We start from the raw sequence: 115,343 nt of genomic DNA on the forward strand, positions 1-115,343 counted from the left end.
GAAAACCGAGGAGTCCGACGAGCTCTAACGGTTAACTGGAAAGATCAGCGCGCTGCGGCCTACCGCGTAGGGTTACGCTTATCCAGCAGCTTCAGAATCCGCTTGTTGGTGGCCTTCGTATCGATCGGCTGCTTGCCAGGCCGCGGCTTGTCTTGCAGCCCTTCCAGGCCATGATCGGAATAGTGGTGCCGCCAACGGCTAACAATCCGAGGCTGGACCCCGACTTCTTTGGCAATCGAGCGGATGCTGCGCCCGTCCGCCGCCAACAGAACGATCCGCGCTCGCTTCAAATCGCGCTGCAACGTCCGGCGAGCGACAACACGCCTCAAGCAACTTGCGATCTTTCCACGAAAGCTGGACGTCTCTTGCTTCGGGTATCATCCATATCTTGAATCACGACTCACGATCCAAGAAAAGTGGGTACTAGAATGCCTAAAGCGGACATCTTCACAGCTCGGGATGGATGATTCAAGGGGCATAAGTGTCTTGCGCGGCGGACGGGGCAGGAGCGATCTCGTTCTTGTGCTCAAACATCCACATGCCGCTACCGAGCAGGAACATGAGCAAGACGTAAGGAGCATCCCACACGTGGACTGTGCAGGCGGCAAAGGCCAGTCCGCAAAGCGTGATAATCAGACCATTTCGGCACTGCGCTACGTCAAACGGGAGGTTCTTCAGCCGGCCCAGGCCAAAGCAAACCGAAAGAAAACCGCCAGCTATAAACAAGAAGCCGGGGATGCCGTAACGAACGGCGGTGACCAACCAGAAATTATCGATGCTGCCGGGCATCCACTCCGGGCGTTCCCAAGGATGTAGCGCGGTTCCGAAGATCGGGTGCATCATCACTGATCCCGTGCCGTATTGCCAGATGAGCACACGCATGTAGGACGTATCAGCATTGAACGTCAGGTACGTAATAAAGACTTCGAAGGGGGTACGGTTGGAGAGCGCGCTCACGACTAGATAGGCACTAACTATGATTGAGGCCAATATTGTCCAACGCCGCGTCACGCTCACCGTAATCTTGTCCCAGACGATCAACATGACCTGGACGGCAACCGATAGGAAGGCGCCGGCGGAAAGGGAGGAGCATACCGCCATTGCCACAACGCCGGAGCCTAGTCGCCCCATGTGCGCCGGAACGCCATATGCAAGAAAGCTCAAGGCGAATGCACTTGAACACACGACGCCGAACAGGATCTGGTGCTCGAAGGGGCCCTGAGCTCGGCTAAGTCCCCATCGTGGCTCATAGTAGCCGATCGGGTAAACGGAAAAAACGTTGCCAAACAACTCAATCAAAATCGGCGTGCCTGTGAAATTCTCGTACAGAGCAAATGGCAGAAGGACAGCGATCAGGAGTACCAGACACCTTACCATGTGCTGGAACGCGAAAACGTCTCGGATATATCGCCTTGCAAAAAGAAATGGTCCGAATGTCTCTATAACAAATATGCCTGCCGACTGCAGACCTTTGTCGATGCCATGCTGGCCCAGCAATACAGCCGCGCCCCATGTTGCAGCCAAAAGCATCAAAATGTCTTGCCGTCGTACTCGCCCGGATCCAGATAACCATGCTATCAAACACGGAATGAAGGTCGCTACTAGCACGAGCCGGTAGCAAGACAGGCGTGTCGGGCCGACGTAGAAATAAAACGGCATGGCCAGCGAGAAAATGAGCAGCGGAACAAGTCGAGAGCTCCGCGTCGGCTGAGCCACTGCAACTCGTCGGCGGACGGAAGGCAACGCATTCCCAACCTGACGAGGCATTCTTGTTGTAATGCTTTCCACCGAGTTCTCCATCCACTATGAAGAAGGTTCTGGCAGCCTCACTAGACCGGGGACGTTATCGATACCGCAAGCGCATGAGTTGGCGATACAGCCCCAGTTTTGTGCTGATCCTCCAGGCAAAGCCGCGCATCGCATTCGGATCAAGCAAGTGCTGGCGCATGTACCCTGCATCCATGTTGTTCGTCAGACAAAGGCGGGAATAGAGAAAGGATTCGAACCCGCGATGATAGCCAAGCTGGATTGTAAAGAGGTGCGTGTAGCCCGCCTTCAGAGCTGCATCCCAGACCCGTCGGGAAAAGCGCCCATATGGAAAGGCGAAGAGGGTAACCTGTTGCCCGAGGCGCTCCTCCAGCATCAACTTCGACACCGTAAGCTCGCGATCGAGTTCGGCATCCGGGAGGGCGGTCAAATCGACATGTGCCATGCCATGAGAGCCAACTGCAACGCCGGCCCTACCAAGCTCCTCAATCATGTCCCAGCTCATACGCCCCGGCGAGCCCACCAAATCCACGGGGATTAAGGACATGAAACCCGGGATCCGACCGGTCGTCACATAGCGAGCATAGACATGCGTATAGTCCGAAAGAAATCCATCGTCGAACGTGAGCAGGACCGCACCACTTTGCTTGGCTTTGGAATCGCGGCAATGCTCCAGAAAAGCTTGAGGCGAGACCAGCATGTCCCCGCAAAGCGCGAGATGCGCATCGAATATTTCATGCGTCAGGCACCACGCATTCGAAGGCGATGCTTCCACCAGTTCGTGATAGTTTAGGACAATCATAGGGCTTGTATCAGATCTGAGACACGTCGACTCCAGGCCCGCCAGTTCAGCCGGGTCTCGAATGCGTCGCGGCTCGATTGCCTCAGGCGTGCCAGCCGGTCCGGGTTCGCAAAGGTCTTGGAGATGACAGTCGCATAGTCCGCCTTCGTCGCATTGGGCGGCAACAAGATGCCTGTCTCGCCGTCGCGGATAGCGCAGGGCACGCCACCGGTAGCCGGCGCAATGCTGGGTACGCCATGGGCCGCCGCTTCGCAAAACACGATACCCCAGCAATCTGCTCGGGTCGGCAGCAGAAAGAAATCCGCGTCGCGATAAAGTTGATCCAGTCGGTTGCGCTGTTCGCGATCATTCTTGTCGAGGTACGGGATGATCGTCAGGCCCTCCTGGGTGACAGGCCTGGGCGGACTGCATCCGCAAATCACGAGCTCTGCCTCAACGCCCCTGTCCCTTAGTTCGGCGAGGGTCTCGACCGCCATATCCGCCCCCTTCTCTTCCCAGTTGGCACCGATGAAGAGGAGCCGGCACGGACCCGGCTTGCGGCATCCAAGCACAGAACCACGGTCCGGTGCTGCTTCGAGGTTCGCACCCCAGGGAATGACATGCACCCGCGCGCGGTCGGCGCCGTAATCCCTAACCGCGGATTCAGCGGCCCATTCCGACGGGTAAAGGACCAGATCCGCGCGCGCGATTGTGTCGCGTTCCAAGCGTTCGGCGATCTCCCGGGCGGCACGCGACAAGTTCCTGTAGTTAGGATGATAGTCCTCAACCAGCCGAAAGGTCGCGTCGGACGCATAAACGAGGGGAACCCCGTCCGGCACACCCCAGGCAAACGTAGATCCGGCTGGAGCCACCACGACATCGGGCGACACGGCGCGGATTTTGCGCGCCGCGTCGGCTGCATACTGTCTGACGACAGGCTCCGCATGGAATGGGGAGATGCCGCGCGTGCGAAGCATACGGCAGATTCTGGAATATGCCTTGTAAAGAGGCAGGATCGGCGCGGTCAGCGGACCGACATGGACAACCTCGTGGCCTTCGCTTGCCAGCGATTTCGACATGTGAAACGGAGTGCCCGACCAGAACCTGACCTCACGCGCATCACCGATCGTGGCGAATGCAATCCGCCGCGCTGCTTGGCTGCCGGAGATGTGGCACTGACTCATCTTACTTCCTTACAGAAGTGATCAAACGGGACTTGTCGAAAAGGATCGTTCCACTATCCCGCGCCACTTTTTATGATCGGACTTTCCGAAGGTTTTGAGCTTCCTGGCCACGCTAACAAAATGGCTGCTTGTCACGTCCGTCCGAAAACCTTGGTAGATGCTCGCCTCAGGATCGATCCAGCCGGCGGTCCAAAACGCAACCTCGGATTGAGATCAATCGAAAAGCGGAGCAGCTGGAGGCCGCTGTTGATATAGCCTCGACGCATGCGGCCAATGGCACGCCAAAAAGCCGTTTCAGCTAGCATACGATAGGCCATTGTCCTTAAGCCCCGCCCCTCCGGAAGGCGATCCATGTATTCTTCGAAGAAACTGTCGAATGCCGCCTTACGATGGGAATAATCTGACCCATCCTCGCTCCAGTATGAACTGGACATATTGGATGAATGCTTTCTGTATATGGCTTGCACCGCATCAAATTTCGCAACCGCACCGTGTACACCGAAGCGCAACCACATCTCCATATCGCCGCTGTGAGGCAGGGACGCGCGGTACCCACCGACCGCCTTCTGAATGCATGTTCGACCGATTGCGGTCGGCGTGTTAACCATGTTGGCACCGATGACGCACATTTCGCGAACCAGATCCTGTCGCGTCCACGTGTTAGCGTGCTTAGCCTCCATTTTTGGCGGCGGCAAATCATCGTGCCAAGAAACACCTTTCCCATAAGTGAGCACGATGTCTGGATTTGCGTCCATGACCGCAACAGCTCGCTCGAGCGCGCCCGAAACCAACAAGTCATCGGCCGAGAGAAGCAGAAAGTAGTCGCTCGATGCCCATTCAATTCCTTGATTATATGTGGCGATGTGACCCCAGTTTTGCGGGTGGGAGATGACGCTGACTCGTGAGTCCGCATGGGCCAACTTCTGCGCCACAGAAACCGAATCATCCGAAGACGCGTCATCGATAATCAGCACCCGCAGGTCCCCGCACGATTGCTCGAGTACGCTACGGACGCATCCTTCCAGGAAACGACCGTAGTTGTAGCAGGGAACAACGATGTCAACTTTCGCCACGCGCCCACCTCCCGTACCGCCGCCCAACCGGCTCGAGCAGAAACTGGGATGGACAGCACAAATGGGCGCAGCCAACCGCGGTCATCGGCACAACTCATTCCTGAGAGCTTCCGCGATACGGACGAGTTCGTCCTCGCTCAACTGTGCATACATCGGAATCAAGATCGAGTGATCTTGCGCGAGTTCGGATTGACGCAAATCGTGGCGCTGCTCAGCGTTGGCGTACGGCGCCTCGCGATGCGAGCACATGATACCGCGCCGTGTGGCAATGCCTTGATTGAGAAGGCTCTGCATCACCGCTCTCTGATCGACTCGATCAGGTAGTCGCACGCAATAGCTCTGCCAGTTGGATCGAGCCCACTCCGGCTCGTACGGAAGGGTCAATCCGTCCAGATTGCCCAGCAGCTCGCTGTAGCGAGCCGCGAGTGCGCGCCGACGCGCGATCAAATCAGGAAGCCGTTCGAGCTGTTTTCGCCCGACCGCAGCCTGCACATCCGTCATCCGGTAGTTGAACCCAACGAAAAGGTAGTTCTCGAATACAACTTGCGGTGAGCGGTGTCGCACCGTGTCGGGCACGTCCATCGCATGCTGACGCCAGAGCCTGAGCTTGCGATCCTGATCGGGATCAAGCGTCGTTAACATGCCGCCCTCACCAGTCGTGATGACCTTCCGAGGGTGAAAGGAGAAGCAGGCTGTTGCCCCGTGCGGTTTACCGATCAAGTCCCAGTCGCCATTCATTTTGACCTGGCTGCCAATCGCGCAAGCGGCGTCTTCGATTATCGCGATGCCATGGCGGTTTGCCACGCCGAGGAGCGACTTCAAATCGCAAGGCATCCCCATCTGGTGGATGGTTAGAATCGCCCGAGTGCGATCGGTTATCGCTTCGGCGACGCATTCCGGATCGACATTGTAGGTCGCCGGGTCTATGTCGACGAAGATCGGCGTCGCTCCACAATATCGAATGCTGTTCGCAGTGGCGATAAAGGAGTGGCTGGACGTGATAACTTCGTCGCCCGGTCCGACACCATTCGCGAGCAACGCGAGATGGAGCGCGGTCGTGCAATTTGACACGGCGCAGGCATATCGGGCAGACGTCAAGGCAGCGAATTCGCGTTCGAAGGCTGTCACCTGTGGACCTTGCGACAACCAACCGGACAAAACGGCTTCGCGCGCGGCGTCGGCTTCTGTCGTATCTAGGAATGGCTTCGCAATCGGAATCATGAAACGAGCGCCTCCTTCATTCCAACCTTGCGTTCTTGCGAACTCTCGATCATCTGTTCTCTCGTCAATGCATGAACTCAGGAGGAACCAGAAGATTCAACGCGGTCATCTCGACACCTTTCTTCAGCTCGTGCTCCGCGAACCATTGCAATGAAGGCTCGCCTGGGGCGAACGTGAACGCCCGCAGTTCTGGGCATCGCGCGATTGAAAGCGAGTCATCGACGACGCGTCGTCGATGATAAGCACCCTCAACTCGCTTCCCGCTGCGTTTCGATGCCTCGCATTTAATTTCAACCAGTCAAAATTTAAATTTAAATTATCAAAGATTTAATATCAAGATAAATTTCTACCGTGGGCGCTTTGATTTCGCGTCAATTTTTATGTGCTCACGGGATCTGGGAACTTGCCCTCATCCTGCGTGGCGTCCCGGTATGGCCGCTAGAGGCTTTCTGACGAAAATGCGTCCGTTTCGAACACCGAAATTCCTCTTCATTGTGGCGCATCTGCAGATAACGCCGCACGAGACGTCTCGTCGCGTTGCCATCGATCAGCTCCACGCGCGACTATCGCCCTGCACCGAGCGACAATGTTGACACAACAATAGATCAACAATCCGGGCCACAAATGGGGTTCTTTGAACAAAGCGATGAGCGTCCGATCGTTAACCTCCCCTTTGTTTACGCGCAGCTCGGGAAAGCGCCTGGCGAGTTCGAATGTTCCCCTGTAGGCACGAGTTCTGACCGCGATCAGCTGCAGCACAGTACGTGGGGCGAATACTGTGGACCTCGCGCAGGACAGCGTGTCCCGCTCTTCTGGTCTGAACTGAAGCCGAACATAGGTGTCATCAGCCGTGACGTCAGGAAACTCGCCGAACCGCAGGCGCCCAGCCTCAGATAAGGCGTATACGCCGGACCCGCCGATTCCCTCGCGAGAGGATGGTAGCCGTGACCGAATTCCATAGTATTTACGGACCAGCCAGGAACAGCCCGTCAGATTGATATCAGCCGTAGGCGCCACCACCAAAACGTCGCCTTGCTCCAGCCGTCTTGCCAGAGCTCGAACGGCGTCTACCGTAATAACAATATCGGCATCAGCATAAATCCGCGGGAACACGCTTGAGATTTGATCACCGAGATTCAGGGCGTGGGTTTTCCTTGCGATGTCTGATTCGACAACATGCACGGTTGGACCGAAGCGTCGGGCGACGTTCGCAGTGTGGTCTGTACACCCGTTACAAACGACCACCACGCGGATCTCGTCCAAGGGCGCGTCGCCGACCCATTGGCTTAACGTCCGTGCAATAACGGAACTCTCGTTGTGGGCTGGGACGATGATCGAAATCATGGCAGGCCGGAGCGGGATGGATCAGATGTAGCTACGTTCTAGGCGAACGGTTCGGTCAGCTCACTAGCGGTGCTCGAGCCTCACGGCTGATCACCCGCGGTAGATGCAGGCACCCGATAACAGGGCGAACTCACGCGCGACGGTTGCACCTGCGTGCGTCTAAGGACACCGGCCACTACACGCTCGACCGTCCTGTTCATCGGCGGGAAGCGGCCTTGCGATCGCAATCACGATACAGCCGCCTGTGGTGGACTACCGGCCGTGAGCTCGCGTTCCGCGCGCCACCATTTTACGAGCTCCGACAGGCCCTGCTCAAGCCCAGTCGTGGCCCGGAAGCCCAGCAGGCGCTCCGCTTTTCCGGTAGATGCCTGCCGGCGTGGCACAGGATTGATCGAACGCTCTGGTGCGAACTCCAGGCCTATTCCTTGCCGTCCCATCACAGACGCGAGGGCTTGAGCGAGCTGCACCAAGCTGGTCTCGTTGCCGGTGCCAACGTTGAACACTTCGTCCGTCGCCTTTGCCCTCGCCGCGAGAATATTGGCGCGGGCGACATCGCGGACGTGCACGAAATCCATGGTCTGGCGGCCCTCACCGAAGATAACCGGAGGCCGGCCGGCCTCCAGCCGCTCCATCCAGCGGATCAGCACCTCCGTGTATCGTCCATGCAGGTCCATACGGCTGCCATAGACGTTGAAGTATCGGAACGCCACGTAGTCGAGGCCGTACATGTCGTTGTACGCGCGCAGCAGACCTTCATTGAACGCCTTGGCGGCTCCGTACAGAGTTCGGTTATCGTACGGATTCTGTCGCTCGGTCGTGGGAAACTCCTCCGCCATGCCGTAGACCGATGCAGAGGAGGCGGCAATCACCTTCTCGACGTCATGCTTGACGCAGAGGTCAAGCAGGTCGAACGTGGCGTCCACCATGACTTCCTTGGCAAGACGAGGCTCGGCGGCGCAGTGCGTGATGCGCAGTGCAGCCTGGTGAAACACAAGATCGGCCGCCTTGACCAGCGCGCTCATCAGCTTGCCATCGCGTATATCGCCCTGGACTAGCCGCACCGGCCCGCGGCCCAGCGCCCGGCGAAGATTCTCCGGCCGACCTCTCACCATGTTGTCGAGAGCGACGATTTCGATGCAGCCCTCGTCGCACAACTGGTCGATGATATGGGAGCCGATGAAACCTGCGCCGCCGGTGACCAGAACGCGTTTTCCCTTGAGATCAATCAAGACGCTCTCCTGTTGTGGGACCTTGTCACGAGACTCTCAGGATGCTCTGCTCGGTCGCTCGTCACTTCGCTGGGCCGCAGTGCCGCGCTCCTGAGTGTGGAGGCAACCTCGACCACCTGTTCCGGCAGCAACTCTGGATAAATGGGAAGAGAGAGGAAATCGTTCGCCAGCATCTCGGTGACGGGAAGATCACCGGCACGATAACCGAGTTCTGCATAGGCAGTCTGCAGATGCACCGGAACGGGATAGTGGATCCCGGCGCCGATGCCGGCTTCACGCAATAGCGTCAGCGCTTCGTCGCGCCACGGCAATCTGACCGCATAGACGTGATACACGTGACGGGCGTACGGGGGCGGCTGGGGACGCGGGCATGAAAGATCAGACAGCAGTGCATTGTATCGCTCAGCGAGCGAACGACGAGCTTCCGTCCAGCGCTCAATGTAGTTCAGCTTGACGTTCAGTATCGCGCTCTGAATTTCGTCCATGCGATAGTTGTATCCGGGAATGACGTGATTGTATTTCGTCTCCTGTCCCCAATCCCGCAGCAGTGACACGCGGCGTGCCAATTCAGGCCGATCGGTTACGACGGCCCCGCCCTCGCCAAAGGCTCCAAGATTCTTGCCGGGGTAGAAGCTGAAGCATCCCAGATCGCCAATCGAGCCCGCGCGACGTCCGCGGTATTCCGCGCCATGCGCCTGCGCGGCGTCCTCGATAACGACCAGACCGTGACGACGGGCGATCTCCATAATGGAGTCCATATCGGCCATCTGCCCGTGGAGATGAACCGGCAGGATCGCCTTCGTTCGCGGTGTTATCGCAGCCTCGATCGAACCGGGATGCATCGTCCATGTTACCGGGTCGACGTCGACAAACACCGGCCTGGCTCCGCTGTAGAGGATCGCGGCGGTTGTCGCGACGAAGGTCATGGATACCGTGATGACTTCGTCACCGGTTCCGACGCCCGCCGCCAGCAAGGCAAGATGAAGTGCCGAGGTTCCGCTGTTCACCGCGCGGCAATGGGCGGTCCGGCAATATTCCGCGAAGCGACCCTCAAAGGCAGTGACCTCTGGGCCGAGCACAAAGTGCCCGCTGCCGACGACTCTCGCGACCGCGGCATCGATTTCCGGCTTGATTTGGCTATATTGGGCTTTCAGATCCAGGAAGGGTATCAACATTCAAGTCCTCTATTGGACCAACATTATAATACATTTAACCCGCAATATTATATTTAATCAATCATTAAATCTTGCCGTTTATGTGGTAATTTAAAATGGTTTACGAAGCGCCTCTGCTGAGCCGCGATCGCCCAAGACCGCCGTTTCAGCCGCAGACAATACCCGAGCGGGCACTCCCGCGACGACAGCGCCAGGCGGAACGTCCCTCGTCACCACCGCACCCGCCCCTACGGAGGCCCCCTCTCCGATCGTCACTCCGCACAGAATGGTGGCGTTCGAGCCGATCGACGCTCCCCTCCCGACATGAGTTCGCTGGAGCGTCCAGTCCGAAGTTTGCTGAAGACGGCCATCGGCGGTTGTTGACCTCGGATATTTGTCGTTCGTGAACATCACACCATGGCCGACGAACACTTCGTCCTCGATCGTGACGCCCTCGCAGATGAAGCTGTGCGACGATATCTTGCAACGCGCGCCTATCTTTGCCCCCGCCTGGATCTCCACGAAGGTTCCTATCTTGCTCTCGTCACCGACGAAGCAACCATACAGGTTGACTAGATCAGGATGATAGATCGTGACGTCTTTGCCGAGCTTTACGTCGCTTGTGATGGGCATCTCCGCCTCCAAAAATCGCCAGAATGCCTTATAGGGCCGAACGTGACGGCCTCAGTTTGGGTGCAACACGGGCGAGACCAGCTGCGGCGACATGGAGATGATGCAGTAGCGGGTGGCCGGTCATCAGCAGCCCTAGCCACCAGCAAAGCGCCGCAACGCCCAATCCCGAGGCCAAACCTCCGAGCGATGTCAACATTCCCGCTTCCGTCAGCGCCGCGCAGCCGGATGTGCCGAAAGCGGTTATTACCGTGACGATACCGCTCTTCATCAACGTGCGAGTAATATCTGTTGGCTTGAGGCCTAGATGCCGCCCGATAAAATAGATCGCGACGGCCGCCTGGAAGGGCAACGTCAAAACCGCGGAGGCGGCGACAGCTTGCACACCGAAGAAGGATGCGGCAAAAATTACAAGCAGCGACGGAGGTAGCGAGATGAAAGAAGAGACCAAAGCGTCCCGCACGCTTCCAACCGCTACAAGCATGGGATAACTCAAGCATGCTGCAAAAAGCGCCATGTTGGCGATGCAGAGCAGGCGCACGAGAGGCACGACCTCTAGCCACGTCTCGCCGAGCCAGATCGCGATGATCGGTCGGGCCATAATGGCCACGAATATCAGGAACGGCCAATGCGCGGCGGAAAGTAGCTCGATTGCCTCAAGATAAACGGCCTTCAGGTCGTCCCCCGCTTGGCGCCTGGCGACAATCACCGGCATGATTACAGGGTTCAATACCTGCGTAACGAGCTTGTCGAACGTTTGCGTCAGGTTGATCGCTCGGCTGTACAGTCCGACGGACATAAAGTCCATAATTCTTGCAAGGAACAGCTGGGGCGCCAGATTGTAGAATACGTTGATGACGCTGACCCCGCTCGAATAGAGGCCAAAGCTGACGATGTCGCGGCATTCGTGGAGCGAGGGACGCAGTGCGCCGAAGTCTCGATGACTGGCGAGCAGCGCCAGAGTCAGACTCACGCTTCCCGCCAGGGCCCCCCATACTGGGGCCATATAGCTAAATCCCGCGATCGCAAGTCCGATTGAGACCAGAGCAACCGCCACACTTGCTGCGAAGTTGCACAGGGCCAACGTACCGAATTGCATGTCTCGACGCAGCAAGGCAGAAATTGTCCCGGAAAATGGTGCCAGAAGAAAATTCAGCGCTGAAACCTCGATGCCCCTCTTGAGGCTTTCCTCGGCAAAGAGATCTGAGAGCGCACGCGCAAGAACAAAAAGAAGAAGCGCAATCGCAATCGAGATTCCAAGCGCGACGGTGAAAGCCGAGCGAACATTGGCTGGAGACAATTCACGCTTCTGAATCAGATAATTTCCGCCCCCGAACTCCTGAAAGGATGCGCCAATTACTGCGGTGATGGCATTGACGACCGCATAGACTCCGAATTCCGCCGGCGACAGCAGACGCGCGAGGACCGCCGTTGCAACAATGAACAGCGCAAGGCTGCCGTAACGGTCGGCCGCCGAAAACAAGATGGAACGTTGTACCGAATTCATCGCGTCAAGCCGTCGCCGTCGCACGTTCCGGGATCCCGCGCTGCTGCCGTTTCAGCAGGACCGGTTTGCCGTGCTTGGCGATCGAGCGCGATGCAGCCTCCAGGACCTCGATCACCCGCAGTCCGGACATGGCACTCGAAATCGGCGGCGTGCCGCTCCGCACACAATCGATGAAGTGCTCGACCTCTATCAGCAGCGCTTCCTTGGGGGAAACGTGAGGCGCCCACATATCGCCAGCCCGATAACCGATTCGGAATTGATGAGCTTTATCGGAGGGGCCATCGACGGTGATACCCTTGTCATACACCTTGATCTTTTCGGTCGGTTCAAGATCGTCATAGACGATCATCTTCTTGCTGCCTCCGATAAACGTCTGGCGGACCTTGATCGGGGAGAGCCAGTTAACACTGACGTGCGCGACACATGCACTATCGAAGAACAAGGTGATATGGGCCATGTTTTCCGGAGAGCCGACCACGTGGCACGATCCTGTCGCCGAAACCGCAACGGGCTCCTCATCCAGGATATTATGGATGATCGAAATGTCGTGTACCGCCAGATCCCAGATCACATTGACGTCGCTCTGGAACAGGCCGAGGCTAGAGCGCGTGCTGTCGTAGTAATAGACACTACCAAGCTCTTTCTTGAGTAGGAGCTCGCGGATTTTCTGCACGGCCGGCGTGTAGAGAAAAGTGTGATCCACCATCAATGTCAGACCGCGCCGGGCCGCCTCATCAATCAGGTGTCGGGCGAGATCCGAATTTTGTGCAAGCGGCTTCTCCACCAGAACATGCTTCCCTGCCTTAAGTGCAGCCAAAGTCAGTTGATAGTGCGTATGAACCGGCGTAGCGATGGCCACGGCATCGACGGCTGGGTTCTTGAGAAGCTCATCGTAACAAGACGTCGTTATTACCCCTGGATAAAAACGCTTGCTGGCCTCGAGCTTTTCCGAATCGAGGTCGCTTATGCCGATTAGACGCACCGATCGATGAGCGGCGAAATTGCGGACGAGGTTCGGTCCCCAATAGCCGTATCCGATGACTGCAACTCCAATTGACTCGTTCGACATTCTCGCGGGTACTCCAATTAACGATGACGGTGGGAACATCAAGCAGTCCTATGCGCTCTCTCGCGTTGCTGGCGTATGCGGGTAGATCCATGGTCGGCCCAGCGCGAATGGAGTGAGCAACTGCTCGACAGTCTCAGGCCCTGAAGCATCGGCGGCCACCGACCAACGACAACCACATTTAATATAATAATTGGGCATATATTAATTAGCAAGGCAAATTTAAATTCACTACGCATTAATTTCAAGGCGCACTGCGGATTTAATGTGAGCGACGGTCGGGCCAGGGAACAGCGCAGGCGCTGGATCTGGTATTCAGGCTGTTGGTGAAGGCCTCTCACCCCTAACCGGCTGACGACAACTTGTTGAGCGGACTCGCAGCACGGTTCGTGAACGGTACTGATCTCTGCACGAAGACTCCTTCGGATCCTGAACTTCACGGAAGTCGCAGAGCGTCACGGTTAGTTGCGCAGGCCTGCCGTCGGTCCAAACCGGATTATTTGCGACTGGAGTTGCGAAGACGCGCCATACAGCGATCGGGATGAGAAGTTCCTCAGCCATCGGCGGTGGCCAACGGCAAAGAGGATGACGTTGGCGGTATCGCCGGCGCGGGCCTTCGCAATACCAGCGGCCGAGGTGGCCTTTGTTCGGATGGCTGATCATGGGCTCGCGGATGGGCGTCGCAGCTCGCGCCTGATGTCGCCGAAGACGACGCGTCTCTGGCCGGAGATGAAGACTCGTGTGGATTTTGCGCGTCAGGCGTTATCCCCTGTCGACATAGCCCCGCTCGATCGCACATCCGCTCAGTGTCTCGGTATCGCCAATGACCTGGCGCGGGAGGTGACCATCGTAAGAGCTGTCCGGCAACGCCTCGGCGTCAGCACGAACCGGCTGCCGGGGCAGGCCGGTTATTAGTGACGGTGGAGGCTTTGATGCCAAAACTCGCAGGGCGCAGCGGCTTTGCCGCTGCCGATGCATTCGACCTCCGGGGCGAGTTCCCCGATCGGCCCTTTCAGCCAAACTGCCCGGCAGTCTTAGATTCCTCAGTGGCCACGGCGTTTACGGCTGCGTCTGTCCAACCATTTGCCCACCGCCAGCGGTTCCTCCAGACCTCATTCCACTGACGTGCACTCGCGCCATAATCCTTGTTCCGCCATAGCGCTGCGGCCGCTGCATATCCAAGCCATCGCGTTAACGGCATGAGCAGATACAATCCCCTGCCGATCATTCGGGAAAGGGGCGACCAGTGTCGGTCCATCAGGGTCACGCGGCCGGCGAGCAGGTGGATCCGGAGCTCGCTTTTCTGAGGATATGAAGCTCCACCGTAATGTATGATGGTTGCCGTTGGAGTGATCTTCGGCCGGGCACCAAGTTTTCGCGCCCGAATGCACAGATCGGCCTCTTCCGCATACATGAAAAACACCGGGTCGAACCCTCCGAGGTCCTGCCAGAGCGCGCGCTCAATCAGGAAAAAGCAGCCCGATACGATGTCGACGGACCGGACCGAATCCCGCTTCCAGCCTGGATAGGCTTCCGGACTGAACGCCGCGCTGCTCTTGAATAGGTTCAATCCAACGGCCCAGCAGAACACGCTCCATAACGTCGCAAACTTCCAGCATGATGCCGGGTTCAAAGATCCATCGGCGAAGACAGTGCGCCCTCCCCATATGCGACATTCGGGAGCAGTGTCGGCAAATTCATTAAGAAGATCGATCGCGTGGTCCAGGACCACAGTATCCGGATTGATGAGTAACAGCCGGCGCCCCCGTGCACCTTTCGCTGCGATGTTGTTGGCTTTGCCGAAACCAACATCCCGTTCCGACGTGATCAGCTTGACGGCCGGGAAATGTTCCCTGATCGCCTCCGAAGAGCCATCAGTGGATCCGCTATCGAACACGATCAGCTCATATCGAACCCTGGTCGTTTGCTCCAAAATCGAACGGATACATTCAATCGTCATCTCGCGCGTGTTGTGGGTTACGACGATGATACTAACGTCCATTGCAAGCCTCCGAAGACGATACAAACGTTCTCAAACCGGGGTAACCAGTCGCGTGAGACATTTTGCCCGTTATCCGTTCAGCCCAGCGACAAGCACCAGAGATCAAGGATTACCTCGTTCAAGATAGCAACACCTCCGGCCATTACGTTCTATTCTCAATAGGAGTATGTTCCGCGTCGATGAACGTCCGAATGGTGTCTATGAGATGAGATGATGCTTGCCCGCCGAGCCGCTCGGCGGTTTCAGCAGAGCCGACTCGGTCCAGCCTCTCGACCAATTCCTTCTCGTCGAGAGCAACGACGATCCGGCCTTGTTGGGCGAAACGCCTTGCGCTTGCGACCTGATGATCATTTCGATGCTCGCCCAGCTCCGCTCGGCGAGGCATGACAATGATCTGCTTCCCCAGCTCGAGCGCCGTGATGATCGACCCCATGCCCGCATGGGCGACCACAAGACTTGCTGATTCCACACATCTCCTGAATTCGCTGGGATCAATAAACCGTTCGACGCGGATGTGCCGGGCGCGATATTCTGCCGGACCCGTTTGGGCGAACACGTCCGTTCTTCCACGCACGCCGGCCCATTCATCGATGGTCCGGATCAAGCGGTCGAATTGCCCCTGCGTTCCGACCGTCACGAAAATCATAGCACCGCACCTTCATAGTGGGGTCCTTCGGGGCGCGCCAGGTGAGGCCACTGCGTCAGCCAAAGGTCGGCAGAACGACCAATCCTGAACCCGGACATCGAGAGATGCTCTACGTTGGCGATGCTATCGAGCCAGATGGTTCGCGCACCCATAATCCGTCCGAGTCGCAGCGCCAAATATCCCGGAGCGGCCCCCGTAGAAATGATGATATCGGGCCTCTCACTCCAAATGATGCGCGCGAGGCTTCGGGCAGTTTGCAAAAGCCTGATCTTGGTCCAACGATTGGCATCGTTCACCACGTAAAATTTGTGACCCGCCACTTGCGCGCGATAGGATTCGTGAACAGTCACGAAAACGACGTCGCAACCTTCGAAGGCGTCCTTGATGCGCAAGAGTTGCACCCAGTGCCCTCCTCCCGAGGAAACCGCCAACAGTTTTGGACGATGGCGCGCCGACCGCACACTTGGATGTTGCTGCAGCATGAAGCCTCGAAACATGGCTTGGCCTCCTTTAGACTCGTGAACCGGAAGTCCCGGCTGCAGACGAGAAAAAGTGAGTTCGAACAATCATGCGGAGTTAAGTGGAAACTTCTCCGATTTTTGATTAACTAGCATTAAATAATTTAACTGTCAAAATATCTATTAAATTATTTAACATCGGCCGAGAGGGTCATCAGAGGGTTGGGCCGTCGGAATCGGTCACTATCGCCCCCGCGACTTTGCGCAAGGCACCAGACGAGATCCCGAATTTGCGGAATTTGTCAGTATTCCCGGATGCTTTCATCCAGGCCGCGAAGCAGCGGATACAGGAAATACGAAATGACGGTACGCCGTCCGACCTTCAGCTCGGCTGTGACTGCCATGCCCGGGATCAACTGCATGCGTTGGGGCGGCAGGCGAAGATGCGTATCGGACAGGTCAACGCGTACGCGGTAGTACGGCGTCGTTTGGTGACGTGCGCCTTCACCCTTCGGATCAGGGGAAAATGAATCCTGACTGACGACGCTGACCTCTCCGGTGGCCGTTCCGTATTTCTGGAATGGAAACGCTTCGAACTTGATCCGCACCGGCTGCCCAACCGTTACCTGGCCAATGTCCCTCCCCTCCACGTTAACTTCGGCCTGGAGTGGCGCGTCACGGCGGACGAGCATGAAGAGCGTTTCGGCCTCCCGGACCACAGAGCCAACTGTGCGGTTGGCAATCTCGAGCACCACCGCATCTGCCGGAGCCTGCAGCACGATCAACTGCCGGCGCAGCTCGGCCTTCTTGAGGTCTTCGGCGGTACTGTCCCGCTTGGACAAGGTCTCGACCAAGTCCTGATAGGCGGTGCGACGAAACTCCTCCGCGAACACCTTTTGATCTGCCCGGGCCTTGTCCAAACGATGCGTGTTGTCGACGATGCTGCCGCGAACACGCGCCAAATTGCTCTCGACCTCCAGCCGCGCATCACGGGAAAGCAGGAAGTTCAGCTTTGACCCCACCTCCTTGGCCATCAACGAACTTCGCATGCTCTCGACGAGCTGCATGTTGTCCAGCCGTTGAACCAGGACCGCCTCTTCGTCCTGCGCTGTCTTCAGATTGGCCTGCGCGGAGGCTATCTGCGCCTCGTAGTTCTGGAACTGGGCCTCATACGCGCTCTTTCTCTGCAAGAACACTTTCTGCTGAAGCATCTCATCGGCATTTGCAGGATTCCTGACGACATACTCCGCCCCATCCAATTCCGCTCGGAGCCGGGCGATAGCCGCGTCGAAGGCGGCGACGCGGATACGTAGCTGATCGAGGTCCGCTTGCGAGAAGGTTGGATCAAGGGTCGCCAGCACGTCGCCGCGGTTGACTCGGTCGCCAGGCTTGACGTTGATCTCCCGAATTACCGACGTTTCCAGCGACTGCACGACCAGATTAGGTAGAGTCGTGATCAGCTTGCCCTGCGCGGTCACGATCATATCGACTTGCGACAGCGACGCCCAGGCGATCGCAACCGCTATCAGCGCAACAACAGCATAGAGCATCATGTGCGCGACGCGCGACGGCACTCGCTGCTCGATCTCCAACGCGTCGGACTGGAATTCCGTAACTACGGGTGGCCGCCGCTTAACCGGCCTGAACATCGTTCGGCGCCTTCGATCGACCGTCTTTGCGACCGATTCGTCGGGCCTTTTGCTCGCGGAAGATTTTTCCATCCTGCTCATGCGACGTGCTTCGTCTGCTGGTTCCAGAGATGTCGGTAGATCGTGCATTTCGACAGAAGGTGGTCATGACGATCGATATCGACCACACGACCACGGTCGATGACGAGGATCTGAGCGGCCTCCGTCAACATCGAGAGCCGGTGCGAGACGATGATGACGGTTCTTCCCGCCGCCAGGCGGCGCAGATTGCGCCTGATGATCATTTCACTCTCGGAATCGAGTGCACTGGTCGCTTCGTCGAGGATCAATATGCGCGGATTGGTGATTAGAGCTCTCGCGATGGCCAGCCGCTGCTTCTGACCGCCAGAGAGGTTCGACGCCTCCTCCTCCAGCATGGTGTCGAAACCGCGGTGTAGCCGTTCAATGAACTCGTCGGCCCCCGCCAGTTGCGCCGCCCTAACAACTTCCGCGAAGGTTGCATCGCGCTTTACGCAGGCGATGTTCTCGCGAACCGTTCCGCGAAACAGGAAATTGTCCTGCAGGACAACTCCAAGATTCCGGCGCAGGTGAGCGAGATCGAGCTCCCTCGCATCATATCCGTCAATGCGCAGCAAGCCCTGCTGCACCGGATACATTCCCGAGATCAGCCTTGTCAGCGTAGTTTTGCCCGAGCCGCTCCGGCCGACGATCCCGAAGATCGAGCCCGGTGCGATGGAGAAGGAGACTTGATCGAGTGCCGGCGCTCCTTCCGGTCCATAGCGGAATGAGACATTCTCGAACTCGATGTTCCCAGCAAGATCTGGGCGCAGTCCATCGCTCTTGCCATCACGCTCCGGTTTCTGGTTCATCACCTCGCCGAGCATCTTAACTGCGAGCGCAACTTCTTGATATTCGTGCACCATAGTCACGAGCTGGACGAGCGGTCCCGAGACCCGCCCCGCCAGCATGTTGAACGCGACGAGTGCGCCGATCGTCATTTCGCCGCTGAATACGTCGAGCGCGCCCAACGCGATGATCCCGAGCGTCATCATTTTCTCAAGAAAACCCGTAACCGCCTGGGCGCCCGCCGAAATCTTCTCAACCCCGAAGCGCATCGTTACCGACTGAGCGCAGCGTTGGTCCCACACCCTGCTCTGCAGCGGCTCCATCGCAAGCGATTTCACTGTGCGCATGCCGTGAACGGTTTCAACAAGAAGTGCCTGCCGCGCGCCCTCGGCCTGGTAGAGGTCGTATAGACGACGCCGGAACGGACCCATCAATAATGTGACGACGGTCGCACTGACAGCGGTGAAGGCCAGGACCAGACATGTCAGCTTGGCGCTGTAGAGCGCCAGCACCGGAATGAAGACGAACAGCGACAAAGCATCGAGGGTGGTCAGGAAGAGCCGGCCAGTCAGGAATTCGCGAATCCGCGCCGCCTGCTGCATGTGCTTTACGAGAACGCCGGCTGAAATGTGGTCGAAGAACGTTATCGGCAGCCCGAGGAGGTGGCCGAATGTCTTGGTTGCGACCCGGATATCGACCCTGTTTGTTGCGTAGAGCAACAGGTAACGTCGCAAGAAGCCGAACGTCGCATCGAAGACAAGTGCTGCGGTCGCGCCGGCCGTGAGCACATAGAGCGTCGTAAAGCTCTCATGCACAAGAACCTTGTCGATGACAAGTTGAAAGAAGATCGGAAGCACAAGGCCCAGCGCGTAGAGGAGAATCGCAGCAAGCGCGACATTGCCGAACAGCCGCCATTGCCGGAGAAGTTCGGGTACGAACCACCTCAACCCGAACGTTCTCCGACTGTCTGACGACAGATTCTCACGCTTCGTCAGGACTACATCACCGGCCCAGCGCGCGCAGAACCGGCCTTTGTCAACGATCAAGGGTTCGCTCTGACGGTCGGCAAGCGGATCGAATACCGTTACCCCCTCCATACCGTCTGCTTCCTGCCCGGCGCCAAGGACAACGATCCAATTGTCGTTCGAGAGGCGGACGATGGCCGGATAGGCCTCTCCCAGACGACATAGCGCGCCCCAATCGAGGATCACAGATTTTGCACGAAGCCCGGCCTCGCGTGCCATTCGCAACAGCAGATCCGTCGCGACCGCCTTGCCCTCGGTGGCGTAGGCATGCTGCAGACGGTCCGCAGGCAGATCAATGCCGTGATGAGCTGCGACTTTGGCTAGACTTTCCAGTGCCGTTCGAGCAGCTGTATGCGGTGCTTCAGCGCAAACCACTACCGAGCTATCGGCGCCGCCGAGTTCAGCTGAAATTACTTGAGGCATTCGGAGACCGTGGGCTAATCGTGGCTGAGGGTGCGCGCTCGACAGACGTAATGTTGTGCGGAGACTCCGCCGTCCTCGGCTGGTTGCGCCGGATGGCGCCGGCATCGATCAGGCCTTGGAGAGCGTTCTGCATCACCTCGACTGAGTTCGCGAACGATTCCACCGAGAGGATCAGCCTCTGACATAAGACTTTCTTAGGTGCATTATTGGCGTCACGCTCCGTCGGCGAAAGGCTGATCAGATCGACCCGAACGATCGACCCACCAACCGTGATCTCGTCTACTCCATCGGTATAGGTTTCTGCGTGCATTCCAAGACTCCTATGCTGCCAGCTGCGCCCTGAAGAGAACATCCACGGCGTAGCTGGTCGAGTTGAAGGTGTTGGTCGGGAAGAGGCTTCCGGTCCCGTAGGCGTAGACGCCATTGCCGCCACTGGATGCGGACGAAGGAGCTGTCAACGGTCCGTTCGTGACTGAGTTGGCAAAGAGATTTGGATCGGCCGAGTAATTTCCCGCAGTGTGGTAGGAGGCGATATAGGTGGTCCCCGCAGTTATCGTCACCGGCGTACTGAAGTTGACCTGCTGCCAACCGCTGGTCGTCTCAGTGGAGAAGGTGGCAGTGGCTAACAGGGTACCCGTGCTGCTCCATAGATCCGCGACGTGTGTGCCCGTGTTGCTCGGTCCTTTGTAGAAACGCAAGCCGGTGATGTCGCCTCCCGTTGACGCCTGGAATTTCATACCGAGCTCGACTGAATGGGGGTCGCTGGCCGTCACCACGCTCGGCGTGGGATTGGAGCTGAACAGGCTCACGGTGCTGGACGACGAAGCCAGGACAGTCAGGCTTGCGGTTGCGCTGGCGGTATCGCCCCGGCCATCCGAGATGGCGTAGGTGAACGACGCCGGTCCGGTGTAGCCGGTCGTCGGCGTGAAGGTCACGGTATTGGCGCTGAAAGTTGCCGTGCCGTTTGCGGGACTGCTGACGCCTGTGATCGTCAGCGGATCCCCGTCCGGATCGCTGTCGTTGGCGAGCAGCGCAGAGGCGGGGATATTGAGCGCGGTATTCTGGGTCGTGGTGAAACCGCTGTCGTTGACCGCAACCGGCGGTCTGTCGGTGCCGCCGCCGGTCGAGGCGGTAAACACCACGTCAGCCCAGTAATTCGAAGCGCCGAAAGTACTGGTGGGGAAGAGACCGGCGCTGCTGGTGCCGCCATAGGCATAGACGCCGTTGCCGCCGGCAGCGGCGGAGGAAGGGGCCGTCAGGCTGCCGCTGGTGAAGGCGCTGCTGAAGAAGTTGTTGGTCGCCACATATGCGCCGTTGGTGTGATACGACGCGACATAGGTGGTGTTGGCGGCGATCGAGACGGGTGTCGCCAGCGTCACGGTCTGCCATCCGCTGGCCGTGGTGTTGGTGAAGGTTGCGCTGGCGAGCTTGGTGCCGGTCGAGGACCACAGGTCGAGAAGATCCGAGCCGGTGTCGCCGGGGCTGCGGTAGAACTTCAGCGCGGTGATCTGCCCGGCCGTGGAGGACGTGAACTTCACACCGACTTCAATCGGCGAGCGGTCATTCAAGTTGGTCTGCGCCGGGGTGTTCGAGCCGGTGAAGAGGCTCGCTGTTGTTGAGGACGAACTAGTCACGGTCAGAGAGACCGACGCACCGGCGGTACCGCCCCGGCCATCCGAGATGGCGTAGGTGAACGACGCCGGTCCGATGTAGCCGGTCGTCGGCGTGAAGGTGACGGTATTGGCGCTGAAAGTTGCCGTGCCGTTTGCGGGACTGCTGACGCCTGTGATCGTCAGCGGATCCCCGTCCGGATCGCTGTCGTTGGCGAGCAGCGCAGAGGCGGGGATATTGAGCGCGGTATTCTGGGTCGTGGTGAAACCGCTGTCGTTGACCGCAACCGGCGGTCTGTCGGTGCCGCCGCCGGTCGAGGCGGTAAACACCACGTCAGCCCAGTAATTCGAAGCGCCGAAAGTACTGGTGGGGAAGAGACCGGCGCTGCTGGTGCCGCCATAGGCATAGACGCCGTTGCCGCCGGCAGCGGCGGAGGAAGGGGCCGTCAGGCTGCCGCTGGTGAAGGCGCTGCTGAAGAAGTTGTTGGTCGCCACATATGCGCCGTTGGTGTGATACGACGCGACATAGGTGGTGTTGGCGGCGATCGAGACGGGTGTCGCCAGCGTCACGGTCTGCCATCCGCTGGCCGTGGTGTTGGTGAAGGTTGCGCTGGCGAGCTTGGTGCCGGTCGAGGACCACAGGTCGAGAAGATCCGAGCCGGTGTCGCCGGGGCTGCGGTAGAACTTCAGCGCGGTGATCTGCCCGGTCGTGGAGGACGTGAACTTCACACCGACTTCAATCGGCGAGCGGTCATTCAAGTTGGTCTGCGCCGGGGTGTTCGAGACGGCAAAGAGGCTTGCCCCGGTCGTGCCGTTGACGTTGACGCTGACCATGGCTGGAGTTGTCTGCAGGTTGACGCTGTCGTCGGTCGCGCGCGCTTCGATGACATGCGTGCCGGGACCCACAGCGGCCCACGCGTAGCTCCAGTTGGTCGTCCCCGACGCAGGGTGCCAGGTCGTGCCGCCGTCGGTTGAAACCTCAACGCCGGCCACACGGCCACCGACGTCCGAGGCGGTGCCGGTAATAGTGACCGTCTGGTCCTGGTTAAAGCTCGTACCGCCTGTCGGGGAGGTGATGACGGAGGTTGGGACGGTGTGGTCGGCGGAGGCCTGCGCGAGCACAAGGCTGGCCTGCAGCGTCTGCGGCGTTACTCCCATGTCGGCGAACAGATTGACCATCGATTGCTGCACGGCGGTGCTCACCGGCGCAGTAAGGCCACGATAGTCCGCGTGCTGATCTGACAAGCCCCACGACCACATGACCGTGCCGGCGCCGAACACCAACGCGCCGCTGGTCGTGTCACGGTACAGCGTCAGGCTGTGTGTGGCCGTGCCAGAACCTGTGGTCAACCCGTTGTCCAAGAGCAACGTGTTCACGTTCCTCGTCGTCGACGACATGTCGATCAACCCGGCGGGCCGGAAACCGTTGTCGAGGTCGCTGTCCCACTCGTAACCCAGTAGATGCGTCAGCGTCCCGCCGTTGCCGCTGGCGACGCTGGTGTTTCTCCAGAACCGGAGTTGCGACATGCTGGCGGGAATCGTGATGTTGTCGAGCGTGCCGATATCGTCGACCGTGAAGATCGTGCCGGAGAGTGAGTTTTCCGGAGTCCCCGGTCCGTACACGGGATCGCGAAACAGACCCGCTCCGCCGTTGGCGGTGCCGTTCGGGTCAAGTTGCGTGCCGCTCCAGATGTCTTTGTACTCCACAATTGTCCGGTTGGGCGTATGGCTAGCGTCGAAACTCGGAGCAAGCTCCGTGTCCCAATAAATTTGATTACCGCTTAGAAAGGCGAGATCGACACCCGCGTCTGCCGCGGCCTTGACATTGGCGAATTGTGATTGCGTCCAGTATTCGTCGTGGCCAACATCGATGTAGGCGTTGGTGTTGCGCAGCAATCCGGGGCTGGTCGCGGCATCGATGCCGGAGATGTAGCTGACATCGTAGCCGTTCTGCTCCAGCCAATAGATCGCGGCATATTCCTCGCCAAACAGAAAATCCGCCGGCCCGGCCAAGTTGGACGTTGAATTCATGGCGATCGGACGATTGTAGCTGACGGCATAGGCACGATCGTCCTTGCCATTGGGGCCTTGATAAAGATTATATCCGCCCCAGGGATTGTACGCTTCCCAGGTCTGATCACTGGTCTGGAACAGAATGCCCGAGGTGGTGCCGTCGTTACGGACGATGAATGGAATCATGTTCTCGTCATCGCCTGTATCCGTCGTCAGCTTGGCGAAGTAGACCCCCGAGACGGCCGTGCTGGGAATTGTCCATGAGTCCGTCACCGACCAGTTCCCGGCGTCGACAGTTTTGGTCGCAGAATTGAAGATTGGGTTTGGCTGATTGTCCGTTCCAGTATGATGCATACTGCCGATCAGGTGCGCGCCATTGCCACCATAGTAGCCAAGTCGGTAGATATCGAGCGTGTAGCCCGTCACCGACGAGGCGGTGTCAATCTTGAACGACACGGTCTGTCCGGCATTGGTGCTGATCTGTGTCGCGAAGCCTTCAATCTGCGAGTCGCCTGCGTTCGCGATCGAGCCGTGGATCGCCCATGTGCTCTTCGGCGTACCCGGCAGTTGATTCTCAGTGACAATTTTGTTGCCCGCGTCGCTGAAGGTCGCCGTCCCCGTTTGGGCGCCGGAGGTCGCGGTGAGTTGCAATGTAGCTCCGGTCGCTCGGCCATCAGCGGGCACCTGCCATTGCGCGACGACTGTCCCATTGGCCAGCCCATCCATGTCGCCGATGCCGCCGTCTTTGATCGTGAAGGGCGTATAGACATCGGCAATGCCGTTAGCGCCGGGCGCGCTCACTAGATCGGCAATATTGAATGTGACTGACGCCCCCGACCCGATGCCGGCTGCGCTAAACGTTGCCGTACTGCCCGGCGCGTAGTCCGCCCTGTCCGTCGTTAGGAACAGCGAATTGACGGCAGATCCGCCACGTGCGCTGGAGGGCAGCGCAGCCTCGTCGGGGGAGGCCTGGAACGAGACCGGTCTACTCAACATCGAAGACGTGGATGATGGATCCACCAATCTGGAGTGAGACGCTGGCCGGCCTGCCATTCCCGCAGCCGCATTGGGCAGGTGCTCTGACCCGATGACTGGCCCCGTGTGCGGTGGGGTCCAAGATCCCTCGAAAGCGGATGGACCGTAGCCGCCGCTCGAATTGATCCAATGACTGGTGCCGGTGCTCGATGATGCCTGCGCCACCTGATGGTCGGGCACGAATGAGAACGCCGGGCCCCCTGCGTTGGGGCGAGCCAACAGACTTGCCGAACTCGAGAGCAGAGCGGCCAACCTCGATTGGAATGGCGGGATACCGCGGGCCAGCTTCCTGCCGAAGCCGCCACGCGACAGCAATGCAGTTGCCACCTGACCAGCGTTGATAACCGCAATTGCCCTGGACAGGGGATTCGGCCCGCCGACCGCCTGGTCCGCATTCAGCGAGATCCCAAACTGATTCAATACTGGCGGTGTCCAGGCGCCGGCCGTTGGCCACAACCATGCACCTCGCGCGCTGGCATCTGACCAGCCGGAATCGGCTTCTTCCGGCAAGAGGGGCTCGGTTCCTCGATCAAGGACGCTCGCCTTTTGGTTCAGCATGGCCGGCCTCTCGAAATCAGCACAACAGAATGCGATTCAATTAATAATTAAATCAACCGTAATTTCAATCCATTTATTTTAACATTTAACTTAACGGCGAAACTGCAAGGTTTCATTGAGATACCTGCCATACCCGCTCTTCTGCAGCGACTCGGCCAACGCGAGAAGTTGATCACGATTGATGGAGCCGGAAGGCGACCTCCTCAAGACAGGCGATCTTCATTCCCTGCCGCTTTTCGAGGGTTTGGACGAACGTCCCACCATCGATGAGCGACGCACCCGTGCCGGTATCCATGCCAGGCAAACCCGCGCCCCATGCGCTCGACATGAGCGCGTCGGCTGAAAGGTAGCGCATTTGCAGATCGGTGATCTCAAGCTCGCCGCGCGGCGACGGTTCAACGCGACGAGCGTAGCGGACAACGCGATTATCGAAGAAGTAAAGACCGGTGATCGCCCAAATCGACGCTGGCTAGCTCGGCTTCTCCTCGATCCGTATCGGACGATCCGCCTCGTCAAATGCCACGACGCCATATCGTTCCGGATCGCGCACATGATACGCGAAGACCCTGGCGCCTTCCTCACGTCCCGCCGCCCTGGCCAGCAGTTCACTCAGACCATCGCCGAAGAAGATATTGTCGCCAAGCACCATCGCCACACGATCGCTTCCGATGAATCGGCACCAACAATGAAGGCGTTCGCGAGACCGGCAGGACGGGTCTGTTCCGCGTAGCTGAGCCGAATGCCCCATTGGCTCCCGTCCTCTAGCAACCGCTCGAACTGACACCGGTCTGACGGCGTGGTAAGAATCAGAATTTCGCGGATCCCTGCCAGCATCAGCGTCGACAGGGGATAATAGATCATCGGCTTGTCATTGATCGGGAGCAACTGCTTGCTGACCAGGCACGTGATCGGACAGAGGCGCGTTCTGCTGCCGCCAGCCAGCACGATTCCCTTCAGCATCGGTGTCTCCTTCTCCGACCAGCTGGTCAAGACAAGCTTCGAGTGAATGGCGCCAGGACGCCAGGCGAATTCCGAACACGCGTTCGGCCTTGGATGAATCCAGGCGCGAGTTTCGAGGCCGACGCGCAGCGGTCGGAAACTCTTCAGTCGTGATCGCCTCGAGCGCCGGAATCCGCGCTCCACGACGGGAAAGCTCGTCGAACATTGCCTTCGCAAAGTCGTGCCAGCTCGTCTCGCCTTGACCGGCGAGATGAAAGATGCCGGCCGCGGCCCTGCGATCGACCGTTACTGACCGTTCTGCGATCTGAAGGACAGCCTCCGCGAGGTCGTATGCGTAGGTCGGATTTCCCTGTTGGTCCCGGACAACCCTTGCGATGGGCTGCGTCTCGCATAACCGCAACATCGTTCCAACGAAGTTGCTGCCATAGGGGCTGTAAAGCCACGAGCATCTGATGACGGTCGCGAGCGGATGCGCGGCCAATACAGCAGCTTCGCCGGCAAGCTTCGACGCGCCGTAGACATTTAACGGCGCGGGAATGTCGCTTTCGTCGTACGCATCCGGTTTTGCGCCGTCGAACACATAGTCGGTCGAGAGATGGATGAGTGGAATGTTCATCTGCCAAGCGACGTTTGCCAACGTTGCCGCACCATCGCGGTTGATGCTGAACACTTTCGCGGCTTCAGATTCGGCCCGATCGACCGCTGTATAAGCGGCCGTATTGATGATTGCCGACGGCGCGATCGACGCGATGAGCTTGTCGTTCCCTTCGCGGTTCTCCAGATCGAGTTCTGGCCGCCCGAGAGCCACCGCAGGCAGACCGCGCGCTGCAGCGAGATCACGAAGACATCTGGCCAACTGACCGTTCCGCCCGGCAATGAGGATGGGTCGATCTGTCATCTTTACCTCAATGTTGAGCAGCGAGCAGACCCAGACGCGAGCCGTCATAGACACCGCAGCGAGCACGTTGCCACCATGCACGATTGTTGAGATACCATCCGACGGTTTCGGCCAAGCCCTGTTCGAAGGTTCTCGTCGGCTCCCAGCCAAGTTCGCGATGCGCCTTAGACGCGTCGATTGTATAGCGCGCATCATGTCCTGGACGATCCGGCACGAACGTAATGAGAGATCGCCTCGCTCCCGCGCCCGGGGATAACCGATCCACCATGTCACAAATCCGGGTGACCACCTCCAGGTTGGACCGCTGGCCATCTCCGCCGAAATTGTACTTCTCGCCCGGTCTTCCTTCGTACAGAAGTCTTATCAAGCCAGCGGCATGATCATCGACATGAAGCCAGTCGCGAATATTTCTGCCGTCGCCGTAGACCGGTAGCGGCTTCCGCTCGAGCGCATCGAGGATGGTCAGCGGGATGAGCTTTTCCGGGAACTGGTACGGCCCGTAATTGTTCGAGCAATTCGATACGATGACCGGCAGACCGTAGGTTCGAAACCACGCGAGTGCGAGGTGGTCCGAGGCCGCCTTGCTCGCCGAATACGGCGAACTCGGCCTGTAGGGCGTGTCCTCGCGAAACAAATCCTCCGGCCCCAATGAGCCGTAGACTTCGTCTGTCGAGACGTGGATGAGGCGGAACTGCTTCCGCCGCGGAAGCGGCAGACGTTCGTAGTAGGTCCTGGCCCCCTCCAACAGCGTGTAGGTACCAACTATATTGGTGCTGACGAAGGCCTCGGGTCCGGTGATCGAACGGTCGACGTGGCTTTCGGGGGCCAGGTGTATGATCGCATCCGGCTCGTAGTCGGCGAACGCGAGATCCATAGCCTCTCGATCGCAGATGTCGGACTGCAGGAATGCATAAGACCCCAGCCCCTCGATGCTCGCCAGCGAAGTCAGGTCGGCTGCGTATGTCAACTTGTCGATGTTGACCACCGCGGCACTGGTCTGCAGCACCAAACGGCGACACACAGCAGAACCGATAAAGCCCGCTCCGCCGGTCACCAGGATACGCATTCCACTCATCTCCACTATTCGAAAACGCAAGCAAGCTGCTTGAGCGCAGGAAGGGTCTGGTCCTTTGGCGATATCTGAGCCTCTGACGGTGTGACGGGCCACTTGATCGCTAATGCGGGATCAGCCCAATAGACGCCGCTGTCATGGCTGGGGGCGTAGACTTGGTCGACCTTGTACAAGACGACGGTCTTGGGCTGCAAGGTACAGAACCCATGCGCGAATCCCTTCGGAACGAAATCAGGATTCCCTTCTCCGCAGCAAAAGCCGATTGCTGAAAGGTCTCACAGAAGTAGCCGCGGGCATCGAAAAACCGATCTGTTCGAATGACTTTGACATCGGGGATCGCCAAGGATCGCAGTTCCAGCATTGGGCACCTCCTGCCGGCCCTTAATATTTCCCCATCGGGGTTCGTTGCGACGGACCATAAGTAAATATTCGACGGAATTTAATTATCCGCCCGCCGATCCGTCTCGAAACGCTCACATTATTTTCGTTCAAATACCGGCTAGACCGTAACCCCTAGAAGCACCTTCCATTTTTCCAACGCCGGGCCGAAACGACAGACCCATCGTCATTTTCAATTTCAGCCTCGATTAATATATGATTTATTTAATTTGGCAAGCAGATTTTTATATGCATATAATCCCCCCGCCCGCGCGCCCCTCGGTGTGCGGGCGAGCGGCCCAACGTGACCCACCGTCGAACAGGTACGTGATGCTCCAGAACAATCTTCGACACACAGATAGCGTACGGCTGCCTGTGACCGGGCTGGCCCCACCCGTTCAAACGGACAGCGGAGGAATCAGCGACGTCATCAATTTCGGCCTCGGGCTTCTACGACGCCAATATCTCATGATCCTTGTCACTGCCGGGCTCGTAACTGCAGCCAGCCTGCTCTATCTCCGCTTGGCGTCTCCAACCTATACCGCGCAGGTTCAGATCCTGTTGGCTACTCCAAGGCCCCAATTTGTCCAGCAGCAATCGCTCCTCGCCGAGCCGGCCTTCGATCTCAGTCAAATCGAAACCCAGCTTCAACTCCTGAGATCAAAGGCCACTGCGGTTGCTGTCATCGACCAGTTAAAGCTGGCGGACGATCCGGACTTCAATGGGTCAGGGCTGTCTCTACAGTCGCTCTGGCAGCGAATTCGGTCATGGGGGTCGATTGGATCGAAGAAGGATGGCCCACCCGATACACATGGCGAACCATTAGACACTATCGTAGACGCATTTCTCAATCGGCTTTCGGCAGGGCGTGTCGGGTACAGCAACGTCATCGAGATCAGCTTTAATTCGAGCACCGCACTCCGGGCCGCGGAGATCGTCAACGCCGTAGCCAACACCTATGTTGCGGACCAGCTCAATGGGAAATTCGATGCCAATCGCAGGGCAACAAGCTGGCTGCAGGAGAGGCTGCGCGATCTCGGCGACCAAGCCCTCGCTGCACAACGTGCCGTCGACGTCTACAAGACCCAGAACAATATCGTTTCTTTGGACGGAAAGCCCATCGACGACCAGCAGGTCACAGAAATCAACAACCGATTGGCTGCCGCTCGCGCCCAGATCTCTGAAGCCACGGCCAAGTTGGCTCGCTACGAAACCCTCCTTGCCTCCGATCCGACAAAGCCGTCCTCGATGAACAATCTGGATGCAATCGGAGCCGATTCGACAAACAGTCAGATCATCAACGGGCTGCGTCAGCAGTATCTGGAACTCATGAGGCGTGAGGCCGAGTTGTCGGCCAGGGTAGGTCGCGACCACCTAGCAGTCGTCAATATCCGGAACCGCGCGCGGGAGTTTCGCGTCTCCATTTTCGACGAAGTCAAAAGACTTGCCGAAGTCAGCCGAAGCGAGTTCGAATTCGCCAAACAGCGGCAACAAGAAATCGAAAAGCAACTGTCCAAGGCCGTTTCGCAGTCCCGTTCAGTCAATTCTGCCGAGCTGACCATCAAGGAGTTGGAAAGCCGGGCAAAGGGTTTGCGTAGCTTGTACGAGACCTTTCTGCAGCGTTACATGGGCTCCGCGCAGCAGGAGACATTTCCCGTCTCGGAAACGCGGGTACTTTTCCCCGCATCGCCGCCGCCGAGCAAGAGCAAGCCAAAGACAATGTTGGTGCTGGCGTTCGGCATCTTCGGCGGTCTCGCGATGGGCGTCGGCTTGGCGCTCCTCAGAGACATCATGGACCGCGTCTTTCGTACCTCTTCACAGGTGGAAACTGTGCTGGAATTGCCTTGCCTGTCTTTAGTCCCATTGTTACCGGCCCGCAAATCCGCGAAGCTACCAGTTCGCTCCCAGCCAACCGATGATGACGTTCAACAACGGATAGTTCCGTCTCCAATGGCAATTCATCGGACCGTGGTCGGCATGCCGCTATCTCGATATACCGAGGCCATTCGTTCCATCAAGCTAGCCATCGACCACAATCCGGCGAAAATCTCCTCCCAGGTCATCGGCATTACCTCGGCCCTGCCGAATGAGGGGAAGACTACGATTGCAGCCTCGCTCGCGCAATTGATCGGGCACACCGGCAAGAAAGCTATCATCGTCGATTGCGACCTCAGGAATCCCTCACTTTCTGCGATCTTTGCGCCCAGGGCGGTCAACGGAATCATCGAAGTTGCAAACGGCAGCCGATCCCTGGCGGACACGATTTGGCGAGATCCCACGACGAACCTTGCATTTCTACCCGCCGTGCGGCGGGGACCTCTGCTTCACACCAGCGAGATTCTGTGCGCCGACGCAATAAGCAAGTTGTTCGACCGCCTGCGAGCTGACTATGACTACGTCATCGTCGACCTTCCTCCCCTGACCCCGTTAGTTGATGTCCGAGTCACTTCATCTCTAATAGACGGCTATATTCTAATCGTTGAGTGGGGCCGCACCAAAATCGATGTCGTGCAGCACGCACTGCACACGGCACCCAACATTCATGAATCGCTGATTGGGGCAGTTCTCAGCAAGACGGATACCAAGGCAATGGCTCGATATGACGGCCATCGGAGCTATTACTATCATGACAGCCACTATATCCGTTATGGCCTTTCCGGCTCTTGATGCTGTCTCGTAGCGGCCTGCACGTTCTCCGGCCACCGGAGTGGCCGCACCACACCATGGTGTTTACATGATTATCTGGCTTGTCCTGTTAGCCGAGTTTGTGGCGATCACCGCGGCGCTCGCAATGCCGGAAAGCCTGCAAAGCTTGGGATTGGCATCATTCATACTAGCAACAGCCGCGCTGATTGTAGCGCTCTTTCCATCGCCCGCCTCCCTCGGGCTCACCAAGCTGCTCCGGACTGGTCCCGTCGTTGTGCTCGCGGCTCCGGCCCTTTGGATGGCGTTACAGGTGGTGCCGATGCCTATGGACACGCTCGGAAATCCCATCTGGGCAACTGCTTCGGCGGCTTTAAGCGAGCCCCTCGCCGAAAAAATCACACTCGATATGGGGGCGACTATGCGCTCGCTGGCGCAGTATTGCGCTGTGCTCGCCGCGGCCCTCGTCACTGCGGTCATCACGCTTGACCGATATCGCGCAGCGCAAGTCCTGCATATACTACTGTCGATAGCCACGATTGCCACGGCCATGTGGTTCGGCAAGGAAACTGCCGGTGTCGCCGGGCCCGATGGCGCAACCGTCGCAGTGCTCGGCGTCTTGCTCTCCTGCGCCACGGCAATACGCGCGGCCGATCAAATAGCGCGGCACAGTCGGCCAGGAACAGTTGCGCCAGTTCCGTTCCTTGCACTGTCCGCCGCGACCATCGCAATGATTGTCTGCTTGGCCGCGCTGCTCATTCGGACCAACTCCACCGCCGTCGTCGCCGCCCTCCTCGGATCAGCAATCTTGCTCTCGGTTTTCGTTATTCGCAGGTGGTTCTTGGGCTTGTGGGGCACCGCTGGCGTTTTCGCAACCGCCGCAATATTCTTTATTGCCAGCGTAACGGTTATTCCGTTTAGGACGAACACCGATGTGACGATCGCCTTGTCAACGAGCAGTCAGATCGCGACAGAACGGATGCTACAGGAGGTCAGGCCGGCGGGATCCGGTGCCGGCGCTTCGACGGTCCTTTTGCCGCTTTATCGGGACATTGGAATCGGCGCCCCGCGAGAAAGGCCAACGGCTGCCGCCGCAATGGTTATAGACATGGGCTGGGCGTTCCTTTGCGGCCTTGTAGTAATAGCGATGCTCGGCGCTTGTATTCTGATCAGGCGTTCTCTGTCACGAGCTTACGACTACGTGTACCCCGCCTTGGGCGCCGGTGCTTCGATTGCACTGACGATCCTGGCCTTTGCCGACCATGGAATTCTGGGTTTGGGCGCATCGCTTTTGGTCGCTGCGCTTTTTGGGCTGGCGTTCGGTCAAAGCGTCTCCGGTGCGGGCCGTGAGGCCATATCCTTGGAATCGAAAGGGGCTTCGGACTGGATGGCCGGTCCAGCTCCGGCGTCTCGTCCAAGGCTCGCGCCAGCGTTTGCCATCCCATGGCCGCGCGCTGCTCTGGCGGTGCTTGGAATAGCGCTGATCATACAGACGATATGGATGGTCCTCCCTGGCCGGTATCTCGGAGGTCAGTCTTCTTTGTCGGCAGCTGTTTCGGCCGCAGCAGCATGGCCAAACGGGATCTCGAAACCAGTTTCGGCTGCGGCAGCGCATGAAGACCTTTGGATCCGAGGGGAATCACGATCCCGTGGAGATCCGGCTCTCGCCGCGGACGAGCAAAAAACGGAACTTCCGGCAGCGTCGAATGCGTTTGCCCGCGCGCTGCGCTCGTCGCCGCTCCGCGGCGACATTTGGCTCATGCTCGCGGCGGCGCCGAAACAGAATTCGATCCAGACGGCAGCCATGCTTAAGATGTCGTACTATACTGCGCCGAACGATCTGGATCTGCTTCCATTAAGGCTGTCCGTCGCGCTCGCTACAGATGCTGTGGTACGCGAGCTTGAATTTCGGGACTTGATCAAGCGGGACGTCAGCCTCGTCGTTACGCGCCGACCTGCTATCAGACCAGCGCTTCTGGCCGCGTACCGGTCAGCCTCGGCCGAGGGGAAGATCTATCTCGAGAACTTAATTTCGGAGCTCGATCCGACCTACCTCGACAACATGCGCGCGCGGAATTCGCGACAGGGATCTCGATAGGATCCTCTGAGCAGTGCGACATATTTAAATGGCGGAAACCAGGATTTTTCTCTTGATAAATCGGATTAATTAATAATATATTAAATATTAACTCGCGGGTGTCCCGACAATGAATTTCGTGAACCGACATTTCCCCGACCGGGAAGTTACGGATCGTGTCAGTCCCGGGCCGATAGTATCCCGCCAGCACAAATGGCCTCTCCGTTACGACTCGATCGAATACGTGGCGCTCTGTGCGGATATTGCGACCGTTGTTTTTGCGAGCGTCGTTTCGACGTGGCTGAGCCAAGCTCAGAGTGGATGGGCTGCAGGCGACTTAAGCAACGCACTTGGCCTGGCCCTAGTCAGCGCAACATGTCTCGTTTGCCTCTTGAAGACGCACGGCCTTTATCGGCCAGCCGAGCTCCTCGTCCTGCGAAGTCAGATGCGCGCCGTCTGGATTGCATGGGCGTCATTGTTGTTCTTGATATGGGCCGGGTACGGTTTTGCAATTGGTTCGGGCTCTTCTCACCAAGCGGGCACACTTTTCGCTGTCCTGGGCCTGGGCTTGCTTATGGCCGAGCGGTGGGGAGTGAGAGCGCTTCTCGGGAAGGGCCTGAGCGGCAGAAAATTCGCCAGCACAAACATTGTTCTGGTCAGCGACCAGCCGCCATCGAAAAACGCCGGACTGCCTGAAACGCTGGCGATGCATGGTTATTGTGTCCGAGGCCGGTTCAGCTTGCCCCCAATCGGCTTCGGTCCTGCCTGTCGAAGGCGGCTCACGGCTCGCGTGATTGACTACATTCGCAGCTCCGAGCTCGACCAGGTGGTTGTGGAAGCGAACCCGGAACGATGGCCTGAACTTCGGGCCTTCGTTGCCGACTTGCGGGTCTTGCCGCTACCGGTTGTGTTCGTGCCGGTCGGTACGACATCCGAATTGCTTCGACACCCCACGCGAAGCCTTGGAAGTACGGTTTGTGTTGAACTCCAGCGTGGGCCGCTTACGCAGCTGGACTGTGCGACCAAACGAATCATTGATCTTTTCGGCGCCGCGCTCGCCTTGACGATACTTGCCCCGCTGCTTGTGCTGGCCGCACTTGCAATCAAGCTGGACTCGCCCGGCCCCATATTCTTTCGACAGCAACGCTGTGGTTTTAATGGCCGGATCTTCCTGATCCGCAAATTCCGGACGATGCATGTGCTCGAGGACGGGCCCGCGATCCTTCAGGCCCGTCGCCTCGACCGACGGGTGACCCGCGTCGGCAAATGGCTGCGACGGACAAGCTTCGATGAACTGCCACAGCTGTTAAATGTGCTCGACGGCAGCATGTCGCTGGTCGGTCCGCGTCCTCATGCCTTGGCTCATGACGGAGAATTTGACAAGCTCGTGCGGAACTACGCCCTACGCCGTAGGGTCAGGCCAGGATTGACCGGATGGGCCCAAGTCCATGGCTGCCGCGGTCCAACCCCCACAGCCATCACGGTCGAAACACGCGTACAATACGATCTCTGGTACATCGACAACTGGAGCCTTCGGCTTGATCTCGTAATCCTGCTGCGAACTCCCCTCGAAGTGCTGCGGGGACGCAACGCCTATTAGGCCACAGGATCACGGCACTGCGGCGGCCATTTAACCCCAACCACCCCGTCGAACAGTGCAGATCAGGTTACGCGCGCTGACGAAGCTTCGGACTTGCATCCCCTATGCGAAAGTCCTCAATTCTCCGGCCAGACTTCATGGCAGCAACCAACCACCGCGGCCGCTTGCCGCGCCCCGACCAGGTCTCGGAGGTCTGGGGGTTCCGGTATTTCGGCAGCACACGCGGATATTTGCGTCTCGCCTTGGCAGTCGGAGACACGCCCGGTCCGCTTGAGTCCGCCAAAACAGCCACCCCGCCCCCGAGAACCGCCAAGCGCTTCTCCAGTTCGTGCTTTTCTGCCTTAATTCGGTCCGATAAGATCCCGCTAATTTCCTCATGAAGCGACCAGAGATCGTCAAGGGACATTGATTCTAATTCGAGTTTCTTAGCTGGCATGCTCGCACCCTATAGTTGCGCCAAACTTAATATGCCCCGCATCGACATTAATCAAGATGGTGAACTAGATTTACCCAACAAAATGTATGGAACCGCACTTAATCCGCATTCCCAGATAACTGCGTCGCAGCAATCAATCAAGCCGAAACAATGGGCTATCCGCATAATCTAATTGCTGAGCGGGTAAATTCACACGTCCAGCGGGCAGCCGTGGAACCATTCAAGCGAACTGATATGATGGGATCACATCGAGCGCCGGTACAAGTCATCCGCGACGCAATATTCTCGATGAATATGGCCGGCGTAGGCTGTCCTTTGTTCTGGGCAATCTCGATATTGCAGCCTTCGGATATGCACGAGCGCCAACGAACTCAATGTCCCTCAGCCCAAACCGCCTGAACTCGATTTGAGCTTCAGGTCCCGAATGTCCGAGGGGCCAGCCGGGGAAGGATGCTCCGACTGTGCCGCCGAGAGGAACTCGATTGAGAGACTCCCCTTTCTTGCTTTGCAGCAAGTCGTTGATCTGCCTACCCCCATTTAATAAAATAACCCTAGTAATAATTATTAAATAATATACTATTTATTTACTGTAGCGTCGATTTGAAGCACTGGCTTTGGTCCATCGTTGATTTGGGCGTTCGGGCAATGATGTGCTCGTAAGCTGAGGATGACAGATGGATCAGGCGTCAGTCAAACGGTGACGAGAATGCTATGCGTCGGCAAGATCTCGAAGCCATGGACTTTGAGGAACTCTGGCTCCTTCACGAAGAGCTGACAAAGATACTTGCCGAAAAGATCACAGTCGAGAAGCGAGAACTCGAAAAACGTCTTGCGCAACTCAACCAGCCGGATCAATTCGGTGAAGCTGAACGCCGGGCCGCCAACGCTGGACCGAGCGAGCCGCCGCGCCGCAAATACCCGAAAGTCGTGCCAAAATACTTCAATCCACTCCGCCCGACGGAGACTTGGTCGGGGCGTGGCAAACAGCCGCGCTGGCTAGTTGCCGCGCTCCAATCGGGCCACACGCTCGAAGAGTTCAGGATTCGCGAAAACGACGAGTCGTCCGATCGGAATGCCGGTGGACAAGGGCATTAACTCCGCGCAACTGCCGACATGTCGTTTGCTAAAATTGTTTGGCCTTGAAGGCGTGCGAGCGTTGCTGGCTTTACACCTTTCCGACACGAACGGCGGTGGCGGCCCTCAACAGGAACTTCAAGGTGTCCGTTCTTGGCACGGACCACAATCCAGGCCGGCGCATGCCGGTTTGCGTGCAGCCAGAGGTCGCCTCCCGCCGGTAGTTTCTGAGGTCCAGGACGGTCATTGCGAGGAACGGCACACGTGTGGCCGGAAAGCGCGCTTGCATTAATTGTCGCATGAACTGCAGACGAGGAATCAGCCGAGTGCGCATTGAGCGCGGGATCTCGACCCCAAGCAGCGCAGCAAGGGCGAGCAGTTGGGCTTCGACCGCGTTTTTCATCAATTCGCCCGAGACATGAGAGGCAAGTTCCTGCCAGTCCAGCCCTTCAGAATCGTTCAAGTCGCGCAACCCGACCAGATGCCGGAGATCGAGTTCGCCAAGCCAGTAGCCGTAGTCTTGGAACTGATCGTGGATGATCAACATCAGCGCTCGATAAGTGGGCGTCGGGACGTACACGCGTCCGCGCCCCAGCAGCGCGGGGACGCAATGGTCCAGGGCATGTCCCGAGCCAGCATAGAGGTAGGCGGGGCCTGGAGCGGCCCGCTGCAGATCGATGGTTCCGACATCCCGCGGTCGACTTAGCTCGACATACCACCTCCGGCTTTCAGGGCGCGCTTGATCGTGAATTTCATAGCCAATTGCGCCCAGAGCGGCGACCGCCCTTTCAGCTTCGTCCGGCATGACCATAATATCCAGATCACACATCAGCCGAACTCCCCGCCGCTCGACAGGTGCTGTGGCTAGCGTTGCCGCACCCTTGAGCAACACCGGCGTAACTCCCTGGCCATTCATCGCAATGACGGCCTCTTCCAATTGACCGGCCAGCCGATCGTTGCGCAGCACGTTTCGGCGATGGATCTGGCGGATATAGGTGCACACGTCCTCTGGCAACACCGATGCAAATTGATCGACGAAGTCAATGAGCGCAGGCGTCGTCAACGTCTGGTTTGCGAGCCCGATGACGGAGGTCCACTCCACTTCGACGGGCGGCAAGCCTCGCAAGCAGTTGCATAGGCTTGTCAGTGCCGCACTATGCCTTGTCATTGCACAAGTCCATCAGCAGCTGTCGAGCCTGTGCCGATTCCGAATAGATAAGTTGGAACGATCGCGCGCCCGCAACAATCCGCTTCAAAGCGAAAAAGCCGGGCTGCGACAGCTTCCCGTCTGCGGCAAAAGCGCCCTCAATGAGCCGCTTGATCGAATCAAGTTGATCCAGGGGGGTCAGCTCGACGGGGCCGCTTGCAACCCGGTTCAGAAAGATGATCCAGTTGGCAGAGAGGCTCCCATTGTGCGCATCCGGAATCGGCAAATACCGCACTTCGGCGCCATCGGACCGGCGGTGCGTCACGTCGTTCCAATCGCCATACAGTCGGGATAGCAACCGCCACGATCCCTGCTTGAGGGTGAGGGCAAATGGGATGCCGCAGATCGTTCCGTCAGCCCCAATTAGCGCAACGTCATCGCCAGCATACTGAAATCCAGCGTCGACCAGTTCTAGTGCAAGAGTCGACTTGCCGGCTCCCGGTTGGCCGCACAGCAGCAAGCCCATGCCGCACTTTACAAGAGAAGCGGCGTGGAGCGCGAAAGCCCACTGATTGCTTCGGATAAGTCGCTCGGTGATGTGAGCTTTGATTGTTGGGGCCAGAGCTGCGGCTTCACATCTTTGGATGCTCGCGTCATTCCCGCGGAAAAATACCCGATCGCCGAGCATCATTGTCTCGATCGCAATATCCTCCTCCTCGCCGCTGTCGTCCGTAACACAAAATAGCGAACTCAACTGTTGTAAGAGGTCCCGATTTGCAGCCCGGACGCTGATCCTGCGCTGACCAAGAACAGTTGAGAAGGCACAATCGGCCGACCTTCGCCAGTCGAGATCGAGCACCCCCCGATCGATCCAGACGTTCATCGCCTGCCACGTGAACTCGCGCGCTGCGCGCTCGCCAATGCCTAGCTGCCCAAGCTCCTGATGGACGTCTTCCAAAGAAGCGCCTTGTGCCAACTTGCACCAAATGAATGCCCCTAGCTGATCCAACTCATAGAGCTTCTGCCTTGTCTCGCTGAAAAGCACTGATCGACCGTCCACCAGCGCGAAGACTGCACCCGCGGCGGGTCTCAACACCATCTCTGCCGATGTTTTTTCCAGCATGGCTATGCCCGATAGGAACGATATCTGTTTCGGCGCCGTGTCGACGCGGTGGCGACAACATCCTGCAATGTCCTGTCCGCGGCGCGTTCAAACGAGCTGCAGTTGCCGAGGAAATTCGGTTTGATCGCCGTGCTACAGCGGCGCAAATCCACCTTCAGTGCGGATGCACATCGCCTGACTGGGATTCGTTTCGAATGACCATACGGCCCCGGGTCACGCCGCCAGCTGACCACCCTCGTTCACCCCAGATGGAGAAATATTCAACACTTGTCCTCCGAGAAAGGTCGCCGGCGCGGTCAACCGGTGAGAGTCCAGCAGATAGCGGTAAACTTCGCGAGCAGCACTCCGCTCTCGTAGAACGCGCTCCCTCTCGCTGATGCTCGCTAGTTTCTCGCGCATTTGAGCCAACTGCTTCGCAGCCGAGGTGGAGTTGCGCTTCTTCTGGACTGATTCCCGCATCGTCTCCTCCGACCAAAAAAATGACGAAAACAGCTTACGTCATTGACAACAATTAACAACGAGATTTATATGATCTCAATATAATCACTATTTATTTCATGTTTGAACCGGATGCAACCATTCAAATACCAAGAAGCGGGTCCTGCGTCGAAAACAGCCGACCAAGAACAGCGTCGCAGAAATCGCCGCGATGATCTTGGCCTCCTGCGTGCAGGACAGCAAAAAATAAAACTTGACGAGAGTCGCAAACCAGACCGACAGCGCAAGGCTTAATTTGCAGGATTAAATTCTAACAACGAATATTTCGCTGACGAGAGTGGAGTGAAACCGGTGATCGAATTAGCCAATTTGCCCATCACGGGCGACATGATCGTCTTCGTCGCGAGCGGCATAGCACGCGCAAAACTCCCACCCGCTCAGATTGGCCCATTTTCAGCGGCGCCCCAGGAGCTTTCGAGAGACGAATAATCAACGCCCGCGCTGCCGAGCCAAAGAGTGGCGGCGTCCAAGGAATCGCTCAAGCAGCGATCCGGCCGGTTGGAAAAACGTTGTCACGAGCAACCCGCCCTGCTCGAACAAGCACTCCCAGTGTGCGATGCCCCCCAAGTAACCCACACTGAGATGACGACGCACTCCAGCCGGCCGGTTCTCTTTCGTTCCACAACGAATAATAAATTCCTCGGGAGGCTCGCATGGGAATGATCATGGTCAAATGTCCGCAAACCGGTCGCGCGATTCCTACTGGTATTAGGTCGGAGCGTGAGGCTTTCCTGCGGAGCGTTGTGTTTTATGGCAATACTCGTTGCCCAGTCTGTCGCGCCAATCACAACTGGTTCGCTCGCGAGGCCTGGGTCGATGAGCCGGTCGTGCGGCCCAGGGAGATATTCGAGGAAGCGCCGCTGTGCTGATGCGTAGCGGGCTTCGGTACAGACGCGGAGCCGAACTGACTAGCATTACACGAATTTGGGCCGACCGCCTCATTTGACGCCGCGTGTGCGGAGTTGACCTGTTGCGGCATGGCTGCCGCACCGGCTGGGAACTAGTCTTGGTACGGACTGGATGCGCTCAATTATGCGAGGGCTTACTGGAGGGATGCGAAATATTTTGGCCTATCGTCGTAAAGCGAACTGACGCCCTCATGAACCGTAAGTTAAGCGTCACACCGGCAGGTCGGCGCAAACTAACGCTTCCGATCGCTGATCCTGCAAGGGCCTGTTTGGGGGTATTGTAGTGAGTAGTGGGGTTTGCGGCCGCTTGGCTGTTCTGCGTCAAACGGCGATGGAGCTCGTTAGCCTGCTTGCCCAATTGCAGAGGCTACGAGAGCAAGTGCGAAGGGCGGAAGGGCGAAGCCTCGGAGAAAGAGCGAGATTAGGGCCGGCGTCACGGATGCGTAGGCCCCGGTTTGGGACGAGTTGCCGCACGCGGATTCAATGATGGCGAGCGGCGCGCGTAATTTCAGCGAACTCGAAGACGATCGTCTCACGGATCGACCCTGAAGCCTCTGATAACCCTTTGGCACAGCTCCAAGCCGCCCGATCGCTCCTCAATGAGGCGTGCGCGCAGCGGAGTTTCAAGGCAGGCCGATGCGAGTGAAGGCTCTGTGCCAGGAAAAGTGCTGCGCTTGATCCGGCGTCCCTTTCCGGCTCTGACCGAGATCATCCACGAGCGGCATGCTGCGGATCATGTCTCGCACCTGAGTTGTTTAAGCCCCGGCTTTTTATCTGTTTTTAGGTTTATGAAGCAGCGCTTCATCTGAAAGACAATTTGAAAGCAAAGCGAAAGTTGTTCGCGTCAAATCATTTCGGTAGTTGCGCCATGGGAGGCAAATTTAGTTATCTGATATAATCATAATTAATAAGACGCAAAACAGGAAATAAGGTCAGAGAAAACCAATGGGAGGAGTGGATGGAGACCGTACGCCGCTTGCGCGCGATGGCGTCGCTGTGCCGACAGACTTCTGCGCATCATCCTGATCGAAGCTGGAAGCTTCTCGCCGAAGCTGAGTTCTGGGAGCATTTGGCTAATGACATGCTTCGCGAGCATTTCGAACAATGCACGGCTGGCTCCTCGCTCCGACCGATCGGACATGATCCGAATGCCGCGGAATCGAGCGCTCGCATAACCGCGTGAATGCTCTCGCTTAGCCCGAATCCCGCTCGGCCGTGTGCCGGGCGTCAGTCCTCTTCAAGGCGCCCCATGGAGAACCAAGCCCTGCCGGCGCCTTTGTCTGGCGGCGCGCAGACCGGAGCAGGGACGCCAAAGCGCGCTCGCTGCCCGGCTCGGGCCGCTCAGACTACCGAGTTCTGTTTTCTGGGTCGGGAATGCGCTTATGCGAAACTGTCGTTCGCCGTTGGACTTGCGCTTTGGCGTCCAGCACCTTTTCCCCAGCTCGTGAGGCGCGCGGCCGGCTCACCTGGTCCGAAAGGCTGGAGCCCCTACCAACTATTCCGGCGATATCACCGTCGACCTTCGCTGCCGGTATTTTCCGGTTAGGTGACGGTCCAACGATCATCTGCTCCTCGTTGCTCGTGCCGGTGCCAATAGCTCCGATCGGCAGACCATTTTGAGCATGGCCAGCGCCGGCATTTCTTTTGGCCTGCGCCGCCGCCCGCGACTTCGACGTGGCGGGTTGAACGTCCGGGCTGTTGGTTTGACTGGTGCGGTCCAGGTTTGCACCGGCACCAACGTCTCGTGTCCCCATTCCTGGAGGCGCCGATGGACCAGGGTTGGCGCTGCTCGCATTTGTACCCATGCCGGACGGAGCTGACCCACCAGTGTTGGCGCTGCCCGTGCCCGTCCCAGTGCCGGCACCCGCGGAGCCCGCCACTGCGCCACCTGCTTGGGCCAGGGCCAGCACAGATACGCTCATGATAATCGCAATGATCAACGAAGGGATTCGGTGGAGCATTGGACGATCTCCTTCTCAAGCGACCGGCCGCATCGGCCGAAACTTTAATTAGCGATATAAATCATTGAATAAAATATAATATGGTTTATTTTTGCCTATGGATAAATTGCAATTGGGAAGCGGATTGACGCATTAATGTCGCGGATGTGGGCACAAGCGCCGATGCAGGCAGGGTCGGGCCTTGGATCGCCCGTTCGCCGCACAGACGTGTGGATTGTCTCGGATTGTGTTCGGTGCTGTGCGCGCACCTGCGCAACAAGGTCGGCCTGGGTTGCACCGACTGTCCTGACGGTAATATCGGTATTGACCATACCCGTTCTCGCGCAGCAGCCAAATCAGCCGGCGAGCGACGCCCATGTCATGGCGACGCACTTGCGCGGCACGACCGGCTCGGACGGGTGGCGCACGGCGCGGCTGAAACCATCTGCCGACACGACACCCCTGAAGTTCGCACAAGCCACAATCAGCAATACCGAGCGATCGCGGCAAGTGCTCGCCGCAGAACAGGAGAAGATACAGGCCCTTGCTGCTGACCTTCGAACATGCCGACGGGAGCAGGATACCGTGCTGGGGCTGTTGCAGCATGCACGCGAGCAATGGACCAGCATTGCGGAGGCCACCGAGAATGAAACCAATAAGCTGCAGAAATCGCTCCGGGAGGAGCGCTTGCACACGGAGCGTCTGGAACGGGAACTTGTCAACACGCGCAACGATTTCGAAGTGCAGGCACGGCTAAGCCGCGAAATCGGCACCGAAGGTCACGAACCCGAACGCCGGGCACAGAGTGATCCGGGAGAGCTGCAACAAGCTGTCGAGCGGGAGAAAGGTCGGGCAAACCGGCTGGAGCAGAATCTGACAGCCGCTCATCACGACCTGGAGACCCAGTCGGCAGAGGTAACCAGACAAGCCGCAGAGATCAGTGCAAAAGAGGCAGCGGGGGCTCAGGTACAGGCAAGCCTCCGACAGGAGCACGATCGTACCAAACAGCTGGAGGAGACGCTCGCGACGACGCGAATCGAGCTCGACAACCGATCCCAGCAGATCGCGAAGGCAATCGAAGAGACGGCGCAGGCCAACCGAACGGCGGAGAATACCTCGGCCAAACTGAAGCTCTCATTGAGGGAAGAGCACGAAAGAGCAGATGCGCTGGCGCAAGAGCTCTCGTTGGCGCGTTCCAAGCTGTTCGCGTATGAAGCGCAAGCCGCGGCAAACGATGATCGAGCCGAACAGTTGAAAAAGCAGCTCCGGCGAGAATGCAACCAATCCGACCGAGATGAGCAAGAACTTACCGCAACACGCCCGAATGTCGGACCGTGGCTACCCGCCCGGGTGTCGGGTGAAGGCGGAGCCGGCAATTCGCCAACAAGGGAACTGCTCCGAACACTGCTGCTGGGATCGCCGCAGGCGCCGCCCGCGCAATTCGCGCGAGAGCTCGTGGTCACAGCAGCTGAGCCGAAGGCGCCATCCCCGGTTCTCGGGAACGAAAACGCAGCCGCGCTCGTGCGATTGATCGCTCGCGCAACCGGATTGCTTCGACAAGGCGACATTGGCGCGGCACGAGTTGTCCTGGAGCGTGCTGCTGAATTAGGGAGCGCACCGGCAAGTTTCGCGCTCGCCGAAACGTATGATCCGAGCCTGCTTGCCAAATGGGGCGCGAGCGGAACGCGCGGCGACACGTCCAAGGCGCGAGAGCTTTACGCCAGAGCAGCAGCCGGAGGGGTCAAGGAGGCAAGGGAGCGGTTCGACGCACTTGGTCGTTAGCAGCATCGGTTCAGACAAATGGTCGTGCGCTGTATCGACTAGTCAGATCGAATTTAAACTTACATGTCGAAGTGAAGAGCGCAGCGGACAAAACAGAATAGACGTTCCTAGGGGAGCCGGATCGATGAAGCAGCTGGTTGGAATACGCTCTTGGTTTCTCCTCATCGTGATAGCCGCTCCGCTTCTGATCATGGGCTGTTGCCCGGCAATGGCCCAGCAGACTCCGCGGGCGCGTGCGGATCATGCAAGGACGGAAATTGCGGCCATGAACGATTGGACGGTTGGAATTGCCGGAGGTCTGCTGGAAGGAGCTCCCATTCGGCTTGCGGCGGAAATGGCGCGAGTGGCCGATGATGGAACGGACCTCCACGTGCTGCCCATCGTGACCCGTGGCGCAACCGAAAACGTCAATTCGCTGCTGTATTTGCGGGGCATTGATGCAGCAATCATCAATTCCGACGCACTTGACGAGTACAAGAGCCAAGTGCCGGACATCCAGCGACGGATCACCTATGTGCTCAACCTGTTTCCATCTGAACTGCACGTATTCGTCAGGCCCGAAATTCAGAGCTTGAGTGATCTGGTCGGAAAGAAGGTCAATTTCAACACCCAAGGTACCGCCGCAGCTTATTCGGGCCCGCTGATTTTCAGCCGGCTTGGGATCGAGGTCGATAAGGCATTCATCCCCCATCAGGTTGCGATGGAACAAATGCGCAGGGGTGAGCTGGCCGCCGTCGTTTTCATAACCTCGAAGCCGGTGGATGCATTCATACGTGGTCGCTGGGAGGCCGGCTTCAAGTTCTTGCCGGTCCCCTACGAGAGCAAGTTCGAAGATTATTATCTGCCATCTTGGCTGGACGCAGCTGATTACCCGAACTTGATCAGGCAGGGGGAACGCGTGACGACTATTGCCGTTCCAACCGTGCTGGTCGCTTTCAATTGGCCGATCAAATCCAATCGCTTTCATCGTGTGGCGCGCTTTGTCGACCGCCTGTTCTCGCGGATCGACAAGCTGCAGGAGCCCGGTTTCGATCCGAAATGGAAGTCGATCAACTTGGCGGCGACGGTCCCTGGCCTGACGCGCTTTCCCGCGGCGCAGGCCTGGCTCGATCGTCTGCCGCGTTCGAGCCAGGCGGCACAATGACGTTCACCCTGATCGCTCTCGTCGTGACGCTCGCGATCGCAAATGACCTCGCTCGGGCCCGAGGCGCCGAAGACCCTATGGCGCCGGTTCGCGTCTCTGATCGGCCCGCAAATGGAGCCGGGGCGTGGATCGTCAGCGAGACCACCTCGCCGGTTGATTATTCATCGATCATCAAGGCTACACTACCATCTCAAGGGGGCAGTTCCGACGCAGCAATGAGCCTGTCGATACGGTGTCGCGGCGGCCTGACCGAAGTGTTGCTTGATGGAGCCGGCCTATCGGGCCGCCGCGAGGATTACACCGTCTCCCTGCGCATCAATGATGATCCACCTTTTCAGGTCTCGACAATCACGGCGGCGCGCGGTGTCGCACTTGAAAGCGATGTCGTTCGCCTGTTGCAATCGATCCCCGGCCACAGCGAACTTTCTGTGCATGTGTCACGCCGGACGGGGGCCGGCGCCGGTGCAGTGTTCGCTCTCGATGGTATCGAGAGCGTGCGTGCAAAATTGGCGACAACATGCAAATGGCCACGCGCGATCGCGAAGCCCAACAATTGATCATGAACCTCAGCTTGCTTGGAGAAACAACATAATGCCCAAATTTCCGAAGATTATCACAGCGATGATCGCGACAATCATCTCGCTCCTGGTCGGGCTGTCTAGTTCCGCGGCACAGGAGACTCGCCTGCTCCCGGCACAGCCTAGTTTGCCTGCAGCCTCAACACATGGCGTGGCAAGAACACACGCGAATTCATCGGCGCGGGCCGCGACGCCAAAACAATTTGAGCTGGCGCGCATCGTGCCATCGTCTGCTGCCAAGAAAGAGCACCGCTTAATCCTTCAGGTCAACACAAGCGACTCCGCGTCAATGAATCTTGCATTGAACAATGCACTCAACGTCGCGCAATACTACAAGGAGGTTGGTGAAGGGGTGAAAGTTGAGGTGATTACCTTCGGCCCCGGCCTCCATATGCTCCGCGATGACACGTCGCCGGTGAAAGCACGAATCGAGGAAATGGCTCTGAGCACGCCGGAAGTATCATTCAAAGCCTGTGGAAACACGCAAGAGAAAATGCAAAAGGCCGAAAATAAAGACATTCCGATCGTTGCCCAAGCGCAAGTGGTGAGGTCGGGCGTCGTTAGGGTGATGCAGTTGCAGGAGCAGGGATGGACCTACGTCAAGCCATGAAATGGCGACCAGACAATGCCCTATCGAGCGGCTAGGTGCCGGCCTGCGGTCGCGACACCCCGATCGAGTGGGTCGCCGCAGCCGATGCAAATTGAACTGGCCTCGATCGGGGACAGATCTATCGCGCGCTATTCACCGGGCAGCGCCAGACCGACTGTCTGATTACGAGAGCGACTTCGGGAGAGGGTTGAGCGAACATCGGTCGTCTCAGTCACTTGCGAGGTCTGGTAGCAATTTTGCGGGGCAGCCCCCGGCCCGCCCATCCTACTCGGCCGCCTGCTAAGGTCGATTGTCCCGTAGCAGCATAGGGTATCGGAGACGCAGGACGGCGCGAACTGTGACGTATGGTGCTTCGATTTACGTCAGTTCTGATGACCTCTTTTTCGAAGGCAAGCGATTAAATTCCACTGGATTTTATTTTGCTAACGCGTCAGATTTCTAGACTTAAAGCGAGTCGATTTTACGTTGGGGAATGTTAAATGGCAAAACCTGCCGTTTCCCGTAATACCTTTCGAGGGTTATTCGCTTTTTATGCGAAAGCTGATCACAAGCACGATGGCGATTATTGTGTGCTGAAGCTGTTTGGATCCGCTCAAAACATTCCTGATCGGCTGCTACAGCAGTGGTCGCACCAGGCTGATCTACCCGGCGCGGAAGCCATCGCCAGCACACTGGAGCCGCGCACCCGCGAGATCGTGAATGGTCGTAAATGCTATGACCACGCCAGCGACTTTCTCCACGTGCTGCTGAGAGACCTAGAGCTAAGGGAACACTAAAGAGGCGTCGCTGCGTCAGGCTCCGCGAGGTCTTGCAGACCTGAATGATAATGCCTTTTGCCTCCGCGCTCTATATGCACCAGACTGCTATTCCAATGCCGGGCGGCCGGCCCATTTTGTCGATATAGTGCTCGCATGCCGAGGTCGATTTACCAGCCATTGCATGAAAGGCTGCGAACGGAGAACGGTCAAAGTCTCCGCCTGACCTTTTCAGAAATTGAAGCGATCTTGGGGAAGCCTCTGCCGAGATCGGCCTACACCTTCACTGCGTGGTGGAGCACACTGAAGAGAGCAGGTCCTCAAGCGAGAGCGTGGATATCCGCTGGTTATCGTGTCCGGGTCTCAATGAAGCACCGCATCGTCGAATTCTATCGTTCTGATGTGAACACCAATGATCGTCATGGAACGCCCTGGCTGCATTGAAGCTTCCCATGATGGCGGACCTATCAACTTCGGTGTTCGGGACCAACTGCGAGAACAAGCTGGCGCAGAATCAAGTTGCAACTTCAGGGCCGCAGCGAAAACTGCTGCGGCCCTCTTTTTGAGCGGAAGCCGCGAGCCGGCTGCTCCGGAACGTGGCGAGAAAAATCTAATGGGAACGCTGCGCGATGGCCCTAGGCCGCATGAGGGTTGACGATGGTGTACCCTCGCAGGGAGCGCGGGTGAATTCGCGTTGCGTGCCCACCTGAGTTGGCATCGTACGCCTTCCAGATGTCACCGGCGATGTGCTGTTCAAGGACGAAGACGTGTCCACGTCGCGCGGCAACCATTCCCGGTGCTGGCGAGGTGCGGGGAAAGCGCAGCCAATTGGCTGCGAGGTTCAGTTCCGGTACTACCCGACCAAACACTCGGATCGCCGCACCACATCCGCAGAACGATCGAGGGCAACCGGCCGGACGACCGCTGACGATCTCACTACTTAAGGCCCCTGAGCTGGCCACAGACATCCGTAGACTAGCAACGGCACCTCGCCGCAGGCGCGGTGCCGGTCTCGTGTATCTCTGCGCCTGCACCAGCGAAGATGAAAAGTCGCATGGCATAATCACGTTGCATTCAGGTGGCGAAGCGGCGCGCAAGGGGCGTGCTTCAGAAGAAATGGATGTCGCAAAAGCGAGCAATAAAGCTACGACTACTCGATTGAACATGCAGGACTCCGGGTTAATAGCCCTGCCCCGACGCGCAGAAAGCGCGTTGTAATTTGGCGAAATTAAGCCACTGAAACAGAATTAAATGAAATTTTGAGACCAAATTAAATCGAGACGGGAACGTTTCGATTTGCCTCGAGTCGTGCTTGCGCGACCGATCCCTTATTGTTCGTGGATCGACAGATGGAAAAGGCAGTCGCCTACGCAATCTCAGCGGCCCTCGTAGGTATCGGTGTTTTGATACTGATCGTCGGCCTGTCCTCCAGCTCGCCCGCTCTGTGGGTGGTGGTCGCACTCGTGCCGATCACGATCGGGATCGTGAGCGCTTTTGGCCCCGTGTAAGGATGGGGAAAACGGCCGATGGGTCAGATCGTCTGCATTTTCCGAATCGGGCCTCTGTGCACGCTCTCAACTGGTTTCAGATTTACGGATACACGCGCGTGAGCCATTTCGTCTCTATGCTTCTGCTTGCCCTCGCCCTGACGCTGACCTTGTGCTTCGGGGTGGCAGCCTGGCGCGTTTCGGCCGGCAATGACGTCGAGATCACCGCAACGATTCCGCATGAGGAATACGGATGGAGAGCGAGGTCGAAGAAGTGAATGCCTTGGGCTCGCCTTCGGTTACATCCTGGCGAGGATGAACATTGATCTTGACGAATCGCGAATGAGTGAAGGCTGCCCGGCGGCTCCGACTGTTACTGCCTCGAGCTCACCAGCAAACATTTAGGACCGCGGGTCGTCCGTTCGCGACATAGCGATCAGGTTCGCGATCATTGCCTCCAGGTGCGGCAGGCATCGCAGGGCTCAGCGGCGTCGAGGTCGGTCACGTGCCAATATTGGACCCGGTCCGCGACGGCCAGAAAGCTGCGTTCGACCATCGATCGATGCTCCGCCTCTTTCAATCGTATGACGATATCTGCTTGCCGGCAGTCAGCTGAGGCGCACGGCTGCGGAAGTTCATCGACATGGCAGCTCCCAACACAACCAGACATAACAACGGGATGGCCTAATACCGCACCAAGCTGTCGCCTCACGCCTCGCCGCGGTAGCTTGTTCGTTCGTGCTGTCGCATCATCCTCATCTCTGATAAGCTGGTGAGACTGGCGCAAACTAGGGTACGGTGGGCACCACAATCAACTCCTTCCAACTCTCTCGATGAATTCCAACGCGGCTGGGGCAATGTCATCGAACTCGACAAAGCAGCGGCGCAGTTCATCTGCAATCTCTACAGTTACATCACGGGACCAGCCCTCTACCGTGTTGAAGACTACGATCCGAGCAGGATGCTTGTATTGGCCTTCCATTATTTGGCGCATCAGCGTCGCTCGACTAGCGTCCTCTTCGGAGGTTTCGCTCCAGGCACGTCCGAGCCCACCTCCGAAATCCTCAAGCACAATATAGACGTCACGTGGATATGGATGGGGCACGATGGACGGAGACTGAGGCATGATTCCGAAATCCCGAAAATACCAGCTCGATTTAATTTTCGATATTAAACTAGATTAAAGATATAATTTCAACCTCATTTATAGTCGTCCGGCTGCGCTTTCGATCGGTCGACACTGCTTATCGATCGACCACTCCCCGGCGCACGTGCTCATGGAGGCGACGAAGAAGCGAGCCGTGAGGTAACGGCGACGGCGATGGCAGCCCCAACGGCAAGGACGACAAACATTTTCGGGGGCACGGCGGTCGGAACGGCTCGCCGGTTACCAAATTTTCCCAACGTCCATCCCCAGGTGGGTAATGCGGTCGGCCCCAGCTTTCCCCGTTGCCCCGCGGGCCTGGAGCTCATTTTTGTTCGGCTTGGAACGACTTGTCGATTGCCAAGTTTTCCCGGCCCCTCCCCAAGGGGCGCCTGCCTTCGCCAAGGCAGCTCAACAGCCCCAGCTTCACCCGCCCCGAGGCTGGGTCCTTTTGCTGTCTGGATAGCTGCAGACTCAGGAGGGCGTTGATGCAGGGTTATCGCTCGATCCTTCTTGTCCAACGGTTGAACGACCTCGTTTGTCAACTGTCAGAGCTGGAAGATCTCCGGCTTAAAGTCAAAGAGGCGGAGCGAAGCGCCTCGGCTGTACCTGCATTGCGGTCGCCTCCGAGCACTCGAGCGCAGCGACGGCGAGCCGCGGGGGAGCAGACCCCCGAGGACTGACTGGAACCCGATCTAACCTGCGTTAGTGAACGAGGTAGAGACTGTGCAGCTCGACTGCCCTGAAGGGAGTGAACTTCACTGTCCTCCCGCGGTGAGGCTTGAGCAAGGTGCTGCACATTTCGCATTTAGGTGTCTACCGCCCGGGCCGTTGCAATCTTCGGCTTTCTCGCGCGCGACAACGCGCTCGAGCGGTCGATGGGCGCAAGCGTGCATTAACGGACTAGCTGGGTGCGCAGGCCGCACGCGACAGTGATAGCGATGAGGCAGCATGGCGTCTGAAGCCTTGCCGCACGCTGATGTTCGTCACGGAGCCGGCGAACTCGACCAAAAGCAGGACCAGGACTTACGTGATCACTGCGTCATGCTGCCCGATCGGGCAGGCTGAGACTTGCTGACGATCTGCGACATCACTGGGTATTCAAACCGAAGTGCGCAGACCATCGTGAGGCACTACCGCGCCCGCAATGCGACTCGCGCCGATTCCGGCATCGACAGGCTTGAATTGCAGGTGCGGAAGGAAGGCATGAAGAGCTGAACGCAGACCGGTAGGGCTCGTGTTACAGTAGTGGACGGGCTTCGGTCCTAATTGTCCGCCTCGTCGCACGGCGTGCGACGTACGACCATTAAAAGCGTCGTACGAGACCCGGCTTGGTCTGCCGAGGAGTTTAAAAGAGCCCCTGCGGCCAATTTCTTAAGGATGGTGGGAGCACCAAGGGCTCGAACCTGGGACCCGCTGATTAAGGGTCAGCTGCTCTGAGAAACTTCGCTGGTGGATTCACCCACTGTGAAAATCGGAAGCGCCAGGCGCGCTAGCTTCTGCAGACGTCAAATTGCCTCAAGGCGTGATCGCCCACGCTTGCCGTCAATGTATTTTTTTTGATCTCCCGGTGCACACGTCGTGCACACGCCGCCTTCTAACCAACTGAAAATACTGAACTCTCGCTCCAGTCCATTATGGGGGCCACGGAAAAGGTCCAGATGCTGATGAAGGGCAACGGCAAGAACGCCGGCGCGGTTGCGGCGATGGTGAAGGGCGAAAAGCCCTACGACCAGGCCACGGTGGACAGCGCGCTGGCGCAGTTCGAGCACACCGCCAAGAAGCTGCCGAACCTGTTTCCCGCGAGCGCAAAGGGCATGAAGCCCGAGGGCGACTACAGCGCCTCGCCGACGGTCTGGGAGGACAAGGCCGGATTCGATGCCAAGGTCGCGAGCTTCGCCAAGGTCGTTGGCGAGGCCAAGGGCAAAATCAAGGATATCGACAGCGATCGTCGTAATATTTCAAACGCCTAACTCACATTCGATAAGGTGAAACATGAGCGTGTGCCCTCCTGTCTTGAAGTGGCTCGCACGCATCCTTCGCCTGAACGGGTGGCCAGTTCAACCGGAATAAAAATCACGGCGGGCAAGAGAGAGCATTGCTATCCGCCTAACGAAAAGGGTTCTCGAATGCCGCGGATGCCTGGAATCCTTCGAATAAAACGGTCCGAAGTCTGAGCTCGCTTCGCACTTGGTCGAGCACCTCTCGCCAATCTCGGGATGACGTCTGTCGAAACAGGCGCATGGTCGGATACCAAGGGCTATCGTCGCGGTCGAGCAACCAGCGATAATCCGGAGTGTAAGGTAACAGAACCCATGTCGGCCGTCCTAGCGAGGCGGCGAGATGTGCAACACTGGTGTCTACCGCGACAACGAGATCAAGACACTTGATTAAGGCCGCAGTCTCTACGAAATCGGTAAGGCCGTCACTGAAGTCGAGAAGTCCCGGGCGCTCTTGCATAGCCTTTCTGTCGTCGGATCCTGGATCCTTCTGGAGGCTGACGAAGCTGGCACTGACATCAAGGACACTTGAGAGGGTTCGCAATGGTATCGATCGATTGCAATCGTCAAGATGCTCCGGGTTTCCTGACCACACTAGCCCCACGCGAAACTTGTGATGAGAGCCGAGTCGTTCTTTCCAAGCGCGCACGCGAGCTCTTGGCGGATTGGGAAGATAAGGCCTTCAGCGCCTCGTTGTGATCTCCTTGCGACAGAAAGGCGATTCCAAGGCTGAGGAAGTATACTGGCTTGGGATCCTGTCGTATTGCGCGAGAAATCCACTGGTGTGCGTGGTCATAGCGCTTGACCTGTTGGGATAGTAAACCCATCAAGTGGAGCGAGTCTGCGTGGTTGGCGTCCAGTGCAATAGCCTGGCGGCAACAGACCTCCGCGTCGCGAAATTGTCAGGCTCGCATGTGGACGAACCCAGACTCAAAAAGCGCAGCGACCGGTGTGGTAGAATCTGCGCGGCCTTTGGATTTGCGAGATTCTCGAGCAGCAGCCCGGCGTTCCTGACGATTCATGGCGCGTTCAGAGCGAGATTCCCAAAAGCAACCTTTAGGTGATTCGATGCAATCTGTGCACCGTCTTGGATGGTCTTCAGTGCAGGACATCCAGGGGCACTTTCCCGATCTCCTCACCCTCCTCGTTCGTGACCATGATGGAAAAATGACGATTCCTGAGTTCGGGACGCTCCGCAAGAAGTCTCCTCGCGATCTCCTCGGCAACATCCAGCGCCATGATGTCGTCGGGTAATTCAGCACCTCCCTCGTCTGCAACGGTCTTGGAGTCGACCAGATCGAAATGATAGCGCGGCACGTGAACCCTCAAATTCGTCGCAGGAGCGCGCGATCTCGAGTCTTCGTTCCGGCGCTCGCATGTCAACCCCCGGCAGACCCGCAGGAACCCTCAGGCGCATCGCGGCATTGCTGCGTTTTGGAGCCAACAAATGCTTGGACAGCTGCGCGTGCTTGCCCAGCCGGGCGCGGTCATCGCCGGTCTCGCCGTCCTGCTGCTGATGGCCGCTGGCGACGCGGCGATCGTGATCGCCGTGAAGGGCTGGCCATTCTAGCCCGATGATCGATGTCGGACATGTCCTTCTTCGGCCAACTGTTCCGGTTAGCGCATAGGAACCTTTGTAGGCCTGCCCGGTTCCGCCTGTGAAGCGGAGTGCGACAAAGCGTCAATGCAGGTCTGGGTGCGAAGGGTTCTGGTGTTGTGCATGACCTGGCCGCTTGCTGCGTGCGCGGGCCAGCAGTCGGCGCTTGACCCTCAAGGGCTGCAGTCTGAGCAGATTCGGCATACGCTATTCATCTTCCTCATTGTCGCGGCGATCGTCTGGACCGCCGTCGTCATCGTTCTGGGCCTGGGGCTATTACGCCGGAAGCGCACAGCCGATCAGCCGCTGGACCTCCACCAGCCCTTCGAACAACGCTCCGGGCGCGTCGTCCTGGCGCTTGGGATTGCGACCACCGTCGTCGTGCTCGGTCTCTCCTTCGTCAGCTATGCCGGACAACGCACCGTCTTCGCCAAGGACGAGAATGCCCTCACGTTGAAGATCATCGGCCATCAATGGTGGTGGGAGGTTCGCTATGAAGCCGACAGTCCGCACCAGAGTTTCGTGACCGCCAACGAGATCCGGATCCCGACCGGCCAGCCGGTGAAAGTCGAGCTGGAATCCGCCGACGTGATCCACAGCTTCTGGGTGCCCAGCCTGACCGGCAAGATGGACTTGATCCCCGGGCAGAAGAACGAGCTGCAATTCACGGCGAAGAACGCGGGCATCTATCGCGGGCAATGCGCCGAGTTCTGCGGGATCCAGCACGCCCATATGGCGTTCGCCGTGATCGCGATGTCGCCCGACGAGTTCGGGCGCTGGCGCGATCATGAAAACCAGAGCGCGAACAGCCCTACCGATCAACTCGGCAAGCAGGGTGAAGCTCTGTTCCGGGCGCGCGGCTGCGCACTGTGTCACAACATCAGCGGTACGATGGCCGGCGGGCAGCTGGGTCCGGACCTCACGCATATCGGCAGCCGCACGACGATCGCGGCGGGAACGTTGCCGAATACGTCGGCCACGCTCGGCGCCTGGATCGTCGATCCCCAGCACATCAAACCCGGCAATCTGATGCCGAAGATGCCGCTGCAATCGGACGAAATGATCGCGATCATTCATTATCTGGAGCAGCTCAAGTGAGCATGGCCGCTGAACCAAATGAGTTGCGGGACGACGTCCTGAACGGCCTGCAGCTTTCGATGCAGCTCGAGCGGGTGTGGCGCACGCCGTCTGGACTTGTCGGTGCGCTCATGTCGGTCGACCACAAGGTCGTTGGACGCCGCTATATCCTGACCGCATTCGCCTTCCTGCTTCTCGGCGGCATTCTCGCGATCCTGATGCGTGTTCAGCTTGCCGGGCCGGAGAAGACGTTTCTCTCCGCCGACAAGTACAATCAGGTCTTCACGATGCACGGCTCGACGATGATGTTCCTGTTCGCCGTCCCGGTCATGGAGGCGTTCGCCGTCTATCTGGTGCCGTTGATGGTCGGCACGCGTAACATCGCGTTTGCGCGCCTGAATGCCTTCAGCTATTGGATGTTTCTGTTCGGCGGTTGCTTTCTGTGGATCTCGTTCCTGTTCAACGTCGGTCCCGATGTCGGCTGGTTTTCGTACGTTCCCCTCTCGAGCCTGCAGTTCACACCGACGAAGCGGGCCGATGTCTGGGCACAGATGATCACCTTTACCGAGGTCGCGGCGCTCGCAGTCGCCGTGGAGATCGTCGTCACCGTGTTCAAGCTCCGCGCCCCCGGCATGACGCTCGACCGCATTCCCCTGTTCGTCTGGGCCATGCTGGTGACGGCCTTCCTTGTGATGTTCGCGATGCCGTCGATCATGGTCGCATCGACGTCACTGATCCTTGATCGGCTCGTCAATACGCGCTTCTACGACTCCTCATCGGGTGGGCATCCCCTGCTCTGGCAGCATCTGTTCTGGTTCTTCGGCCATCCCGAGGTCTACATCATCTTCATCCCGGGTACGGGAATGGTCTCGGCGATCCTCGCGACGTTCGCGCGGCGGCCGGTGATCGGCTATCCCGTCGTGATCCTCTCCTTGATCGCGACCGGCTTCCTGTCGTTCGGCCTCTGGGTCCACCACATGTTCGTCACGGGCCTGCCCCAACTCGGCGCGGCCCTCTTCACGGCCTCCAGCATGCTGATCGCGGTGCCGAGCGGGCTGCAGATTTTCTGCTGGCTGGCAACGCTCTGGGATGGACGTCCGGTGTACCGGACGCCGCTGCTGTTCGTGATCGGCTTCATCGTCATCTTCGTGCTCGGCGGGTTGTCCGGCGTGATGGTCGCCTCGGTGCCGATCGACACCCAGGTGCACGACACCTATTTCGTCGTGGCCCACTTCCATTATGTCCTGATCGGCGGCGCAGTCTTCCCGCTGGTCGGCGCGGTCTACTATTGGTTTCCCAAGATCGCAGGCCGCATGCTGAGCGAAAGACTCGGACGCTGGAATTTCTGGCTGGCCTTCATCGGCTTCAACGTCGCCTTCTTCCCGATGCACATCCTTGGGCTGGTCGGAATGCCGCGCCGGGTCTACACCTATACCGCCGACATGGACTGGGCGCACCTGAACCTCGTGTCCAGCGGCGGTGCTCTCGTTTTCGCGTTTAGCTTCGCGGTTCTTCTGGCCAATGTGATCTACAGCCTTGGCAAAGGCGCGCTTGCAGGCGACAATCCCTGGAATGCCTCGACGCTGGAATGGGCGACCTCGTCGCCGCCTCCGCCGCAGAACTTCGACCGCATTCCGGTTGTCAAGCACCGCGATCCGCTGTGGGCCGATAGCGAGAGCCTGTCTGTGGTCGCGGGTCTGAGTGCCGAGCGGCGCGAGGTCCTGCTGACCTCGCTTGCGGAAGCCGAGCCCCAGATCCGCGAGGCTTCGCCCGAGCCGAGCATCTGGCCCCTGCTCACAGCCATCGCAACGACGATCTTCTTCATCGGATCGATCTTCACGCCTTGGGCGGTGCTCTGGGGCACGCCGCCGATGGCCGTGACTTTGATCGGCTGGTTCTGGCCGAGCGGCAGCAAGGAGGACGAGGAGTGAGACAGACCATCGTCCACGACGTCTCGGACCTGCCGACTTACGGCTACGGCCCGCGCAGTGGCCCGTGGTGGGGCGCCATGGGTTTCATGGCCCTCGAAGGCATGGGCTTTGCCGTTGCAATCGGCGCGTACCTTTATCTCTACGCAGTTAACCCGAGCTGGCCGATCGGAGCCTCCCCGCCGGATCTCTGGCCGGCGACGGTCGAGACCGTGATTTATGTGTTGAGCATCATTCCCAACGAGTTCACCAACCGCGCCGCGCACCGTCAGGATCTCGCGAAGGTGCGGATCGGTCTCATCGTGATGGCCCTGATCGGCATCGCGCTCCTAGTGCTGCGCGGCTTCGAGTTCGCACATCTCAACACCCGCTGGGACAATTCAGCCTACGGCTCGATCGTATGGCTCATTCTGGGGCTGCACACGACCCACCTTGCCACCGATGTGGGCGACACGGTCGTGCTGGCAGTGTTGATGTTCACGCGTCATGCGAAACCGCGCCGGTTCAGCGACGTGACCGACAACGTGTTTTATTGGAACTTCGTCGTGCTCGCCTGGCTGCCGCTCTATGTCTTGCTGGATTGGGTGCCACGCCTATGACCGCAACCGATCAACAATCCAGACTGCTCTACTGGGCCGGCGTTGCGCTTGGGCCCATCGCGTGGGGTATCAATTTGCAGGGCGCCTACGTGCTCGCGCACTTCTCCTGCGAACAGACCAGGATCAGCGGCACGATCATGAGTGCGGTTCTGGCTATCGTCGCCCTCGCAGGCACTGTCATATCGGCCCGCGCGGTTCGGCGCGGCGCGGGGGCTGAATGGGCCGATGCGCGGGGTGGCGGGCCACGAACGTTCATGGCCTGGCTTGGCGTCGGCTCCGGCGTGCTGTTTGCGTTGGTGATTGCGAACCAGTTCGCCGCCTCGCTCATGATCAGCCCATGCCTGCGCTGAGCCTTGCAGCACTGCTGCTTGCGCTGCTCGCGGGACCGGCCGCCGCGCACGGACTATCGGAGGTCGATCCCGGCTCGCTGTGGAGCTACGATCCCTGGCTCATGGCCCCGCTCTATGCCGTCGGTATCGCCTTCTATGTCGGAACGCAGCGGCTCTGGCATCATGCGGGCGGCGGCCACGGCGTCAGCTTCCGCCAGGTGGCCGCATTCTGGACCGGATGGCTGGTGGCCGCGCTCGCCGTGACCTCGCCGCTGCACTGGCTCGGCGAGCGTCTGTTCACCGCGCACATGGTCGAGCACGAACTCCTGATGGTGGTCGCGGCACCGCTGATGGCGTTCGCCCGGATCAATGGTCCGCTGCTGTGGAGCCTCCCGGCCCGGCTCCGCCCTGCGGCGGGTCGCGTGCTCAATCTGCCGATACTGGCGTGGCCGTGGCGGCTTGTGAGCCATCCGATGAGCGCGACCATCCTCCACGGCGCAGCACTCTGGGTCTGGCACGCACCGCCCTTGTATGCGTGGGCGCTCGAGAATACGGCGATCCATCGTCTCCAGCACATCAGCTTCTTTGCAACCGCGCTGTTGTTCTGGTGGGTGCTGCTGCACGGCCGCGGTCAGGGCCGTAGCACACGAATTCGCGATGGCATCGCTGTCGCTTGCCTGTTCATCACCATTCTGCATTCCGGCGTGCTCGGGGCCCTGCTGACCGTGTCGCCGCGGCTTTGGATCCCAGGCCAGGGCGCCCTCGCTGGCGAGTTCGGCCTTTCGACACTCGAGGATCAGCAACTCGCCGGCATCCTGATGTGGGTGCCCATGGGCATCCTCTATACCGGCGCGGCGTTGTTCTTCGCTCATCGGTGGTTGACCGCGAACGGCGGGAGGACGCGCCTGCTCCTTCAGCATCCGGGCTGAGCGACGCTGCATAGGAACCGCAACTTCTCTTCGAACGTTCGCCTGCCGACTGCGACACTCCACGGAGGCCACATGGAAAAACGATCGCTCATAGCGGCAACGGCTATCCTCACTGCGACATTCGTGATGCCTGCAGTCTTGAACGCGCAGGATCAACCCCGGCCGGGGGTGTCGTGCCCGGTCGACCATGACAAGCTCGCGGATATCCTCAAGAAGAGTGTCAAGCCGGGCGGCGGCCCGAGCAACGGAGGTCTCGACAACAACGAATGGGCTGCCGTCGTCAATCGGCAGGGCGTCGTCTGCGCAATTGCCTACAGCGGCGGCAAGGTCGACGACCAGTGGCTGGGCAGCCGGGCCATCGCGGCCGAGAAGGCCAACACGGCGAATGCATTCAGCCTGAAGGACAAGGCGATGGCGACGGCCAATCTCTATGCCGGTGCGCAGCCCGGCGGGTTCCTGTTCGGCGCGGCACTCGGCAACCCGCCGTCTCCGGAAGCCTTGTACACCGGATCTCCGGACAACTTCGGCACGGCCCAGGATCCGATGGTGGGCAAGCCGGTCGGCGGCACCATCGTGTTCGGAGGCGGGCTGGCGCTCTATGACGGCAACGGCGTGGCCGGGGCGCTGGGTGTGAGCGGTGACAGTTCCTGCGCGGATCACAATGTGGCCTGGCGCGTGCGTCACCAGCTCGGGCTCGACCGCGTGCCGGCCGGCGTCAGCCCCAACATGAAGGACGCGATCATCTTTGACATCGGACCTGACGGCAAAAGTCCGTCTGGATTTGGTCACCCGAAGTGTAACGGCAAGGAAGATCAGATCGCAGTCGACCTCGGCGCCGGCGTATCCGGCAACGTCGTGAGATAGCTCGTCGATCTCACCATTTTGGAACCAAGCGAAGGCGGAACGTTTGTAGGTTCGTAAACCGGCCTGCAACGCAGCACGGTCTCGTCACTGCCGTGGAGATCTTTACATATGTTAGTGCGTGGTCTCACGCGTTTGCTGGGCCTGTTTCCGGGCATCCTTTGTGCTCTTTGCGCCAGTTGCGCGGTGCTGTCGTCCGCGTCAGCACAGAGCGATCTCGCCAACCGCATGAAAGACCCGGCCCAGTGGCCGATGGCGGCGCGCGACTACGCCAACACGCGCTACAGCGAACTCGACCAGATCAACGCCTCCAATGCATCGCGGCTGCAGCTCGCATGGACGTTCTCGGTCGGCGCCGATCGCGGTCAGGAGGCGGCGCCGCTCGTGGTGGACGGCACCATGTATGTGGTCGGCCCCTATGCGGGCCCCTACCCTAACCGTGTGTTCGCACTCGATGCCACGACCGGTGAATTGAAATGGTCCTACGCGCCGAAGCCGGAGCCCGCTGCCGCGGGCGTTGCCTGCTGCGACGTCGTCAATCGCGGACTCGCTTTCGACAATGGCAAGATTTTCCTCAACACGCTCGATAACCATACCGTCGCCATCGATGCCAAGTCCGGCAAGGAGCTGTGGCACACGAAACTCGGGGAGATCAACAAGGGCGAAACCATCACGATGGCTCCCGTGGTGGTGAGGGGCAAGATCCTTGTCGGCAACAGCGGCGGCGAGATGGGCGTGCGCGGCTGGGTCACCGCACTCGACGAGACCACCGGCGCGATCACGTGGCGCGCCTATTCGACAGGTCCCGACAAGGACGTGCTGATCGGAGACGATTTCAAGCCGTACTACGACAGCCTGAAAGGCAAGGATCTCGGCGTGAAGACCTGGCCCGCCGACCGCTGGCAGATTGGTGGCGGCACAGTCTGGGGCTGGATCTCCTACGATCCCGAGCTGAACCTGATCTACTACGGCACGGCCAACCCTAGCCCCTGGAATGCGAACCAGCGCAGCGGCGACAATCTCTGGAGCACGACAATCTTTGCCCGCGATCCCGATACCGGTCGCGCTAAATGGGCCTACCAGATCAACCCGCACGATCTGTTCGACCACGACGAGATCAACGAGAACGTGCTCGTCGACCTCGAACTGAACGGAAAGCCGCGCAAGGTGCTGATCCACCCCGGCCGCAACGGCTATATGTACGTCATGGACCGCGCCACTGGCGAGGTGATCTCGGCGGACGCGTATGACTTCGTCAACAGCTACAAGGGCGTCGATCTGAAGACCGGCAAGATTATCCCGAACGAGGAGAAGATGCCGCTTGTCGGCAAGACGGTCGAGAACATCTGCCCGAGCGCGCCGGGCGCCAAGGATTGGCAACCGACGGCGTGGTCGCCGCGCACAAAACTCCTCTATGTGCCCCATCAGCATCTCTGCATGAGCTTCAAGGCTTCTCAAGTCGGCTACATCGCCGGGACGCCCTACGTCGGTGCAGACGTAGACATGTATGCCGGCCCCGGCGGCTATCGCGGCGAGTTCATGGCCTGGGACCCGATCGCGCGCAAGAAAGTCTGGGAGATTCACGAGAAGCTGCCGGTCTGGAGCGGCGCACTGGTCACAGCAGGCGATGTCGCCTTCTACGGCACCATGGATCGCCTGTTCAAGGCAGTGGATGCCAAGGACGGGCACGTGCTCTGGCAATTCCGTGCCGGCTCCGGCTTCATCGGCCAACCGATCTCCTATCGCGGCTCCGACGGACAGCAATACGTCGCGATCCTGTCGGGCGTCGGCGGCTGGCCGGGCGTCGTCGCCAATGCGGAGGTCGATCAGCGCGTGCGCAACGCCGCACTGGGCTTCACCGGCGCCACCCAGGACCTGCCCTTCTATACCGCGGGCGGGAGTGAGCTGCTGGTATTCAAGCTCGGCGGCGCGTTTGGTGAGGACACCAGCCATGCGCCTTCCAAGTAATCGCCTCGGCTTCACCCTTGGGCTTCTTCTCGCGTTCGCGACCACGGCTGCGCCGGCCACGGAGGGCGGGCTTCGCGTCTGTGCCGATCCCAACAATCTGCCGTTCTCGAACAGCGCCGAAGCAGGATTCGAGAACAGGCTCGCGGCCATGGTGGCCGAGCATTTAGGCCTGCAGGTCTCCTACACCTGGTGGGCGCAGCGCCGCGGCTTCATCCGCAACACACTGAAAGCCGGCAGATGCGATGTCGTCATGGGCGTGCCGTCCGGCTATGATCTCGTCGAGACGACCAGGCCCTATTATCGCTCGAGCTACGTGTTCGTCACGCGGCAGGACCAGCACCTTGACCTTTCGTCCCTGCTCGATCCGCGCTTGCATCACCTCGCGATCGGCGTGCATCTGATCGGCGATGACGGCAACAATCCCCCGCCGGCGCAGGCGCTCGGCGAACAGGGCATCGTTGATAATGTTCGCGGGTATTCCATCTACGGTGACTATCGCCAGGCCGATCCGCCCGGGCGCCTGATCGAAGCCGTCGAAAGCGGCAGCCTCGATGTCGCCGCCGCATGGGGGCCGCTGGGCGGCTATTTCGCGCAGCGCTCTCCGGTGCCGCTGACGGTTACGCCGATCAGGGATTACGAGCGCTTTGCGCCCCAGCAATTCCAGTTCGCCATCGCGATGGGCGTGCGCAAAGGTGACCGCGCCCTGCGCGACCGACTCAATGCCTTCATCGACGAGCACCGATCCGAGATCAACGCCTTGCTGCGAAGCTACGGCGTACCTCTGGTCGAGCTGCCGGTCACGGCATCGGGAGGACATGAGTGATGTCTGGTCCAGTACTGCGCGCGAGCGCCCTATCGTTGCTGCTGGTGGTCGTGCCGAATGGCGCGGGGCTGGCCCAGCAGACTTTGCCGCAGTCGCAGGAGGCGCAGATGCCGACGCTGTCTCCCCGCCCGAATTTCGGTGGCAGCGTCGGCAATGGTAGGCCCGGCGTCTTCATGCAGGTCCCGGTCAGTCACCTCCATCCCGGCGCGCAGCCGGACCCGCCGCAAATCAAGAATCCTGTGCAGGGCGATCCCAATGCGGAGCAGCGCGGGATGACCTACTATGTCAACTTCAACTGCATCGGCTGCCACGCACCCAATGGCGGCGGCGGCATGGGTCCGGCGCTGAGCAACAACAACTTTACTTACGGCTCGCAGCCCGAGAACATCTTTCTCTCGATTTACCAGGGGCGGCCGAACGGAATGCCAGCCTGGGGCGGCGTATTGCCCGACAGCGTGATCTGGGATCTCGTCACTTATATCGGTAAGATCAGCAACGAGCCGAGCCACCAATGGGGCCGCACCTTTTCTGCGAATCTGCCATCGCCCGAGGTCGAGCAAGTCCCGAGCGAGCAGGTCTCCACGACCGATCCCTGGTCTGCCACCAAGTCTTTCAACTTCGGCCAGAAGCCCTGACCGGCCGAGCGGAGCAGCAATGGCAAATCCGATCGCGAAATTGCTGGTCACTGCACTGCTGGCCACGACAGGCGCCGCCTGCAACGCTGCGGGCCCGGACAATTTCATGGGCGACGCGCGCCGTGGCGCCGACCTCGTCAAGCAGTACCACTGCGGCGGCTGTCACGATATTCCTGGTATCGCCGGCGCCGAAGGCAATGTCGGCCCACCCTTGCATCGGATCGGCACGCGAAGCTACATCGCCGGCTACATCCAGAACTCGCCAGACAACATGGCCGACTGGATCGAGGATCCACAGCGGGCGTTGCCGGGCAATGCCATGCCGCGAATGGGCATCCCGCAGAAGGACGCGCGGGACATCGCGGCGTTTCTCTATACGCTGAAGTGACCATCATGACATCGACGCATCGTTCAACGAACTGGTTCCGTGAGGCGCCATTGCTGGCCATCACCATTGTGGTCGTCGCCATCATGGGATTGGGCCTCCTGGCTGGCGGTGCCTGGCTCGCGGCCCTGGGTGGCTCGGTCTATTATCTGATCGCGGGCATCATGCTTCTGCTCACGAGTTGGCTGCTCGCGCGCCGTCGCGCCGAGGCGCTCTGGACCTATGCCGCGCTGCTGGCGGGAACGATGGCCTGGGCGATCTGGGAAGTGGGTTTCGATTTCTGGTTGCTGGCGCCGCGCGGCGATGTGCTCGTGCCGCTTGGCCTGTGGCTAATGCTGCCCTTCATTGCCTCCCGCCTAGCGCCTCGCTTGCGCGCAGCGCGATGGGCGCTTGGCCTTGTGTTGATAGCCGCAGCCATCGTCGTCGGCATTTCCTTGACGAGTGATCGCCGCGATCTTGCCGGCACGATACCTGAGGGCGAAACAACCGGGGCCATCGCGGCTCCCGAACCGGACCAGCCCGCTGCCGCCGGGCAGAACTGGACGGCCTACGGCGGCAGCGCCTTCGGTACGCGCTTCTCGTCGCTGAGCCAGATCACCAAGGACAACGTCGAGAAGCTCAAGCTCGCTTGGGAATTCCGCACCGGTGACCACAAGGGCCCTGATGACCCCGACGAGATCACCAACCAGGCAACGCCGCTCAAGGTGGGCGATCTCCTCTACACCTGCTCGCCGCACCAGATCGTGTTTGCGCTCGAAGCCGCGACCGGAAGATTGCGCTGGAAGTTTGACCCACAGGTCCAGCACAACAAGGCGTTCCAGCACATGACCTGCCGCGGCGTATCCTATCACGCGACCATGCCCGGCGCGGTAACTGCCGACGGCACGCCGGCGCCGCGCGATTGTGCGGCGCGCATTTTCGTCCCGACCAACGACGGACGGATGTTCGCGCTCGATGCGCGGAGCGGCTCGCCTTGCGAGAGTTTTGGCAACCAGGGACAGATCGATCTCAAGCAAGGCAGCGAGATCCAGACGCTCGGCTTTTACGAGGGCACCTCGCCACCCGTCGTCACGGACAAGGTGCTGATCGTCGGCGGCGCGGTGATCGACAACTATTCCGATCGCGTGCCGTCGGGCGTCATTCGTGGTTTCGATATCTATTCCGGACGGTTGATCTGGGCGTTCGATGCCGGCAACTCCGATCCGAACGAAATGCCTTCGGCCTCGCATCATTTTACAGCCGGTTCACCCAATTCGTGGAGCATTTCGGCGGTCGACGAGAAGCTCGGGCTCGTCTATGTCCCGCTCGGCTCGAGCTCTCCGGATATCTGGGGCGGCGGCCGTTCGCCCGAAAACGAGCGCTACGATTCGGCGTTGATTGCCCTCGATCTCATGACCGGGAAACTGCGTTGGTCGTTCCAGAATGTGCACCACGATCTCTGGGACATGGATATGCCGTCACAGCCCAGTCTGGTCGATTTGCACTCTAACGGCGGCGTGACGCCTGCGATCTACATCCCGGCCAAGACCGGCGACATCTTCGTGCTCGACCGCCGCGACGGGCGTCAGTTGGTGCCCGCACCGGAGAAGCCGGTGCCGCAGGGCGCCGCGAATGGAGATCGGCTATCGCCGACCCAGCCTTTTTCGGAATTGAGCTTCCGCCCCTCCGGCAAACTCACGGACGCGCAGATGTGGGGCAGCACGATGTTCGACCAGCTCGCCTGCCGGATCAAGTTCAAGCGCCTGCGCTATGAGGGGCCGTTCACGCCGCCGTCTGAACAAGGCACGCTGGTGTTTCCCGGAGACTTCGGCATGTTCGAATGGGGCGGCATCGCCGTCGATCCACAACGCCAGATCGCGATCGCGAACCCTCAATCGATTCCCTTCGTCTCGCGGCTCGTGGCGCGCGGGAAGGACAATCCGGCCGCGCCGAATGCGGCGCATCCACCAGGAACCGAGCTGGGTGTGCAGCCGATGTACGGCGCCCCCTACGGCGTTGATCTCGGCATTTTCCTCTCACCGCTCGGCATCCCCTGCCTTGCTCCGCCATGGGGCAACATCGCAGCGATCGATCTGAGGTCGCACAAAGTGGCCTGGCAACATCGCATCGGCACGATCCGCGATCAGGCGCCGCTGCCGCTGCCATTCAAGCTCGGCGTTCCCATGCTGGGCGGTCCGATCGTCACCGCGGGCGGCGTCATCTTCATCACGGGAACGATGGATGACTATATCCGCGCGTTCGACGTTCGCGATGGCAGACAGCTTTGGCAGGACCGCCTTCCTGCCGGCGGCCAGTCGACGCCGATGACCTATGAGGCCGGCGGCAAGCAATACGTCGTCACGGTCGACGGCGGCCACGGCTCGTTCGGAACTAAACTCGGCGATTACGTGCGGGCCTACGCGCTGCCCTGATCTGCCTCGGCAGGACTTGTTTGTGCTTGGCGACGCCTTGTCCCGATCTGCCGGCGCGACGCGCAACTGCTGAAGCCAGGAGAGCCACGCCCGCAGCTAGTCCCAGTACCGCGAGCCCCTGACTGATGACATCGGCAGGTGGAAGCTGCTTGCGTGACAGCCAACCGCCGTCGATCGACGTGCCCTGCGGACCAGCTTCGATCATGGTACCCTCGCTGCTCTTCGCCGGGCGCGCGCGCGACAGCAGGTAGCGGAAGGCAGCTCCCACGAGGTTCTCGGTGATCTGCGGAGCCATCGCGTAGGCAATTTGGCCGGCACGAGCCGGCCAGCCCACGGCGACTTCGTCACGGGGTGCGCGAACGAGGCTCACGAACGTCTCGGCAACGTCCTCCGCCTGATACAGCAGCGGACCGGGATCGAGCGTTCGGCCGGACATGTTGGCGCCGTGGACGAAGCCCGGCGTGTCGACCATGGCCGGGAAGACACCGCAGACATGGATGTTGCGGTGAGCCCTGAGCTCCTGACGCAGGCTCGCGGTGAAGCCCCGCAGGCCGAACTTGCTCGCGGTATAGGCCGCAGCAAAGGGCGTCGGCGCCCAGCCGCCGAGCGAGATGTTGTTGATCAGGATGCCGCGGTTCTGGCGGAGAAAGATTGGAAGCACCGCGAAAGCGCCATGCATGGTGCCGAGGAGATTGACCTCGATCGTTCGGCGATGAAGCGCGATATCCGCGTCCTGATAGGCCCCGAAAACGCCGGTGCCGGCGTTGTTGATCCAGACGTCGATGCCGCCGAACGCGTCTTCGGCCTCTCGGGCCAGTCGCTGCACCGCCTCTGCATCGGTGACATCGGTCGGGATCGCCAATGCGCGGCCTCCGAGCGCCTCGCATTCGGCGGCGAGGCTCGTCAGGACTTCAGCACGGCGTGCCGCCAGGACGACGCTTGCGCCCTTGCCGGCGAAGGCCAGCGCCGTAGCACGCCCGATTCCGCTCGAGGCACCGGTAATGACGACGTGCGTGCCAGTCATTTGCCGCGGCTCAGATCCGGAGCCAGCCGCCGGAAGCAGCCAGTGCAGAGATCGCCGAAGGCGCTCGGTTCCGTTCGCTTCGAACCACTCGCCGTGCGCGAAAATCACCCTCTCCGGCGACAGCCGTACAAGCCGCTCGGCTGCGGACCGCACGGAGCGGCCGCCGAGGCGCAGCAGCAGCCGCAAATAGACCGGCGCCGTACCGTTCGGCTTGGAGATGCCGAGGAGGTTTGCCGCGGCCTCGTTTGGCGCGCTGAGATCATTGGGATCGAGATTTTGCACGAGATCCGTCAGGATCAGTGTCCGGCTGCGCTTGTCGAACAGCTCGATCTCGGAGAACATCGGAGCGTTCACCGAGACGGCTTCGAGGTCGGCCCTCCATTCCTCAGGCATCGCGTCTCCAAGCTCGCGGTCGATGCGGATGCGTGCCGCTCGGACTTGCCTGCGCGCCGAAAGGCCGCGCGCCGCGAAAATCGTCACCTGCGGCAGCTCCCTCTGCCACTCGGACAGGAACATCCAGTGCGCGATATTCGGCGCGAGCAAATACTTTATCGCGCCTAGCCGCTCCAACTCACCGCGGAGGGCCGGCGAATATCTCACCGGCGAATGCAGCACGAGATCGCCGTTCGACAGCCGAATGACGGTCATGCGCACCGGGAGTTTCAGACCCGTGGCGCTGATCGGCGCGTCGTCCACGACCCAGATATCGTCCGTCGCTCGCGACAGACGGGCCGTCGACAACGTGGAGTCGGAACTTTGCATGAGCGTCTTCCATCACAAGGCGTTTGCTCAAGCTTCGGGAGCGACGCTCGTTCCTCGCTAGGAGGCCCGAGCCTGCTTGCGGGCGTTGCGTCGGCGACGGCGGGCCGCGAGCCGTCCTCGCCCTCTCTCCGCCGGAATGTGTCGCGAGATCGCCGGTGCGAGCTCCGGCTCTGAGGGAGGTTGTTGGGCGGCAATCGGGGCTTGGTCCGGACGAGCTTCCATCAGATCAAGTACCGCGCGGCCCTTGTCCGTGATCCGCCACCCGCCATTTGTCCGATCGATCAGCCCTTGCGAAAAGATGTCCAGCCCCGGCACCCGCCCGGCAAGCCGCCGGGTGCGCTCGGTCCAGTCGCGACCGCTGGTCGCTAGAATGGCCATATCCCGCTTGAGATCCTCCATGACGGCGAACCCATCCGGGTAGCTCACCAGGATCTTGAGGACCGTCACTTGGAAATTCACCCCCGCCCCCACATGACCGTCGTCACATCGTCGGGACTTCTGAGAGAGCATTGCGGGCCGCTTGTTTGAGGCAATCCGCAGAGATGTCACCCCTGCTTGCAGTCTCCAGAAGCTTCGAGGCTACGCGGGTCCTGGCGCCGATCTCACAGCGTGGAACACCTTCACACACCTCATCGAGAACGGTGCGCAACAACGCCTTGGTCGCGGTATCGATCATGGAAAGCCCCAGCGGAAAGTTCACGGTAGAGCAATGGCTCCGGCCTGTGATTCAACATTGTTAATGATTTGAGAAATTCACGGGTCTGGCCACCCACCACCCTGGCGGTCTCGGGGTTGCCGAGTGCGCGACCTTCCTGCCTGGCATTGTGCGCGAGGTCGTGGAACCTCCCTCGCCAGCGGGCGGGCCGGATATTCCGACGGCGCAAGACCTGTCTCCGTCGATCGCGAGAATCGGATCATCCAGATCGACCCCCGTGAAAACCATCACGCGCCTGCGGCGGATCAATCCCGGCCTGGTCTTTCAGCCGATCGCTAGGCGTGCCAGTCAGCATGGGTGATAGCAAACCGCGCAGTTTCGCGTCCTCGCGGCGCAAATCGCCCGAGCTTTGCTTGGTCATTCCACCCTCTTGTCCAAGAGGGCGCAGGGAAGGCCGGGTGCCGGCTGGCACCCGCGGTCCGCTGCGCGAAAAGCACACGCAGGAAAACCGCACAGCAGCATACAGGTGTAGCCAATCACTCGGCCTTCCCTGCGCGATGGTTGGACGGCTTATGCCGTGCTCTCCCGGGAGCCGAGTTCCTGCTGGCCTCCCTCGCCCTCGCGAAAGTCACCGGCACCGCGCCGGTTGACGCAGATGCCGCATTCGCCAGGGCTTGACCGTAGCAACGACGGCCAGGACCACACGGTTTTGCCGTACGCACGGCCCGCCATTTCGCCGCAGTTTTTCCAGCCCTGTCGACGGAGCCGGAAACTTACAGACGAGACGAAGCCTAGCAGCGCCGCTCGTCGGAACGAAGCCTTGGGCTCACGGAGAGCAATCCGCCCTGCCCTTGGCCACTCGCACCCGAACGCTGCCGCGTCCACCGCAAGCCCGGCTCGCGAACATGACGACCACAAGATCGCCCCTCAAGGATGAGCCGGGATGGCCGATACATACGTCAAAACCGAATTTCGGTAAAGTGGAATATTTTTGCAAAGAGGGGTTGACGGCGCTGGCGGGTGTTTCGCTCGACGAGTCCCGCGGCTTTAGTTTAATGCGCAGCCTCATACTGGAGGGCCCCATGGCATGGAATCCGAGTCACTCTTGGCGACGTACGCGGAGCGTGTCCATCGGGAGCACACCATCCGCACCATTGGCGGGAGCCCCCAGTCTATATCCACCTCTCAATCAGGCGCTTCACTGAGGGCGTTTAGACGAGTAGGATGTGTCTCGCGGTGCTCCGGAGGCGGCATGAGCCAGCGCAAGTTCATGGGACTTGGCGGCGGTGCGACAGCATCAGGGCCGGGCATTGCGCTAGCGAGCGAGCGATTGGCCAACGCAGCCGCCGAGCCCGCTTACGATGATGAGCAAGAATTCCCATTGGTCATCGCGAACATCCCCGCAACCCCCCGCCAAAAGGCCTGGGCCGTGGGTGTCGCCGTCTCGCTCATCGTCCTTGCAGCGGTCATCGCGCCGTTCGCCCGGATCCAATTGGGCCAGATCAATGGTTTCGTTCCAGTCTTGCAGACCGCGTTGGCCCTGGCCGAATTCATCACGGCAGCCCTGCTGTTTGCTCAATTTTCGATCCAGCCTCAGCGGGCACTTCTTGCACTCGCAAGCGGATACGTTTTCAGCGGATCGTTCGCATTCTTGCAAACGCTCGCCTTTCCGAACGGATACGCTCCCGCGGGTCTCATTGGGGACGGACTGAACAGCCCCGCTTGGCTTTACGTGCTTTGGCACACGGCTTTTCCCGCAGCGATCCTGGTGTACGGATTCACAAAGGATCGTTCCACCGCCGGCAGACCAAGCAGACCTGCGATAGCCGCGATCGTGTTAGCATTCGGCTGCATCGCCGCCACGGTGGCGGGACTGACGTGGATGGTGACCGCGAAAGCCGAGTTTCTCCCGAGCTTCTACGTGAATGACGTCAGGCATCAGACGCCTCTCGGTAATCAGGTCAACCTGATACTTTTGCTTTGGAATGTGACTGCTCTCACCGTCCTGTTTGCGCGCATGCGCACCATTCTTGACCTTTGGTTGATGGTGACTTTGCTCGCCTACCTGCCCAATTTCCTGGTGGCGATCATCGGCAGCTCGGTTCGATTCACCGTGGGTTGGTACGCAGCACGCGGTTTCGTTCTGGTCGGCAGCTGCATGTTGCTGACCATATTGCTCATCGAAACGATGTTTATCTATTCGCGCCTCGCCAGCGTCATCGCCCTGCAGCGACGCGAACGAGCGAACCGGCTTCTCAGCATCGACGCGGTCACTGGTGCGATCGCCCATGAGCTGAGATCGCCGTTGGGGGCCATCTCGCTCAATGCTGCGACAGGGCTCAGTCACCTCCGAGCGACCTCGCCTGAACTGGAGGAACTCGAGAACATCCTCTGTGACATCGAAGCCGATGGCAGCCGGGCCGCAGACATCATATCGAGCATTCGCGAGATGACGATCAAAACGGCGCACGGCGGCGCTTCGGCAAACGTCGAGGATGTCGCCGAGTTGGCGCGCAGGCTGCTGAGGCACGATCTCCTGGCCAACGGCGTATCAGTAACGACGGAGTTTCAGGGCAACATTCCTCCAGTCGTCCTGGACGGCACTGAGCTCCAGCAGATTCTCCTGAACCTCTGCAAGAACGCGATTGACGCAATGAGCTCTGTCCCCGCCGATCAACGAGAGCTGCGTATGAAAACCCGTCTTGATGGAGGCACAACGGTCCATTTGTCCATTGAAGACTCGGGCGCCGGCATTTCGCCACGTGATCAAGAGCGCATCTTCGATCCGTTCTTCACGACGAAACAAGGCGGTATGGGATTGGGGCTGGCTATCTCCTGCAATTTGGCCGCAAGGTGTGGAGGAAAGCTGAGGCTGATCAAATCGGACGTCAAGGGCTCCATTTTCGAGCTGGAAATTCCAATCTCCGCTCCCGCTTCGGCGCGATGATGGTCCGGGACCGTCACGACCGTTCCGCATTTCGCTCACTTCATAGAGATCATGATCGTGCTGAGGTTGGCGACCGATACGACGGTGCCAGACGCACTATCTGCGTACGTCGCTCAGGGCTTTGCACCATCGACCTTCTTCCAGGTCTGGTCCGGATCGAATGCAGTCATGCGGGAAACGAGAACCTCGGTCCGAGGCCCGAGATCCTTCTGGTAGACAACGCCCGCATGGTTGACCAGGAAGGTCATGACGCCGGAATTGCCGTACTCGGCGGGCCAGGCGGCCAGCGCAAAACCTCCGATCATCTTGCCCTTGACCACATAGTTGAGCGCGCCACCTGGCGCGTTCGACCCCTGCCCCTTCAGGATCCGGAAATAATAGCCGTGATAGGGCGCCGCACCCTCCTCGGGCTTGTAGCCTTCGGCCGAAGCCTGCGCCGCCAATGCACCGAGCGGGCTCTGGTCGTTGTCGTCGCGCCAGAACAGTCCATCCTTCTTGCCGGCACTGCTGACGATGCGCTGCGCGTACACGCCAATACCCTCACCGCGATCCTTGTCGGCGTATTCGTTCTCGGCATCGACAAAGGCGAGACTGGTCTGGATCGCGTCGAGTTCATTGCGGCCGATGCGGCGATACAGCACCTCAATGCGGCCTTCGGCGGTATCGAATTCCCAGCCGGTCCTGGTGTTGACGAGCGGGATCGGGAATGGGAAGTCGTCCGGGCCCAGCACCAGCGTCGCCTTCTTGTTGCCCTCCGCCTTGATCGAATGCTTGGCCTCATACATCGAGGTGAAGCGTTGCCGGATATCGGCATCGGCGACTTCGTCGCCGGACGAGACGATGTCCTCGGCAGCGCTGCCGAGGACTTTCAGGATGGCCCGGTCGGGCCCGCTTTTGACGGCGGCAGCGAGCGCCGCCGCTGCATCCTCCGGTGTCGGGTAAGATTGCTGCGCCCGGGATGGCGAACTCATGAGCGCCAGCGCCATGATGGCCGGCAGCGCGACGCGATGAAGCGACTTAAAGCTCATCATGGCATCACCTCCGCAGGAATCGTTGCGCCGCCGGCGAGCCAATCCCGATACGTACGGAATTTTAGACCGAGCTTCTCGTAATAGACCCGGAGATAACCATCGGCTCCGCGGGTAACGGCTTCTGGCTTCACCTCTTCGACTTCCTGCGCAATGACCCCGACATAGGCCTTGTCGCTGCCAATATAGCTGAAGCGGTAGTAACCAAGCCCGTTGGCGAGATAGCCGACAAAAACCACATCGGGCTTGAGCACTATGTCGGAGCGGCGCCCGCCGCCGCCACCACGACCGGCGAAGCTCGCGCCGCCACCGCCGCCACGCGGTCCCATGCTCGCCATGCTGGCGTGACCGCGGGCCGATGCTGCGGCCGCCGAGCGGCCAGACGATACGTTCAGCGCACTCCCGCCGCGTGGGCTGCCGCCAGCTCGGTTCGCGGCCTTGGCACCGCCGCCCCCCTTGGTCCCGGCGTTCTTGGCGCCCGCGTTTTTGGCACCACCCGCCTTGCCCGCGCGATCGCCGCCACCTTTGGCGCGATCGCCTCCCGCCTTGGCGCGATCCCCGGCGCCTTGACGGTCGCCACCTCGGTCGCCAGCGCGATCTCCCGCACGGTCACCGGCGCGATCTGCGCCACCAGGCCGATCCTGTCCCGGCTTCTGCTGTCCGTCGCGGCCGCGGAAATCCATCCGGTCGGCGGCGCCGGCCTTCAGATTGCTATTGCCGAAGCGCTGCTGAACGTTGGCGTTGTTGTAGCGTACCCCTTGGCGATGCGAGGGATTGTGCTGCCAGCCATTTCCGATGTTCGTGGTCCGGTGATTGATATAGACGTTGCGGTTGCCCCAGTTGCAGCCGCCGCCCCAATAATTGCCCCAGCGACCGATGGCCCAGGCCGTGCCGAAGGCGAGACCCGCCGCGACGACGCCTGCGCCGATGTAGGATGGGTAGCCGAAGTAATATGGTGGATACTCGTTGTAGGGCCACGCGCCGTAGACCGTCGCAGGCTCGTAGTACGGCACGTACATCGTATCGGGAACCGCCGGCTCGATCACGACCACCTGCCTGCTTTCCTCGGTCTTGACGCTCACCTTCTGCTGCTTGGTGGTCACCAGCTTTTTGTTGTCATAAGCCTTGGTCCGCAGCCGCTGGACCGCATCCATCACATCCGGCTGCTGTGCCAGCACGGCGTCGCCCAGCGCCTTGGTCCAGTCGAGCTTGTCGCTCATCATGGTCAGGACCTCGGCGGTCGAAGCTAGTGCCTTGATGCTGTCATCCCACGGCTGCTTCTCGACTTCCGTCTTCAGGGCATCACCCTTCAGAGTCTTGCGCTCTTTCAGCCAGCGATCGGCCTGAACGACTTCCAGAGGATAGGTGGACGCGGCCAGCACGTTAGCAAGCAGTTCGTCCGGATAGAGCGCAATCGGTGCGACCAGAGCTTCGAGCTGCTCCGGTTTCAGAAGCTCTGCGGCTTGCGCGGGGGGATTTGCCTGCGGTGGGCTGGAGGCCGGCGCCTTATCTGCGGTCTGCGCCGCCGCCGCCAGCGGAATCGCGATCACGAGCGCAAGCGCCATCAAGGTCCTGCCGCAGCAAAACATCAGATCCTCCATACACATGTCCGGCGATCATCAGACCCGAGAGCTGGCGCTTGTTGATCGAGATCAACGAAACGCTGCCTCATCCCCCGCCACGCCCGAGCAAGCTAGTCGATCAGCTCAGCCTCCATCAGCAATCGTTCCGGGATCGCCAGGCCGAGCGCGTGGACGGCTCTCACGTTGATAACGAGATCAAACCTCGTGGCGAATTGCACCGGAAGACTGCGGACCTCGGCGCCGCGAAGGATGCGAGCGACATAGCCAGCGCCGTCCCGAAACTGTTGCGTCAGGTCGGCGCCATAAGACATCAGCCCGCCATTCACAGCATAGAAGCGGACGGCGAAGATCGCCGGCACGCGGCGCTGGGCCAGCAACGGGATTGCCATTGCGCTCTGAGTACTGAAGAAACCGCCATCCGACAGCACGACGAGCCCGCTGCCATTCCGCGCCGCCGTCTCGATGACCCCCGCGATCTCGGCGCCGCTGCGGACGGCGACGCCGGTAACCGTCATGCGCAGGCGATTTTCCACCTGGTGTGCGGCCTGAAGATAAAGCGGCGCGTATGGTGCGGTCTCGGGATTGTACAGAAGCATCGCACTGCTCATGCTGGGTACCAAGTCCTTTAACAAGCTCAGCCATTTCCCGCTCATAGCATGCTCGTAAAGCGAGAAGCCGGTAAGATTGCTGGTCGGCCTTGCCAGATCGACGACGAGGCCTGTCCCGACCGGATCCGAGAGCCCGACAAAGATGATCGGAATGATCTGCGTTGCAGCCCGCAGCGCCCGTGTCGTCGCCGTGCTGGTCGCAAACAGCACGTCGGGTCCGGAGGCAACAAGTTCGCGAGCTTCACGTTCCTGCCATGTCGGATTGGAGCCCGGCCAGCGCACATCGAGTCGGTAGTTCTGATTGGCGATCCAGCCGAGGTCGGCGAGACCCTGCTGAAAGGCATTGACGCGCATCTGTGCGCCGCCATCGCCCACCAAATTGCCAGTCAGCACGCCGACCGACGGCATCGGCCGCGGTGCCCCGTCCTGAGCGCGCGCGAAAACCGGACAAGCAACTGCAGTCCCGATCAAGGCCATGAACTCACGGCGCTTCATTGCCCGTCCGCTATCCCCCTGATGTCCCGCACCCTTCGCATGACGCGATTGCTGAAGGAAACGGGGTTGGCGGCCGGAGGGTTTGATCAAGATCAAGGTCGCTGAGCTTGGGGTCGGCCGTGATTCGACTTGGTCTGGAGTGACCACCGTCAGGTGCGGTCAACTGGCTGACCGAGCGCTTGCTCATGTCCGTGCGCGGACAGCAGGATCCGACGGTCGTGAATCAGGCTCTGAAGACGATGCGCAGCGACATTCAATGTCGTGACATCGAGCGCATTCTCGTCTCCTGCAGCGGCCTTGGCGCGCTGGCCCTGGAGCACCCGGTCGATCTCGACCTCGATATCGGACAGTTCGGCCTCCGCCTCCGTCCTGCGTATCCGCGCGCCCAGCGCATACAGCGAGTCCAGGCCCCGTTCATCCTTAGAGGGATCACGCACCTGAAGGAATTTCCAGGCCGCGGCCAGCACCGAGATGAGGCCGCCCAAAATCATGGGCGCGAGAAAGATGATGTTTCCCCATTCGTCCAGAAAGCTCTGCTGCGTTCCGTTGTAGAATGCTGCGGCGCCAGGATGAACCGGGAGGAAGGCGTCCGAATCCGTGCTCGGCGCGGTCATTTGAGAGAGTATCGGCAATTCCCCCAGCAGATCCCTGCGTGCCTTCATCAGGGCGTCGGCGAGGCTGCCGGCCACCTCAGCGCTGAGCTGCTTTCGCGCGACCACGTAGAAAGAGACCCGCAACGTGGTCAGATCCTCGCTCGGGATAGGCGGCGAACCGCGCAGCGTGCCCTTCGGGACATCGAAGCTTTCATAGGCGCGCTGCTTCTCCGCGATGGCACCGGCCGCATCGATCGGAAGCAGAACCGGCGCGGTCTTGGGCGTCTGCAGAAAGAGGCCGCGTAACAGAGCAAGATATTTTTCGGCAAGAGGAACGACGACCAGGATCGCCCGCACCTCCTTCGCATCGAGTGCACGCCGCGCATCGGCCGGCTGGAGATTGCGGAACGTCACATTGGCACGTCCCAGACCGTATTCGTCGCTCAGAACGTCGATGAGCTTGCGATTCATCTCGCCGCCGATCACGCCGACGCTGGTGCGCTTCAGACCAGCAATTTCGGTAATGGAGGAGCCCGGCGGCGCAACCAGCAGGACAACGGCGTGGGCGAGAACCACGATAGCCTGCGCCTGCGATAGGTCGCCGACGTCGCCCCGGACGACAGCAAGCTCGACCTTTTCCGCCGCAAACTGCTCGGCAGCATCAACCGCGTTGGTCGTTTCCACCAGTCTGAGCCGGACCGGGGCGTTCACCACGGCAAGCCGGCTCGCCAGTGCCGAGACCAGACGCGCGGCCTCACCGTCCAGCGATCCGACGGCGATGGTCAGCGTCGTGGGGCGAGAATACCACCGGTAGCCGAACAGGCCAGCTCCAAGCACGAGCACGACAGCGCTGGCGACAATGAAGGAACGAAGCCAGATCGGCATTTTTGCGGGGACCATGTGGCGCTCACAGTGAATATGCGCTGACTGGTCGGACTGGCTCATGACGCCAGACCGGCTCAACTGAGGCGCATCGCTGAACCGAAATGCGATTCAAGCCAAAGCGATGCCGGTCAGTGCCCGCTGAGCACCAGCGTCTTGATCGGCAGCAGCAGCGCCTGAATTCGCAAGAGCATGGCGTGCACGAGGCCGACACCATCGACGACGTGCAAGGCAATTGCCCGGCCTGTACCGGTCTCCTTGGCCGAGATCTCCTCGTGATTGCTGGTGTAGGCATTGACGATGCAACTGCTGCCCGGCGTCACGCCGTCGAGGCCGCCCTTGTACAGCGGCTCCAGGAAGGCGAGTATCGAACCCGGCTTACGTGCATTCTGAGCTTCAATCAATTCCTGGCCAGCCTGCACCTGGCCGGCGGCGATGTAATCCTGCACATCGGTGACAAGGAGCGGAATGATCACCCATGGCTTGGAGATGCAGGTCGCTTCTGCGACCATCCCTACCTTCACCACCCCCGCTTCAATCTGTCCAAACCCGGCCTGCAGCCTACCCCTGCCGGCATCCGCCGGTATCAACACGCCGGCGGGTCGCATGATCTGGGCAACGAGATCGCCCGTCCGAACGAGGAACTGCTCGACCCGACCGTCGACGCCGGCGCGAACGAAGGTCTTGTCGAGATCGACCTGCGCTTCAGCCAACGCCGCCTGGCCGCTCGCTTTTTCAGCCGGCAACAGCGTTGAAAGCCGCAACATCGCCGACGTCTTGGACGCGGTGGCCGAGTCCACACCAGCCTGCCGCTGGTTGACCACGACCTGTAGTTTCTCGATATCGCGTTGCGGGACGATACCGGGATTGCGGCGCTGCAGCTCCGTCTTGACGTCCAGCTCGTCCTTGGCCTGCTGAAGGCTGGCCTTGGCTTCCTGGATCTGCGCTTCGGCCTTGACCACGTCGTTTTCTGCGCTTGTCATCGCGGCGTCGACCTCGGCGATCTTGCGCGTGGCCGTCTCCAAGGCGGCCTTCTGCTTCGAACTGTCCAACCTGAACAGCACGTCGCCTTTCTTCACTGCCTCGCTGTAGCCGACATTGACTTCCGCGACGCGGCCGGAGCCTTCAGGAAGAATGGGGACCGTCCGAAAATAGAGCGCGGCCGAGGTCGTTGACGGGTGAAAGTAGAAGATCATCGTGATCAGCGAAATCGTCAGCATCAAGCAGCCGGTGATACCCCATCGCAATTCGTACCAGATGGAAAAGAAGGTGATTTCCTTGCCGAACCGTTTGCCTTGGGCATAACGTCGGTAGAGGTAGTCCGGCAGGATGGTCAGGATGGAGCAGAACATGAGCTCAAACATGGCTGTGCTCCTTCCCCTTGACGATCGGCTTCTCGACCGGCGGCAAGCTGGGGAGTTCTGGCTCGCGACCCTCGCCGGGCGCGGCGTCAGCGATCCTCTCAACCGAGCCTGCGATACTCCGCAGCGGCGTGCCGAAATCTGGCAAGTCGATCATCGCGAGCAGAAGGCCGGCCACCCAGAAAATGTGCATGTGCGTAAAGAGCGAGATGATGCCCAGCACGGCCACGATCTCGAACTGCAGCTTCTGCGACTTGTGCGCCATTCGTTCGGGCAGGCTGTGCAGCTTCCAATAGAGCGTGCCAACCCAGAGTACGGTGCCGATCAGGAAGATCCCCATCACCACCATCAGCACGTCCGTGCCGCTTCCCGGCGCGAGGTAGAACGGCAGATGATGCGGGGCCATCGGATGAAGTTGCTCGCTCAATGGTCGCCTCCACGGAAGGGATCAGGGCGGTCTGCGCGCCGGCTCGTTACCGTGGCCGCGCAGGTGGGAAAATTGCTTGATATGAATCAAAGGTCCGAACGGCGCGAAACCTAGCTTAGCCCTGACGCCGACCCCACAGCAAGCCAGGAACGCCCCAATCATGCCCGGCATCGATGAGCTCATTCCCAACGCACTGCAAATTCGCAAGGAAGCTGCGCTCGAGGAAGCCAGAAAGGCCGAGGAATATGTTCGCCTCGCCGCCGCGGCCGAAGCCGAGAAACGCGCTCTGATCGAACGGCTGAGCAAACCGTCCGGCAAATCCGAGGAGGAGAAAATCAAGCTCGCCTCGACCATCATCCAGCGCGCGGTTCGCAACGGCCTGACCGAAGTGCAGGTCTATCGCTTCCCGAACACCCTGTGCACCGACAAGGGCCGCGCAATCAACCAGATGGAGGCGGGCTGGGAGAAAACGCTGACCGGAATTCCAAAAGAGATCTTCGAACTCTGGACCGAATACCTCAAGCCTCGCGGCTATCGCATCGGCTATCAGGTCATCGATTTTCCTGGCGGCGTGCCCGGTGACATCGGCGTCATCATTTCCTGGGGCGACTGAACACGTTTCGGCCGAGTTAAGAGAAGGCGGAGCGGCATGGCAAAGGACGAAGCCTCAGAGCGGATGAAGCGCAAGGACTACGAGAAGGAACTCGAAAAGCTCCAGATCGAGCTTTGCCATCTCCAGGATTATGTGAGGGAAAACAAGCTTCGAGTCATCGTCCTGTTCGAAGGACGCGACGCGGCCGGCAAGGGCGGCACGATCAAGGCGATCACAGAAAAGGTCAGCCCGCGCGTGTTTCGCGTGGTGGCGCTGCCTGCGCCATCGGATCGCGAAAAGACCCAGCTTTTCTTCCAGCGCTACATGAAGCAGTTTCCGGCCGGGGGCGAGATCGTGATCTTCGACCGCAGCTGGTACAATCGCGCCGGCGTCGAATATGTCATGGGATTCTGCTCGCCCGCCGAGCACGATCGTTTCCTGTCGCTCTGCCCGCAGATGGAAAAGTACGCCATCGACGGCGGCATCATCCTGATCAAGATCTGGCTCGAGGTCGGGATGGAGGAGCAGGAGCGCCGCTTCAACGCCCGCATCGACGATCCGGTGCGGCAATGGAAACTGAGTCCGATGGACCTCGAATCCTTCAAACGCTGGTATGATTATTCCCGCGCGCGCGACCTGATGCTCAAGAAGACGAGCACGAAGGAGGCGCCTTGGTACATCATTCGCTCCGACGACAAGCGGCGGGCGCGGCTGAACTGTATCGCGCACATCCTGGAGGCTATCCCGCACAAGCGGATCAAGAAGGACAAGGTGAAGCTGCCGAAGCGCTCCGACAAAGGACGCTACAATGACCAAGCGGTCCTGCGCGGGATGAACTTCGTCGCCGAACGTTATTGACGAGGTGATCGAACGCACTGCCGGTGCGGTCTGATCCTTGACCGCGCTGCTGACGGTCCGCTGGGTCCGTCAGCAGCGCATTCTTTCAATACGGGTACTGGTTGGGACAGACCCAGTTGCCGTACGTGTCCTGATAACAACCGTTGTTGTAGTTGTTGTTGTAGTATCCGTAGGCGCCCGCGGCGGCCGCACCGACGGCAGCAGCGCCGTAAGCCGCGCCTCGATAGCCATATCGCGGATAGCCTCCGGGATAACCGGCGACGGGACGGCCGGGACGGCCCGCAACGGGGTAACCTGGACGGCCAGGACGACCGGCGATCGGATGGCTTGGCCGCGGACCTCCTGCGTAATGGCGTCCGCCTCCGCCATGGATCCGCCCCGCGTGAACGGCGCCGCCATGAAAACCTCCGGCGCGCATGCCCCCTCCACCTCCGCGATAGCCACCACCGCCACCTCCGCGGCGGGCATAGGCATCATCGGGAATGAGCATTGCCGTGAGAAGAACGACGGCCGCAACAAGAGCCAGAAGATAACGAAGCATGGCATGTCCTCCCTCGATATGGGTACCGTGATCCGCTTTTCGACGATGCCTCGCGAAACGCGGCTGGCATCCGAACCTGGCGCTGATTTGCCGCCGCTTCCCTGACTTACGTGCATGAGAGAAGCAGCCGTCATTCAGCTAGAGCGGCGCGAGTGCCGCTCTACCGCTTCAAAGCTATCGTCACGCCCCCCACAGCGGCCGACAGCTCCGCACCGACCTTCGGTCCGCTAAGCTGCAGAATCACGCCGTTGCCGTTTTGGAGCTGAACGGCACCTGCGCCGGCAGCGATAGCACCGCCCGCACCGCCGACAGCGTAGGAGCCTTCGATCGACTCCGGCCCCCTCAGGTTGAGGGCGCGACCGACCAGCTTGGTGGTCGAAGCGCCGATCGTGAAGCCGACGCTCATACCCGAGACGGTGAAGGGATATTTGTGGCCGCGATACAGCAGAACGCCCTCGCCGCCACCGACGCCAACGATGAAACCGCCCTTGGTGAAGACAACGGCGACCTGGCCGGTCTCTGCCCGCGACGGCGTGCTGAAGCCGGCGACGCCTGCCAGCGAAGCGACCAGGGCGGCATAGATAGCGACTTTTCTCATGAGTCTTATTTCCTCTGGTTGTGACGCCGAGCTATTGAGCCAGGATCATTGCGAAGTAGCCGAACACGGTGAGCAGAATGCCGGACACCGCGTACCCGACCGGGAACCCAATCCAGGGCACGGAGCTCTGGATTTCCACCGCGGCCTCACGGCACGGCCCGGAGTGAGATCGCGCACCGGCAACGCCGCCCATCAACACGGCCGGGTTGATCTTGAAGACGTGGAAGCCGATCGCCCAGACGATGAACGGCGGAATCGTGCAGGCAATGAAGCCGGCGACGAAGATCTTCAACGCGACCGCACCCGTGAGCTGCGCCAACAACCCGGCGCCGGCATTGATGCCGACGATGGCGACGAAGACCACGAGGCCGAGATCCTCCAGCACGTTGCGCGCCGCGTTCGGCGTATTGCCGAAGAAGCGCAGTCGCGAGACCAGCGATGAGACGATCACGCCGGACAGCAACAGACCGCCGGCATTGCCGAGGCCGATCTTGGCGCCGAAGGCCGGAAATTCGATCATGCCGATCAGGAAGCCGATGATCATGCCTGAGGCGAGCGTCAACAGATCGGTCGAGGTGTTGGTCCGCGCAATGCGTCCCCACATGTCGCCGAGCTCGTTGACAGCCGACTTGATGCCGACCACCGAGACGATGTCCATCCGCTGCAACTCGGTCTTGAGACCGGCCGGAATCTGCACGCCGCCACGTTCCACCTTGGTGACCTGCAGCTGGCCGGCGATGGCCGTATCGCGGAAGGATTCAAAGGTCCGTCCGGCCATCTCCTTGTTGGTGACGAGGATGTCCGCCTGATCCATGGGAATACCGAGTGCCTTGGCGTCGGCAACCTCCGGACCGAGCAGGCCCATCTTGTCGGTGAGATGCTCGGTCGAGCCGCCGAGCGCGACGACGTCGCCCTTTTGCAGAACGAGTTCGGGGTCGGCACCCAGCGGTTCTCCTCGGCGCGCCACATTGACGATGCGGTATTCGGGATTCATCGTGCGGAATTTGGCAATGCTCATGCCGACCTGGGCCGGATTATCGAGCCGGTAGGCACGCAGGCCGAACTGCCGGTAACCGGTCAGGCCACCACCCTCGAGGTCCTTGACGCCAAACTCCTGCTCGTACTGCTTGGCTGCGGCCTTGGCGTCGACGCCCCACCAGCGCGGCAGATATTTGCAGATTAGGATGATGCCAACGGTGCCCCAGATATAAGTGATGCCGTAGGACAGCGCGATCATGCCCGACGCGTCTTCGGGCTTCATGCCTTCGGGAAGCTTCACGACGCCCGAGGTGATGGCCTGCTCAGCCGAGCCAATCGCGGCCGACATGGTCTGCGATCCCGCCAGCATGCCGCCGGCAGCGCCGATCGGCAGCGCAAAGAGCTTCGAAAGCATAACGACAAGCGCAAGACCGAGAACGCTCGACACCAGCGCCAGGATGCAGAACTTGAGACCATCGCCCTTCAGGCTGTTGATGAAGGACGGTCCCACACGTAAGCCGACGCCATACATGAACAAATAGTAGAACAGGCTCTTGGCGAACGCGTTCAGCTCAAGCTTCACGCCGTAGACCGACGCCCAAACCGAAAGGGCTGCGCCCACCACGATGGCGCCGGCGACCATGCCGAGGCCGTAACCCTTGATGCTGGCCCGGCCGATCCAGACGGCGAGCCCAACGACGAAGAACAGCAACAGAAACGGGTTCTGCTGCAAGAACGTGAAAAAGCTCTGCATATCCGTCCCCTTTATTACGATGCCGCCTTCAGCTTCGGCGCGGCGCCGGGCTTGGGCCGCCCAATCTTCGCCAGGGCTTCGGCACGTACGAGCTTCAGCCCTTCCTTGGCGTCGTAGCCGTGGATTTCCTTCACATCGAGCTTGCGCATGAAGTCGATGGTTTCCTGGGTGATGACCTGCCCCGGCACCATGATCGGGAAGCCCGGCGGATACGGGATCACGAAACTGGCGGAGACGAGGTCGGGACCGGCCTTGAGACGACGGTCGATCTCGGAATCGCCGAGCCGGATATATTCGCATCCCGCTGCGTCATAGGCCGAGTAGAAGCCGCTACGAATGTCGCCCTCGTTGGTCCTGGTGCCGGCATCGCCACGGAAACTGTCGTGGAACTGCGAGAAGTTCGGCAAGTCGGGCACATCGGTCATCAGGCTCTTGACGCGCGCCTCGAAGGTCTTCTTCGCATTGGCGCCGCCCTGAACCAACCCGCGGTCGACCTCTCCCGCGATCTCGGCCAGCACCCTCACCAGATGCGCGACGTCGCTGCGGGTATTGTTGATGTTGGACTGGAACAACACAGAATTGCGCGATGTCTTGTTGATCTGGATGTTGTAGTCGTTGGCCAGGATGCCCTTGAACTGCGTACCGTCGTAGCCGGCGGTGCCGCAGACCAACGTCATCCGGGTCGGGTCGAGGCAGAACTCGTCGTCGTCCAGGCTCTTCAGGACGCTCGCCCAGTTCATGCCTGTTGCGAGATAGTCGGTGAAGCCGCTCTGGCGATATTGCGCCGGCACCATCGCGTCCGCACCGAGAATCCGGAAGTATTTCGAGATCAGCGGATTGCTGTTGACCGCTTTGCGGATCGCGAACGCAATTTCGATCGCGTTGGCGACGAGACCGTAGCCCTCAAGCTCCATCTGGCGCCGCGAGACATCGAGGCTGGCGATGAGCTGCTGGTTCGGGCTGGTCGACGCGTGCGTGAACACCGCCTCCTTGAACTGCTGCTCGACGGTGTGGAATTCGACGTCCTTGACCGACAGCATCGAGCCCTGCCGGATCGCCGACATCGACTTGTGGGTCGAGTTGGTCTGGTAGACGCGCAGGCGGATCTGACGCGGATCCGGGATCAGACGAGTCTTGAGCAGCACCTCGTCCGAGGGGGTCTTGCCGAGGTCGGCCTGCTGCTTCTCGTAATCCGCGACCGATTTCGGATCATGCATCCAGGTCTCGATCTCGTTGGCGGCGCCCATCGCGGTCCGTCGCCGCAGGAACGGAGAGAAGCGCGCGAAGCCGAACCAGGCTTCGTCCCACAGGAAGATCAAATCTGGCTTGATCGCGAGACATTCCTCCATCACCCGGCGGGTGTTGTAGATGTGGCCGTCGAAGGTGCAGTTGGTCAGGTCAAGCATCTTGACGCGGTCCAGGCGGCCGTCGGCTCTGGCATTCAGCAGGGCCTGCTTGATGGTCTTCAGCGGCACCGCGCCATACATCGAATATTCGGTCATCGGGAACGCTTCGACGTAGATGGGCTGAGCACCGGCCAGAACCATGCCGTAATGGTGCGACTTGTGGCAGTTACGATCCACGATCGCGATGTCGCCTGGCCCGAGCAGCGCCTGCACCGCCATCTTGTTGGATGTCGAGGTGCCGTTGGTCACGAAGAACACGCGATCGGCGCCGAGCGCGCGTGCCGCCTTATCTTGCGCTCTCTTGATGGTGCCTGTCGGCTCCAGCAAACTGTCGAGGCCGCCGGTGGTCGCGCTGCTCTCGGCCAGGAACAGGTTCAGCCCGTAGAATTCGCCCATATCGCGGATCCAGTCCGACCTGAAGACAGATTTGCCGCGAGCGATCGGTAGCGCATGAAACGTCCCGATCGGGCGTTGCGCGTATTTCTTGAGATTGTCGAAGAACGGTGTGTCGAAGCGATCCTGGATCCCTTCGAGGATGGAGAGATGCAGCTCGAGGAGCTCTTCGATGGAGTAAAATATCCGCCGAACCACATTGGCTTCGGGGTTCCCCGCCATTGCCTCCACGTCGCGATTCGACATCAGGTAGATGTCGAGCTCGGGACGTACCCGCTTGATGACGTGCGCCAGCCGGAGCGCGGACGCGTCCGCCTCGTCATTGATGCCCGCGGCGGCGGTCATGGTGCGGAGTATCGGCGCATCGTGGCGCGAGCGCAGGCCGAACCCTTCGTTGATGACGACGGCGGCGATATTGGGGTTGAGCATCGTCGCGCAGAAGGCGTCTTCAAGACTACCGACGATCACCGGCTCATAGACGAAAGAATCGACCGGACGGCGCAACTTGCGCCATTCGGCGGCGAGCGCCGGCCAATGGTTGGACGAAAGGCCGGTGACGATCAGTGTCTCGAAATAGGGTCGATGGCCCTCATGCGATCCGAAAGTTGACGGCACAAGCTCGGGCGCATCACCGTTGCCGTCGTCCTTGGCATTCCAGTCGCCGGCAAGCTGGCGGAAAGATCTCGTCATCAACGCCTGCGTGATGCGCGTCGCGAGAGCAAGTGAACCCGCCGCATCCCCGGCCGAGGCCGCTTCCCGCAAAGCCGCCATCAACTGCAGCCCCGGATAGCCGTGAAACTCCTCTATCACGGAGAGATCCGCCAGCGCCGCATCGTACTTCGTGCGGTCACCGCCGCGCGCCCATGCCTTCGCTGCCTCCACCAGATCGCGCCAATCATCCGCCCGTCCGCCGGGCCCGGAAATGAACTGATCGATGCGCTTTTCTGTAGCCTTGGCGTCCTTGGACATGTCTCTCTCCGGATCTTTGCGACGTCTCGGCCGGGATCGTGATGCCCGCTCCCCTCGGCCCATTGATCCAAGTCAAGGGTCGAGCGCCTTGAAGAGGCCCGGAACAATTTGCGATGCGGACATCGTCCAAGGCGCTACCGCGTGACCGATTGAGGATGATGGTGAGATCGCGTCAGAGCCGGCCCGCCCATAGGTCGCGCGTATCTTATGGATTGGGATCAGATGATTGCCCGGTCATGGTTTTCCCGAGTACGCTGTCAACCGAACGAAGCCACGTCCTGCTGTCGGTCTTTTCCGCCAAGCCTTCAGCCCGCAGCAGATCGCGTAATTGTGCGTGCGCGCCGACGATGCGGAAGGTGATATTCCGGGAGGCGAGTTCGTCATAGAGATCGTGCAGCATGCGCGCGCCGGCCAGATCGATGTAGGGCGCGGCCGACAGATCACAGACAACGAGCTTGACGCCGGCCGACAGCGGCAAGGTGCCTAACACTGTCTCCAGGATCGTTTCGGCATTGATGTAGAGCAGCGAGGCTTCGGGTCGAAACGCGATGATGCCGACCAATGGCTCGACGCCCTCGTGCCTCGCATTGTCGGAATAGCGGCCGGTACCGGGCAGCCGGCCGAGGAAAGCAACATTCGGACGCGAGGCTCGCGCCAGGAGCAGGAAGATCGACGCGACGGCCGCCAGCAAGACGCCCTGCAGGATGCCCAGGAGCAACACTGACAGGAGGGCAATCGCCGCGGCATAAAAGTCGATGCGGCTGACTTGCCACATTCGCAACAGCGCGCGGATGTCCACCAGCCTGTAGACGGCGGCAAAAACGATCGCCGCCAGGACCGCCTTGGGCAGGTTCGTCAAAAGCCCCGTGAAGAACAGCAGGCACAGCGCAAGCGCCGCCGAGCAGATCACCAGGGCCAACGGCGTGCGCGCCCCGGCATTGTCGTTGACCGCAGACTGCGACAGCCCGCCGGCCACGGGATAGCCGTGGCCGAAGGCGGTGACGAGGTTCGCCGCGCCGAGCCCCAAAAGCTCCTGCCGGACATCGAGGGCATAGCCGTGCTTGGCAGCAAAGCTGCGTGCGGCGGAGACGCCTTCGATATAGGCCAGCAGCACGCATCCCGCGGCCAGCGGGAAGAGCTCGTCGGGCTCCAATAGACCAAAGCTGGGTAATCCAAACGCCGGCAATCCCTCCGGAATTTTGCCGGTCACCGGCACGCCAAGCGACGGAAAGCCAAGCAGTGTCGCCAGCATGATCGATAGCGCCATGATCGTGAGCCCGACCGGCCTTCCCGGCAGCCGCCGCTCTCCCACCAGCAGGAACAAGAGCACGATGGCTCCGATCGCCAGAACCAGCCAATTGACGCCGCCGAGCTGGCCGGCGAGCTTGATGGCGCGATCGAAGAAATTGTGACCGCCTCCGGCGACGCCGAACAGGCTCGGCAACTGGCTCATCATGATGGTGAGTCCCGCACCGGCCTTGAAACCGACCAGGATACTGTCGCTCACCAGGCGGACGAGAACGCTGAGCTTGAACAGCCACGCGATCAGACAAAGCAGCGCTACCGCACAGGCGGCTAGGCTCGCGATCTCGGCGTATTTCGCCGCGTCTCCGCCGGCCAGCGTCCCGACGGTCGCCGCAATCATCAGCGAGATCGCCGAGGTCGGACCGATTGCAAGCTGGCGCGACGACCCCAGCAGCGCATAGCCGACGCCGCCGAGCATGTAGCCGTAGATGCCGATTTGGGGCGGCAGGCCCGCCAGCGTGGCATAGGCCAGCGACACCGGAATGGCGTAGGCCGCGAGCGTGATGCCGGCGATGGCGTCCGAACGCAGCCAGGCGCGGTGATACCGCGCCAACCAGGTTGCGGGCGGAAACAGGAAGATCCAGCGCCATTTCCGCCCGGAAGACATCAGAGCCTGCCCTCCTCGCTTGAGACTTCGCAGAGCAACAGCACGACCAGCAGTGCGATCACGGGAAGACCGAGCGCCAGATTCGGGATTTGCTTGGTCGCGAAGGCGCCCACAGCCGCCCCTAGACCAAAGGCGACGCATAAGGTGGCGAAAATGCCGGGGGGACGGAGCGTCCCATTGCCGGAGGCCGCAGCGAACAGCCCTTCAATCGCCTGCCGCATGTTGCCCGTGATCATGACGGAGCTGTAGAGCGCGCCCTCGACCCTCGTGAAGACCGCGCTCTGTACGGCGGCGACGAAGGAAATGCCAAGCGTTCCCGCGAGATCCGGCAGGCGATTGTGCAGGATGGCGATGGTGACCAGCAGCAGGATTTCGATCAGTGTACCGATCGCGCTGGCGCGCCCTCCGGTCGCCCGGCGCAGCCATGCAGCGACCAGAATACCGGCGGCGAATGCAAGGATCGGCGGGACGAAGTGCAGCGCCTTCGTCCAATTTCCGATCGAGCCATAAACCCACAACAGCACAAGGTTTGCGGTCTGGGCATTGGCCATCACGCCGTGGATGATCCACGTATAGGCGTCGATATAGCCGCCGGCGAAGGCAAGCAGCAGCGCAATCGGCGCCGTTTCGTCGCGGCGTATCGACGAAGCAACGGCGGTATCCATCGTGCTCAGGTCCCCACGTCAAATCCTGCGGCTCAACACGGAGCGGGTTAACCCCCGGCAGGGGTTGATCTGAATCAAGCATCGCCCGGTTTGACGAACCAGATTTAGCACAAATCGCTGGAGGGCATGCGCCATGAGCACGGTCAGATGGATCATCTCCGCCGCTCCGGAAATTTTCCTGCTGCTGTCGGTTGCGCTGGGCACCATTCTTGGCCGCGTCAGAATCCGCGGTTTTTCGATCGGCACCACGGCCTGCACGCTCATCGTTGCCGTCCTGATCGGGCAGCTTGGCACCTTCACGTTTCCGTCCTTGCTCAGGGTCATCCTCTTCAGCCTGTTCGTGTTCACGATCGGCTACCGGTCCGGACCCGAGTTCTTTGCCTCGTTGAGCATCCGGACCCTGGCGCAGGTTGCGCTCGCACTCGTGCTTGGCGGCACCGGCCTCGTCATCGTTCTCGTATTTGCCCATGTGTTCGCGCTCGGTCCCGGCACCGCTTCCGGTCTTGCTGCGGGAGCCCTGACACAGTCGTCGGTCATCGGCACCGCATCTGGCGCACTAGCTCAGCTCGGACTCCCCAAAGAGTTGCTGCAGCAGCAGGACGCCAATATCGCGGCCGGCTACGCCGTCACCTACGTGCTCGGCTATATCCTCACGCTCCTGTACGTGCCGTTCGTCGCGCCGAAATTGATGCGGATCGATTTGAAAGCGGAAGCTGCAAAGCTCGAGGCGGAGCTGTCGGGTGGCAACCCGCCGCAGACCGAAAATCTGCATTATCGAAAGTTCCAGGCGCGCGCGTACCGGGTGTCGGCAGCGGCGGGACGGACCGTCGGCGCCGTCGAAGACCAGATCGGCAGCCGCAGCGTGATCGAGCGGATCGTGCGCCAGGGCGCTGACGTCGAACCGCATCGCGACACCGTTCTTGAAGCGAACGACGACATCGTTATCGCAGGCCGCACCGCCGCCATCGTCGCTGCAAAGCCGATTGTTGGCACAGAAATCGACGCCGACGAGATCCTGAAGGCTCTTCCAGGCAACGTGGTCGACGTCCTCGTCGACAATCGCAAGCTCCATGGCCGCTCCGTCAAGGACATGGCTGAACGCGTCGGCGACGCCGCGCGCGGCGTGTTCCTGCGCACCCTGACGCGGATGGGACGCGAGGTCCCGTTGAGCGCGGACACCCGCGTCTATGTCGGTGATGTCATGACGCTGGTCGGCAGCACCCGCAACATCGAGCGCGCCGCCTCGCAGGTTGGACAGATCCTGAGCTCCGAAGACCGCACCGACATCGCATTCCTTGCCGCAGGCATTGCCATAGGTCTGCTCGCCGGCCTCGCGAGCGTCAAGATCGGTTCAGTGCCTCTGACTCTGGGCGGCGGCGGCGGTGCCTTGATAGCGGGACTTTTCTGCGGCTGGCTGCGCTCGCGCCGGCCGACGATGGGTGCAATGCCGCCCGCCGCGCAGCAAACGCTGAGCGACCTCGGGCTCGGCGGCTTTATCGCCGCGATCGGGCTCGGCAACGGCCACGCGGCCTGGGTCGCAATCCAGTCGCACGGCATGCTGCTGGTGGGCATGGGCCTGGTCGTTACGCTGGTGCCGCTGATCGTGACGACCCTGTTTGCCCATCGCGTGCTCCGCATGAACCCGGTCATCATTTGCGGCGCGCTGGCCGGCGCCATGACTGTCGACGCCGCGGTGACCGGGGCCTGCGAAGTTGCAGAAAGCCAAACGCCGGTGCTTGGGGTCGCTGTGCCCTACGCGGTCGGCAACGTTGTGCTGACCGTGCTTGGACCGATCATCGTGGCCAGCACTTTCGCCGGTTGAAGGAGGCGCACGTGAATTTGCGGCATGCTTCAACAGTGACCTACCTGGCGGGAGCACTGAGCATCCTGGCCTGCTTTCTTGCCCCTGTGCGCGCCGACGACAATGTTCGGATCCAGGAAGAGGTCTGGGCCCTGCCGCTTCCGCTGCCGATGTTTGCCTATGTGGTGCGGCCGGTCGGCGATGGCCCCTTCCCGCTGGCGATCATGAACCATGGCGTCTCGCTCAAAGCGGTCGACCGAAGCTTTTTCCCGCTGGTTGAATTCCGCAATGCCGCGAAGTGGTTCGCCAGCCGCGGCTATTTCGTCGTAGCGCCGGTCGGAACCGGCTACGGCGCGGCCGCCATCGATATTCCCGAGCACGGTCTTTACGGGCCCTTCTTCTCCAAGGTCGGAAGCTGCACCAATCCGAACTTCCACGACGCCGCGCGTGCGGTGGCACAAGTCGATCTCTGGATCATCGACTACATGGTGGCCGAGAAGCGCGTTCTGCCGAAGGACGTGATCGTCATCGGACAGTCCGCAGGCGGCTGGGCTTCCATTGCGCTCTCGAGCGCAAACCCTCCGCAGGTCAAGGCGATCATCACCTTCGCCGCAGGACGCGGCGGCCGCGTCGATGGCAAACCCAATAACAATTGCGCACCGGACAAGCTGGTCGAAGCGACCGCCGATTTCGGCCGGACGTCGCGGGTGCCAATGCTGTGGTTCTATATCGAGAACGACACGTTCTTCGGCCCTGCCCTATCGAAGCGCATGCATGAGGCCTTCACCGCGGCCGGCGGCAGGGCCGAATATCATCTGATGCCGCCCTTCGGCAGCGAAGGACATTTCTTCATCGGCTCGCCCGACACGATCCCGATGTGGTCACCGCTCGTCGAACGATTTCTTGACGCGCAGAAATAGCCGCAGAGGCTGACGTGGAGGCAGAACATGATTGACACAACTTCAGTGCTTTCGTCTGGGCGTGCGCTCGTCTGCGTGTCGATATTGTTCGCGGCGGCTCTTGCCGGACCAGCTTCGGCGCAGAATGCAGTCGCGCCCAAGCCGGCTCCAGAGGCAAAGTCCGCCGAAATCGCGCCTCGCGGACAGCGCGAAGCCAAGGACATCACCTATAGCGACTGGCGGAAGCTTTGCGTCAAGCCCGGCGGTGCGCCGATGCTGTGCCGGACCTCGATCACCGGCAAGTTTGCAACGGGCCAGATGGCGGTGCGCGTGGACCTGATCGAGCGCGACGGCGACCGCACTGCCCGGCTGCAAGTGTTTGTCCCCGTCGGGATGTATCTGCAACGGCCTGCCAAGCTGACCGTCGATCAGGGAACTTCCAGATCGTTGCCCTACACCTGGTGCCTGACCAATACCTGTATCGCCGCAGACGCCGCCGATCCCAGGTTCATCGAGGACATGGAAGCCGGCAAGACTCTGGTGCTCGAGGTCACCGATTCCAACCTTCTGTCTCTGACGACATCGTTGCCGCTGGCACAGTTCGGCTCGGCTCATAACGGCGCGCCCGCACAGACTCTGGAGCAGGACATCGACGAGTGAGCAGCGGCGGCTTCAGCCATGCTCGGCGCAGGCGCGTTCAATGGAGTCGATGAGTGCGCTTGCTGCAAAGGGCTTGGCCAGATAGGCGGCGCACCCGGACTGAATCGCGGCAGCCTGATTTGCCTGGCAGTCGTTGCCGGTAATATAGATGATCGGGACACTGGCACACTCGCTCGCGAGCCTGCCGCGGAGTGAGATACCCGACTCTCCGTTCAGATTGATATCCAGAACGATGCAGCACGCCTCTTCGATGCAGCCATAACGAAGCAGCGCAGCGGCGGAATCAAAAGCAACCGCTTCAAACCCATGCTTTCGAAGCAACCGCTCCAAGCTTCGGCGCATCGATAAATCATCATCCACGACGTAAATCGGCTTACGTGCAAACAATGGGCCCGTCTTTCTGATTGGAAACCTGGCACTCGCGTCGCAACGACGCTACGCGGCAAAGGTTCCTGCGCTAATCCGACGGCTAACGACGCCGGTATGTAGGCGGCCCAGGGCGAATTATGTCAATAACATTTCATATTGTCCCATCGTACAGGTCTGATCGCAGACCTGACGAAGCGCACGAAAACCGGCCTGCGTCACACCTTTGCCGAATCCAGCAGGCCGAGCCGCTCGGCAGCGGACACCAATTCGGCAAACGATAGTACCTGCATCTTTGTCATCACTTGGTGGCGGTGCGCCTTCACCGTGCGTTCGGTCGTTCCAAGCTCGTAGGCGATCTGCTTGTTGATCTTCCCGCGCACGATCAGGTCGAAGACCTGTCGCTCGCGTCGCGATAGAGACCTCAAGCGAGAACGTACCGAATCGAGCTTGCTTTGTTGGCTCCGCGCCACCTCCTGTTGAGCCATTGCCCGCTCAATCGCATCGATCAACTGTTCCGACGACACCGGCTTGGTCAGAAAATCCTCTGCGCCGGCCTTGATTGCACGGACCGTCGTCGCGGTATCCACATGTCCGGTCAGAAAGACGATGGGCAGCGGCGAATGGCATTGGACGAGCGAGGCTTGCAACTCCGGCCCGCTCAGGCCCGGAAGCTGCACATCGAGCAAGATACATCCCGGATGGTCGGCCCCTGGCGGATCATCCAGCAACTGCTGGGCAGACGCGTAGGTCACAACTTCATACCCAGCCAGTTTGAGCCGACGCTGAATCGCCATCCGAAAGGATGCGTCGTCGTCCACGACATATACGAAGCCGGACAAGTTTTTTCCCCTCGATGGGTACTTCAAATGCAGAAAGACCAGACGTGCCGTTGATGCCTAAGCAAAGCAGCCCAATTAGGATGCTGCAATCGGGAACGAAGCGTCCGTTTTCGGCATATTGCCGCACCATCTGACAGACACTCTGACGGGTTCTCAGTCAGCGCATCGAACCCCTCCTGTACCTTGGTACAATGCACCTACAGACAATGGTTGAAAACCCCAATTATCGCCTAAACAACCTTCGCGGGAAGCGGATTTTCGGCGGCTCCTTATTCCCGCGATGGAAATACCGCGTCACCATCAGTTCGGGAGTTGGCCATGTTCGTTCGCACCGCTGCCGACGCCTCCTCGCGGCTTCATTCGCTCCGCGAGCTAGGGTTAAACACCGATTCAAACCCGATCATCAGTTTAAACGAGTTTACCTATAAGAAGGGCTCCGAAGTCTACGGCGAAAAGGAGCCCGCAGAGTACGTCTATCAGGTGAAGAACGGCGCTGTGCGGAGCTACAAGCTGCTGTCGGACGGCCGCCGCCAGATCGGCGCATTTCATCTTGCGGGCGATATCTTCGGGCTGGAAAACGGCAGTGCGCACAGGTTCACGACGGAAGCGATCGTCGATACCACCGTTCGCCTGGTGAGGCGCCAAAGTCTCGAGCTGGTCGCGCAGGACGACGCCGTGGTGGCTCGCAACCTGCTGAGCATGACCACGACCAACCTTCAGCATGCGGAAGACCACATGCTGCTGCTCGGCCGCAAGACGTCGCTGGAGCGGGTCGCAGCCTTCTTGATCGAGATGGACAAGCGGCTGACAGCCGCCGGGATCATGGCGCTGCCGATGTCGCGGCGCGATATCGCCGACTATCTCGGATTAACGCTGGAAACCGTCTCCCGCGCATTATCGCGGTTGCATGAACTCGGTATCCTCGGCTTCGTCGGAAATACCCAGCGCCAGATCGTGCTGCTGGACCGGCTGAAGCTCGCTAGCCTCGATCTCCAGAACTAGACTTAGGCGCCGCAATTGCCGCGAGATGTTCAACCGTCTTGCGCAGGACCTCGAAAAGAACCGCGGTCGACCAACCAAACATCAGAATGCCGTTCATGGCGGTCATAGGTCCGGTCAGCCGCCAGCCCGCCACGGGCGTGATGTCCCCATAGCCGAGCGTGGTGTAGTTCACGAAGGTGAAATATAGCAGATCGCTTCCCGGAGGCGCCGCGCCGACCGCCGCATAGGCGAGCGCCCAAATGAGAACCTCGACGACGTGCGCGACCATCAAAATGACAGCAGTGATGACCATCACGGCCATCAGGTGCGACCGGGGCCGCGCCGTATGCTTCAATCCGGCGGTACGGGCGATGTCGATGGCCGCAACGGTCACCAGCGCGTGAATCATGATGTTGATCACGCTGATCAAGGTACCGAGCAGGAATTGAACCGCCAATACGCACTCCTGGTGCCGACATCGAAGAAGCCGTCCGATGATCCCGCAAGCGCCGACCACGGGACCCCGTTGACGCTTGACCGCAACCCCGATCAAGGGGAACCGATCACGACGCCCCCTTTGATGCTGTCGAGCTGCTGTTCATTAGCAGCGCCAACGTGTGTCTCGCGATCATAAGATCCACGTCGGACGGCAAGACGTAAACCGGAATGCGGCTCGCGGCAGACGATATCAACTGCGATTGCCGCGCGTTCTGCGCCACATCAAGCTTGACACCGAGCCATGCGAGCCGCTCCGCCACGCGCAAACGGATCGACGCGGAGCTTTCGCCGATCCCGGCGGTGAAGACGAACGCATCGAGCCCCTGCAACGCAGCTGCGAGCATACCCGCGTTAAGGCTGACCCAGTGAACGAAATAGTCGATCGCAAATTTCGCGTTGACGTCTTTACTTGCCTCGAGCTGACGCATATCGCAGCTGAGGCCCGAGAGGCCGTTCAGCCCGCAATCTCCGTGGAGAAGGTCCTGCACTCTGGACGCTGCCATTCCCTTCTCCGAGATGAGATAAAGCACAACTCCCGCGTCGATCTGCCCTGGTCGCGCTTCCATCGGCAGTTCGTCAATCGCGGTGAAGCCCATGGTGCTTTCGACGCTCCGCCCTCCATCGAGCGCGCACATTGATGCCCCGCTCTCGAGATGCGCGACGATCACGCGTCCCATCGCGATTTCCGGCGCAACCCTCAGCAAGGTCTTCGCGATGTATTCGTAGGAAAGGCCATGAAATCCATAGCGCGGTACGCCCTCTGCATGAAGCCCACGAGGGATCGCGTCGTGGTCGGCCACCGCAGCATGTGTTCGATGAAATGCGGTCTCGAAGCAGGCGACCTGCGGAAGCGTCGGGAAGTCAGCCAGGATCGCTCGAATGGGCGCCAGATTGTGCGGTAGATGAAGCGGCGCCAACGCCGTCAGTCCTTCCAGGCGAGCCAGCATCCCCTGATCAATCAGGACCGGCCGGTCATGCTCCGCACCGCCGTGAACGACGCGGTGCCCGACAGCGATGGGGCTGATATGAAGCTCATCCCGCAACCAGGCGCCTGCAATGTTCAGTGCGGCCGGAATATCCCGCACTGCTTCGATCGGATACGCGCGATTGGCAAGCGGATCGCCACCGGCGCTGCTCGCCTGCAGTCGCGGGCAACGTCCGATCCCGTCGATCCGCCCCTTGATCTGCTGCCGTAGGCTTCCTTCTCCTTCGACCGAATAAATACGGAATCTGAGGTGGGAAGAGCCGGCATTGATGACAAGAATGGTATCCATGGCGCTCACGTCGCACTCGTTGGAGCATGCCGAAGTCCTGCATCAATACCGGCGGCCACAGCAAGGGGACCAGGCGGGCCAGATATTTCCACCACCACGTTCCGACCTCGTTGTCGTATCGCTTTGCCTGAAAGGCTCAGTCGAATTGATATGCGTCAACGCTCGATCGCCAGTTTCGCCGGCACAGCACGTTCGGTACGAATCCAGGCCACCGTCAGCTCCCAGACCACAGATAGAATGATAGGTCCGATGAAGAGGCCGATGATCCCATGGAAGAGGGTTCCTCCGATCACCCCGATCAGGATCACGAGCGCCGGCGTGGTCAGGCCGCGGCCCATGACAAGCGGTTTCAGGATATTGTCGAGCACCGACACGATCACGAGAAACACCGTCAGCAGGAGCGCGATCGGAAATTCCTTGTCGGTCCAGATCCAGATGATAACCGGCAGGATGACGATGGTCCCGCCGATCTGCACGATCGACAGCAACAGCACCACGAAGGCAAGAAGGCCCGCGCTGGCGATGCCGGCGAGCTTGAAACCTATTCCCGCCAGCAAGGCTTGGATGATAGCAACGCCGATCACGCCTTGAGCCACCGCACGGATCGTGGCTCCCGCCAAGTCCAGAAAATGCTCGCTTTGGTCCGGCACGATGCGCGACAGAAAGCTGCGCCCTGCGGCCACGAGCTGAGGTCCATACGGAAACAACACGCCGGCCACCGCCACCGACAGCAGAAACTTGACCGTTCCCACACCGGCATTGCCGGCAAACCCAAGCAAGGTGGTCGCGAATGGCTTCAAATAGGGCACGACCGCGCGCAAGAGCGACCGGAGGTTGGTCGTCGCCTGATCCCAGAGATCGAAGAGCTGAGGCCCGATGACTGGCCACTCCTTGAGCGACTGCGGCGGCGAAGGCACATGCAATTCACCGGCCGTCACCTGGGCGGCAAGATCGGTGATCCCGTCGACCGCGCCCATGCCCAGCCAGGTCGCCGGTCCGATCACCACAGCCAGGTTGACGAGCGTGAGAATCGTCGCCGCAAGCTTCGGCCGCCCACCGAGAATGTCGCTGAGGCGCCGAAAAACCGGGTTCAGCGCAGCAGCAAGCACGACACTCCAGGCCAATATGGGGATGAATGGACGGACCAGGAGGAGCGCCCAGACGAGCAGCAGCCCGAGCAATCCGAGCCGGATCAAAAGCTGGATGATCTCGTCTCCAGAGAATATCTGACGGAGTGTTTTCACGGACGCGCCTTCAGTCATGCCGCGCATGCTGAAGCGAACTAGCCCCTGCTCTCACGCCGCACGCTTGATCCAGATCAAGCGTCGAGCCTCTTCTAGGGCTGTGGTCCGGTCTAGGGCTGCGGTCCGGAGAGAGTCAGCTCACGCTCGGCCCGAAATACGTTGCCGTAGAGACTCGCTATCCATTGCCGGCCTCGAGACGTCACGTTGAGATAACGTATCGCCGGTTGGATCTGGGGAGCTACGTTACTCCAATAGAATTGTGGATATTTGTAAACGATGTCCGCTGGCGTCGCGTAGCCCAAGGTCTTGTTGAGTCCGATCTCCTCGAACTCGTAGAACAGCGCGTTGGACTTCTTCAGATAGTTGGGATCGCCGAGCTGACCGATGAGATCGGCGGCCCGCAACAGCAATCCCTCCTCTTCAATGAGGCTGTCATTCGAAGACATCGTGTAAGGAAACCGGGTATATTCGATCGCCCGAGCGACCCGATCGGCATCCACCTGCTCGACGGAATCCAACCGTTCCAGCACGAACAGTTTCGACCGATCGACATGGTATGGCGCGAGAGCCGCATCGGACGATCCTCGCGGCAGACGAACCGTGTTGCCGGTGACGTCCGCGATGAACAGATCGTCCTCATCGCCCTGAACGACGCCGCGGACGTATCCGATGTCGTGGGCAAGGCACGCCAGAATGAAATTCGCATAGTCGTTTGCCGTGGTGGGCCGGAGCAGCGCGCGGCCTGTCAGGATATCGTGCCCGGCAAGGGTCACGAGCAACGTATGCTCGATGTTGTGATAGAGAGCATCGCTGTTGCCGATGCACTCCATCGTGAGCTTGGCTGCAAATGGAAGCAATTCGGTCAGGCCGGCATGCGAGGCGCCGAACCGGTCCTTGGTTTCCGTCGTCAGAAACGCGCCCAGAGCTTGCGACACCAGTTCCGGAACTGTGATCATCAGGCCGCTCCACTATGCAAGTGTCGACGATATGCAGATCGAGCCGTTGCGATTAATGTTCGCTATATTCGCAGGTTCTTCAAGCCCGCCGCGCTCTGCGACCTAAGGACGACCCATCTGGTGCCGCGCCTCGGGCAAGCGGGCCCGTGACCGGCCGGAGCCGCTCACGGCCTCCAAGCTCGCTCGTTGATTCAAATCAAGGCCAAGCCGGTAACGACCGCAAACATTTCATGTGCGCGGTCGTGCCGCCGGCGTGACGGAATTCTTCTCTCGCCGGTCAGTCGAGATTTAAACCAGTGGAGGATATGATGAGGTTCATCAAAGGAGCATTTCCAGCAATTCTTACTGTCGCGACCACCATGATTTCTGTAGCCGGAAGCGAAGCAGCGCCCTTGCCGACCAACGTCGGCGCCATGAGAGCCACGCTCGATAATGACGTGGTGAAAGTGCGCTACGGAGGCTGGGGTTATCGCGGCGGATGGGGCGGAGGCTACCGCGGAGCGGGATTGGGCTATCGTGGTTTGGGCTATCGCGGCGCCGGATATGGCTACAGAGGTTACGGATATCGAGGCTACCGTGGCTGGGGCGCCGGTGCGGTGGTTGCGGGCGCTGTCGTGGGTGGCGCGATCGCAAGCTCCGGCTACTATGGTGCATATCCTTCCTACGGCGGCGGATACTCCTCTTACGGCGGAGGATACGGCTATGAATATTGTCCGCCCAGTGCCTACAGCGCCTACGGTAGCTATGGCGGTTATGGCGGCTACTATGCGAGGCGGAGCTACTATTCCGGCTGGTAGATCTGCCCCGGATTTTCCTGAGCACGCGCTCTTGGTGCCCGGGCTCGTCTTCGCGAGTCCTGAAAGCGCCAACGCGGCCGTATATTGCCAATATGTGGACTAGCCCGCGCATTGCGTCGCAAGACCGGGCGTCGTCTTGGGAGTGCGTCCCGTCGCGCGCGCTGCCGCACGAGAAGCAGTGCGGTCCGGCACTCCGACCAACCGCGGCGGTCCGGTCGATCGCGCCGGCAGACGCTGACTGGCTTGCACGATGAGACCACAAAAATGAGGGCCGACATGACTGCCGGCCCCCTGAAGACATCAGACCGGGAGAGTTCAGTACCTCGCGACGACCGGGTTGGCCCCTCCGAAGCGGTAGTTGAAGCGCACGGTGAGCATATCCACGTCCTGGGTGATCCGGTCGTTTACAAAAGCGGCAAGGCGCGGATCGGCGGCCGTGAACGAATTATTCCGATGCCCCATGAACAGATGGTCGTATTCGAGCCCCACCGACCAGTTCGGGGTGAAGCCATACTCGTATCCGACACCAATGACACCACCCCAGCGGGTTGCGCTTTGCGCCGCGAGCTCGGCGCCGGACGCAGTATCAAGCACGCTGAGACGATTGTCTGTTACCGCAGCGCCACCCTTCACGTAGAACAGTGACGCATTCCAGGCGTAGCCGATCTGGCCGGTGAAGAGGCCGATGGCGCTCGTTTTGGCGCGCGTGGAGAGCGCCGGATTGAACAGGCTGACGCGCTGGTTGCTGAGATCCGCCCAATCGCCCTGAGCCTCCAGACCAAACACCCACTGGCTGGCCTGCCAGCGATAACCGAGCTGGCCACCGATGACACCACCGGAACGATCGCGGCAGCCAGAGGCGACGGCGACTCCAGCCGCGTCAAGGAAATCGACGCAGTTGTGGTTCTGCGCCCAGCCACCATTGCCGCCGATGTAGAACCCCGTCCAATTGTAGATCGGAATGATCGGTGCCGGTGGAGGCGCCTTTACGGCCATATCGGCAGCCATGGCGGTCCCCGCCGTGCACAGCGCCACCAGACCAACGGTTGCTAGTAGAAGTCTTTTCATCATGCTCTCTCCTTGCCGGCCGCTTTTGATTGCCCGATCGGCGGCTTGTTGCACTGCAATCATCCCCCAACTTCCAGCTGAAACTCTACGGGCGACGCCACAAACTCCACGTGCCATAATGGCAACACTCAAGACATTTCGACGCGACATCGGCATGAGCACCAAGACATGCTGCCTATTTCTCCGGGTCGCGCTTGGCATCGTGGCCGGCAACCTCGTCGCCTCGGTCTTGCTCTATCCAGGACGGGATATCGCTCGAGGGAATCAGCCGTCGCGGCAAAAAGGGATTGAGCGTGCCTGCAAACACGATCAATCCCTCATTGAACTTCGCTCGCGCGAAAGCCCGCGCCTCGGCTTCGCTCTCGAATGTGCGTGTCTCCCGTGGACTTCGCCGCTTCGGCAAGGTCCCACGCTTGTGCACCTCGAATGTTACGTACCAGGTCTGCGGCATCCGCCAGCTTCCGGATCGCGATCAAGCAGACATCTGCCGGCGAACGATAATCGGTGAGGTCATGTCGGCGTCCTAATTGCGCCGCTCTTCACGGCGCTCCGTGCGCCCTGTACGCCTTTCCTGACGGCGTTCAGTCCGGCCCGCGCGCCGTTCCTGACGCCGCTCGTGGCGGGCTCCGCGCCTCTCCTGGCGTCGCTCCATGCCGATCGTCTGCGCCGGCGCTTCTGCTCCGAACAGGAACGTTCCGGAGGTCGCCAATCCGAGTACCGCGGCCCATCCGAGCAACGAAAGAGCCCGGCGACGATCGATTCGCTCAGACCTCGACGTTTCACTCATGTCAGTTACTCCCGATCTTCAAGGACGTTTGATTGGGCAATGCCTCGACGTGCACTCGTTGATAGTATCAATGGCGGGCGCCCCACTCCGAAGATGCGACGATAGGAGACGCTCACCAAACCTGGTTGCCGAACCAGCCGTATTGCGGCGGCCGCGCGACGAGCCGGATATTTTTTTCGATGTGCCTCCTCGCACTTTTGTTTTGGCGCTGCGGCTTCACATCAGCCTTTGTCGACGGACGCGCTGGTGGTCGTTCGGCATCGGGGGCTCCTAGCTGAGCAAAGGCCTCGCGAGCGTGCCTCTGTGAGACGTCGGCGCCGGGCAGGATACCAAGCTCGACCCTGGCGATGTCGGTTGCGACAATCGTCGGCAGGCTAGTGTCGAGAACGACCCGCTCGGGTAATTTCCAATCGGAATGGATGCGGATGGTCGCGGAGCGCGCAGCTCCACCGTGGATGGCGGGCCGATCCGGCACCAGTGCGTCCACAACAAAGAGCATCGCGAGCAACGTACTGCCGACATAGAGCAGATATCGTGAGATGGGCATTGTCGGCGCCATTGCCGCCGCAGATCTTCGCCGGGCAAGCAACGGGCCACGGCGGCAGAATTGGCGAAGCAATGCAACCTGCATGGCATGGCTGCCTAAATCGAGCCGCCGCTTCTGCCGCGGCGCGCCCCTGGTGAAGCACTTGCTGAGGCATGGCGGCGCTTCGTCGGCAAGCGCACGCACGCTGCAGCAGGCGAATATTCACCGCGTCCGAACGCGGCTTCGCTTGAGCCAGATCAACGAATTGAACTATCGCAACACGGCCTCGCATAGTATCGCACGGCTTGGTCAGTGGCTGTGACCTGCCCCTTGGTACAATGACCGGAAGGGCAATTGCAGAGGTGTGGCACGCAACGCAGAATTCTCACCGTGTACATCGAGCTTCTGGCAGGGAGGGCCGATGATGAGTCAATTCGAGCTGAGTTCGCGCGCAGCACTTTGCCGGCAGCTTGCAAGCCAGGATCCGGCAAACCAAACGGTCTGGATGGCCGAGGCAAGAAGCTGGTCACGGCTGGCCGCCGAGATGCTTCCTGATGAGCACCAATTGAAAGGCGGCATCACCGCCCGGTTATTCTTCGCCTTCAACAAATTGGTCGCGGCGCAACACGAGCCTGCGAACCAAACGGCAGAAATGATGAAGAGTAGATCCAAACGCGTCATGCCGCCTCGGAGCTTGTCACCGACTGCCTGACGCATTCCAGAGAGAAGCGTTCGCACGATTGCATACATGGCTCAAGTATGGAGAGAGCCGGTGCACCACGTGACAGCATGCTTTCCGATGCGACTCGGCGGGCTGCACTCGTCGGACGTCAAAGCGTCGTCATCCAGATTCCCTTAACTCGATCTGAACTTGACCCGGTAAAATCGAAGACGAAGCAGATGCGATTTGTTGAATCCCTTGATCTAAAGCAAGCCGCAGCCCTGGTGCTGCGTTGGTGTGGTGGCGTTGAAGTTCATTTTTGGAGAACGTCCATGAAGTCGATAAGCGCAAGGAAGATTGCCGTTGCCGTCGCCGCGCTCGTATGCGGCACGACGCTGTCCATCGGCTGGACCGATCAAGGCGGAGTTTCGCTGGGGCTCGACAAGGCGCAAGCGGCGACGAGGTTGTACGTCACTCCCTATTATCGCGGACACTACTACACTAACGAGGGTCTGCCCTGGTACGCCGTGCGAGCCTATTACTTCGGCGGACCGTGGAGCTATGGCTATAGCGGCTGGACCGACTATGCGGCGCGCAACGGCATCGGTTGCGTCCCAGGCTCGTTGGTGAAGGGCGGCGATGGCATCATGTACGTGTGCCAATAGAGCTTGATGATGGCGCGATGGGCGGCGCCCATTAAGCCGCCTGTCGCGCTAATCTGAGCTCAGGAGATCGACGGCTGAGGGGGAGGATACCTTGACCTATGTTCTGGTCGTCATCAGCTGGCTCGGCGTCGCGAATGGCGCCGTCATATCGACACAAGAATTTTCAAGCGCAGAGCGTTGCGAAGCAGCCCGGACGGCGCTGATGGAATACGCGAAAGCGCGCAGCAGCGACGAGACACTGAGGCCGCTCTGCATACAGAAGTAAAAAAGAGGCGAAAAGGGTGACGCATGTACCCGAACCCGACTGAATCGTTCTGGTGGTTCGCCTTCGGTTACCAGCTTACGATTTCGACGGTTCCTTGATCTTGATCAATGGTCCGAGCCCCAGTCCATGGAGCGTCCAAATTCACTCTCACAGGCGGAGACCATTATGAAGCGTGGTTTGGTCACAAAATTATCACTCGCAGTTGCCGTGGTCGCCCTCGGAGTGTCCGGCTCGATGGACTGGTCGGTGGACGAAGGCCTTTCGCTCTCGCTCGGCCGGGCTGAAGCACGGGTCGGGCGGCCCTTGACGCCCGTATCAGTCGCCGGCGTAGCACGGCGCACTACCAGGCGCGCGGTCGTCGGCGGCGCAGCAGTTGGTGCAGCCGCTGTCGGTACGGGATGTGTCCGCGTTCTGGTCAATGGCAGCTACGTCTGCCGCTGATAGCCGTCGTAGCCGGCTCTGAACATCGTATCCTGCCGGACGATTTTTCTGCAGCATGTACTGTTCAGGTTTCGGAGCGCGATGGACGTTGCCACATGCGAGCGGCGATGCACCGAACAAATCCTCGTCGGGCCACTGGGAGATTTTTCAGTCTCCCAGCGGCCCTTTGGCGTCCCCGTCGCTTCCCTTCAGCAACTCGTATTTGATCCGCCGCATGCGTGCCTGGGCTTCGAGCGGCTTGCAATAGGCGGTTGACGCTGCGAGCAGATCGATGGTGGCGAGAAATGCATAGCGCGACGCCGTCGGCTTGAGCGCGTCGGGCGCTTCCGGCACGTGCACGCCGAGCGCAATATCGGCGATCGAGGCCAGCCTGCTTTGCGGCTTGGTAATTGCGACGACCAAGGCGCCGTATTGCTTGGCGATACTGGCTGCCTCGATCACCGCGTTCGCTGCACCGGTGGTCGAGATGGCAACGACGACATCATCCCGTCCGAGGGTCGCGGCGATCATCCGCATCAAGCTCGGATCGGAGGCATGCGAGACGGCAACCCCAAGACGAAAGAACCGGTTCTGAACCTCCGCCGCCGCAAGAGTGGAACCGCCCCCAACCCCGAACGCGGCAAGCTTCGAACAGCGCGAGATAGCTTCGGCAGCCCTCTCGATGTCTTCCTTGCGAAGTCCTTCCTCGGCGGCGGCAATTGCACGGCGAATTTCCTGAAACACCGACCGCCAGAGCGCGGGGCGCGCCAGATCGGTCCCGACATGCGGGGGAAGCTCAACGTAAATCCGCCCGACCGCCATTGCTTGAGCCAGCCTCACCTTGAGGTCGCGGACGCCCCGACAACCGACGGAGCGGCTGAACCGGGTTACCGTCGGCTCGCTGACGCGCGCCCGACGGGCCAACTCGGAATTGCTGGCGTGAACGGCAAACTCCATATCGGCCAGCAGCACCGTGGCAACGCGTTGCTCCGAGGGGCTGAGGCTTGGAGCGCTTTGCCTGATGAGGGAGATGATGTCGCCGGCCACGACATTGTCGTCGCCCGACGGCTTCGAGATCGCTGTACCAACGGCTCTCGCCGGATGATTTCGCTTTGCACGCGCCATTGCCCGCCCTTCCCCAGGTCAGATCAACCTGCGCCCTTGGCAAGAAGCTGCCGTAAGAAACCTTCAGCATCGACCAAACGTATATCGGCATGCCCCATCAAGAACAGCATTTTCCGCTTGATAATTGTCAAATTGTGTATGTAACTTTCGAACAACCAATAGCGTGCCATCAGCCCAACAGCTGAAAGGCACATCCCCTGCACCGGGAAGCAGGCGGTTCAACAAGGCGGGAGGGCGATCATGAGATACGGTCCAAGTGTCTTGATGCGTGGCGTCATGGGGCTGGCCACTGCGTCGTTTTTGATTGCGCAGGCCAATGCCGCCACCCTGCTCCGCGAAGCCACCATCGGAGAACCGCCGCCGCTCGATGTCATGCTGACGACAGCCGACGTCGCATCGGTCATCGGCCGCCACATCTTCGAGACCCTGTATGCCCTGGACTCGACCTATACGCCGCGTCCGATGCTGGCCGAGAGCGATCGCACGGAAGACGGCAGTCGGACCATCGTCATCAAGCTCCGCGAAGGTGTCCTCTTCCACAACGGCAAGGAGATGACCGCCAAGGACGTGGTCGCCTCGATGACGCGATGGGGCAGTTTCGGTGCGCGTGGCAAGCTCCTGATGGCGGCGGCTACCTCGGTCGAGGCGACCGGAAAGTATGAAGTCACGCTGAAATTGTCCGCGCCGAACGGCGCCTGGAAGGCTCTCATTGCGGACGTCAATGGCGGCCTTGCGATCTATCCGGAAGACATAGCCGCCAAAGCGGGAAACCGGCCGATCGAGCAAAAGGACTATATCGGCACCGGACCCTACAAGTTCGTGGAGTGGCGGCCGAACCGCTATGTCGAGGTGGAGAGGTTCGAGGGCTACAAGCCAGTCAAGGAAAAGGGGGACGGCTTCGCCGGCGCCCGCGTTGCGAGCTTCGACAAGATCCGGTTCATTCCGGTGCCTGACGTCGGCACGCGCGTGAGCGGCGTGCAGGCGGGCGACTACGACTACGCGGAAATGATCTCCGGCGATCTGTACGAGTCCCTGAGCAAAGATCCATCGGTTCAGGTGCAGCGTACCAACGCGCCGATCTTCGGCCTTTTCTTCATGAACTCGAAGCAGGGAATCCTGAAGGACAATTACAAGCTCCGCCGCGCCATCCAGACCGCGCTGGACAAGTCGCAGGCATTGCGCGTCGCCTTCGGTCCCAAGGACCTGTGGAATGCCGAAGGATCGATCTTTCCAAACGGCACACCCTGGTACTCGACCGAAGGCGCCTCCAATTACAGTGCGCACGATCCGAAGAAGGCCAAGGAGCTCGCAAAGGAGGCGGACTACACGGGGACGCCGATCCGCCTGCTGGTCTCGACGAACTACCAGGCACACTATGATGAAGCCTCTGTCTTCACCCGCCAGCTGGCCGACGCCGGCATCAATGTTCAGATGATGGTCGTCGATTGGGCGACCCTTCTGAAGATGCGCGGCCAGCCGGAACAGTGGGACATCTTCGTCACCCACCATTCCTTCGCGCCCGACCCGCTGCTGCTCACGTTCCTGAATGCGAGCTATCCCGGCTGGTGGGACAGCCCCGAGATCGGCTCGCTTCGGGCAGAGTTGATCAACACGACCGATCCAGCCGCGCGCAAGTCGACATGGGACAAGATCCAGTCGCTGATCTATGAGCAGGTACCGGTGATGAAAGTAGGCGATGCCTACACCTATGACATTGCGTCTCCCAAGCTCAAGGGGCTCAACCCCAACGGTCCCGTGTTCTGGAATGTGTCGACGAAATAAGGACGGGCAATGAGGCCGCGAGGACTGTCGAGCGCCGGCGCCGGCGCGCATCGTTGCCGCTGATCAGGCGCCCAATCACATGTGGTCTTACGCATTCAAGCGCGCAGGAACGACGGCGGTGACGCTGCTGGCAGCGTCCATCATCATCTTCGCGTTCATCCATATCGTGCCGGGTGACCCGATCTATGTTCTGCTCGGTGACACCGCGACTCCCGACCAGATCGACGCCTTGCGACACCAGCTCGGTCTCGACCAGCCGATTATCCTGCAATATCTCACTTGGGCCGGCCATGTGCTCGAGGGCGACCTCGGGCGCTCGATCTTCTTCCAGGCGCCCGTGCTGTCGGTGATTGCCGATGGCGCCGAGACCAGCACCTTGCTCGCCACCATGACGATGATCTGGGTTGCGGTCATCGGCGTGCCGATCGGCATGATTGCGGCGGTCCGGCACGGCACGTGGCTCGATCAGGGATTGTCCGGTGGGGCGATGCTGATGGCCTCGATACCCACGTTCTGGGTCGGGCTCTATCTGATCCTGATCTTCGCCGCCTGGCTCGGCTGGTTTCCGAGCTCCGGTTATCCGTCGATCTTCGAAGGCGGTGTCGTCAATCTCCGCTATCTCGTCCTCCCCAGCCTGGCGCTTGCGGCTCCGAATGCCGCTTTGATCCTGCGGCTGACGCGCGCCAGCATGCTCGACGTCTCCCGGGAGGACTACGTGCGCACGGCGCGTGCAAAGGGAATTAGGCCGTGGCAGGTTGTGCGTCGTCACATCTGGCGTAATGCACTGCTGGCGGTCGTCTCGGCCTTCGGCTTCACCTTCGCCGCACTGCTGTCAGAAGCGGTGGTGACCGAAACCGTGTTTGCCCTGCCCGGCATCGGCCGCCTCGTCGTTCAGTCGATCCTTCGCCGAGACTACCCTGTGATCCAGGGCGTCATCCTGGTGATCGTGGTGGTCTATCTCCTGATCAATCTGATCGTCGATCTGAGCTATCGTCTGCTCGATCCGCGGGTTGAACTCCAATGAGCGGCAACAGCGTGACCTTGTGGCTCAAGCCGTTCGTCGCCCGCCCGATCGCACTGGCCGGGCTCGGGGTCCTTCTGGCGACTGTGCTCGCCGCCGTCTTCGCACCCTGGCTCTCGCCCTACGATCCGTATGCCATCGATCCGCTGATCCGCCTGACGCCCCCGAACGTGACCCACTGGTTCGGCACCGACCAATTCGGCCGGGATACCCTGTCGCGCACCATTCATTCAGCACGCATGGCTCTTCTGATCGGCTCGGGCGTGGTCGTCTTCGCTCTCGCGACCGGCGTTCCGGCCGGCGTACTTTCCGCTCTGTTCCCGCGGCTGGGTCACCTGCTGATGCGCATGGTCGACGTGCTCATGGCCTTCCCGACTCTGCTTCTCGCACTTGGCCTGATTGTCATCTTGAGCCCGAGTGTGGCCACCGTCATCCTGGCCATCGGGATCGGCTACATGACGACGACGACCCGGATCGTCTACGGACTGACACTGCGCTTGCGCGCGGAAACCTATGTCGAGGCGTCGCGCAGCATGGGCGCCGGAGCGGCATGGCTCATCAGTCGGCACATCTTGCCGAACCTGGTCTCACCACTTCTCGTGCAGGCCAGCTTCGTCTTCGCGTTCGCGCAGCTCGGCGCGGCTTCACTCGATTTCCTGGGCCTCGGCGCCCCGCCGGACATTCCGAGCTGGGGCAATATGCTGGCGGAGTCGCGGACCTTCATCACGCGCGCTCCGTGGCTGCTCTTCTTTCCGGGCATGATGATCGTGGCGACGGCGTTTTCTCTGAACCTGGTCGGCGATGCATTGCGCGATCGACTCGATCCGCGATTCCGTCAGGTCTTTGGTGAGAAGGGTTAGGCCGTGCTGACAGTTTGCGACCTTACGGTGTCAGTGGGGCCGGAAACCTCGCCGGTCGACATCGTCGCGGGCGTGTCCTTCGGCTTGGCCAAGGGCGAGATCCTTGGTCTCGTCGGCGAGTCCGGTTGCGGAAAGAGCATGACCTCGCTTGCGGTCATGGGATTGCTGCCGCAGCCCGGTCCTCGGGTTCGCGCCGGGCGGGTCCTGTTGGAGGGCTGCGACGTAACGCAGCTGCAGCCCTGGCAACGTGTCGAAGCGGGCCACGGCCGCATGGCAATGATCTTTCAGGAGCCGATGACCTCACTCAACCCTGTTCGTCGGATCGGCGATCAGATCGCCGAAGCCGTGCGCGTGCATGAGGGAATTTCGGGCGCGGCGGCGCTGGTCCGTGCGCGCGAACTGCTCGAACTGGTACGTATGCCCGACCCCAAAATGCAGCTGTCCGCGTATCCGCATCAGTTGTCCGGAGGCCAACGCCAGCGGGTCATGATCGCGATTGCGCTGGCCTGCAGGCCACAGGTGCTGGTCGCCGATGAACCGACCACCGCGCTCGATGTCACCATACAGGTTCAGATTCTCGGGCTCTTGCGCGAGCTCTGCAATCGGCTGGATATGGCGATATTGTTCATCACCCACGACATGGGAGTCATTGCGCAGCTCGCCGATCGCGTCGCTGTCATGTACGCCGGCCGGATCGTGGAAACCGCTTCAGTCGGTGCGCTGTTCGGCGCACCGCGTCATCATTACACCCGCGGATTGATGGATTGCATGCCGTCGCGAAACTCCGGCGCGCGCCGGCTGCCAACCATTTCTGGTCAGCCGCCGCTGCCAGGTACGGTCGCTGCCGGCTGCGTGTTTGCCTTGCGTTGCGCAGCGGTGCGCGATGAGTGCCGCGTGGCGCCCCCTCCCCGCCTGGAGGCCTCCCAAGGACACGAGGTGCTCTGCGCATTTCCGCTGGCCGGCGGGGGGCTGCCATGAGCGGCAATGTCATCCTCGACGTCCGGGACATGATGGTCTCGTTCAGTGCCAGGCGAGCCGGTCGGAAATACCGGGTGCAGGCGGTGGATGGTGTATCGCTGTCGCTGGCGGAAGGCGAGGTCCTCGGGATCGTGGGCGAATCCGGCTGCGGCAAGACCACGCTAGGCCGAACCCTCGTCGGGCTGGTCCAGCCCGACAGCGGCAACATCAATTTGAAGGGAACCGAATTGATCGGAGCCGGCCGCTCCGGCCTGCGCGAGATGCGTCTGAACGTCCGGATGGTTTTCCAGGACCCCAATGCATCGCTCAACCCGCGGCGCGCAATTGGAGATTCGGTGGCGGAGGCGGCCGACATCAGCGGCATCTTCAAGAGCCGCGCCGAGCGCAGCGCGGCCATAGCCGCCACCTTGACGGCCGTCGGGTTGAACCCGTCTTTCGCCGCTCGCTACCCTTACGAACTGAGTGGCGGGCAACGGCAACGGGTCGGAATTGCACGCGCCATTCTTCCCACGCCGTCCATCATCGTCGCCGACGAGCCGGTCTCGGCCCTCGACGTTTCCGTGCAGGCGCAAGTGCTCAACCTGATGATGGATCTGCGTGACCAATTGAGACTGTCGATGCTCTTCATCTCGCACGACCTTGGCGTGATCGGGCAGATCAGCAGTCGCGTTGCTGTCATGTATATGGGCCGGATCGTGGAGCAGGCCGGGACGCGGACGGTCCTGGATCATCCGCTCCACCCCTATACGCGCGCGTTGGTGGCAGCAATTCCGAAGCCCGATCCATCGGAACGGATCCAGGGCGCGATCGAAATGGGTGAACCGCCAAGCCTCTTCACGCGACCGCACGGCTGTGCATATGCGCCCCGCTGTCCAATGGCCAGCGATCGCTGTCTCGTCGATGTGCCACAACTTCGATCTGTCGGTGCGGACGGTCGGACGATCGCCTGCCACAACGTATAACCAGCGAGTGCCGCGCGCGGCGAAATCACGCAACGCCTACGATTGATTTCTCCTCTATTCGAGCGATCCTATTCACGGAGTCGCGGCCGCCATGCGGCAGGCGGGTGCAAATTCGGGAAGCCTGACGCCTGTTGCACTGCGATGTTAATCGCGACGCAGCATTCAAAATGAGACTGCCCGTTAAGCCGCGCGCGGCTCCGGCACGTGCGCTGCATCGGAGTTCAGTTAGCCTCCATTTCAAGAACCGTTGGCCTTGTCCGAACGCCGCACCGCGCGGCGGGCGCGTCCAGGCGCGGTGAAAAACAGTGACAAGAACGCCCAGGGAGCAGAGCAATGTTGAAAGGCAGTCTAGGACTGATCGCGTTGAGCAGCCTGTTACTTTCGGGCACCGCCTTCGCACAGGAGAAGATCAAGGTCGGCGTCACCGCGACGCTCGAAGGCACCTACACCGTGCTCGGCGAGGACGGCATCCGCGGCTTCCAGACGGCCCTCAACGTCCTCGGAAAGAAGGTCGGCGACAAGGAACTCGAATTTGTCATCGCCTCGACCGACGCGACGCCGGACTCCGCCGTACGAGCCGTGCGCAAGCTGATCGAGCAGGACAAGGTACAGATCCTGCTGTCGCCGCTCTCTGGCGACGAAGGCATCGCGGTCAAAAATTTTGCAAAGACCCATCCCGAACTGACCTTCATCAACGCCGCCTCCGGGGCCCAGGAAACGACCTATGTCGATCCGGCTCCGAACTTTTTCCGCTACAACATGGACGGCGCGCAGTGGCAGGTGGGCCTCGGCAAATACGCTTATGACCAAAAGAAGTATCGCAAGATCGCGACCGTCGGCGAAGACTACTCCTTCATCTATACGCAGGTGTTCGGCCTCGTGCTCGAGTTCTGCGGTGCTGGCGGACAGGTCACCAACCGGCAATGGGTGCCGCTTGGCACAAAGGACTTTGCCTCGGTTATCGCCGCACTGCCCGACGACGTCGACGCAATCTATCTCGGCCTCGGCGGCGCCGACGCCGTCAACTTCCTGAACCAATACCAGCAGGCCGGCGGCAAGGCGCATCTGATGGGCGGCTCGATCATGATCGACCAGACCATCCTGTCGTCCAAGGGAAACGCCAAGAATGCCCTGATCGGCACGCTGGCCGCGAGCGGCCAGGCCGACACCTGGGAGAACCCGAGTTGGCAGAAGTTCGTGAAGGACTATCAGGACGCCTTCCCGCCCAACAAGCGCTTCCCGAGCCCATCGCTGCTCGCCACCAACTATTATGGCTCGACCATGGCGCTCATCCTGGCGCTGCGTCAGGTCAACGGAGATCTCTCCAACAATCAGGCCAAGTACAAGGAGGCGCTTGCCAAGATCGAACTCGACGCACCCAACGGCAAGATCAAGCTGGACTCCAACCGCCAGGCGATCGGCACCAACTTCGTCACCGAGGTCGTCGACGACGGCAAGGGCGCGCTGTTCTCAAAGGTCGTGAACGTGATCCCGAACGTCAACCAAACGCTGGGCTACGATCCCGCGGTGTTCGCCAAAATCGGTTTACCGAGCCGCACAGTACCAGAATGTAAGAAATACTGACCTAGTCTCGTTCGCGAACGATGACCGGCCGGGGAGAGATTTGCCAGAAGCGCGACACGTGCGCCCTTGCATTCTCTCCTCGGTTGTTGAACGCTACCAAAAAATACCAAGAGCTTTTGGGAGGAGAGGCATGAGCCGGGCGCTCGCCGTCTTCCACGGCCGCTTTGGTCGGGCGACGGTCTATCAGTTGAACCGCCCTTTCAACATCCACGCACATCGCGAAGGTCATTTGATCTTCCATGTCGGCGGGCGTTCCGCATGCATCGATGTCAGCGACGGACGCTACGAGCTCACCGAAGATTCCGTCGTCGCGGTCAATCCGTGGGAGCCGCATAATTTCCTGCCGTCCGATCTCGACGGCGGTGCCGTTTTCTTCGTGCTCTACGTCAATGCGGAGTGGTTTGCGCCCGATGCGCCCGGCGCCGATCGCCTGCGCTTCGGCCGCACCCAGTTCACGCGGTCCGTTGCGCTGGACAAGCATATCAGGCACGCAGCCGCCCTCGTGTGCGGCGCTCCCTCGCTCAACAGCCTCGATGGCGAGCTGAGAAGCCTGATCGACATCTGTTATGACGAAAGCTGGCAACAGGCGGCGACCGCGCGCGATCCGCGCACAAACGGTTCCATCACTGATTTTCGCGTGCGCAAGTGCATCAAGATGATGTCGGAGAGTCCTGGCGCCGAGATCGAGCTCGACACCATCGCGCGCGAATCCGGCCTGTCGCGGCCGCATTTCTACCGGCTCTTCCGCACCCAGACCGGCGTCACGCCACACCTCTATCTCAACACGCTGATGATGGAGCAGGCGCTGGAGGCACTGGTGGCGAGCGAAGCGCCGATCGCTGATATCGGCTTCGATCTCGGCTTCTCGTCGCAGAGCGGATTCACCCGCTTCTTCGCCGCCAATGTCGGCATGGCGCCGACCGATTATCGCCGCGCGGCCAAGGTTTTGCGCGCCTGACCGCACGCGAAAAGATACTCACGATCAAACACCTCCCTTACAGCCGCATTAGGATGCGCCAAACGCGATCCCGAAAAGAGGATCACGCGCAATAGGGAGCGCACGTTCATGGCAGGGCTTGCGGCCGGCAACGGTCTGCGTGCCTCTCCGCCCCGCTTGCGGGGTGAGAGATGGGGTGACGTGAAGACGGAGCGGCGATCATGACCCGCTTTGTCGAGCGCCATCCTGCCTGGGCACTGATTGTCATCATCGTGATTGCGGTGGCGCTTTGGCTGATTTTCGCAGTGTGGCCGCAGGGCGTCGAAGATGCGTTCGGCCGCAAGCGGGTCTTCCTCAACGCCCTCTTCAACGGCATCACGCTCGGCGGTCTCTATTTCCTCGTCGCCAGCGGTTTCACGCTGATCTTCGGCCTGATGCGCAACGTCAACCTCGCGCACGGTTCGCTCTATTTGTTCGGCGGCTATGTCGGCTATGCCATCAGCGCCGCTACCGGTTCATGGGTCCTCAGCTTCATCGTCGCTTTCGTCCTGACGGCACTGGTCGGCGTCCTGCTCCAGGTCCTCGTCTTCCGCCGTATGGAAGGCCAGGACCTGCGCCAGACCATGGTGACCATCGGACTCTCGATCGTGTTCGCCGATCTGATGCTGTGGGCCTGCGGTGGCGATTTCTATCAGATCCAGACCCCGAACTGGCTGATCGGACCTGTGGAGCTGCCGCTGGTCACCGCGATCAAATCCTCAGGCGAGCCGGTCTATCTCCGCTATCCCCTGGTTCGACTCGTGATCTTCGCCGCCTCCGTCGTGATCGGCATGGCGATGTGGCTGGCGCTCAACCGCACGCGCATCGGCATGATCATCCGCGCCGGCGTCGACGATCGCGACATCTTGGCTGCGACCGGGGTACGGATCCAACTCGTTTTCGTGGTGGTGTTTGCGCTCGGCGCCGGCCTCGCCGGCGTCGCTGGCGTCGTCGGCGGAACCTTCCAGTCGCTCTCGCCAGGCGAAGATATCCGCTTCCTGCTCGCCTCCCTCGTCGTCGTGATCGTCGGTGGGATGGGCTCGATTCCTGGGGCTGCGCTGGGCGCGCTCATCATTGGCCTCGCCGAACAGCTCGGCTCGGTCTACATCCCGACCTACGCCATCGTCGTGACCTTCCTGATCATGGTTCTGGTGCTGGCAATTCGGCCGCAGGGCCTGTTGGCGAGGCGCTGACATGTCCCTCGCTCACGACGCCCACGTCCCGGTTCGTCCCGCCACTGCGGTGCAGCGCTCGAAATTGCGCGGATGGCCGGAGATCGACAATCCGGCAGCCTGGACCGTCGCGGCCATTCTCCTGATCATGCCCCTGATCGCCAACGGCTTCTTCCTGATCGAGATCTTTGCGACCACGCTGATCCTCGGAACCATGGCGCTGAGTCTGATGTTTCTTGCCGGCTATGGCGGCATGGTCAGCCTGATGCAGCTCACCATCGCTGGTTTCTCCGCCTATATGGTCGCGGTGTTTGGCGTCAGCGGCAACGCCAATATCAGCCTGGGCTGGCCGTGGTGGCTTGCGGTCCCGATGGCACTTGCGCTCGCGACCATCTTCGGCACGCTCGGCGGCGCGCTGGCGGTGCGCACCGAGGGCATCTACACCATCATGATCACGCTCGCGATCGGCGCGGCGTTCTATTATTTCACCAACCAGAACTGGGCGATTTTCAACGGCCATACCGGCATCAATACCGTTGCCACGCCGCATTTCTGGGGCGTCAACTGGCGCGCCGACATTCCCTTCTATTATATCGTCCTCGCGGTAGCCGCGCTGTGCTACTTCGCCGTCGACTACATCTCCCGCGCGCCGTTCGGCCTCGCGTTGCAAGGTGTCCGCGACAATCCCCGCCGCATGGCGGCGCTCGGCTTCAACGTCAATGCGCATCGCGTCGCGGCCTACGTCTTCGCGTCGTTTGTCGCGGCGCTGGCAGGGGTACTCCAGGTCTGGAATTACCGGCAGATTTCGCCGGGATCCGTGAGCGTCGGAGCCTGCATCGATATTCTCATCATCGCAGTCGTCGGCGGCATCACGCGCCCCATCGGACCCTTTATCGGCGCGCTGATCTTCGTGCTGCTGCGCACTTTCGCACTCGATTTCCTGGTCAAGCTGGGGCTCGACGGCAACCGCTTTCGGCTCCTGATCGGCCTCGGCTTCCTCGCCATCGTGTTCTGGTCCTCGGACGGCGTCATCGGGCTCTGGCAGAGCTGGCGCCGCCGCCAACGCTCCGGCGCGGCGAGTTCAAGCGAACGACATGGCCGAGAACCTGGCCGAGAATCTGGCCAAAGATCCAGTCAAGGATCCAACCATGGATAGCGTCGCACAACGCCTCTCTGTCGTGGGCGCCGGCGCGGCGCTGGAGCTGCGCGGCGTCACTCGTCTGTTCGGCGCGCTGGCGGCACTCACCGACATCACCATTACCGTCCGCCCCGGCGAACGGCGCGCCGTGCTTGGCTCCAACGGCGCCGGCAAGACCACGCTGTTCAACTGCATCACCGGCGACTTCCCACCTTCTTCCGGCACCATCCGCTTCTTCGGCGAGGACGTCACGCACTTCCCGCCCTATGAGCGCATCCGCCGCGGCCTGCGCCGGACTTACCAGATCTCCGCGCTGTTTCCCGGCCTTACCGTCCAGGACAATGTCTACCTCGCCTGCCGTGGCGTCTCACGGGGGCGCTTCTCGTTTCTCCGCCCCGGTCAAAACGATGCGTTGATGCACGCAGCCGAAAATCTCGTGCAGGCCGTCCATCTCTCGGGCGTGAAGGATCAGCGCGTTGCCGAACTCGCGCATGGCCAGCAGCGCCAGCTCGAGATCGCACTTGCGCTTGCCGGCGCACCGCGATTCGTCCTGTTCGATGAACCGGCCGCGGGACTGTCGCCGACCGAGCGTGCCGAGCTGATCGAGATATTGACCTCCCTGCCCGCGCATATCGGCTACATCATCATCGAGCACGACATGGACGTGGCCCTGCGCGTCGTCGAGAGCGTCACGATGATGCACAACGGGCGGATCTTCAAGGAAGGCCGTCCGCAGGAGATCGAGTCCGATCCCGAAGTGCAGGAGCTTTACCTCGGAGGCGGCCATGAATGAGGTCCGCCGTACCGCCGCCGCGCTCGAAGTCCGCGGCCTGGACGTCTATTACGGCCATTCGCATGCGTTGCAGGGCGTGGACCTGACGCTCGAGGCCGGCGTGTTCTCGGTCGTCGGCCGCAACGGCATGGGCAAGACCACGCTGTGCAAGGCCATCATGGGGCTGGTGCCGGTCAGCGGCGGCTCGATCCGCATCCGCGGCGATGACATCACCCGGCAGCCGCCTGCCCACATAGCCCGACTCGGCGTCGGCTACGTTCCGCAGGGACGGCGGCTGTGGCGTTCACTCAGCGTCGACGAGCATCTGCGGCTTGCCGCCGGCTTGCGCCGCGGCGCCTGGACGGTCGAGCGCATCTACAAGACGTTTCCGCGGTTGGCCGAGCGCAAGGATCACGGCGGCGGCCAGCTCTCCGGCGGCGAGCAACAGATGCTCGCGATCTCGCGCGCGTTGCTCACCAACCCGCGGCTCCTGATCATGGACGAGCCCACCGAGGGGCTCGCGCCCGTCATCGTGGCCCAGGTCGAGGAGATGCTGCTACGGCTTGGCGAGGACGGCGACATGTCCGTGCTCGTGATCGAGCAGAATATCGGGGTGGCGACCGCCGTGTCGGGCAACGTCGCGATCATGGTCAACGGTCGCGTCAACCGCATCATCGATTCGGTGCGGCTTGCCGCCGATCGCGAACTGCAGCAGCGCCTGCTCGGTGTCGGAATGCACGCCGGACTCGAGCTCGACCTCGACGTGCCGCCGGCGGATACGGAAGAGAAGCTTTCTCCGCCGCAAACGCGGCCGGGCGGCGCGATCCGCATCTACATCTCCAACCCGACGCCGCCGACACGGTGGTCGCAGCCTGTGCCGATCGCCCGCATCGAGGCTGCGGCCCGCACGTTCTCGACACAGGTGATGCGTCTCGACGAGACGGCACGGCGACAGCGCGAACCAGTCGCGGCACAAACGCAGGGCCCCCCGGTCGTTCTCGTCGTCGGTACGCTCGACACCAAGGGCACGGAGCTCCGCTTCATCCGCGACATCATCGCCGGGACCGGCCTGCGAACCCGATTGGTCGATATCTCCACCAGCGGCAGACACGCGGCCAGCGACGTCTCCGCCCAGGAGATCGCCTTGAACCACGGTCGCGGCGGATCGGCGGTATTTGGAGCCGACCGGGGCGCCGCCGTCACCGCGATGGCCGA

101 protein-coding genes and 4 pseudogenes (1 of these 105 running past the window's edge) are annotated in these 115,343 nt (G+C 60.4%); 48 read left to right on the plus strand and 57 right to left on the minus strand.

The features are described from left to right. Window positions 1-68 precede the first annotated feature (68 nt). The 25 genes and pseudogenes from AC0L3A_RS00005 to AC0L3A_RS00125 form a co-directional block, all read right to left on the minus strand. Window positions 69-381, minus strand: a pseudogene (locus AC0L3A_RS00005) (helix-turn-helix domain-containing protein); the annotation flags it as partial. A gap of 87 nt (window positions 382-468) precedes the next feature. Further along, a complete protein-coding gene (locus AC0L3A_RS00010; RefSeq protein WP_473253282.1) occupies window positions 469-1,530 on the minus strand; it encodes an O-antigen ligase family protein in 1,062 nt (353 codons plus the stop codon). Between the two features lie 313 nt (window positions 1,531-1,843). After that, a complete protein-coding gene (locus AC0L3A_RS00015; RefSeq protein WP_247399274.1) occupies window positions 1,844-2,569 on the minus strand; it encodes a polysaccharide deacetylase family protein in 726 nt (241 codons plus the stop codon). After that, a complete protein-coding gene (locus AC0L3A_RS00020; protein WP_247399276.1) occupies window positions 2,566-3,732 on the minus strand; it encodes a glycosyltransferase family 4 protein in 1,167 nt (388 codons plus the stop codon). The genes AC0L3A_RS00015 and AC0L3A_RS00020 overlap by 4 nt, the downstream gene beginning before the upstream one ends. Before the next feature lie 131 nt (window positions 3,733-3,863). Further along, window positions 3,864-4,805 carry a glycosyltransferase family A protein gene (locus AC0L3A_RS00025; protein ID WP_247399278.1) on the minus strand — a complete coding sequence of 314 codons (942 nt, stop codon included), beginning with the start codon at window positions 4,803-4,805 and terminating at the stop codon, window positions 3,864-3,866. An 81-nt stretch (window positions 4,806-4,886) separates the two neighbouring features. Continuing rightward, the gene (locus AC0L3A_RS00030; protein ID WP_473253283.1) at window positions 4,887-6,026 is read right to left on the minus strand and encodes a DegT/DnrJ/EryC1/StrS family aminotransferase; all 1,140 of its coding nucleotides are present in this window, start codon (window positions 6,024-6,026) and stop codon (window positions 4,887-4,889) included. Window positions 6,027-6,515: 489 nt separating this feature from the next. Further along, window positions 6,516-7,370 carry a glycosyltransferase gene (locus AC0L3A_RS00035; RefSeq protein ID WP_473253284.1) on the minus strand — a complete coding sequence of 285 codons (855 nt, stop codon included), beginning with the start codon at window positions 7,368-7,370 and terminating at the stop codon, window positions 6,516-6,518. A 227-nt stretch (window positions 7,371-7,597) separates the two neighbouring features. Further along, window positions 7,598-8,599 (minus strand): NAD-dependent epimerase/dehydratase family protein, encoded by a 1,002-nt coding sequence (locus AC0L3A_RS00040; protein ID WP_247399284.1) that lies wholly within the window; start codon window positions 8,597-8,599, stop codon window positions 7,598-7,600. Continuing rightward, window positions 8,596-9,771 carry a DegT/DnrJ/EryC1/StrS family aminotransferase gene (locus tag AC0L3A_RS00045; protein ID WP_085358674.1) on the minus strand — a complete coding sequence of 392 codons (1,176 nt, stop codon included), beginning with the start codon at window positions 9,769-9,771 and terminating at the stop codon, window positions 8,596-8,598. Before AC0L3A_RS00045 ends, AC0L3A_RS00040 begins: the two co-directional genes overlap by 4 nt. Before the next feature lie 93 nt (window positions 9,772-9,864). Next, on the minus strand, window positions 9,865-10,386 hold the full coding sequence (locus AC0L3A_RS00050) for an acyltransferase (RefSeq protein WP_473253285.1): 522 nt from the start codon (window positions 10,384-10,386) through the stop codon (window positions 9,865-9,867). Between the two features lie 28 nt (window positions 10,387-10,414). Continuing rightward, window positions 10,415-11,890, minus strand: a complete 1,476-nt coding sequence (locus AC0L3A_RS00055) for an oligosaccharide flippase family protein (RefSeq protein ID WP_473253286.1) — start codon at window positions 11,888-11,890, stop codon at window positions 10,415-10,417. A gap of 4 nt (window positions 11,891-11,894) precedes the next feature. Continuing rightward, window positions 11,895-12,959, minus strand: coding sequence for a Gfo/Idh/MocA family protein (locus tag AC0L3A_RS00060; protein WP_085358670.1), 1,065 nt, complete (start codon window positions 12,957-12,959; stop codon window positions 11,895-11,897). A 489-nt stretch (window positions 12,960-13,448) separates the two neighbouring features. Further along, window positions 13,449-13,948, minus strand: a pseudogene (locus AC0L3A_RS00065) (IS5/IS1182 family transposase); the annotation flags it as partial. 20 nt (window positions 13,949-13,968) lie between these two features. Beyond that, window positions 13,969-14,958, minus strand: coding sequence for a glycosyltransferase family 2 protein (locus tag AC0L3A_RS00070; RefSeq protein ID WP_473253287.1), 990 nt, complete (start codon window positions 14,956-14,958; stop codon window positions 13,969-13,971). A 142-nt stretch (window positions 14,959-15,100) separates the two neighbouring features. After that, on the minus strand, window positions 15,101-15,604 hold the full coding sequence (locus tag AC0L3A_RS00075) for a glycosyltransferase (RefSeq protein ID WP_473253289.1): 504 nt from the start codon (window positions 15,602-15,604) through the stop codon (window positions 15,101-15,103). After that, on the minus strand, window positions 15,601-16,101 hold the full coding sequence (locus tag AC0L3A_RS00080) for a UDP-N-acetylglucosamine--LPS N-acetylglucosamine transferase (protein ID WP_240543182.1): 501 nt from the start codon (window positions 16,099-16,101) through the stop codon (window positions 15,601-15,603). The genes AC0L3A_RS00075 and AC0L3A_RS00080 overlap by 4 nt, the downstream gene beginning before the upstream one ends. Before the next feature lie 263 nt (window positions 16,102-16,364). Then, complete coding sequence (locus tag AC0L3A_RS00085) at window positions 16,365-17,792, minus strand: HlyD family type I secretion periplasmic adaptor subunit (RefSeq protein ID WP_473253291.1); 1,428 nt, start codon at window positions 17,790-17,792, stop codon at window positions 16,365-16,367. Next, window positions 17,789-20,005 carry a peptidase domain-containing ABC transporter gene (locus AC0L3A_RS00090; RefSeq protein ID WP_473253292.1) on the minus strand — a complete coding sequence of 739 codons (2,217 nt, stop codon included), beginning with the start codon at window positions 20,003-20,005 and terminating at the stop codon, window positions 17,789-17,791. The genes AC0L3A_RS00085 and AC0L3A_RS00090 overlap by 4 nt, the downstream gene beginning before the upstream one ends. Next, window positions 19,983-20,315, minus strand: a complete 333-nt coding sequence (locus AC0L3A_RS00095; protein ID WP_473253294.1) for a hypothetical protein — start codon at window positions 20,313-20,315, stop codon at window positions 19,983-19,985. Before AC0L3A_RS00095 ends, AC0L3A_RS00090 begins: the two co-directional genes overlap by 23 nt. 10 nt (window positions 20,316-20,325) lie before the next feature. Next, window positions 20,326-25,221, minus strand: a complete 4,896-nt coding sequence (locus AC0L3A_RS00100; RefSeq protein WP_473253296.1) for a DUF4082 domain-containing protein — start codon at window positions 25,219-25,221, stop codon at window positions 20,326-20,328. A gap of 90 nt (window positions 25,222-25,311) precedes the next feature. Beyond that, window positions 25,312-26,181, minus strand: a pseudogene (gene rfbA, locus AC0L3A_RS00105) (glucose-1-phosphate thymidylyltransferase RfbA). Continuing rightward, window positions 26,090-27,079, minus strand: a complete 990-nt coding sequence (gene rfbD, locus AC0L3A_RS00110; RefSeq protein WP_473253298.1) for a dTDP-4-dehydrorhamnose reductase — start codon at window positions 27,077-27,079, stop codon at window positions 26,090-26,092. Before rfbD ends, rfbA begins: the two are co-directional and overlap by 92 nt. Before the next feature lie 7 nt (window positions 27,080-27,086). Next, window positions 27,087-28,145 carry a dTDP-glucose 4,6-dehydratase gene (gene rfbB / locus AC0L3A_RS00115; RefSeq protein ID WP_473253299.1) on the minus strand — a complete coding sequence of 353 codons (1,059 nt, stop codon included), beginning with the start codon at window positions 28,143-28,145 and terminating at the stop codon, window positions 27,087-27,089. Window positions 28,146-28,159: 14 nt separating this feature from the next. After that, window positions 28,160-28,324, minus strand: coding sequence for a dTDP-4-dehydrorhamnose 3,5-epimerase family protein (locus tag AC0L3A_RS00120; RefSeq protein ID WP_425304755.1), 165 nt, complete (start codon window positions 28,322-28,324; stop codon window positions 28,160-28,162). Further along, window positions 28,255-28,512 (minus strand): dTDP-4-dehydrorhamnose 3,5-epimerase family protein, encoded by a 258-nt coding sequence (locus tag AC0L3A_RS00125; RefSeq protein WP_473253301.1) that lies wholly within the window; start codon window positions 28,510-28,512, stop codon window positions 28,255-28,257. The genes AC0L3A_RS00120 and AC0L3A_RS00125 overlap by 70 nt, the downstream gene beginning before the upstream one ends. Window positions 28,513-28,859: 347 nt before the next feature. Here AC0L3A_RS00125 and AC0L3A_RS00130 point away from each other — a divergent pair, with 347 nt between their 5' ends. The 3 genes from AC0L3A_RS00130 (at window position 28,860) to AC0L3A_RS00140 (ending at window position 34,849) form a co-directional block, all read left to right on the plus strand. Further along, the gene (locus AC0L3A_RS00130; RefSeq protein ID WP_473253409.1) at window positions 28,860-31,196 is read left to right on the plus strand and encodes an AAA family ATPase; all 2,337 of its coding nucleotides are present in this window, start codon (window positions 28,860-28,862) and stop codon (window positions 31,194-31,196) included. Window positions 31,197-31,263: 67 nt separating this feature from the next. Continuing rightward, on the plus strand, window positions 31,264-33,270 hold the full coding sequence (locus AC0L3A_RS00135) for a hypothetical protein (protein ID WP_035993004.1): 2,007 nt from the start codon (window positions 31,264-31,266) through the stop codon (window positions 33,268-33,270). A 109-nt stretch (window positions 33,271-33,379) separates the two neighbouring features. Next, window positions 33,380-34,849 (plus strand): exopolysaccharide biosynthesis polyprenyl glycosylphosphotransferase, encoded by a 1,470-nt coding sequence (locus tag AC0L3A_RS00140; protein WP_085383518.1) that lies wholly within the window; start codon window positions 33,380-33,382, stop codon window positions 34,847-34,849. A gap of 67 nt (window positions 34,850-34,916) precedes the next feature. Here the strand turns inward: AC0L3A_RS00140 and AC0L3A_RS00145 are convergent, their stop codons facing one another. Beyond that, window positions 34,917-35,285, minus strand: a complete 369-nt coding sequence (locus AC0L3A_RS00145; RefSeq protein WP_085383536.1) for an H-NS histone family protein — start codon at window positions 35,283-35,285, stop codon at window positions 34,917-34,919. A gap of 711 nt (window positions 35,286-35,996) precedes the next feature. On the opposite strand from AC0L3A_RS00145, the gene AC0L3A_RS00150 reads away from it, so the two are divergent. Further along, window positions 35,997-36,380: an H-NS histone family protein gene (locus tag AC0L3A_RS00150; RefSeq protein ID WP_007592884.1), complete on the plus strand. Its 384-nt coding sequence runs from the start codon at window positions 35,997-35,999 to the stop codon at window positions 36,378-36,380. Between the two features lie 70 nt (window positions 36,381-36,450). On the opposite strand, the gene AC0L3A_RS00155 is transcribed toward AC0L3A_RS00150, so the two are convergent. The 3 genes from AC0L3A_RS00155 to AC0L3A_RS00165 all read right to left on the minus strand — a co-directional run bounded on the left by AC0L3A_RS00155 (window position 36,451) and on the right by AC0L3A_RS00165 (window position 39,088). Beyond that, window positions 36,451-37,527, minus strand: a complete 1,077-nt coding sequence (locus tag AC0L3A_RS00155) for a nucleotidyltransferase family protein (protein WP_473253303.1) — start codon at window positions 37,525-37,527, stop codon at window positions 36,451-36,453. After that, window positions 37,514-38,629 carry a hypothetical protein gene (locus AC0L3A_RS00160; protein ID WP_007592888.1) on the minus strand — a complete coding sequence of 372 codons (1,116 nt, stop codon included), beginning with the start codon at window positions 38,627-38,629 and terminating at the stop codon, window positions 37,514-37,516. The genes AC0L3A_RS00155 and AC0L3A_RS00160 overlap by 14 nt, the downstream gene beginning before the upstream one ends. 213 nt (window positions 38,630-38,842) lie before the next feature. Further along, entirely contained in the window at window positions 38,843-39,088 is a 246-nt protein-coding gene (locus tag AC0L3A_RS00165; protein ID WP_007592890.1) for a hypothetical protein, read from the minus strand. 3,211 nt (window positions 39,089-42,299) lie between these two features. Here AC0L3A_RS00165 and AC0L3A_RS00170 point away from each other — a divergent pair. The 8 genes and pseudogenes from AC0L3A_RS00170 to AC0L3A_RS00205 all read left to right on the plus strand — a co-directional run. Continuing rightward, window positions 42,300-43,757: a coiled-coil domain-containing protein gene (locus tag AC0L3A_RS00170; RefSeq protein WP_473253304.1), complete on the plus strand. Its 1,458-nt coding sequence runs from the start codon at window positions 42,300-42,302 to the stop codon at window positions 43,755-43,757. Between the two features lie 124 nt (window positions 43,758-43,881). Further along, window positions 43,882-44,901 carry a TAXI family TRAP transporter solute-binding subunit gene (locus AC0L3A_RS00175; protein WP_473253305.1) on the plus strand — a complete coding sequence of 340 codons (1,020 nt, stop codon included), beginning with the start codon at window positions 43,882-43,884 and terminating at the stop codon, window positions 44,899-44,901. Beyond that, window positions 44,898-45,458, plus strand: a complete 561-nt coding sequence (locus AC0L3A_RS00180; RefSeq protein ID WP_354171014.1) for a hypothetical protein — start codon at window positions 44,898-44,900, stop codon at window positions 45,456-45,458. Before AC0L3A_RS00175 ends, AC0L3A_RS00180 begins: the two co-directional genes overlap by 4 nt. Window positions 45,459-45,492: 34 nt before the next feature. Beyond that, window positions 45,493-46,089: a DsrE family protein gene (locus tag AC0L3A_RS00185; protein ID WP_007592911.1), complete on the plus strand. Its 597-nt coding sequence runs from the start codon at window positions 45,493-45,495 to the stop codon at window positions 46,087-46,089. A gap of 479 nt (window positions 46,090-46,568) precedes the next feature. Beyond that, complete coding sequence (locus tag AC0L3A_RS00190; RefSeq protein WP_473253306.1) at window positions 46,569-46,865, plus strand: hypothetical protein; 297 nt, start codon at window positions 46,569-46,571, stop codon at window positions 46,863-46,865. Between the two features lie 135 nt (window positions 46,866-47,000). Beyond that, window positions 47,001-47,288 (plus strand): DUF7662 domain-containing protein, encoded by a 288-nt coding sequence (locus tag AC0L3A_RS00195; RefSeq protein ID WP_433994716.1) that lies wholly within the window; start codon window positions 47,001-47,003, stop codon window positions 47,286-47,288. 905 nt (window positions 47,289-48,193) lie between these two features. Continuing rightward, window positions 48,194-48,352 carry a hypothetical protein gene (locus tag AC0L3A_RS00200; protein WP_473253307.1) on the plus strand — a complete coding sequence of 53 codons (159 nt, stop codon included), beginning with the start codon at window positions 48,194-48,196 and terminating at the stop codon, window positions 48,350-48,352. Window positions 48,353-51,130: 2,778 nt separating this feature from the next. Then, a pseudogene (locus AC0L3A_RS00205) lies at window positions 51,131-51,448 on the plus strand (cytochrome c); the annotation flags it as partial. A 136-nt stretch (window positions 51,449-51,584) separates the two neighbouring features. Here AC0L3A_RS00205 and AC0L3A_RS00210 read toward each other — a convergent pair. Both AC0L3A_RS00210 and AC0L3A_RS00215 read right to left on the minus strand, forming a co-directional pair. Then, a complete protein-coding gene (locus AC0L3A_RS00210; protein ID WP_473253308.1) occupies window positions 51,585-51,935 on the minus strand; it encodes a glycosyltransferase family 9 protein in 351 nt (116 codons plus the stop codon). A 638-nt stretch (window positions 51,936-52,573) separates the two neighbouring features. After that, window positions 52,574-52,792: a DUF6894 family protein gene (locus tag AC0L3A_RS00215; RefSeq protein WP_473253309.1), complete on the minus strand. Its 219-nt coding sequence runs from the start codon at window positions 52,790-52,792 to the stop codon at window positions 52,574-52,576. 130 nt (window positions 52,793-52,922) lie between these two features. Here AC0L3A_RS00215 and AC0L3A_RS00220 point away from each other — a divergent pair, with 130 nt between their 5' ends. The 12 genes from AC0L3A_RS00220 to AC0L3A_RS00275 all read left to right on the plus strand — a co-directional run bounded on the left by AC0L3A_RS00220 (window position 52,923) and on the right by AC0L3A_RS00275 (window position 65,017). Continuing rightward, entirely contained in the window at window positions 52,923-53,045 is a 123-nt protein-coding gene (locus tag AC0L3A_RS00220) for a hypothetical protein (protein WP_007592920.1), read from the plus strand. A 150-nt stretch (window positions 53,046-53,195) separates the two neighbouring features. Further along, the gene (gene coxB / locus AC0L3A_RS00225; protein WP_473253310.1) at window positions 53,196-54,170 is read left to right on the plus strand and encodes a cytochrome c oxidase subunit II; all 975 of its coding nucleotides are present in this window, start codon (window positions 53,196-53,198) and stop codon (window positions 54,168-54,170) included. A 2-nt stretch (window positions 54,171-54,172) separates the two neighbouring features. Further along, window positions 54,173-56,080 carry a cytochrome c oxidase subunit I gene (gene ctaD / locus AC0L3A_RS00230; protein ID WP_473253410.1) on the plus strand — a complete coding sequence of 636 codons (1,908 nt, stop codon included), beginning with the start codon at window positions 54,173-54,175 and terminating at the stop codon, window positions 56,078-56,080. Then, entirely contained in the window at window positions 56,077-56,676 is a 600-nt protein-coding gene (locus AC0L3A_RS00235) for a cytochrome c oxidase subunit 3 (protein WP_473253311.1), read from the plus strand. Before ctaD ends, AC0L3A_RS00235 begins: the two co-directional genes overlap by 4 nt. Continuing rightward, window positions 56,673-57,026 (plus strand): hypothetical protein, encoded by a 354-nt coding sequence (locus AC0L3A_RS00240; RefSeq protein ID WP_007592927.1) that lies wholly within the window; start codon window positions 56,673-56,675, stop codon window positions 57,024-57,026. Before AC0L3A_RS00235 ends, AC0L3A_RS00240 begins: the two co-directional genes overlap by 4 nt. After that, the gene (locus AC0L3A_RS00245; protein WP_007592929.1) at window positions 57,014-57,934 is read left to right on the plus strand and encodes a cytochrome c oxidase assembly protein; all 921 of its coding nucleotides are present in this window, start codon (window positions 57,014-57,016) and stop codon (window positions 57,932-57,934) included. Before AC0L3A_RS00240 ends, AC0L3A_RS00245 begins: the two co-directional genes overlap by 13 nt. A 72-nt stretch (window positions 57,935-58,006) precedes the next feature. After that, window positions 58,007-58,798: a GlcG/HbpS family heme-binding protein gene (locus tag AC0L3A_RS00250; protein ID WP_007592930.1), complete on the plus strand. Its 792-nt coding sequence runs from the start codon at window positions 58,007-58,009 to the stop codon at window positions 58,796-58,798. Between the two features lie 108 nt (window positions 58,799-58,906). Continuing rightward, the gene (locus tag AC0L3A_RS00255) at window positions 58,907-60,763 is read left to right on the plus strand and encodes a methanol/ethanol family PQQ-dependent dehydrogenase (RefSeq protein WP_473253312.1); all 1,857 of its coding nucleotides are present in this window, start codon (window positions 58,907-58,909) and stop codon (window positions 60,761-60,763) included. Then, a complete protein-coding gene (locus AC0L3A_RS00260; RefSeq protein ID WP_473253313.1) occupies window positions 60,747-61,586 on the plus strand; it encodes a substrate-binding domain-containing protein in 840 nt (279 codons plus the stop codon). Before AC0L3A_RS00255 ends, AC0L3A_RS00260 begins: the two co-directional genes overlap by 17 nt. Continuing rightward, window positions 61,586-62,221 (plus strand): c-type cytochrome, encoded by a 636-nt coding sequence (locus AC0L3A_RS00265; protein WP_219680107.1) that lies wholly within the window; start codon window positions 61,586-61,588, stop codon window positions 62,219-62,221. Before AC0L3A_RS00260 ends, AC0L3A_RS00265 begins: the two co-directional genes overlap by 1 nt. 19 nt (window positions 62,222-62,240) lie before the next feature. Then, window positions 62,241-62,609: a c-type cytochrome gene (locus AC0L3A_RS00270; RefSeq protein ID WP_007592935.1), complete on the plus strand. Its 369-nt coding sequence runs from the start codon at window positions 62,241-62,243 to the stop codon at window positions 62,607-62,609. 5 nt (window positions 62,610-62,614) lie between these two features. After that, window positions 62,615-65,017, plus strand: coding sequence for a glucose/quinate/shikimate family membrane-bound PQQ-dependent dehydrogenase (locus AC0L3A_RS00275; protein WP_473253314.1), 2,403 nt, complete (start codon window positions 62,615-62,617; stop codon window positions 65,015-65,017). On the opposite strand, the gene AC0L3A_RS00280 is transcribed toward AC0L3A_RS00275, so the two are convergent. From AC0L3A_RS00280 to AC0L3A_RS00295, 4 genes are all read right to left on the minus strand, one after another. After that, on the minus strand, window positions 64,977-66,803 hold the full coding sequence (locus AC0L3A_RS00280; RefSeq protein ID WP_473253315.1) for an SDR family oxidoreductase: 1,827 nt from the start codon (window positions 66,801-66,803) through the stop codon (window positions 64,977-64,979). The genes AC0L3A_RS00275 and AC0L3A_RS00280 overlap by 41 nt on opposite strands. A 57-nt stretch (window positions 66,804-66,860) precedes the next feature. Then, window positions 66,861-67,313 (minus strand): hypothetical protein, encoded by a 453-nt coding sequence (locus tag AC0L3A_RS00285; protein ID WP_354171049.1) that lies wholly within the window; start codon window positions 67,311-67,313, stop codon window positions 66,861-66,863. Continuing rightward, a complete protein-coding gene (locus tag AC0L3A_RS00290; RefSeq protein ID WP_083869813.1) occupies window positions 67,285-67,479 on the minus strand; it encodes a hypothetical protein in 195 nt (64 codons plus the stop codon). The genes AC0L3A_RS00285 and AC0L3A_RS00290 overlap by 29 nt, the downstream gene beginning before the upstream one ends. A 238-nt stretch (window positions 67,480-67,717) precedes the next feature. Next, a complete protein-coding gene (locus AC0L3A_RS00295; protein WP_473253317.1) occupies window positions 67,718-67,879 on the minus strand; it encodes a hypothetical protein in 162 nt (53 codons plus the stop codon). 831 nt (window positions 67,880-68,710) lie between these two features. On the opposite strand from AC0L3A_RS00295, the gene AC0L3A_RS00300 reads away from it, so the two are divergent. Next, window positions 68,711-70,405, plus strand: a complete 1,695-nt coding sequence (locus AC0L3A_RS00300; RefSeq protein ID WP_473253318.1) for an MASE4 domain-containing protein — start codon at window positions 68,711-68,713, stop codon at window positions 70,403-70,405. A 113-nt stretch (window positions 70,406-70,518) separates the two neighbouring features. On the opposite strand, the gene AC0L3A_RS00305 is transcribed toward AC0L3A_RS00300, so the two are convergent. The 6 genes from AC0L3A_RS00305 to AC0L3A_RS00330 form a co-directional block, all read right to left on the minus strand. Next, window positions 70,519-71,436, minus strand: coding sequence for a DUF2950 domain-containing protein (locus AC0L3A_RS00305; protein WP_354127613.1), 918 nt, complete (start codon window positions 71,434-71,436; stop codon window positions 70,519-70,521). Then, a complete protein-coding gene (locus AC0L3A_RS00310) occupies window positions 71,433-73,022 on the minus strand; it encodes a DUF3300 domain-containing protein (protein WP_473253411.1) in 1,590 nt (529 codons plus the stop codon). Before AC0L3A_RS00310 ends, AC0L3A_RS00305 begins: the two co-directional genes overlap by 4 nt. Before the next feature lie 104 nt (window positions 73,023-73,126). Beyond that, window positions 73,127-74,209 (minus strand): ABC transporter substrate-binding protein, encoded by a 1,083-nt coding sequence (locus tag AC0L3A_RS00315; protein WP_473253319.1) that lies wholly within the window; start codon window positions 74,207-74,209, stop codon window positions 73,127-73,129. Window positions 74,210-74,268: 59 nt separating this feature from the next. Then, window positions 74,269-75,612, minus strand: coding sequence for a TAXI family TRAP transporter solute-binding subunit (locus AC0L3A_RS00320; RefSeq protein ID WP_354171347.1), 1,344 nt, complete (start codon window positions 75,610-75,612; stop codon window positions 74,269-74,271). Between the two features lie 113 nt (window positions 75,613-75,725). After that, the gene (locus AC0L3A_RS00325; protein WP_007592953.1) at window positions 75,726-76,958 is read right to left on the minus strand and encodes an HlyD family secretion protein; all 1,233 of its coding nucleotides are present in this window, start codon (window positions 76,956-76,958) and stop codon (window positions 75,726-75,728) included. After that, entirely contained in the window at window positions 76,951-77,361 is a 411-nt protein-coding gene (locus tag AC0L3A_RS00330; RefSeq protein ID WP_007592955.1) for a hypothetical protein, read from the minus strand. The genes AC0L3A_RS00325 and AC0L3A_RS00330 overlap by 8 nt, the downstream gene beginning before the upstream one ends. Window positions 77,362-77,542: 181 nt before the next feature. On the opposite strand from AC0L3A_RS00330, the gene AC0L3A_RS00335 reads away from it, so the two are divergent. Next, entirely contained in the window at window positions 77,543-77,995 is a 453-nt protein-coding gene (locus AC0L3A_RS00335; RefSeq protein WP_219684383.1) for a hypothetical protein, read from the plus strand. Window positions 77,996-78,031: 36 nt separating this feature from the next. Then, the gene (ppk2, locus tag AC0L3A_RS00340) at window positions 78,032-78,832 is read left to right on the plus strand and encodes a polyphosphate kinase 2 (RefSeq protein WP_473253320.1); all 801 of its coding nucleotides are present in this window, start codon (window positions 78,032-78,034) and stop codon (window positions 78,830-78,832) included. Window positions 78,833-78,917: 85 nt separating this feature from the next. Here ppk2 and AC0L3A_RS00345 read toward each other — a convergent pair whose 3' ends face one another. From AC0L3A_RS00345 to AC0L3A_RS00370, 6 genes are all read right to left on the minus strand, one after another. Continuing rightward, entirely contained in the window at window positions 78,918-79,373 is a 456-nt protein-coding gene (locus tag AC0L3A_RS00345; RefSeq protein WP_473253321.1) for a hypothetical protein, read from the minus strand. Between the two features lie 160 nt (window positions 79,374-79,533). After that, window positions 79,534-79,971: a hypothetical protein gene (locus AC0L3A_RS00350; protein WP_007592965.1), complete on the minus strand. Its 438-nt coding sequence runs from the start codon at window positions 79,969-79,971 to the stop codon at window positions 79,534-79,536. Window positions 79,972-80,002: 31 nt separating this feature from the next. Then, on the minus strand, window positions 80,003-81,703 hold the full coding sequence (locus AC0L3A_RS00355; protein ID WP_354171351.1) for an aspartate:alanine exchanger family transporter: 1,701 nt from the start codon (window positions 81,701-81,703) through the stop codon (window positions 80,003-80,005). A gap of 14 nt (window positions 81,704-81,717) precedes the next feature. After that, window positions 81,718-84,471: a decarboxylase gene (locus AC0L3A_RS00360; RefSeq protein ID WP_473253322.1), complete on the minus strand. Its 2,754-nt coding sequence runs from the start codon at window positions 84,469-84,471 to the stop codon at window positions 81,718-81,720. A gap of 205 nt (window positions 84,472-84,676) precedes the next feature. Next, on the minus strand, window positions 84,677-86,383 hold the full coding sequence (locus AC0L3A_RS00365; RefSeq protein ID WP_473253323.1) for a SulP family inorganic anion transporter: 1,707 nt from the start codon (window positions 86,381-86,383) through the stop codon (window positions 84,677-84,679). Beyond that, window positions 86,383-87,048 (minus strand): YoaK family protein, encoded by a 666-nt coding sequence (locus AC0L3A_RS00370; RefSeq protein ID WP_007592969.1) that lies wholly within the window; start codon window positions 87,046-87,048, stop codon window positions 86,383-86,385. Before AC0L3A_RS00370 ends, AC0L3A_RS00365 begins: the two co-directional genes overlap by 1 nt. Before the next feature lie 133 nt (window positions 87,049-87,181). Here AC0L3A_RS00370 and aspT point away from each other — a divergent pair, with 133 nt between their 5' ends. From aspT to AC0L3A_RS00385, 3 genes are read left to right on the plus strand one after another with little or no spacing between them, the layout of a single operon-like run. Next, window positions 87,182-88,870 (plus strand): aspartate-alanine antiporter, encoded by a 1,689-nt coding sequence (gene aspT / locus AC0L3A_RS00375; RefSeq protein ID WP_007592970.1) that lies wholly within the window; start codon window positions 87,182-87,184, stop codon window positions 88,868-88,870. Between the two features lie 56 nt (window positions 88,871-88,926). Further along, the gene (locus AC0L3A_RS00380) at window positions 88,927-89,769 is read left to right on the plus strand and encodes an alpha/beta hydrolase family protein (RefSeq protein WP_473253412.1); all 843 of its coding nucleotides are present in this window, start codon (window positions 88,927-88,929) and stop codon (window positions 89,767-89,769) included. 27 nt (window positions 89,770-89,796) lie between these two features. Beyond that, window positions 89,797-90,408 carry an invasion associated locus B family protein gene (locus AC0L3A_RS00385; RefSeq protein ID WP_007592974.1) on the plus strand — a complete coding sequence of 204 codons (612 nt, stop codon included), beginning with the start codon at window positions 89,797-89,799 and terminating at the stop codon, window positions 90,406-90,408. Between the two features lie 12 nt (window positions 90,409-90,420). On the opposite strand, the gene AC0L3A_RS00390 is transcribed toward AC0L3A_RS00385, so the two are convergent. Beyond that, complete coding sequence (locus tag AC0L3A_RS00390; protein WP_007592975.1) at window positions 90,421-90,795, minus strand: response regulator; 375 nt, start codon at window positions 90,793-90,795, stop codon at window positions 90,421-90,423. Between the two features lie 197 nt (window positions 90,796-90,992). After that, entirely contained in the window at window positions 90,993-91,616 is a 624-nt protein-coding gene (locus tag AC0L3A_RS00395; protein WP_473253325.1) for a response regulator transcription factor, read from the minus strand. Window positions 91,617-91,934: 318 nt separating this feature from the next. Between AC0L3A_RS00395 and AC0L3A_RS00400 the strand changes: the two genes are divergently transcribed. Continuing rightward, window positions 91,935-92,618 carry a helix-turn-helix domain-containing protein gene (locus AC0L3A_RS00400; RefSeq protein WP_007592978.1) on the plus strand — a complete coding sequence of 228 codons (684 nt, stop codon included), beginning with the start codon at window positions 91,935-91,937 and terminating at the stop codon, window positions 92,616-92,618. Here the strand turns inward: AC0L3A_RS00400 and AC0L3A_RS00405 are convergent. From AC0L3A_RS00405 to AC0L3A_RS00420, 4 genes are all read right to left on the minus strand, one after another. Beyond that, window positions 92,596-93,054: a potassium channel family protein gene (locus AC0L3A_RS00405; RefSeq protein WP_354127603.1), complete on the minus strand. Its 459-nt coding sequence runs from the start codon at window positions 93,052-93,054 to the stop codon at window positions 92,596-92,598. The genes AC0L3A_RS00400 and AC0L3A_RS00405 overlap by 23 nt on opposite strands. A gap of 106 nt (window positions 93,055-93,160) precedes the next feature. Continuing rightward, window positions 93,161-94,369, minus strand: coding sequence for an acetate/propionate family kinase (locus tag AC0L3A_RS00410; RefSeq protein WP_473253326.1), 1,209 nt, complete (start codon window positions 94,367-94,369; stop codon window positions 93,161-93,163). 155 nt (window positions 94,370-94,524) lie between these two features. Next, window positions 94,525-95,640, minus strand: a complete 1,116-nt coding sequence (locus tag AC0L3A_RS00415; protein ID WP_007592983.1) for an AI-2E family transporter — start codon at window positions 95,638-95,640, stop codon at window positions 94,525-94,527. 83 nt (window positions 95,641-95,723) lie between these two features. Beyond that, on the minus strand, window positions 95,724-96,569 hold the full coding sequence (locus AC0L3A_RS00420; protein WP_219684394.1) for an HD domain-containing protein: 846 nt from the start codon (window positions 96,567-96,569) through the stop codon (window positions 95,724-95,726). A gap of 359 nt (window positions 96,570-96,928) precedes the next feature. Between AC0L3A_RS00420 and AC0L3A_RS00425 the strand changes: the two genes are divergently transcribed. Then, window positions 96,929-97,366, plus strand: a complete 438-nt coding sequence (locus AC0L3A_RS00425) for a hypothetical protein (RefSeq protein WP_245285885.1) — start codon at window positions 96,929-96,931, stop codon at window positions 97,364-97,366. 315 nt (window positions 97,367-97,681) lie between these two features. On the opposite strand, the gene AC0L3A_RS00430 is transcribed toward AC0L3A_RS00425, so the two are convergent. The 3 genes from AC0L3A_RS00430 to AC0L3A_RS00440 form a co-directional block, all read right to left on the minus strand. Next, window positions 97,682-98,437, minus strand: a complete 756-nt coding sequence (locus AC0L3A_RS00430; protein ID WP_007592988.1) for an outer membrane protein — start codon at window positions 98,435-98,437, stop codon at window positions 97,682-97,684. A gap of 172 nt (window positions 98,438-98,609) precedes the next feature. Beyond that, window positions 98,610-98,885: a hypothetical protein gene (locus tag AC0L3A_RS00435; protein WP_007592990.1), complete on the minus strand. Its 276-nt coding sequence runs from the start codon at window positions 98,883-98,885 to the stop codon at window positions 98,610-98,612. 448 nt (window positions 98,886-99,333) lie between these two features. Then, entirely contained in the window at window positions 99,334-99,768 is a 435-nt protein-coding gene (locus AC0L3A_RS00440; RefSeq protein ID WP_473253327.1) for a hypothetical protein, read from the minus strand. Here AC0L3A_RS00440 and AC0L3A_RS00445 point away from each other — a divergent pair. From AC0L3A_RS00445 to AC0L3A_RS00465, 5 genes are all read left to right on the plus strand, one after another. Continuing rightward, the gene (locus AC0L3A_RS00445) at window positions 99,761-100,069 is read left to right on the plus strand and encodes a hypothetical protein (RefSeq protein ID WP_473253328.1); all 309 of its coding nucleotides are present in this window, start codon (window positions 99,761-99,763) and stop codon (window positions 100,067-100,069) included. The genes AC0L3A_RS00440 and AC0L3A_RS00445 overlap by 8 nt on opposite strands. Before the next feature lie 99 nt (window positions 100,070-100,168). After that, window positions 100,169-100,459, plus strand: a complete 291-nt coding sequence (locus tag AC0L3A_RS00450) for a hypothetical protein (RefSeq protein ID WP_354171374.1) — start codon at window positions 100,169-100,171, stop codon at window positions 100,457-100,459. A 281-nt stretch (window positions 100,460-100,740) separates the two neighbouring features. After that, window positions 100,741-101,073, plus strand: a complete 333-nt coding sequence (locus AC0L3A_RS00455; protein ID WP_007592996.1) for a hypothetical protein — start codon at window positions 100,741-100,743, stop codon at window positions 101,071-101,073. Window positions 101,074-101,164: 91 nt separating this feature from the next. Further along, window positions 101,165-101,338, plus strand: a complete 174-nt coding sequence (locus AC0L3A_RS00460; RefSeq protein WP_007592998.1) for a hypothetical protein — start codon at window positions 101,165-101,167, stop codon at window positions 101,336-101,338. 165 nt (window positions 101,339-101,503) lie between these two features. Further along, entirely contained in the window at window positions 101,504-101,779 is a 276-nt protein-coding gene (locus tag AC0L3A_RS00465) for a hypothetical protein (protein WP_473253329.1), read from the plus strand. A gap of 147 nt (window positions 101,780-101,926) precedes the next feature. Here the strand turns inward: AC0L3A_RS00465 and AC0L3A_RS00470 are convergent, their stop codons facing one another. Beyond that, window positions 101,927-102,805, minus strand: a complete 879-nt coding sequence (locus AC0L3A_RS00470; RefSeq protein WP_311985924.1) for a MurR/RpiR family transcriptional regulator — start codon at window positions 102,803-102,805, stop codon at window positions 101,927-101,929. A 318-nt stretch (window positions 102,806-103,123) separates the two neighbouring features. On the opposite strand from AC0L3A_RS00470, the gene AC0L3A_RS00475 reads away from it, so the two are divergent. The 11 genes from AC0L3A_RS00475 to AC0L3A_RS00525 form a co-directional block, all read left to right on the plus strand. Then, window positions 103,124-104,665, plus strand: a complete 1,542-nt coding sequence (locus AC0L3A_RS00475) for an ABC transporter substrate-binding protein (protein WP_473253330.1) — start codon at window positions 103,124-103,126, stop codon at window positions 104,663-104,665. A gap of 79 nt (window positions 104,666-104,744) precedes the next feature. After that, complete coding sequence (locus AC0L3A_RS00480; RefSeq protein WP_007608695.1) at window positions 104,745-105,689, plus strand: ABC transporter permease; 945 nt, start codon at window positions 104,745-104,747, stop codon at window positions 105,687-105,689. Further along, complete coding sequence (locus AC0L3A_RS00485; RefSeq protein WP_473253331.1) at window positions 105,686-106,546, plus strand: ABC transporter permease; 861 nt, start codon at window positions 105,686-105,688, stop codon at window positions 106,544-106,546. The genes AC0L3A_RS00480 and AC0L3A_RS00485 overlap by 4 nt, the downstream gene beginning before the upstream one ends. A 3-nt stretch (window positions 106,547-106,549) precedes the next feature. Beyond that, on the plus strand, window positions 106,550-107,524 hold the full coding sequence (locus AC0L3A_RS00490; protein WP_219684399.1) for an ABC transporter ATP-binding protein: 975 nt from the start codon (window positions 106,550-106,552) through the stop codon (window positions 107,522-107,524). After that, window positions 107,521-108,486, plus strand: coding sequence for an ABC transporter ATP-binding protein (locus AC0L3A_RS00495; RefSeq protein WP_007593009.1), 966 nt, complete (start codon window positions 107,521-107,523; stop codon window positions 108,484-108,486). The genes AC0L3A_RS00490 and AC0L3A_RS00495 overlap by 4 nt, the downstream gene beginning before the upstream one ends. Window positions 108,487-108,819: 333 nt before the next feature. Then, a complete protein-coding gene (locus AC0L3A_RS00500; protein WP_007593010.1) occupies window positions 108,820-110,070 on the plus strand; it encodes an ABC transporter substrate-binding protein in 1,251 nt (416 codons plus the stop codon). A 130-nt stretch (window positions 110,071-110,200) separates the two neighbouring features. Beyond that, window positions 110,201-111,028, plus strand: a complete 828-nt coding sequence (locus AC0L3A_RS00505; protein ID WP_219684401.1) for an AraC family transcriptional regulator — start codon at window positions 110,201-110,203, stop codon at window positions 111,026-111,028. Window positions 111,029-111,228: 200 nt separating this feature from the next. Beyond that, window positions 111,229-112,239 (plus strand): branched-chain amino acid ABC transporter permease, encoded by a 1,011-nt coding sequence (locus tag AC0L3A_RS00510; RefSeq protein ID WP_354127595.1) that lies wholly within the window; start codon window positions 111,229-111,231, stop codon window positions 112,237-112,239. Between the two features lies 1 nt (window position 112,240). Continuing rightward, complete coding sequence (locus AC0L3A_RS00515) at window positions 112,241-113,374, plus strand: branched-chain amino acid ABC transporter permease (protein ID WP_473253332.1); 1,134 nt, start codon at window positions 112,241-112,243, stop codon at window positions 113,372-113,374. After that, the gene (locus AC0L3A_RS00520; RefSeq protein ID WP_007593014.1) at window positions 113,367-114,149 is read left to right on the plus strand and encodes an ABC transporter ATP-binding protein; all 783 of its coding nucleotides are present in this window, start codon (window positions 113,367-113,369) and stop codon (window positions 114,147-114,149) included. Before AC0L3A_RS00515 ends, AC0L3A_RS00520 begins: the two co-directional genes overlap by 8 nt. Then, window positions 114,142-115,343, plus strand: the 5' portion of a protein-coding gene (locus tag AC0L3A_RS00525) for a Tm-1-like ATP-binding domain-containing protein (RefSeq protein WP_473253333.1). 1,012 nt of this gene lie beyond the right edge of the window; 1,202 of the gene's 2,214 nt are visible here — the first part of the coding sequence; it begins with the start codon at window positions 114,142-114,144; the stop codon falls past the right edge of the window. Before AC0L3A_RS00520 ends, AC0L3A_RS00525 begins: the two co-directional genes overlap by 8 nt.

The sequence above is a fragment of the Bradyrhizobium sp. MI1.3 genome, from assembly GCF_055811695.1.

What these genes read in the sequence shown, in the direction of transcription:
- AC0L3A_RS00010 (WP_473253282.1), bottom strand. Translation starts at nt 1,530, where the DNA reads ATGCTTTTGGCTGCAACATGGGGCGCGGCTGTATTGCTGGGCCAGCAT.
- AC0L3A_RS00015 (WP_247399274.1), bottom strand. Translation starts at nt 2,569, where the DNA reads ATGATTGTCCTAAACTATCACGAACTGGTGGAAGCATCGCCTTCGAAT.
- AC0L3A_RS00020 (WP_247399276.1), bottom strand. Translation starts at nt 3,732, where the DNA reads ATGAGTCAGTGCCACATCTCCGGCAGCCAAGCAGCGCGGCGGATTGCA.
- AC0L3A_RS00030 (WP_473253283.1), bottom strand. Translation starts at nt 6,026, where the DNA reads ATGATTCCGATTGCGAAGCCATTCCTAGATACGACAGAAGCCGACGCC.
- AC0L3A_RS00035 (WP_473253284.1), bottom strand. Translation starts at nt 7,370, where the DNA reads ATGATTTCGATCATCGTCCCAGCCCACAACGAGAGTTCCGTTATTGCA.
- AC0L3A_RS00050 (WP_473253285.1), bottom strand. Translation starts at nt 10,386, where the DNA reads ATGCCCATCACAAGCGACGTAAAGCTCGGCAAAGACGTCACGATCTAT.
- AC0L3A_RS00055 (WP_473253286.1), bottom strand. Translation starts at nt 11,890, where the DNA reads ATGAATTCGGTACAACGTTCCATCTTGTTTTCGGCGGCCGACCGTTAC.
- AC0L3A_RS00060 (WP_085358670.1), bottom strand. Translation starts at nt 12,959, where the DNA reads ATGTCGAACGAGTCAATTGGAGTTGCAGTCATCGGATACGGCTATTGG.
- AC0L3A_RS00070 (WP_473253287.1), bottom strand. Translation starts at nt 14,958, where the DNA reads ATGGACGTTAGTATCATCGTCGTAACCCACAACACGCGCGAGATGACG.
- AC0L3A_RS00075 (WP_473253289.1), bottom strand. Translation starts at nt 15,604, where the DNA reads ATGATTTTCGTGACGGTCGGAACGCAGGGGCAATTCGACCGCTTGATC.
- AC0L3A_RS00080 (WP_240543182.1), bottom strand. Translation starts at nt 16,101, where the DNA reads ATGTTTCGAGGCTTCATGCTGCAGCAACATCCAAGTGTGCGGTCGGCG.
- AC0L3A_RS00085 (WP_473253291.1), bottom strand. Translation starts at nt 17,792, where the DNA reads ATGAGCAGGATGGAAAAATCTTCCGCGAGCAAAAGGCCCGACGAATCG.
- AC0L3A_RS00090 (WP_473253292.1), bottom strand. Translation starts at nt 20,005, where the DNA reads ATGCCTCAAGTAATTTCAGCTGAACTCGGCGGCGCCGATAGCTCGGTA.
- AC0L3A_RS00095 (WP_473253294.1), bottom strand. Translation starts at nt 20,315, where the DNA reads ATGCACGCAGAAACCTATACCGATGGAGTAGACGAGATCACGGTTGGT.
- AC0L3A_RS00100 (WP_473253296.1), bottom strand. Translation starts at nt 25,221, where the DNA reads ATGCTGAACCAAAAGGCGAGCGTCCTTGATCGAGGAACCGAGCCCCTC.
- rfbD (WP_473253298.1), bottom strand. Translation starts at nt 27,079, where the DNA reads ATGACAGATCGACCCATCCTCATTGCCGGGCGGAACGGTCAGTTGGCC.
- rfbB (WP_473253299.1), bottom strand. Translation starts at nt 28,145, where the DNA reads ATGCGTATCCTGGTGACCGGCGGAGCGGGCTTTATCGGTTCTGCTGTG.
- AC0L3A_RS00125 (WP_473253301.1), bottom strand. Translation starts at nt 28,512, where the DNA reads ATGCTGGAACTGCGATCCTTGGCGATCCCCGATGTCAAAGTCATTCGA.
- AC0L3A_RS00130 (WP_473253409.1), top strand. Translation starts at nt 28,860, where the DNA reads ATGCTCCAGAACAATCTTCGACACACAGATAGCGTACGGCTGCCTGTG.
- AC0L3A_RS00135 (WP_035993004.1), top strand. Translation starts at nt 31,264, where the DNA reads ATGATTATCTGGCTTGTCCTGTTAGCCGAGTTTGTGGCGATCACCGCG.
- AC0L3A_RS00140 (WP_085383518.1), top strand. Translation starts at nt 33,380, where the DNA reads ATGAATTTCGTGAACCGACATTTCCCCGACCGGGAAGTTACGGATCGT.
- AC0L3A_RS00145 (WP_085383536.1), bottom strand. Translation starts at nt 35,285, where the DNA reads ATGCCAGCTAAGAAACTCGAATTAGAATCAATGTCCCTTGACGATCTC.
- AC0L3A_RS00150 (WP_007592884.1), top strand. Translation starts at nt 35,997, where the DNA reads ATGCGTCGGCAAGATCTCGAAGCCATGGACTTTGAGGAACTCTGGCTC.
- AC0L3A_RS00155 (WP_473253303.1), bottom strand. Translation starts at nt 37,527, where the DNA reads ATGACAAGGCATAGTGCGGCACTGACAAGCCTATGCAACTGCTTGCGA.
- AC0L3A_RS00160 (WP_007592888.1), bottom strand. Translation starts at nt 38,629, where the DNA reads ATGCTGGAAAAAACATCGGCAGAGATGGTGTTGAGACCCGCCGCGGGT.
- AC0L3A_RS00165 (WP_007592890.1), bottom strand. Translation starts at nt 39,088, where the DNA reads ATGCGGGAATCAGTCCAGAAGAAGCGCAACTCCACCTCGGCTGCGAAG.
- AC0L3A_RS00175 (WP_473253305.1), top strand. Translation starts at nt 43,882, where the DNA reads ATGAAGCAGCTGGTTGGAATACGCTCTTGGTTTCTCCTCATCGTGATA.
- AC0L3A_RS00180 (WP_354171014.1), top strand. Translation starts at nt 44,898, where the DNA reads ATGACGTTCACCCTGATCGCTCTCGTCGTGACGCTCGCGATCGCAAAT.
- AC0L3A_RS00185 (WP_007592911.1), top strand. Translation starts at nt 45,493, where the DNA reads ATGCCCAAATTTCCGAAGATTATCACAGCGATGATCGCGACAATCATC.
- AC0L3A_RS00190 (WP_473253306.1), top strand. Translation starts at nt 46,569, where the DNA reads ATGGCAAAACCTGCCGTTTCCCGTAATACCTTTCGAGGGTTATTCGCT.
- AC0L3A_RS00195 (WP_433994716.1), top strand. Translation starts at nt 47,001, where the DNA reads ATGCCGAGGTCGATTTACCAGCCATTGCATGAAAGGCTGCGAACGGAG.
- AC0L3A_RS00200 (WP_473253307.1), top strand. Translation starts at nt 48,194, where the DNA reads ATGGAAAAGGCAGTCGCCTACGCAATCTCAGCGGCCCTCGTAGGTATC.
- AC0L3A_RS00210 (WP_473253308.1), bottom strand. Translation starts at nt 51,935, where the DNA reads ATGCAAGAGCGCCCGGGACTTCTCGACTTCAGTGACGGCCTTACCGAT.
- AC0L3A_RS00220 (WP_007592920.1), top strand. Translation starts at nt 52,923, where the DNA reads ATGCTTGGACAGCTGCGCGTGCTTGCCCAGCCGGGCGCGGTCATCGCC.
- coxB (WP_473253310.1), top strand. Translation starts at nt 53,196, where the DNA reads ATGACCTGGCCGCTTGCTGCGTGCGCGGGCCAGCAGTCGGCGCTTGAC.
- ctaD (WP_473253410.1), top strand. Translation starts at nt 54,173, where the DNA reads ATGGCCGCTGAACCAAATGAGTTGCGGGACGACGTCCTGAACGGCCTG.
- AC0L3A_RS00240 (WP_007592927.1), top strand. Translation starts at nt 56,673, where the DNA reads ATGACCGCAACCGATCAACAATCCAGACTGCTCTACTGGGCCGGCGTT.
- AC0L3A_RS00245 (WP_007592929.1), top strand. Translation starts at nt 57,014, where the DNA reads ATGCCTGCGCTGAGCCTTGCAGCACTGCTGCTTGCGCTGCTCGCGGGA.
- AC0L3A_RS00250 (WP_007592930.1), top strand. Translation starts at nt 58,007, where the DNA reads ATGGAAAAACGATCGCTCATAGCGGCAACGGCTATCCTCACTGCGACA.
- AC0L3A_RS00255 (WP_473253312.1), top strand. Translation starts at nt 58,907, where the DNA reads ATGTTAGTGCGTGGTCTCACGCGTTTGCTGGGCCTGTTTCCGGGCATC.
- AC0L3A_RS00260 (WP_473253313.1), top strand. Translation starts at nt 60,747, where the DNA reads ATGCGCCTTCCAAGTAATCGCCTCGGCTTCACCCTTGGGCTTCTTCTC.
- AC0L3A_RS00265 (WP_219680107.1), top strand. Translation starts at nt 61,586, where the DNA reads ATGTCTGGTCCAGTACTGCGCGCGAGCGCCCTATCGTTGCTGCTGGTG.
- AC0L3A_RS00270 (WP_007592935.1), top strand. Translation starts at nt 62,241, where the DNA reads ATGGCAAATCCGATCGCGAAATTGCTGGTCACTGCACTGCTGGCCACG.
- AC0L3A_RS00275 (WP_473253314.1), top strand. Translation starts at nt 62,615, where the DNA reads ATGACATCGACGCATCGTTCAACGAACTGGTTCCGTGAGGCGCCATTG.
- AC0L3A_RS00280 (WP_473253315.1), bottom strand. Translation starts at nt 66,803, where the DNA reads ATGCAAAGTTCCGACTCCACGTTGTCGACGGCCCGTCTGTCGCGAGCG.
- AC0L3A_RS00285 (WP_354171049.1), bottom strand. Translation starts at nt 67,313, where the DNA reads ATGCTCTCTCAGAAGTCCCGACGATGTGACGACGGTCATGTGGGGGCG.
- AC0L3A_RS00290 (WP_083869813.1), bottom strand. Translation starts at nt 67,479, where the DNA reads ATGATCGATACCGCGACCAAGGCGTTGTTGCGCACCGTTCTCGATGAG.
- AC0L3A_RS00295 (WP_473253317.1), bottom strand. Translation starts at nt 67,879, where the DNA reads ATGACCAAGCAAAGCTCGGGCGATTTGCGCCGCGAGGACGCGAAACTG.
- AC0L3A_RS00300 (WP_473253318.1), top strand. Translation starts at nt 68,711, where the DNA reads ATGAGCCAGCGCAAGTTCATGGGACTTGGCGGCGGTGCGACAGCATCA.
- AC0L3A_RS00305 (WP_354127613.1), bottom strand. Translation starts at nt 71,436, where the DNA reads ATGATGAGCTTTAAGTCGCTTCATCGCGTCGCGCTGCCGGCCATCATG.
- AC0L3A_RS00310 (WP_473253411.1), bottom strand. Translation starts at nt 73,022, where the DNA reads ATGTTTTGCTGCGGCAGGACCTTGATGGCGCTTGCGCTCGTGATCGCG.
- AC0L3A_RS00320 (WP_354171347.1), bottom strand. Translation starts at nt 75,612, where the DNA reads ATGGTCCCCGCAAAAATGCCGATCTGGCTTCGTTCCTTCATTGTCGCC.
- AC0L3A_RS00325 (WP_007592953.1), bottom strand. Translation starts at nt 76,958, where the DNA reads ATGTTTGAGCTCATGTTCTGCTCCATCCTGACCATCCTGCCGGACTAC.
- AC0L3A_RS00330 (WP_007592955.1), bottom strand. Translation starts at nt 77,361, where the DNA reads ATGGCCCCGCATCATCTGCCGTTCTACCTCGCGCCGGGAAGCGGCACG.
- AC0L3A_RS00335 (WP_219684383.1), top strand. Translation starts at nt 77,543, where the DNA reads ATGCCCGGCATCGATGAGCTCATTCCCAACGCACTGCAAATTCGCAAG.
- ppk2 (WP_473253320.1), top strand. Translation starts at nt 78,032, where the DNA reads ATGGCAAAGGACGAAGCCTCAGAGCGGATGAAGCGCAAGGACTACGAG.
- AC0L3A_RS00345 (WP_473253321.1), bottom strand. Translation starts at nt 79,373, where the DNA reads ATGCTTCGTTATCTTCTGGCTCTTGTTGCGGCCGTCGTTCTTCTCACG.
- AC0L3A_RS00350 (WP_007592965.1), bottom strand. Translation starts at nt 79,971, where the DNA reads ATGAGAAAAGTCGCTATCTATGCCGCCCTGGTCGCTTCGCTGGCAGGC.
- AC0L3A_RS00355 (WP_354171351.1), bottom strand. Translation starts at nt 81,703, where the DNA reads ATGCAGAGCTTTTTCACGTTCTTGCAGCAGAACCCGTTTCTGTTGCTG.
- AC0L3A_RS00360 (WP_473253322.1), bottom strand. Translation starts at nt 84,471, where the DNA reads ATGTCCAAGGACGCCAAGGCTACAGAAAAGCGCATCGATCAGTTCATT.
- AC0L3A_RS00365 (WP_473253323.1), bottom strand. Translation starts at nt 86,383, where the DNA reads ATGTCTTCCGGGCGGAAATGGCGCTGGATCTTCCTGTTTCCGCCCGCA.
- AC0L3A_RS00370 (WP_007592969.1), bottom strand. Translation starts at nt 87,048, where the DNA reads ATGGATACCGCCGTTGCTTCGTCGATACGCCGCGACGAAACGGCGCCG.
- aspT (WP_007592970.1), top strand. Translation starts at nt 87,182, where the DNA reads ATGAGCACGGTCAGATGGATCATCTCCGCCGCTCCGGAAATTTTCCTG.
- AC0L3A_RS00385 (WP_007592974.1), top strand. Translation starts at nt 89,797, where the DNA reads ATGATTGACACAACTTCAGTGCTTTCGTCTGGGCGTGCGCTCGTCTGC.
- AC0L3A_RS00400 (WP_007592978.1), top strand. Translation starts at nt 91,935, where the DNA reads ATGTTCGTTCGCACCGCTGCCGACGCCTCCTCGCGGCTTCATTCGCTC.
- AC0L3A_RS00410 (WP_473253326.1), bottom strand. Translation starts at nt 94,369, where the DNA reads ATGGATACCATTCTTGTCATCAATGCCGGCTCTTCCCACCTCAGATTC.
- AC0L3A_RS00415 (WP_007592983.1), bottom strand. Translation starts at nt 95,640, where the DNA reads ATGCGCGGCATGACTGAAGGCGCGTCCGTGAAAACACTCCGTCAGATA.
- AC0L3A_RS00420 (WP_219684394.1), bottom strand. Translation starts at nt 96,569, where the DNA reads ATGATCACAGTTCCGGAACTGGTGTCGCAAGCTCTGGGCGCGTTTCTG.
- AC0L3A_RS00425 (WP_245285885.1), top strand. Translation starts at nt 96,929, where the DNA reads ATGATTTCTGTAGCCGGAAGCGAAGCAGCGCCCTTGCCGACCAACGTC.
- AC0L3A_RS00430 (WP_007592988.1), bottom strand. Translation starts at nt 98,437, where the DNA reads ATGATGAAAAGACTTCTACTAGCAACCGTTGGTCTGGTGGCGCTGTGC.
- AC0L3A_RS00435 (WP_007592990.1), bottom strand. Translation starts at nt 98,885, where the DNA reads ATGCCGCAGACCTGGTACGTAACATTCGAGGTGCACAAGCGTGGGACC.
- AC0L3A_RS00445 (WP_473253328.1), top strand. Translation starts at nt 99,761, where the DNA reads ATGGGCATTGTCGGCGCCATTGCCGCCGCAGATCTTCGCCGGGCAAGC.
- AC0L3A_RS00440 (WP_473253327.1), bottom strand. Translation starts at nt 99,768, where the DNA reads ATGCCCATCTCACGATATCTGCTCTATGTCGGCAGTACGTTGCTCGCG.
- AC0L3A_RS00450 (WP_354171374.1), top strand. Translation starts at nt 100,169, where the DNA reads ATGATGAGTCAATTCGAGCTGAGTTCGCGCGCAGCACTTTGCCGGCAG.
- AC0L3A_RS00455 (WP_007592996.1), top strand. Translation starts at nt 100,741, where the DNA reads ATGAAGTCGATAAGCGCAAGGAAGATTGCCGTTGCCGTCGCCGCGCTC.
- AC0L3A_RS00465 (WP_473253329.1), top strand. Translation starts at nt 101,504, where the DNA reads ATGAAGCGTGGTTTGGTCACAAAATTATCACTCGCAGTTGCCGTGGTC.
- AC0L3A_RS00475 (WP_473253330.1), top strand. Translation starts at nt 103,124, where the DNA reads ATGAGATACGGTCCAAGTGTCTTGATGCGTGGCGTCATGGGGCTGGCC.
- AC0L3A_RS00480 (WP_007608695.1), top strand. Translation starts at nt 104,745, where the DNA reads ATGTGGTCTTACGCATTCAAGCGCGCAGGAACGACGGCGGTGACGCTG.
- AC0L3A_RS00485 (WP_473253331.1), top strand. Translation starts at nt 105,686, where the DNA reads ATGAGCGGCAACAGCGTGACCTTGTGGCTCAAGCCGTTCGTCGCCCGC.
- AC0L3A_RS00495 (WP_007593009.1), top strand. Translation starts at nt 107,521, where the DNA reads ATGAGCGGCAATGTCATCCTCGACGTCCGGGACATGATGGTCTCGTTC.
- AC0L3A_RS00500 (WP_007593010.1), top strand. Translation starts at nt 108,820, where the DNA reads ATGTTGAAAGGCAGTCTAGGACTGATCGCGTTGAGCAGCCTGTTACTT.
- AC0L3A_RS00505 (WP_219684401.1), top strand. Translation starts at nt 110,201, where the DNA reads ATGAGCCGGGCGCTCGCCGTCTTCCACGGCCGCTTTGGTCGGGCGACG.
- AC0L3A_RS00510 (WP_354127595.1), top strand. Translation starts at nt 111,229, where the DNA reads ATGACCCGCTTTGTCGAGCGCCATCCTGCCTGGGCACTGATTGTCATC.
- AC0L3A_RS00515 (WP_473253332.1), top strand. Translation starts at nt 112,241, where the DNA reads ATGTCCCTCGCTCACGACGCCCACGTCCCGGTTCGTCCCGCCACTGCG.
- AC0L3A_RS00520 (WP_007593014.1), top strand. Translation starts at nt 113,367, where the DNA reads ATGGATAGCGTCGCACAACGCCTCTCTGTCGTGGGCGCCGGCGCGGCG.